Origin of the sequence: Paenibacillus turicensis (assembly GCF_050461185.1) — a bacterium.
Taxonomy (GTDB): domain Bacteria; phylum Bacillota; class Bacilli; order Paenibacillales; family Paenibacillaceae; genus Fontibacillus; species Fontibacillus turicensis_A.
Window position 1 is genome coordinate 115,343 of the sequence record NZ_JBCMOR010000007.1, and the last position, 107,685, is coordinate 223,027.

At 38.4% G+C, this 107,685-nt stretch carries 104 protein-coding genes, 2 riboswitches and 1 other annotated feature (1 of these 107 running past the window's edge); of the genes, 39 read left to right on the plus strand and 65 right to left on the minus strand.

The genetic code is table 11. The features are described 5' to 3' along the window. From ABE099_RS13015 to ABE099_RS13035, 5 genes are all read right to left on the minus strand, one after another. Positions 1-83, minus strand: partial view of a glycoside hydrolase family 1 protein gene (locus ABE099_RS13015; RefSeq protein WP_430031323.1) — the 5' portion only. 1,378 nt of this gene lie to the left of the window's left edge; the window shows 83 of its 1,461 coding nt (coding positions 1-83); it begins with the start codon at positions 81-83; the stop codon falls past the left edge of the window. 401 nt (positions 84-484) lie between these two features. After that, positions 485-1,690, minus strand: a complete 1,206-nt coding sequence (gene mutY, locus ABE099_RS13020) for an A/G-specific adenine glycosylase (protein WP_430031326.1) — start codon at positions 1,688-1,690, stop codon at positions 485-487. Positions 1,691-1,740: 50 nt separating this feature from the next. Further along, on the minus strand, positions 1,741-2,127 hold the full coding sequence (acpS, locus tag ABE099_RS13025; RefSeq protein WP_430031329.1) for a holo-ACP synthase: 387 nt from the start codon (positions 2,125-2,127) through the stop codon (positions 1,741-1,743). A gap of 192 nt (positions 2,128-2,319) precedes the next feature. After that, complete coding sequence (locus ABE099_RS13030; protein WP_430031331.1) at positions 2,320-2,754, minus strand: BrxA/BrxB family bacilliredoxin; 435 nt, start codon at positions 2,752-2,754, stop codon at positions 2,320-2,322. A gap of 217 nt (positions 2,755-2,971) precedes the next feature. Beyond that, positions 2,972-4,663 (minus strand): two-component system sensor histidine kinase NtrB, encoded by a 1,692-nt coding sequence (locus ABE099_RS13035; RefSeq protein ID WP_430031333.1) that lies wholly within the window; start codon positions 4,661-4,663, stop codon positions 2,972-2,974. A gap of 199 nt (positions 4,664-4,862) precedes the next feature. Between ABE099_RS13035 and ABE099_RS13040 the strand changes: the two genes are divergently transcribed. After that, entirely contained in the window at positions 4,863-6,137 is a 1,275-nt protein-coding gene (locus ABE099_RS13040; RefSeq protein WP_430031335.1) for an NAD(P)/FAD-dependent oxidoreductase, read from the plus strand. Positions 6,138-6,337: 200 nt separating this feature from the next. Here ABE099_RS13040 and ABE099_RS13045 read toward each other — a convergent pair whose 3' ends face one another. Together ABE099_RS13045 and ABE099_RS13050 are read right to left on the minus strand one after the other, a co-directional pair. Next, complete coding sequence (locus ABE099_RS13045; protein ID WP_430031575.1) at positions 6,338-7,564, minus strand: ABC transporter permease; 1,227 nt, start codon at positions 7,562-7,564, stop codon at positions 6,338-6,340. 24 nt (positions 7,565-7,588) lie between these two features. Further along, positions 7,589-8,323, minus strand: a complete 735-nt coding sequence (locus ABE099_RS13050; protein ID WP_430031578.1) for an ABC transporter ATP-binding protein — start codon at positions 8,321-8,323, stop codon at positions 7,589-7,591. 421 nt (positions 8,324-8,744) lie between these two features. Here ABE099_RS13050 and ABE099_RS13055 point away from each other — a divergent pair, with 421 nt between their 5' ends. Beyond that, positions 8,745-9,212, plus strand: coding sequence for a MarR family winged helix-turn-helix transcriptional regulator (locus ABE099_RS13055; RefSeq protein ID WP_430031337.1), 468 nt, complete (start codon positions 8,745-8,747; stop codon positions 9,210-9,212). 149 nt (positions 9,213-9,361) lie between these two features. Here ABE099_RS13055 and ABE099_RS13060 read toward each other — a convergent pair whose 3' ends face one another. The 7 genes from ABE099_RS13060 to ABE099_RS13090 form a co-directional block, all read right to left on the minus strand. Further along, positions 9,362-11,698 carry an HAD-IC family P-type ATPase gene (locus tag ABE099_RS13060; RefSeq protein ID WP_430031339.1) on the minus strand — a complete coding sequence of 779 codons (2,337 nt, stop codon included), beginning with the start codon at positions 11,696-11,698 and terminating at the stop codon, positions 9,362-9,364. 222 nt (positions 11,699-11,920) lie between these two features. After that, positions 11,921-12,262 carry a hypothetical protein gene (locus tag ABE099_RS13065; RefSeq protein WP_430031341.1) on the minus strand — a complete coding sequence of 114 codons (342 nt, stop codon included), beginning with the start codon at positions 12,260-12,262 and terminating at the stop codon, positions 11,921-11,923. 97 nt (positions 12,263-12,359) lie between these two features. Further along, positions 12,360-13,859, minus strand: a complete 1,500-nt coding sequence (locus ABE099_RS13070) for an MDR family MFS transporter (protein ID WP_430031343.1) — start codon at positions 13,857-13,859, stop codon at positions 12,360-12,362. A gap of 126 nt (positions 13,860-13,985) precedes the next feature. After that, the gene (locus tag ABE099_RS13075; protein ID WP_430031345.1) at positions 13,986-15,545 is read right to left on the minus strand and encodes an ABC transporter ATP-binding protein; all 1,560 of its coding nucleotides are present in this window, start codon (positions 15,543-15,545) and stop codon (positions 13,986-13,988) included. A gap of 38 nt (positions 15,546-15,583) precedes the next feature. After that, positions 15,584-16,168, minus strand: coding sequence for an ECF transporter S component (locus ABE099_RS13080; protein ID WP_430031347.1), 585 nt, complete (start codon positions 16,166-16,168; stop codon positions 15,584-15,586). Between the two features lie 122 nt (positions 16,169-16,290). After that, positions 16,291-17,052, minus strand: coding sequence for an energy-coupling factor transporter transmembrane component T family protein (locus ABE099_RS13085; RefSeq protein WP_430031350.1), 762 nt, complete (start codon positions 17,050-17,052; stop codon positions 16,291-16,293). A 56-nt stretch (positions 17,053-17,108) separates the two neighbouring features. Beyond that, positions 17,109-17,681 (minus strand): GNAT family N-acetyltransferase, encoded by a 573-nt coding sequence (locus tag ABE099_RS13090; RefSeq protein WP_430031352.1) that lies wholly within the window; start codon positions 17,679-17,681, stop codon positions 17,109-17,111. Between the two features lie 179 nt (positions 17,682-17,860). Here ABE099_RS13090 and ABE099_RS13095 point away from each other — a divergent pair, with 179 nt between their 5' ends. Next, complete coding sequence (locus ABE099_RS13095; RefSeq protein WP_430031354.1) at positions 17,861-18,775, plus strand: alpha/beta hydrolase; 915 nt, start codon at positions 17,861-17,863, stop codon at positions 18,773-18,775. Here the strand turns inward: ABE099_RS13095 and ABE099_RS13100 are convergent. After that, complete coding sequence (locus ABE099_RS13100) at positions 18,770-18,958, minus strand: aspartyl-phosphate phosphatase Spo0E family protein (RefSeq protein WP_430031356.1); 189 nt, start codon at positions 18,956-18,958, stop codon at positions 18,770-18,772. The two genes, ABE099_RS13095 and ABE099_RS13100, sit on opposite strands and share 6 nt — an antisense overlap. Before the next feature lie 116 nt (positions 18,959-19,074). Between ABE099_RS13100 and ABE099_RS13105 the strand changes: the two genes are divergently transcribed. Beyond that, a complete protein-coding gene (locus tag ABE099_RS13105; protein WP_430031358.1) occupies positions 19,075-19,578 on the plus strand; it encodes a GAF domain-containing protein in 504 nt (167 codons plus the stop codon). A gap of 128 nt (positions 19,579-19,706) precedes the next feature. On the opposite strand, the gene ABE099_RS13110 is transcribed toward ABE099_RS13105, so the two are convergent. Further along, complete coding sequence (locus ABE099_RS13110; protein WP_430031360.1) at positions 19,707-21,110, minus strand: MATE family efflux transporter; 1,404 nt, start codon at positions 21,108-21,110, stop codon at positions 19,707-19,709. 178 nt (positions 21,111-21,288) lie between these two features. On the opposite strand from ABE099_RS13110, the gene ABE099_RS13115 reads away from it, so the two are divergent. Next, a complete protein-coding gene (locus tag ABE099_RS13115; RefSeq protein WP_430031363.1) occupies positions 21,289-22,170 on the plus strand; it encodes a helix-turn-helix domain-containing protein in 882 nt (293 codons plus the stop codon). Positions 22,171-22,240: 70 nt separating this feature from the next. Continuing rightward, the gene (locus ABE099_RS13120) at positions 22,241-23,104 is read left to right on the plus strand and encodes a DegV family protein (RefSeq protein ID WP_430031365.1); all 864 of its coding nucleotides are present in this window, start codon (positions 22,241-22,243) and stop codon (positions 23,102-23,104) included. Positions 23,105-23,505: 401 nt separating this feature from the next. On the opposite strand, the gene ABE099_RS13125 is transcribed toward ABE099_RS13120, so the two are convergent. The 3 genes from ABE099_RS13125 to ABE099_RS13135 all read right to left on the minus strand — a co-directional run bounded on the left by ABE099_RS13125 (position 23,506) and on the right by ABE099_RS13135 (position 26,109). Next, the gene (locus ABE099_RS13125; RefSeq protein WP_430031367.1) at positions 23,506-24,660 is read right to left on the minus strand and encodes a phosphodiester glycosidase family protein; all 1,155 of its coding nucleotides are present in this window, start codon (positions 24,658-24,660) and stop codon (positions 23,506-23,508) included. Positions 24,661-24,775: 115 nt separating this feature from the next. Then, on the minus strand, positions 24,776-25,003 hold the full coding sequence (locus ABE099_RS13130) for a hypothetical protein (protein WP_430031369.1): 228 nt from the start codon (positions 25,001-25,003) through the stop codon (positions 24,776-24,778). Then, complete coding sequence (locus tag ABE099_RS13135) at positions 25,000-26,109, minus strand: GerAB/ArcD/ProY family transporter (protein WP_430031371.1); 1,110 nt, start codon at positions 26,107-26,109, stop codon at positions 25,000-25,002. Before ABE099_RS13135 ends, ABE099_RS13130 begins: the two co-directional genes overlap by 4 nt. A 208-nt stretch (positions 26,110-26,317) precedes the next feature. Here ABE099_RS13135 and ABE099_RS13140 point away from each other — a divergent pair, with 208 nt between their 5' ends. Both ABE099_RS13140 and ABE099_RS13145 read left to right on the plus strand, forming a co-directional pair. Then, positions 26,318-27,817, plus strand: a complete 1,500-nt coding sequence (locus ABE099_RS13140; RefSeq protein WP_430031373.1) for a spore germination protein — start codon at positions 26,318-26,320, stop codon at positions 27,815-27,817. Beyond that, positions 27,814-29,007, plus strand: coding sequence for a Ger(x)C family spore germination protein (locus ABE099_RS13145; protein ID WP_430031375.1), 1,194 nt, complete (start codon positions 27,814-27,816; stop codon positions 29,005-29,007). The genes ABE099_RS13140 and ABE099_RS13145 overlap by 4 nt, the downstream gene beginning before the upstream one ends. A gap of 122 nt (positions 29,008-29,129) precedes the next feature. Here ABE099_RS13145 and ABE099_RS13150 read toward each other — a convergent pair whose 3' ends face one another. Beyond that, on the minus strand, positions 29,130-31,127 hold the full coding sequence (locus ABE099_RS13150) for a methyl-accepting chemotaxis protein (protein ID WP_430031378.1): 1,998 nt from the start codon (positions 31,125-31,127) through the stop codon (positions 29,130-29,132). Positions 31,128-31,481: 354 nt separating this feature from the next. On the opposite strand from ABE099_RS13150, the gene ABE099_RS13155 reads away from it, so the two are divergent. After that, the gene (locus tag ABE099_RS13155) at positions 31,482-32,651 is read left to right on the plus strand and encodes an MFS transporter (RefSeq protein ID WP_430031581.1); all 1,170 of its coding nucleotides are present in this window, start codon (positions 31,482-31,484) and stop codon (positions 32,649-32,651) included. Further along, entirely contained in the window at positions 32,644-33,285 is a 642-nt protein-coding gene (locus ABE099_RS13160; protein WP_430031380.1) for a TetR/AcrR family transcriptional regulator, read from the plus strand. The genes ABE099_RS13155 and ABE099_RS13160 overlap by 8 nt, the downstream gene beginning before the upstream one ends. A 110-nt stretch (positions 33,286-33,395) precedes the next feature. Here the strand turns inward: ABE099_RS13160 and ABE099_RS13165 are convergent, their stop codons facing one another. Together ABE099_RS13165 and psiE are read right to left on the minus strand one after the other, a co-directional pair. After that, positions 33,396-34,721 (minus strand): 6-phospho-beta-glucosidase, encoded by a 1,326-nt coding sequence (locus ABE099_RS13165; protein ID WP_430031382.1) that lies wholly within the window; start codon positions 34,719-34,721, stop codon positions 33,396-33,398. 427 nt (positions 34,722-35,148) lie between these two features. Beyond that, positions 35,149-35,589 (minus strand): phosphate-starvation-inducible protein PsiE, encoded by a 441-nt coding sequence (gene psiE, locus ABE099_RS13170; protein ID WP_430031384.1) that lies wholly within the window; start codon positions 35,587-35,589, stop codon positions 35,149-35,151. Positions 35,590-36,285: 696 nt separating this feature from the next. Between psiE and ABE099_RS13175 the strand changes: the two genes are divergently transcribed. Then, the gene (locus ABE099_RS13175) at positions 36,286-36,501 is read left to right on the plus strand and encodes a PspC domain-containing protein (RefSeq protein WP_430031386.1); all 216 of its coding nucleotides are present in this window, start codon (positions 36,286-36,288) and stop codon (positions 36,499-36,501) included. 234 nt (positions 36,502-36,735) lie between these two features. Here the strand turns inward: ABE099_RS13175 and ABE099_RS13180 are convergent, their stop codons facing one another. The 5 genes from ABE099_RS13180 to ABE099_RS13200 form a co-directional block, all read right to left on the minus strand. Then, positions 36,736-38,034, minus strand: coding sequence for an ABC transporter permease (locus ABE099_RS13180; RefSeq protein WP_430031388.1), 1,299 nt, complete (start codon positions 38,032-38,034; stop codon positions 36,736-36,738). Next, positions 38,027-38,932 (minus strand): ABC transporter ATP-binding protein, encoded by a 906-nt coding sequence (locus tag ABE099_RS13185; RefSeq protein ID WP_430031390.1) that lies wholly within the window; start codon positions 38,930-38,932, stop codon positions 38,027-38,029. The genes ABE099_RS13180 and ABE099_RS13185 overlap by 8 nt, the downstream gene beginning before the upstream one ends. A 35-nt stretch (positions 38,933-38,967) precedes the next feature. Beyond that, complete coding sequence (locus ABE099_RS13190; RefSeq protein ID WP_430031392.1) at positions 38,968-39,855, minus strand: ABC transporter ATP-binding protein; 888 nt, start codon at positions 39,853-39,855, stop codon at positions 38,968-38,970. Between the two features lie 17 nt (positions 39,856-39,872). Further along, complete coding sequence (locus tag ABE099_RS13195) at positions 39,873-40,259, minus strand: GntR family transcriptional regulator (RefSeq protein WP_430031394.1); 387 nt, start codon at positions 40,257-40,259, stop codon at positions 39,873-39,875. A gap of 69 nt (positions 40,260-40,328) precedes the next feature. Beyond that, positions 40,329-41,051 (minus strand): hypothetical protein, encoded by a 723-nt coding sequence (locus tag ABE099_RS13200; RefSeq protein ID WP_430031396.1) that lies wholly within the window; start codon positions 41,049-41,051, stop codon positions 40,329-40,331. A gap of 222 nt (positions 41,052-41,273) precedes the next feature. On the opposite strand from ABE099_RS13200, the gene ABE099_RS13205 reads away from it, so the two are divergent. Continuing rightward, a complete protein-coding gene (locus ABE099_RS13205) occupies positions 41,274-41,927 on the plus strand; it encodes a VanZ family protein (protein WP_430031399.1) in 654 nt (217 codons plus the stop codon). Positions 41,928-41,985: 58 nt separating this feature from the next. Then, positions 41,986-42,231: a binding site (T-box leader), on the plus strand. 396 nt (positions 42,232-42,627) lie between these two features. Continuing rightward, positions 42,628-44,370 carry an arginine--tRNA ligase gene (gene argS / locus ABE099_RS13210; RefSeq protein WP_430031401.1) on the plus strand — a complete coding sequence of 581 codons (1,743 nt, stop codon included), beginning with the start codon at positions 42,628-42,630 and terminating at the stop codon, positions 44,368-44,370. On the opposite strand, the gene ABE099_RS13215 is transcribed toward argS, so the two are convergent. From ABE099_RS13215 to ABE099_RS13245, 7 genes are all read right to left on the minus strand, one after another. Continuing rightward, complete coding sequence (locus tag ABE099_RS13215; RefSeq protein ID WP_430031403.1) at positions 44,338-45,045, minus strand: DUF4097 family beta strand repeat-containing protein; 708 nt, start codon at positions 45,043-45,045, stop codon at positions 44,338-44,340. The genes argS and ABE099_RS13215 overlap by 33 nt on opposite strands. Before the next feature lie 23 nt (positions 45,046-45,068). Continuing rightward, entirely contained in the window at positions 45,069-45,755 is a 687-nt protein-coding gene (locus ABE099_RS13220) for an ABC transporter permease (RefSeq protein WP_430031405.1), read from the minus strand. A gap of 4 nt (positions 45,756-45,759) precedes the next feature. After that, positions 45,760-46,581, minus strand: coding sequence for an ABC transporter ATP-binding protein (locus ABE099_RS13225; protein WP_430031408.1), 822 nt, complete (start codon positions 46,579-46,581; stop codon positions 45,760-45,762). A 10-nt stretch (positions 46,582-46,591) separates the two neighbouring features. Further along, the gene (locus ABE099_RS13230) at positions 46,592-47,260 is read right to left on the minus strand and encodes a TetR/AcrR family transcriptional regulator (RefSeq protein WP_430031410.1); all 669 of its coding nucleotides are present in this window, start codon (positions 47,258-47,260) and stop codon (positions 46,592-46,594) included. A 230-nt stretch (positions 47,261-47,490) separates the two neighbouring features. Then, the gene (locus ABE099_RS13235) at positions 47,491-47,955 is read right to left on the minus strand and encodes a DUF420 domain-containing protein (protein ID WP_430031412.1); all 465 of its coding nucleotides are present in this window, start codon (positions 47,953-47,955) and stop codon (positions 47,491-47,493) included. Between the two features lie 176 nt (positions 47,956-48,131). Beyond that, the gene (gene map, locus ABE099_RS13240) at positions 48,132-48,881 is read right to left on the minus strand and encodes a type I methionyl aminopeptidase (RefSeq protein WP_430031415.1); all 750 of its coding nucleotides are present in this window, start codon (positions 48,879-48,881) and stop codon (positions 48,132-48,134) included. Positions 48,882-49,048: 167 nt separating this feature from the next. Further along, the gene (locus ABE099_RS13245; RefSeq protein ID WP_210090479.1) at positions 49,049-49,237 is read right to left on the minus strand and encodes a hypothetical protein; all 189 of its coding nucleotides are present in this window, start codon (positions 49,235-49,237) and stop codon (positions 49,049-49,051) included. Between the two features lie 516 nt (positions 49,238-49,753). Here ABE099_RS13245 and ABE099_RS13250 point away from each other — a divergent pair. After that, complete coding sequence (locus ABE099_RS13250; RefSeq protein ID WP_210090478.1) at positions 49,754-50,092, plus strand: DUF4870 domain-containing protein; 339 nt, start codon at positions 49,754-49,756, stop codon at positions 50,090-50,092. Between the two features lie 33 nt (positions 50,093-50,125). Here ABE099_RS13250 and ABE099_RS13255 read toward each other — a convergent pair whose 3' ends face one another. Together ABE099_RS13255 and ABE099_RS13260 are read right to left on the minus strand one after the other, a co-directional pair. Next, the gene (locus tag ABE099_RS13255; protein WP_430031584.1) at positions 50,126-51,487 is read right to left on the minus strand and encodes a nucleobase:cation symporter-2 family protein; all 1,362 of its coding nucleotides are present in this window, start codon (positions 51,485-51,487) and stop codon (positions 50,126-50,128) included. A 23-nt stretch (positions 51,488-51,510) separates the two neighbouring features. After that, complete coding sequence (locus ABE099_RS13260; protein WP_430031419.1) at positions 51,511-52,086, minus strand: xanthine phosphoribosyltransferase; 576 nt, start codon at positions 52,084-52,086, stop codon at positions 51,511-51,513. Positions 52,087-52,497: 411 nt separating this feature from the next. Further along, positions 52,498-52,598, minus strand: a riboswitch (purine riboswitch). Positions 52,599-52,866: 268 nt separating this feature from the next. Between ABE099_RS13260 and mscL the strand changes: the two genes are divergently transcribed. After that, a complete protein-coding gene (mscL, locus tag ABE099_RS13265) occupies positions 52,867-53,364 on the plus strand; it encodes a large conductance mechanosensitive channel protein MscL (protein ID WP_430031422.1) in 498 nt (165 codons plus the stop codon). Between the two features lie 186 nt (positions 53,365-53,550). Here the strand turns inward: mscL and ABE099_RS13270 are convergent, their stop codons facing one another. Further along, positions 53,551-53,853, minus strand: a complete 303-nt coding sequence (locus ABE099_RS13270; RefSeq protein ID WP_430031425.1) for a hypothetical protein — start codon at positions 53,851-53,853, stop codon at positions 53,551-53,553. Between the two features lie 121 nt (positions 53,854-53,974). Then, the gene (locus tag ABE099_RS13275) at positions 53,975-54,772 is read right to left on the minus strand and encodes a zinc-ribbon domain-containing protein (protein ID WP_430031427.1); all 798 of its coding nucleotides are present in this window, start codon (positions 54,770-54,772) and stop codon (positions 53,975-53,977) included. A gap of 335 nt (positions 54,773-55,107) precedes the next feature. Between ABE099_RS13275 and ABE099_RS13280 the strand changes: the two genes are divergently transcribed. Next, positions 55,108-55,818: a GTP pyrophosphokinase gene (locus tag ABE099_RS13280; protein ID WP_430031587.1), complete on the plus strand. Its 711-nt coding sequence runs from the start codon at positions 55,108-55,110 to the stop codon at positions 55,816-55,818. A gap of 151 nt (positions 55,819-55,969) precedes the next feature. Here the strand turns inward: ABE099_RS13280 and ABE099_RS13285 are convergent, their stop codons facing one another. From ABE099_RS13285 to ABE099_RS13300, 4 genes are all read right to left on the minus strand, one after another. Beyond that, on the minus strand, positions 55,970-56,677 hold the full coding sequence (locus ABE099_RS13285) for a hypothetical protein (RefSeq protein WP_430031430.1): 708 nt from the start codon (positions 56,675-56,677) through the stop codon (positions 55,970-55,972). Between the two features lie 2 nt (positions 56,678-56,679). Continuing rightward, positions 56,680-59,805: a DEAD/DEAH box helicase gene (locus tag ABE099_RS13290; protein WP_430031433.1), complete on the minus strand. Its 3,126-nt coding sequence runs from the start codon at positions 59,803-59,805 to the stop codon at positions 56,680-56,682. Positions 59,806-59,981: 176 nt separating this feature from the next. Continuing rightward, entirely contained in the window at positions 59,982-60,362 is a 381-nt protein-coding gene (locus tag ABE099_RS13295; protein WP_430031435.1) for a RidA family protein, read from the minus strand. 80 nt (positions 60,363-60,442) lie between these two features. Next, on the minus strand, positions 60,443-61,894 hold the full coding sequence (locus ABE099_RS13300; protein ID WP_430031438.1) for an ATP-binding protein: 1,452 nt from the start codon (positions 61,892-61,894) through the stop codon (positions 60,443-60,445). A 167-nt stretch (positions 61,895-62,061) separates the two neighbouring features. Here ABE099_RS13300 and ABE099_RS13305 point away from each other — a divergent pair, with 167 nt between their 5' ends. The 5 genes from ABE099_RS13305 (at position 62,062) to ABE099_RS13325 (ending at position 67,529) form a co-directional block, all read left to right on the plus strand. After that, on the plus strand, positions 62,062-62,715 hold the full coding sequence (locus ABE099_RS13305; protein WP_430031441.1) for a phosphatase PAP2 family protein: 654 nt from the start codon (positions 62,062-62,064) through the stop codon (positions 62,713-62,715). A 351-nt stretch (positions 62,716-63,066) separates the two neighbouring features. Further along, positions 63,067-63,951, plus strand: coding sequence for an FMN-binding protein (locus ABE099_RS13310; RefSeq protein ID WP_430031445.1), 885 nt, complete (start codon positions 63,067-63,069; stop codon positions 63,949-63,951). A 122-nt stretch (positions 63,952-64,073) separates the two neighbouring features. Next, positions 64,074-65,951, plus strand: a complete 1,878-nt coding sequence (locus tag ABE099_RS13315; RefSeq protein ID WP_430031448.1) for an NAD(P)/FAD-dependent oxidoreductase — start codon at positions 64,074-64,076, stop codon at positions 65,949-65,951. A 111-nt stretch (positions 65,952-66,062) separates the two neighbouring features. Beyond that, entirely contained in the window at positions 66,063-66,512 is a 450-nt protein-coding gene (locus ABE099_RS13320) for a hypothetical protein (RefSeq protein WP_430031451.1), read from the plus strand. A gap of 36 nt (positions 66,513-66,548) precedes the next feature. Continuing rightward, positions 66,549-67,529, plus strand: coding sequence for a polyprenyl synthetase family protein (locus tag ABE099_RS13325; RefSeq protein WP_430031453.1), 981 nt, complete (start codon positions 66,549-66,551; stop codon positions 67,527-67,529). A 273-nt stretch (positions 67,530-67,802) separates the two neighbouring features. Here the strand turns inward: ABE099_RS13325 and ABE099_RS13330 are convergent, their stop codons facing one another. From ABE099_RS13330 to ABE099_RS13365, 8 genes are all read right to left on the minus strand, one after another. After that, the gene (locus ABE099_RS13330) at positions 67,803-68,672 is read right to left on the minus strand and encodes a UbiA-like polyprenyltransferase (protein ID WP_430031456.1); all 870 of its coding nucleotides are present in this window, start codon (positions 68,670-68,672) and stop codon (positions 67,803-67,805) included. A 77-nt stretch (positions 68,673-68,749) separates the two neighbouring features. Continuing rightward, positions 68,750-70,048 carry an aspartate aminotransferase family protein gene (locus ABE099_RS13335; protein ID WP_430031458.1) on the minus strand — a complete coding sequence of 433 codons (1,299 nt, stop codon included), beginning with the start codon at positions 70,046-70,048 and terminating at the stop codon, positions 68,750-68,752. An 11-nt stretch (positions 70,049-70,059) separates the two neighbouring features. Next, the gene (locus ABE099_RS13340; RefSeq protein ID WP_430031461.1) at positions 70,060-72,075 is read right to left on the minus strand and encodes a peptidase U32 family protein; all 2,016 of its coding nucleotides are present in this window, start codon (positions 72,073-72,075) and stop codon (positions 70,060-70,062) included. Positions 72,076-72,131: 56 nt separating this feature from the next. Further along, positions 72,132-72,929, minus strand: a complete 798-nt coding sequence (locus tag ABE099_RS13345; RefSeq protein WP_430031464.1) for an energy-coupling factor transporter transmembrane component T family protein — start codon at positions 72,927-72,929, stop codon at positions 72,132-72,134. A 5-nt stretch (positions 72,930-72,934) separates the two neighbouring features. Beyond that, entirely contained in the window at positions 72,935-73,828 is an 894-nt protein-coding gene (locus ABE099_RS13350; protein ID WP_430031467.1) for an energy-coupling factor transporter ATPase, read from the minus strand. After that, positions 73,804-74,643 carry an ATP-binding cassette domain-containing protein gene (locus ABE099_RS13355; RefSeq protein ID WP_430031470.1) on the minus strand — a complete coding sequence of 280 codons (840 nt, stop codon included), beginning with the start codon at positions 74,641-74,643 and terminating at the stop codon, positions 73,804-73,806. Before ABE099_RS13355 ends, ABE099_RS13350 begins: the two co-directional genes overlap by 25 nt. Before the next feature lie 63 nt (positions 74,644-74,706). Next, the gene (locus ABE099_RS13360) at positions 74,707-75,261 is read right to left on the minus strand and encodes a Gx transporter family protein (protein ID WP_210090458.1); all 555 of its coding nucleotides are present in this window, start codon (positions 75,259-75,261) and stop codon (positions 74,707-74,709) included. Then, complete coding sequence (locus ABE099_RS13365) at positions 75,245-75,634, minus strand: NusG domain II-containing protein (RefSeq protein WP_430031473.1); 390 nt, start codon at positions 75,632-75,634, stop codon at positions 75,245-75,247. The genes ABE099_RS13360 and ABE099_RS13365 overlap by 17 nt, the downstream gene beginning before the upstream one ends. Before the next feature lie 627 nt (positions 75,635-76,261). Here ABE099_RS13365 and ABE099_RS13370 point away from each other — a divergent pair. From ABE099_RS13370 to ABE099_RS13405, 8 genes are all read left to right on the plus strand, one after another. Next, positions 76,262-76,423, plus strand: coding sequence for an asparagine synthase (locus ABE099_RS13370; protein ID WP_210090456.1), 162 nt, complete (start codon positions 76,262-76,264; stop codon positions 76,421-76,423). Between the two features lie 144 nt (positions 76,424-76,567). Then, complete coding sequence (locus ABE099_RS13375) at positions 76,568-76,996, plus strand: MarR family winged helix-turn-helix transcriptional regulator (RefSeq protein WP_430031476.1); 429 nt, start codon at positions 76,568-76,570, stop codon at positions 76,994-76,996. Between the two features lie 65 nt (positions 76,997-77,061). Beyond that, positions 77,062-78,264 carry an MFS transporter gene (locus ABE099_RS13380; protein WP_430031479.1) on the plus strand — a complete coding sequence of 401 codons (1,203 nt, stop codon included), beginning with the start codon at positions 77,062-77,064 and terminating at the stop codon, positions 78,262-78,264. 267 nt (positions 78,265-78,531) lie between these two features. Then, complete coding sequence (locus tag ABE099_RS13385) at positions 78,532-79,710, plus strand: cation:proton antiporter (RefSeq protein ID WP_430031481.1); 1,179 nt, start codon at positions 78,532-78,534, stop codon at positions 79,708-79,710. 350 nt (positions 79,711-80,060) lie between these two features. After that, entirely contained in the window at positions 80,061-80,468 is a 408-nt protein-coding gene (locus ABE099_RS13390; RefSeq protein WP_430031485.1) for a hypothetical protein, read from the plus strand. A 147-nt stretch (positions 80,469-80,615) separates the two neighbouring features. Then, the gene (locus tag ABE099_RS13395; RefSeq protein ID WP_430031488.1) at positions 80,616-80,951 is read left to right on the plus strand and encodes a PadR family transcriptional regulator; all 336 of its coding nucleotides are present in this window, start codon (positions 80,616-80,618) and stop codon (positions 80,949-80,951) included. Then, a complete protein-coding gene (locus tag ABE099_RS13400; RefSeq protein ID WP_430031491.1) occupies positions 80,941-81,831 on the plus strand; it encodes a permease prefix domain 1-containing protein in 891 nt (296 codons plus the stop codon). Before ABE099_RS13395 ends, ABE099_RS13400 begins: the two co-directional genes overlap by 11 nt. 41 nt (positions 81,832-81,872) lie before the next feature. Continuing rightward, positions 81,873-82,193 carry a type II toxin-antitoxin system HicB family antitoxin gene (locus ABE099_RS13405; protein WP_430031494.1) on the plus strand — a complete coding sequence of 107 codons (321 nt, stop codon included), beginning with the start codon at positions 81,873-81,875 and terminating at the stop codon, positions 82,191-82,193. Between the two features lie 220 nt (positions 82,194-82,413). On the opposite strand, the gene ABE099_RS13410 is transcribed toward ABE099_RS13405, so the two are convergent. Beyond that, complete coding sequence (locus ABE099_RS13410) at positions 82,414-82,716, minus strand: MTH1187 family thiamine-binding protein (protein WP_430031497.1); 303 nt, start codon at positions 82,714-82,716, stop codon at positions 82,414-82,416. Positions 82,717-83,144: 428 nt separating this feature from the next. Between ABE099_RS13410 and ABE099_RS13415 the strand changes: the two genes are divergently transcribed. Both ABE099_RS13415 and nrdG read left to right on the plus strand, forming a co-directional pair. Next, on the plus strand, positions 83,145-85,163 hold the full coding sequence (locus tag ABE099_RS13415; protein ID WP_430031500.1) for an anaerobic ribonucleoside triphosphate reductase: 2,019 nt from the start codon (positions 83,145-83,147) through the stop codon (positions 85,161-85,163). Beyond that, entirely contained in the window at positions 85,160-85,678 is a 519-nt protein-coding gene (gene nrdG, locus ABE099_RS13420) for an anaerobic ribonucleoside-triphosphate reductase activating protein (protein WP_430031503.1), read from the plus strand. The genes ABE099_RS13415 and nrdG overlap by 4 nt, the downstream gene beginning before the upstream one ends. 689 nt (positions 85,679-86,367) lie before the next feature. Here nrdG and ABE099_RS13425 read toward each other — a convergent pair. Both ABE099_RS13425 and ABE099_RS13430 read right to left on the minus strand, forming a co-directional pair. Continuing rightward, entirely contained in the window at positions 86,368-88,491 is a 2,124-nt protein-coding gene (locus ABE099_RS13425) for a methyl-accepting chemotaxis protein (RefSeq protein WP_430031506.1), read from the minus strand. A gap of 34 nt (positions 88,492-88,525) precedes the next feature. Then, the gene (locus tag ABE099_RS13430) at positions 88,526-89,125 is read right to left on the minus strand and encodes an AAA family ATPase (protein WP_430031509.1); all 600 of its coding nucleotides are present in this window, start codon (positions 89,123-89,125) and stop codon (positions 88,526-88,528) included. A 111-nt stretch (positions 89,126-89,236) separates the two neighbouring features. Between ABE099_RS13430 and ABE099_RS13435 the strand changes: the two genes are divergently transcribed. Then, positions 89,237-90,202, plus strand: a complete 966-nt coding sequence (locus ABE099_RS13435; RefSeq protein ID WP_430031512.1) for a hypothetical protein — start codon at positions 89,237-89,239, stop codon at positions 90,200-90,202. Between the two features lie 27 nt (positions 90,203-90,229). Here the strand turns inward: ABE099_RS13435 and ABE099_RS13440 are convergent, their stop codons facing one another. From ABE099_RS13440 to ABE099_RS13465, 6 genes are all read right to left on the minus strand, one after another. Continuing rightward, positions 90,230-90,931, minus strand: a complete 702-nt coding sequence (locus tag ABE099_RS13440) for an LrgB family protein (RefSeq protein WP_245251566.1) — start codon at positions 90,929-90,931, stop codon at positions 90,230-90,232. A 2-nt stretch (positions 90,932-90,933) separates the two neighbouring features. After that, positions 90,934-91,344, minus strand: coding sequence for a CidA/LrgA family protein (locus tag ABE099_RS13445; protein WP_430031514.1), 411 nt, complete (start codon positions 91,342-91,344; stop codon positions 90,934-90,936). A 139-nt stretch (positions 91,345-91,483) separates the two neighbouring features. After that, positions 91,484-92,389, minus strand: coding sequence for a hypothetical protein (locus tag ABE099_RS13450; RefSeq protein WP_430031517.1), 906 nt, complete (start codon positions 92,387-92,389; stop codon positions 91,484-91,486). A gap of 27 nt (positions 92,390-92,416) precedes the next feature. Then, positions 92,417-93,097 (minus strand): DUF1266 domain-containing protein, encoded by a 681-nt coding sequence (locus tag ABE099_RS13455; RefSeq protein ID WP_430031520.1) that lies wholly within the window; start codon positions 93,095-93,097, stop codon positions 92,417-92,419. Positions 93,098-93,131: 34 nt separating this feature from the next. Next, complete coding sequence (locus tag ABE099_RS13460; RefSeq protein WP_430031590.1) at positions 93,132-95,159, minus strand: tetratricopeptide repeat protein; 2,028 nt, start codon at positions 95,157-95,159, stop codon at positions 93,132-93,134. A gap of 59 nt (positions 95,160-95,218) precedes the next feature. Then, on the minus strand, positions 95,219-96,283 hold the full coding sequence (locus ABE099_RS13465; RefSeq protein WP_430031523.1) for a lactonase family protein: 1,065 nt from the start codon (positions 96,281-96,283) through the stop codon (positions 95,219-95,221). Between the two features lie 169 nt (positions 96,284-96,452). On the opposite strand from ABE099_RS13465, the gene ABE099_RS13470 reads away from it, so the two are divergent. After that, positions 96,453-96,947 carry a CcdC family protein gene (locus ABE099_RS13470; protein ID WP_430031526.1) on the plus strand — a complete coding sequence of 165 codons (495 nt, stop codon included), beginning with the start codon at positions 96,453-96,455 and terminating at the stop codon, positions 96,945-96,947. 13 nt (positions 96,948-96,960) lie between these two features. Here the strand turns inward: ABE099_RS13470 and ABE099_RS13475 are convergent, their stop codons facing one another. The 3 genes from ABE099_RS13475 to ABE099_RS13485 are packed head-to-tail and all read right to left on the minus strand — an operon-like array spanning position 96,961 to position 100,131. Continuing rightward, the gene (locus ABE099_RS13475; protein ID WP_430031529.1) at positions 96,961-98,064 is read right to left on the minus strand and encodes an ABC transporter permease; all 1,104 of its coding nucleotides are present in this window, start codon (positions 98,062-98,064) and stop codon (positions 96,961-96,963) included. Then, a complete protein-coding gene (locus ABE099_RS13480) occupies positions 98,057-99,184 on the minus strand; it encodes an ABC transporter permease (protein ID WP_430031532.1) in 1,128 nt (375 codons plus the stop codon). Before ABE099_RS13480 ends, ABE099_RS13475 begins: the two co-directional genes overlap by 8 nt. An 11-nt stretch (positions 99,185-99,195) precedes the next feature. Further along, positions 99,196-100,131 carry an ABC transporter ATP-binding protein gene (locus tag ABE099_RS13485; protein WP_430031535.1) on the minus strand — a complete coding sequence of 312 codons (936 nt, stop codon included), beginning with the start codon at positions 100,129-100,131 and terminating at the stop codon, positions 99,196-99,198. Positions 100,132-100,504: 373 nt separating this feature from the next. Between ABE099_RS13485 and ABE099_RS13490 the strand changes: the two genes are divergently transcribed. Beyond that, on the plus strand, positions 100,505-101,668 hold the full coding sequence (locus ABE099_RS13490; RefSeq protein ID WP_430031538.1) for a sensor histidine kinase: 1,164 nt from the start codon (positions 100,505-100,507) through the stop codon (positions 101,666-101,668). Between the two features lie 11 nt (positions 101,669-101,679). Continuing rightward, positions 101,680-102,327, plus strand: coding sequence for a response regulator (locus ABE099_RS13495; protein ID WP_430031542.1), 648 nt, complete (start codon positions 101,680-101,682; stop codon positions 102,325-102,327). 272 nt (positions 102,328-102,599) lie between these two features. On the opposite strand, the gene ABE099_RS13500 is transcribed toward ABE099_RS13495, so the two are convergent. Both ABE099_RS13500 and ABE099_RS13505 read right to left on the minus strand, forming a co-directional pair. Continuing rightward, complete coding sequence (locus tag ABE099_RS13500) at positions 102,600-102,833, minus strand: cold-shock protein (RefSeq protein WP_210090432.1); 234 nt, start codon at positions 102,831-102,833, stop codon at positions 102,600-102,602. A gap of 210 nt (positions 102,834-103,043) precedes the next feature. Beyond that, positions 103,044-103,244 (minus strand): cold-shock protein, encoded by a 201-nt coding sequence (locus ABE099_RS13505; RefSeq protein WP_009223993.1) that lies wholly within the window; start codon positions 103,242-103,244, stop codon positions 103,044-103,046. 342 nt (positions 103,245-103,586) lie between these two features. Beyond that, a riboswitch (TPP riboswitch) is annotated at positions 103,587-103,700 on the plus strand. A gap of 107 nt (positions 103,701-103,807) precedes the next feature. Between ABE099_RS13505 and ABE099_RS13510 the strand changes: the two genes are divergently transcribed. The 4 genes from ABE099_RS13510 to ABE099_RS13525 are packed head-to-tail and all read left to right on the plus strand — an operon-like array spanning position 103,808 to position 106,763. Then, positions 103,808-104,824 carry an ABC transporter substrate-binding protein gene (locus ABE099_RS13510; protein WP_430031546.1) on the plus strand — a complete coding sequence of 339 codons (1,017 nt, stop codon included), beginning with the start codon at positions 103,808-103,810 and terminating at the stop codon, positions 104,822-104,824. Positions 104,825-104,875: 51 nt separating this feature from the next. Then, positions 104,876-105,169 (plus strand): thiamine-binding protein, encoded by a 294-nt coding sequence (locus tag ABE099_RS13515; protein WP_430031549.1) that lies wholly within the window; start codon positions 104,876-104,878, stop codon positions 105,167-105,169. Between the two features lie 14 nt (positions 105,170-105,183). Next, the gene (locus tag ABE099_RS13520; protein ID WP_430031552.1) at positions 105,184-105,933 is read left to right on the plus strand and encodes an ABC transporter permease; all 750 of its coding nucleotides are present in this window, start codon (positions 105,184-105,186) and stop codon (positions 105,931-105,933) included. A 17-nt stretch (positions 105,934-105,950) separates the two neighbouring features. Then, a complete protein-coding gene (locus tag ABE099_RS13525) occupies positions 105,951-106,763 on the plus strand; it encodes an ABC transporter ATP-binding protein (RefSeq protein ID WP_430031555.1) in 813 nt (270 codons plus the stop codon). Between the two features lie 60 nt (positions 106,764-106,823). Here ABE099_RS13525 and ABE099_RS13530 read toward each other — a convergent pair whose 3' ends face one another. Further along, entirely contained in the window at positions 106,824-107,438 is a 615-nt protein-coding gene (locus ABE099_RS13530; protein WP_430031558.1) for an HD-GYP domain-containing protein, read from the minus strand. Positions 107,439-107,685 lie beyond the last annotated feature (247 nt).

Here is a 107,685-nt window from a genome sequence, read left to right on the forward strand (position 1 = left end):
CCACCCTCCAATTGATTCGCGGCTGTCGCTCCTCCCCATAAAAAACCTGCTGGAAATGCTTGGTTTGGCTTTAATGTTTGCATCCTAAATTACCTCCTTCAAGTATTTGAGATTATGAAGCAGATTAAGCACAATAGACAATAAAAAAAGACGAAAGCCAACACATACGACTAGTATGTCTTGGGTTTCGCCTTTTCAGTAACAATCCCACTCATAGGTTAACATTTTTTAAAACGGTTTGGCAACGATGGTTAGCGCGATTTGTAGATATAATTATACATTATTAATATGGATCAATCTTGAAATTAGTACTTGACCGCTAACCCATACTAGCGAAGCGACAGAGAGTTTCTTAAGGTTGTCTCTTAAAATCAAATTCCATCTATAAATAAACTTCAATAAAAAGGAATATGATTTTAACAACAATCGCAAGAACGCTCTGGAGCGAAGCTACCAGCCTCCAGTTGTTAGCAAGTACTAATTTCTAAATAGAGCCGTTAAAATATTTATTTAAAATTTTTATAAAGACATTAGGAAACGTTAAGCTCTCCATATCCGCTTTAGTAATCCAACGATATTCTAAAGATTCATCACCTAAATCATTTACATCATAAGTTTCTTGGTGCTCCGCAACCGCAATGAGAGCCTGTTCTGCTTGCTCTATTTCAACATATTGAAACACATGCATTTCCCACAATATATGGCTAAAAATATGTTCTATATTCATAAAATACTGATTTAGCTTAGCAGGGAATCCCGCAGTCAATAACTCAGCATCCAATGGACTAGCCAGCGCATCTATAAGTAATTGGCTATCCGTAGTTTTTTTGTCTGAATCTTTTTGATTAGAGTTTCTTTTTTTCTGCTCCGTTAACACATGTGGCAGCTCCCACATCTTTGCAAGTAGCCCTGTGTCTGGACGACGACGAACTAATACTTTACCGGCATGTTCACCCGTTCCTTCAACTAGTGCAACATAACGAAGCTCAGGACGAGGTGGTTTCCCCTTACTCTTGATGGGTAATTGCATTTCCATCCCTTCAATGCGTCCCGCACAATAAGCCATAACTGGGCAGGTTAGACAAGAGGGTGATTTGGGGGTACACACTAATGCACCCAGTTCCATTAATGCCTGATTAAAATCAGAGGCTCTCCCGTCAGGGATAAGTTCAACTACCAACTTCTCCATCAGTTTACGTGTTCCTACCTTCACGATATCCTCTTCAATAAGGAAATATCTAGATAGCACTCTCATCACATTACCATCTACCGCAGGCTCTGGGCGATTAAAGGCAATACTCATGATTGCCCCTGTCGTATAAGGCCCTACTCCTTTTAGGGCGGCAACGGCACTTGTATCATCAGGCACTTCACCACCATGTAGCTCCATTACTTGCTGTGCTGCTGTCTGCAAATTACGAGCACGCGAATAATAGCCTAACCCTTCCCAACACTTAAGGACATCCTCCTCTGGTGCTGTGGCTAAAGCTTCAATCGTTGGAAAACGATCTATGAAGCGTTCAAAGTAAGGGATGACTGTATCCACTCTTGTCTGCTGCAGCATAATTTCAGATACCCAGATGTAATAAGGGTTACGCGACCTTCTCCATGGCAAATCTCGTTTACTTCGCTCATACCAAGTTAATAATTCAATACTAAAATATTGTCTACTATTTATTTGCTGGTGCATTATTCTCTCCCTCAAAATGATACTTCAATTATATTGATTCCTGCTTATGTTCAATTATGTTCAATAACAACAAAGGCAGAGGCAAGATGACGTTCATGTGTAATGGATAAATGAAGCTGATATTGCTGCGAATCTAATTCAAGCCGTTGCCAAGCAGGTTTAGATATTTCTATATAAGGCTTGCCATACGAATCTGCAAAAATTTCAATATCATGTAATCCAATTATTTTACCAATTCCGTAGCCAAATGCCTTAGTCACTGCTTCTTTTGCAGCAAAACGCCCGCATAAAAACTCCACTGGACGTTTCTTCATACCTGCTAAGTCAAGCTCATTTGTTGTCAAAATACGCTGAGCTAGCTTTTCGCCAATCCCTCTGTCAAACATCCGTTTTATCCGTTCTATTTCTACAACGTCATGGCCAATTCCATAAATCAAGCTAACCCCTTCTTTCTATGTCAGCCAAATGTGCACACATGCTTATATTGTATCAGTTATATAGAATCAATAGCGAGTCTTCCATATTATACACAAAAATCAGCCCACAACTGAGGATATATCCCCTGTTAAGAGCTGATTTATAGTTAATCCAAGTGTAACGTTATCAAGCCTAATCTGCTAGAGCTAAAATTAACGGCAGAAACGATCAAACGCATTGGTTAATGCTTCTGCAATATCATTAGCAGAGCGATCTTCAATTTGCTCACGTTCGATAAAATGTACAAGCTCACCATCTTTTAATAGTGCAATAGATGGAGATGAAGGTGGATAAGGTGCAAAGTATTCACGTGCCTTTGCAGTCGCTTCCTTTTCTTGTCCCGCAAACACAGTAAACAAATGATCTGGTGTTAGATCATGCTCAAGCGCTTTTGCAACCCCTGGGCGGCATTGTCCAGCAGCGCAACCACATACGGAGTTAACCACGACTAAGGTTGTTCCTTTAAGGGTAGGTAATTTTTCCTCTACATCCTCTGGTGTTAACAATTCTTGAATACCAAGCGTAGTCAGTTCATCGCGCATCGGCTGAACCATATCACGCATATAATGATCAAATGACATTGACATTTTTAAGAACACTCCTTTTTTTAAAAAACTAATGTGTAATTTCAACTCAAATTTTAAATAAATGAGAAGTAGCTACATTATACATGAGAATCGATATATAGCAGTGATTGTACTAACATATCCTGTTCTATTTTATTATATCTGCCTAACAAAAGAAAGCAACTAGCATAATGAATGTTAGTCGCTATTTTTGCTGATATATTTACCGCTATGCTTGCTAATATATTAACTGTTCTGATGGAAATGGCAATAACACAATGAATGTAGTGCCTACACCAAGCTCTGATTTGACACTAATTTTGCCACCATGCTTTTCTAAAATGCTTTGACATAAGGCAAGTCCAAGCCCAGTCCCCTTAGTTTTTGTCGTATAAAAAGGCTGAAATAATTTCACCTGCTCCTCTGGAGAAATTCCTGGTCCAGTATCACTCACATGGAGCTCCACACCATTTTCCACAACATGGGTCATAATGGTGAGCTGCCCTTTGTCCTCCATCGCTTCCATCGCATTACGGCATAAATTTAAAATAAGTTGCTTGATTTCTTTTGGATTAAGCATCAATACGGGAACCTTATAATCTAAATCAACCTCAATCGACTGTCCCCGAAGGTTGGCATCTGCCCACAATAAAGGCGTCAGCTCATGAATAATATCATGTAGGCGTGACTCTTCCTTTTGCTCTGTTTTATTTTGTGCCAAAGCTAGGAAATCATTAATAATACTATTTGCACGATCTAATTCATCTAAAACAATTCGATAATAATGATCTAAATTATCTGAGCTTTTCTCGCGCATTAATTGCAAAAAACCTCGAACAACTGCCATTGGGTTACGTATTTCATGCGTAATTCCTGCTGCCATTTGTCCAATGATCCCTAGACGCTCAACGTGACTTAACTCTAGCTTAAGGGTTTCTAGCTCTGTCATGTCTTGAATCATAATAATGCTACCCATATTCTCATTTGTCGTATCTTTTGTAATTGGGGTTACACTAGTAAAATAAGTTTCTAAACCAATCTGAATAAACTGACTCATTTTCTCCGAACCACACGACCTCATTATTTGTGAAGGATCAAGTTTGGAGCGTTTTAAAAATTCAGCTATATTTAAGCCTATAATTTCATCCATAGTAATATTCGGAAAGTCTTTACGATAGAGCTGCAGAAATGTATCATTGATGGAAATAATATGGTTATCATTATCTAGTAAAATGATACAAATAGGAGCCGCATCCATCATCTGCTGTAGCTTTAAAGCCTCCTTGCCAGATTCATACGACATCAAAGTAACTTGCAGCCTTAGCTTTTCTCTTTCCAAGGTAGATTCAATCATATATATGAACAGCCCTGCTACTAATGCTATAATCGGAACCTCAATAAAGATCACTAAAAAATACATAAGATGCAGTTGATCTGTAGCGTTCATATATTGCGCACCAACATAAAGTCCCTGTGCCAGAACAAAGAAAACTAATGTCCATACAAACTTAACAAGCGGATTTTCCTTCTTAAAGCGTACTGAATATAGCAATACAATAGGATAGATTAAAATTGCTGTTTCTAAAAGTAAGCCTGTTACACTAAACTGATCCGTAAAAAAAGTATATAATACAATTTGAAACACAATTAAAACTAGCCCTTCCCAATACTTTGCGTACAAAATGGTGACTACGATTGGAAAAAGTGCGAAATTAATAATAACCCCGCCCCAAAGGTCACTTTGGAATAAATAACAGAGAAATACACTTAACATGCAAATCATCATCATATTTGCACGAAATCGCTCCATACTGAAAAGGTGGGCATGACTTTTCCATAGTCCAACAGGCGAACCGTAAACTAATGGAAATAAAAAAGCGGGTATACTAGTTATTAATAATTGCAATAAAATTTCCCTTAATACAACCACGTTCTCCCTCCTTAGGGGAAGAATACACATTTGCCAAAGATGCCATAGAGTCGATTTATGTAAGTATGTACAAATTATGTGACATTTAGGCTCACTACGATTAAACCATAATCGACATTTTTTTACAATATCATAATCCACTTCAAACTACTTTAAATGCATATAAATGTTACGATAGTGCAAAAGAAAGGAATTGTTTATGAATACCTATCAAGTTATCGTCATTGGTGGAGGTCCCTCGGGCTTGATGGCCGCTATCGCCGCTGCTAAGCAAGGTGCTACTGTAGCCCTCTTAGATAAAGGAAATAAGCTTGGACGCAAACTCGGAATTTCCGGTGGAGGCCGCTGTAATGTGACTAACAACAAAGATATTTCAGAGTTAATTACCTACATTCCAGGTGGAGGGCGTTTTCTACATAGCGCGCTTTCTCAATTTAATAATAAGGATATTATTGCATTTTTTGAAGGACTTGGAATCGCACTTAAGGAAGAGGATCACGGTCGAATGTTTCCTGTCTCCGATCGAGCTAAAACCGTAGTAGACGCACTTGTTGGGTATGCGAAAACGCTTGGTGTCGAGTTGCTTGTCCATCATACCGTTTCTAAAATTTTATATCATGAACATGAAGTTAAGGGTGTACAGCTAAGCTCTGGTGAGACGCTTTTAGCTAACAGCATTGTGGTTGCAACAGGTGGAAAATCTGTACCACACACTGGTTCTACTGGCGATGGTTATCCTTGGGCACAAGCAGCAGGTCATACCATTACTGAGTTATTTCCGACTGAGGTGCCCATTATCTCAAAAGAACCCTTTATTACAAATCGAGAACTACAAGGCTTATCGCTTCGTAATGTGAAGTTAGCTGTTCTAGGTGCCAAAGGGAAACCAGTGGTGTCTCATCAAGGTGATATGATCTTTACTCATTTCGGACTTTCGGGTCCAATTGCATTACGCTGTAGCGGTTTTATTCGTGGTGTGAAGCAAAAAAGTGGCTTACCTACTGTTACGATGGTACTGGACTTATTTCCGGATATTTCTACGGGACAGTTAGAACAGCAATTACAAACCATGCTCAAGGCAGAGCCAAAGAAAGCAATTAAAAATGTGCTAAAAGGAACTATCCCTGAAAGATTACTTCCTATACTTTTGGAACGTAGCGAATTAAGTGGTGATACTACCTTTGAGCATCTGCGTAAGGATGCCTTTAGTATTTTTATTGATCTATTGAAAGGCTTTAAGCTTGAAGTGACAGGCACACGTTCGTTTGAAGAGGCATTTGTCACTGGTGGTGGTGTGAATTTAAAGGAAATCGTGCCTTCCACTATGGAATCAAAGCTAAAGGCTGGACTGTTCTTTTGCGGAGAAGTGCTTGATATTCATGGGTATACTGGCGGCTACAACATTACCGCGGCTTTTTCTACGGGACATACAGCTGGTTATCACGCTGCTTTACGTACCGCTAATCTAAACTAGCTAGGAGACAGAGTGATTCTGAAGATTGTCTCTTAAAATCAAATTCCATCCATAAATTTACTTCAATAAAAAGGAATATGATTTTAACAACAATCGCAAGAACGCTCTGGAGCGTAGCTACAAGACTCCTATCGTTGTCAAGCGCTAATTTCTAAATAGAGCCGAATTTTACGTTCGCTTTCTTTTGCGTTACCCTCAATTTAGCTTAACCTCAAATAGGCTCGACTCACGATGAAAGTTAAGGCTAGGCTCATTGGAACCGCAACAAGTATCCCCCACCAGCCTATCATAGAGATCAAAAGTCCAGCAGCAATGCAATACATTGGCAATAAAAGAAGACCTTGCAGTACCCCTCTACTACTGAAATAGCTGTAATTACGTATAGTATCCGTCATAGGGATAATTTCCATCAAACTTCTTCTAGTAAAAGCACGACGATTGGCTTCTATAAAAGATACAAATAAGAACAAAATAAATAGAGCGATCAGGATATTAATGGGCGAGGGTGACATTATCGTCGTGATAAATGCCAATGCACTCATTTGTAAGTAAGTTTTAAACCCTTCTCCCCGAATAAATGATTTGATCATAATTTCTGCCAAGCGATTTTCAGGGCTTCTTAATTTAAAGAGTTTATTGCTTTTTTTGAACAATGTCGGTTTAGTCCGAAGCTTTCTAGGCTTACCAACGGCTTGTGTTACCAGAAATGCGGTTAGCTTTCCTTTTATCCGCTGATCCTCATCAAGCTCTGCTTCAAAGCGATCTACTTTTGTTAATCTATACCAGCTCATGAATCCTAACAGCAATACTAGCGATAGGGCAAATAAAATAAAATATTGATTACGCATAAAATTGAGCCATAGCCAATAAACGCCTATTGTAGCTGGTGTTAATATAAAAAGAATGACTTTATTCCGCCAACCCTTTATACAAACTTGAATAAGATTAGCTAAAATCATATATATACTTTTAAGAAGATACATCACTAAAAATAATTGAATTATTGCGATCACGTTCATTCCGTATACACGAACAAATATTGGAGAAAGGTAAAACAGTATAATCCCAATAACTAGCCCCTGAATTAGCAATGAATAAAGCAAACCATAACGCTTAAGCCCATTCATTACTTTGGTATGTTGCTTTATAAATAACACATCTGCGGCTTCAAGTCGTAAAATCAAGCTACCTAATATAGTTACAAGCACAAAAATAAAGGTTGTATACTGAAACGGCATATTGACTACCCAATTCGGAAGTGTTATTTGCCATAGCTGTACATGGACACTCGCTAAAATAAGTACCACAGGGACAACAATATACAACATGATAATCCAATCGATAACGACCGCTATGACTTTATATTGTGCTCTGGCATCATCTAAGAGTCTGCGGAGAAATAATTTGTTTAGACTCCATTTTTTCATTGAATTCACTTTTGTCCCTCCCTATCATGTCAACCGATCAAAGCAATCCATTAAACTCCCCTCAGGTAATCCGGCAGCATAACGGATTTGATCAAGCTCACCAGCCGCAACAACCTTCCCACTAGAAATTAAAATAAAGTCATCGCAAATTTTTTCTGCCGTATCTAATACGTGAGTAGACATGAGGATACCCGCTCCCCGCTTTTGCTCCTCTGCTAACATTTCTAAAAATTTTTTTGTAGCTCTAGGATCTAATCCGATAAACGGCTCGTCCACAATGTACACATCGGGCTGGATTAAAAATCCTAACATTAACATCATTTTTTGGCGCATCCCTTTTGAAAAGCTATCTGGCAAATGATCTCGTACCCCCTCCATCTCAAATTTATGTAACAAAGCATTGGCTTCCTGCTCAAAGACAGCTTCTTCTAGTCCATATAAAGAGCCTATCAAGCTTAGATGCTCCCATAAGGTTAGCGTGTCATAATAAACTGGCTGCTCAGGTAAATATGCATATTTGAAATTAGGGCTAGAATATGAAATATCCGCATCACAATAAGGTAATAAATCTAAAATAGCCTTCACCGTTGTACTTTTCCCTGCTCCATTAGGACCGATCAAGCCAGTAAGCTTGCCCTTTTTCAGCTGTAATTGAATATCTTCAAGATGAGGTGCCTGCTTTTCATAACCAGCCTCACGAATGTTAACCCGTAACAACATATCCTCTTCGGCTGCCCCCATTGTGTCTAATGTGTTCATTTGGTCCATTGTCATCACTCCGGTTCTAAATCCTGTATTAAACTATTGTAGCATTTTAAATAGGCTCTTATCATTTAATTAGTGGTTATCAACCAACCCACCTTAGCGAAGGGACAGAGGGATTCTGGAGAAGTGAAACGTTCGTCTTTAAAGCCAGATTTCAACCATCAATTTTCTATAAAAAAGAAATCTGGATTTAACAACGATCGGAAGAACCCTCTGTCTCGTAGCTCCATCTGTATTGTTGTTAACCACTAATTTAAATTGAGCCTAAAATTAGACACAATTTTAATATTAAAAGCCTTAAATTGTGATATTTTATATTTTCTCATGTGTTCAGTTTATTTTAAGATGGAGTTATTGCAAGTGTTGGATTATATTTTTCCAATCATTATAAATTTGGAATTAGGACGGGATGAGCATGTTAAAAACCGAGGAATGCGGAACAGATCTATCCTTACATCTGTACAGAGTGTTTGCAAAATCTTTTAAAAGTGTTAATGAACATGCAGTTACAGGCAGTAAAATTCAAGGCTTTAATCCTACCGCTTTTGCTGTAATGGAAGTACTTTATTACAAAGGCTCTCAGCCAATCCAGCAAATTGGAGCAAAGCTGCTGTTACAAAGTGGTAACGTCACTTACGTTATTGATAAGCTAGAAGCAGGTGGACTTCTAAAACGTCAGCCTTGTCCGCGTGATCGCCGTGTCATTTATGCAGAACTTACGGAAAAAGGTAAAGAGTTAATGGATACACTGTATCCTGAATTTGCTGAACGTATTGATTATGCATTAAGTGGACTGACTGAAGAAGAAAAAGAAATGATGATTAATTTACTAAAAAAAATGGGCCGAGAAGCAGAAAAATTAGCTCCACTCGCTCGCAAATAATACTATTCAACTACACATCTAAGATATAGACTAGTTAAGTCAATGTATTCAAGACAAAAGGCATGTGAAAAAAATTACTTATTTGTTTTATATTTAGCCTGATTGTGCACATCATTCTTAATAAGATGGCTGCAATCAGGCTTTTACTTTTATTTCTTTTTAGAAAAAAATCTAAGTAAAAATTTGAACAATACCAAGGAAATAAACGCTAACGGCATTAACAACAGCAATACCTTAGTATCAAATACTTCAATGGAGAAGAAGCTTCCAAACAATAAAATAGCTAACAAGAAGATGGATAAGCAACACACAAATAACGTTCTCCGTAACGTAGTAAAGGGCATACACAACTTATACAACAACATAAACCCCGTAAAGACCGTTAACAACACGGATATTGAGGAGCTTTGAATTTGCGTAAGTGTAATAAAATGAGCTGTAATAACAACAAACACCACATTAGCAACAACGGTTAATCCACCTGGCAAGGCAGTAAGCACCATATTTTTAAGAAAGTCTCCCTCAACCCTAGTCCGATTTTTCTCAAACGCAAGCACCAGAGAAGGAATTCCGATCGTCACTAGATTCACTAGTGTTAACTGGATTGGCATAAACGGATAATGGAACGGTAAAATAACAAATAAAAGCGCCAAAATACTAGAATAAATATTTTTGATTAAAAATAATGAAGATGATCGTTGTAAATTATTAATCGATTGTCTGCCCTCTCCAACCACGTGAGGTAAAGCTGCAAAATTAGATTCAAGAAGCACAAGCTGTGATACATTACGAGCCGCATCACTTCCTGACGCCATCGCGATACTGCAATCTGCTTCACGTAAAGCCATCACATCATTAACGCCATCACCTGTCATCGCAACCGTCCGACCTTGCTCCTTGAGCGCAATCACTAATTGTTTTTTCTGAATCGGGGATACACGACCAAAAATGTTATATTTCACGGCAATTTCATTCATATTTGCCTCTGGCTCTATTTGAGACATATCAATATATTGCTCACAGGCACTTACCCCTGCACGACGAGCTACTCCTGCTACAGTGGCAGGATGGTCACCCGAAATAATCTTCACATTCACATCTTGCTCAGCAAAAAACTTTAATGCTGCTGGGGCTTCTGCACGAATTTTATCTCTTAGCAATATAAGTGCGATTGCTTGAGGCGCAACCGCAGGTGCATCATCGATAAAGTCACCCTCAAATTGAGACAACACAAGCACACGATGATCATCAGAATGTTGTTGTAAATGGCCCTTAATCCGTGCGATCTCATGTGGTGGCAATATAAACTCTGCTGCACCTAACAGGTAGCTATGACCATCTACAAAGCTAACCCCAGACCACTTTTTATCAGAGGAAAACGGAATTATAGTATTTACCTCTGCCCCATCGCCTTGAGGATATTTAGCCCGGACTGCTTCAATTGTAGGGTTGTGATCCTGTAAAGCTTGTCCCATCCTTCCAAGCACCACCGGAAATGGGGTGTGTGGATGATCCATCAATGGAACAATATCAACTAACTCCATGATCCCTTCTGTAATTGTCCCAGTTTTATCTAAGCATAACGTATCCACCCTAGCTAGATTTTCAATACAATACAATTCTTGTACTAACACCTTTTGCTTGGATAAACGCAATACACTAGCTGCCAACACAGAACTAGTTAACAGCACTAGCCCCTCTGGAATCATCCCAATTAAAGCTGCAACCGTATTGACCGTTGCTCTTTGAAGCGTATTCCCCTCAATCGAGAGCTGATTATTAAATAATAAAAGCCCTAGGGGCACAATTAAGATCGAAGCAATTTTAATGACCTTTTTAATCGCAATCATAATTTGTGAAGGTACAGCCTTCATATATTTTACGGCATTGGAGATGGTAGCCGCATAATTGTCTTTACCTACATGCTCAACTTTGGCGCGTCCCATCCCACTTACGATAAAGCTGCCAGACAACAGCATGTCCCCTGGTTGCTTCGATACGAGGTCGGATTCTCCTGTTAATAAAGATTCATTCACTTCACATTTGCCATCTAACAAAATACAATCGGCAATAATTTGATTGCCATTTTCGAGCATAAGTACATCATCAAGCACTACTTGATCAAGTGCAATCTCTTGCATCTGACCATTCCGAATAACCTTTGCTTTAGTTGATGAAATAATAGATAGGGCGTCCATGTTCCTTTTGGCACGAATCCCTTGAACAATTCCAATTAACGTATTAATGATGACAATAAACAGAAATAGCATATTTTTATAAGCCCCAACCAAAAATATCGCTGTGGCTAACAAAACGTTAATGAGGTTAAATAATGTACAAACATAACTAACCACAATTTGCCCAATGCTTTTTGTTTTGACCTGACTATCTTGATTAAACAGCCCTGCTTCCATGCGGAGGTTGACCTGTTGTTCACTAAGTCCCTCATAGGCTGTAGGCTCATATCGAGCGATGCCTTCGTTCATTTTTTTCTCTCCTAGTCCATTTAGCAACATGCAGAAATTTAAATTTGTAAATGGACAATTTCAGCTTGTCCATCCTTGTAATATAACTTATCTTAATACAACGAAAAGCTAAAGTTAAAGGTTACAAAACTATGTAAGTGTAATGTATTTTTAAAATTGAATAAAGCGACCTGCTTATCCACTTGGGAGAAACAGATCGCTAAGGTTAAGACGGATTAAGCATCATGGATTCGTAATCTTTTGAAGCGATTGGGCACATTCATGAATATGACGAACATAATCATGCGTTAATTCTTGAATCTCGTTGGTGTGCTCATCAATTGCTCTGCCAGCCTGCTCCACATCCACCAAATCGACCTTCACTTCACGTGAATCTACATAACAGCATTTAAAGTCAAACGAATACATGTCATGCCCTTCCACGTCAATGTGCAAACGAATACTATTTTGATCCTTATTATCTGCTGTAACCTGTGAGGAATCCCCCGAATTCAGAAAAGCAGGAAGCTCCTGCTGCCAAGATTGTACTAAAGTCTGTTGATCCACATTTAATTGCTCATTCATTTAAAAATGCCTCCTTGTCCTCTCAAGCAACATAATAATAATCTTATAAATTAAGATGACACGAAGGCATGTATTTTATTCTAATGGAGCCAATTGTTTATTTATCTAAAGGCGTATCAACCTTATTTTTCTCAGAATCTAAAAGAGTGCGACTAAGTCCTAATGATGAAAATACACCTACAACACCAATGACCGCCATGACGATAAACAATGCATGCAAGCTACCTTGTAGCACTTGGACAAGATCATGGAGTAAGCCTGAAGGTAACAAATGTAATTTTTCTGGTGATAACAGGTTATCAATATCCCCTTGTGTTACTTTACCATATAGATCTGTTCCCTGTGCAATTTGGCTAGAGATGCTTAAATTAATGAGTACGCCAAAAATTGTTACCCCAATCGTCTGACCGATTGATTTTGTAAAGGAATTAAGTGCAGTCGATGCCCCTCTTAAGCTACGATCTACAGAAGATTGCGAAATAATCGTAAATACAGATATTGAAAATCCAAATCCAGCTCCGTACAAAGCGTTATATAACATCATTAAATAGATCGGTGTATTTGAGGTAAGTGTTGTCATGCCAAGCGCCGCAATTGCGATAATTAACATCCCAATAAATGATGTATAACGTGGTCCCTTTGTTATAATCATTCGACTACCAAGCACAGAACCAAGCATCCAGCTAATGGACAATGGGGCTAATAAAAAACCAGACATCGTTGCATTTTTGCCAAGTACCCCTTGAATCCATAAAGGTAAATAGGAGGTTACACCAATTAACAATGCACTTGCGAGCAAACTTGCAAAATTGGAAAAGGCAATATTTCTAATTTTAAATAGCTTTAGAGGCACAAGTGGTTCAGCCACTCGGTTTTCAATAATAAAAAATAACACTAAAGACACCACAGCGATACCAAATAAACTATATATCATCCAAGAATCCCAAGGAATTTGATTTCCCCCTGTTGCTAAAGCAAACAATAACGTAGTAACCCCAACCGTAAACGTTACTGCCCCACCAATGTCGATCTTCGCTTTCTTTTTCTCTATCTCTTCATGTAAATGCTTAATAATGAAAAATAAAGCAACCAACCCAAAGGGGACATTAAAAATAAAAATATAACGCCAGTTAAGCGAATCCACCATATACCCACCAAGCAAAGGCCCCACTAATGAAGAAATTCCCCATACTGAGCTAATTAAGCCTTGTACCTTGGCTCGTTCTTCAATACTATAAATATCGCCAATAATCGTAAACGTAACTGGAATCAACGCACCTGCACCAATCCCTTGAATTGCACGATAAATAATTAGCTGCTCCATCGTCGTCGCTAATCCACAAAGGGAGGAGCCAATCAAAAATAAAATCGAACCTATAATAAATACAGGCTTACGACCATATAAGTCACTTATTTTTCCAAAAAGAGGCGTTGTTACTGCCATCGCTAGTAAATAGGCCGTAAAAACCCAGCTTAATAGCTTGTACCCTCCTAAATCACCAACAATACGTGGACCTGCTGGCCCAATCACAGTCCCTTCGATCGCAGCTAAAAATGTAGCCAACAATAGCCCTGTTAATATGTAATTTCGTTTCATCACCATTTGAAAATCAAGCCTTCTTCCTCATCCCATTTCAGATCATCCATAAGGGATAATTATAAACGATAATATGGGGATCGTCTATTTAGAAGGAATATTAAAAATCTCTTAGCACTTGCTGTACTAAGAGACTTTCCCATCAGCCACACGCCACTCAATTATTTGTTCCTCTGCAAACAACTGAGGTTCGTGGGTAATCATAATGATCGCTGCCCCCGTGGCGATAGCCTGTCTACACAAGCGTATAAGTCTAAGTACACCTACATAATCCAAACCAGCAGTAGGTTCATCTAAAATATATAGCTTACGTGGCACCATCATACTCCCCGCAACACTCAACAAGCGTTTCTCCCCCCCACTTAATAAAAAAGGGGAAATGCCTTGCTTTTCTGCTAAACCTATATCAGTAAGTATCTTTTCTAATTTGTGTAATAAGAAGTCAGGTGTTTCGTCCTTTGGTGACAGTCCTAATAACGAACGAGGACTATATAAAAGCTCATCCCCCACTGTATGAGCTACAAACTGCTGTTCAGGTTGTTGGAAAACATAACCGATTTGCTGAGAAAATTCGTATAGATTCCACTTTCCCATATCCATGCCTTGCCAAAACATTTGCCCTTTGGGTACGCGTAACAAGCCAGTCAGCAGCTTGGATAATGTCGTTTTTCCAGCCCCATTTTCACCACGCAACATCACCCACTGTCCCTGCTTCAACTGAACATTTACATCCTTAAAAACAAAAGGTAGACGCTTGTTATATTGGAAGGAAAAGTGCTTTAGCTCTAAAAGTGGCGTCTCATTGAGCGCTGGCACACGTCCTGGTTTAGGAGCAAATTCGGGATTAGGTATAAGTTGAGGTTTAGACGCAAGCTCAGGCTCAAGGTCAAGTTCAAGTGCATGTTTAGAAGGTAGTGCCTTTAGCCCCTCCTGATCCAGCAATAAGCCTAATTGAATGAGCTTTGTCCACTGTTCCTTAAGCATTATCGATGTACTTCCATCCATCACAATTTCACCTTGCTCCATGACGATTAACCTTGATGCCTGTGAAGCAATCTGATCCATTCTTCCACTAAGCGTAATGATGGTATGCCCTTGCTCTGCCAGCTGATGTAGCACCTGTAATAGCTTAGTTCGAGAAGCTTCATCTAAGTGGCTACTTGATTCATCAAATACAACAATTTTTGTATGCATGGCTAATGCTGAGGCGATCAAGGTACGTTGTCGTTGTCCACCTGATAATAAGCTCACATCGGCTTGGCGAAGTGCTATCAGATCGGTATCCTCTAAAGCCTTAGTTGTGTATTCTCTAACCTGCTCAACGTCATAACACAAGTTTTCCGGACCAAAGCTCACCTCTTCCTCCACACATCCAAGCACAAGTCCACCATAGGGGTCCTGCACAATCAAACTAATTACAGGAGAAATTTCCTTAAGATCGGCTGTTGCTGGATCATGACCATATACCTTAATTGAACCATGACGTGCACCACCACCTACTCTTGGCAAATAACCTGTCAGTAGTCCAGCCAATGTCGATTTGCCACTGCCACTCCCACCAACAATCGCCACCCATTCGCCCTCGTTAATACAAAGATTAAGGTTATAAATTATATCAGCATTGTCACTGGTATAGCCATAGCTTACATTTATGACTTCAACTACGGAATATGAATTCAAATCCACCAAGTCATTCAACAGCCTCTTACCCTTCTCTTCTATACTTATCTACCAATATTAAATCGAGATAACAGTCCACTTTTAGCAAGTAGGTCACCTAATATCTTACTTAAATAACCCGCCAAAATCATCCCACTAATAATACGAACCACAAGTGCAATCATTAAAATCGAGGTTCCCCATTTCGTATAACCAAACATTTGAGCCGCAAAGAAAAACCAGATTGGCACCATCGCTCCACCTAAAATAGACATTGAAATGTAATCCCAGCGCTTATAACGATAAAGTGCAAGCACTAACTCAACTACAATCATATAACATAAGGCTGCCGCAATTGCGGAAGGTATCCCATACGCTACACCTAAAAAGGATTGTACGATCGCACCAAAGCTATACGTAATGATTGCCGTTCCGGGTTTACGAATTATGTAACAGGCTAACACCCCATATAACATATAGATGCCTGTAATGGTTGAGGTTGCGATTGGCCCACCCACACTATTAAGCATTTGATTTACTGTGGACAGATACATGGTGACAACCGCATTCGCAGTGGCCAACATCGCCATGAGTACGATATCTAACGTTGTAAAGGACTGAAATATTGAACCTATCGATTTTTGCTTCATCTTGAAATCATCAGCTCCATTTTTAATTGTTAACCACAAATAATAATTTAGGTTAACAATTAAAATACGTCAAGCTATTTTTACACATACCTGTTAAAACAACTATACTTTTCTCATAAAATTTAGACGATACCCCATAAAAAACATAGGGACAACACACTTAAAATCATGACACAATAACCACTAGCTTGTATTTTAGGAATAGTTACATACGTACGAGTTGGATACGCACCAAATCCTTTGGCATCCATCGCCCCAGCAGTAATACTTATTCGACGGATTGCACCTGTAAAAATACTAAGTAAGCTTCCTTTCCACATATCGATAAACTCTCGCATACGTTGTGGTGCTTTTCCTCGGCGAAGCTTACGTGCAGTAATTGCCATCTTTGCCTCCTCCTCTAATAAAGGGACAAAGGCGAGCGCAACTGAAACACCAAAAACAAAACGATACGGAAGCTTAATATAATGGGTTAACATCACTAAAAAATGACGTGGATTTGTCGTTTCGATATACACCATAGAGGACAAAAATAAAATAATCATGCGAAAGCTAACGACAATTCCCGCCTCTATCGCATCAGTAGATACAGTAAAAAAAACTAAATTAAACCTTTCCCCACCTTGTGGAGCAGACAACATAGTTAAAATAAATAAGGGCAATGCAAAGGAGCCAATAAAAAGAAAGCGACGAAGCAGCTTCTCCCTATTTCCAGCAAACATGCATAATACCAATAAGCAAAAAAGAACAATGAAAGATGGTACCACTTCATCGATATGCATAGTAAGTACACTTAGACATAATAAAGCAACTAGCTTGCTTAAGGCATCTAAACGATGCATGACCGTATTAGCAGGACTAGCAACTGCAAAGCTGTTTTTCATAACCATAATCCTCCTTTCCTATATACAAGTTAGACTAATATCTTATTGTTACATCATCATCTCGCATTCATCTCATATTCTTCTTTCAACAACGAATACAGATATAAATCAACGAACCCTTCCTCTATTTTCTGGTATTGTCTTAATAGCCCTTCTTGCTGAAAATGAAATGAGGTTAACAGCTTCAATGAAGCTACATTTGTAGGTTGTACCAAGGCTTCAATCCGATTTAATCCCATAATTTCATAGCCATAGGATAACATTAAAGCAAGCGCCTCAGACATATACCCTTTTCCCCAAAAAGCCTTGCCTAGATCATAGCCGATTTCTGCCCGATAAGCACCAGATAGTTGCCATGTATTGAAGCCACAGCTACCAATAAGCTTCTGCTCCTCCCTCAGCTCAATTCCCCACCGCAAGGTATCTTCACATTCAGCTAAACCATTGAGTAAGGTTATCATCTCCAGCACTTCATCAGAAGTAGTGAAAGGACTCATATTCATATGCTTTACAACCTCAGAATCTCCCCAATATTGGAGCAACGTATCCGCATCACTGGCTTGCATTTTACGTAAGTTAATCCTCGGACCCTCTATAACGGGAATATTTCCTTCACATTTAAACAACATTTATCACCTTTTCCTTAGTCCTATGCCCCGCTAGGTACACGAAGCAATACGAAGCAATTTTGCATGATTTCTAGCAAAAAAGCAATCTGTAAATTACTTAAAGAGCACAAGTTAAGTTTTTGTTATATGGGCATCAAAGATACTATAATAAAACAAAGGGGATTACAGGAGGTTTTTTTATGGTTTACATTATTATTTTAGTTGTATTGCTTATAATTACAGTCATCCTGCTGGCTTTAACCCAAAAGGTATTTAATAAAATTACAAGGATGAAGGTAAAAAGTAGTGATGCTATTCTTCAGAGCTTGGAGCAAGCAGGTACCTTTACGAAGCAAAAATTCCATGAACTACCTAAACAAAAGGTACATATTACCTCTTTTGATGGTCTACAGCTTCATGGCTACATCATTAAGGCGGTTCATAATTCACCACGTTGGATTATTATCGTTCATGGTTATACGGCTAACCTGCACCTTTCAGCACAATATATTGATCTATTTCAACAAGAGGGGTTTAATATATTATTAGTGGATCAAAGACGACATGGTGAAAGTGAAGGGGAATTTTCAACGTATGGCTACAAAGAAAAATACGATGTAGAATCATGGGTGACAATGCTAACCACACAATATGGAGAAGAAATCATCGTTGGCTTGCATGGTCAATCCCTAGGCGGAGGCACAGTGCTAGAGTATTTAAGCATCGCACAACCTAATGTTAAATTTGTAATCGCTGACTGCCCTTACTCTGATCTGACAGCGCTAATCGAATACCAAATTAACGTGTTAAACAAGACGCCCCTCTTTCCATTAATACACTTAGTAAATTGGTCTTTAAAACGTAAGGCAGGCTTCTCTTTAGAACAGGTTAGCCCAATTAAAGCAGTGAAAAACAGTTTATTACCTGTCATGTTTATTCATGGCACAGAAGATACTTATGTTCCTACACAAATGAGCGTAGACATGTATAATGTGAAGCAGGGAGTAAAAAAGCTATTACTCATCCCAAAAGCGATACATGCGAACGCCTTTAGCGTCGACCCAGAGCTTTATGCAACTGAAACGATTCAGTTTATTCGTTCTAGTTTATCATGACCTACCTATCATTTGATATTGTGCTAATACGATATAATGATCTAGTTGTTGGCTCAAAGCGACGATGGCATCATTTGTGAATTCCTTCGTTTGTGCTGCTTCAACAAGTTGAGATCGTAGCTGTTCAATTTTTTGAAGGAGGTCATTACCTACTTTTTTAGTGTTAGATGTCTCATTAATCATAAGGATCACCTCATACTTCAATTGTTGTGATACAACTATGATAAAACATGTTGTCAAAAAACAACCGTGTCAAAAAAAAGCGAAATTTGTAATATATAAGGAGGCAATACTACTATATGTTCCAACCAAAACAACCCACAGCAGGCTCGCGTCAGGAGCAATATCAAGCTATCCTTTCTCAATTAAATGCTTTAATTGAAGATGAGCTTAATCCGATTGCCAACTTATCTAATGCAGCAGCACTACTAAATTTCCATTTAACTGAAATCAATTGGGTGGGATTTTATTTGAATGTTGAGAATGAACTTGTGCTAGGCCCATTTCAAGGGTTACCTGCATGTGTGCGTATTCCTATGGGAAAAGGGGTATGTGGTACAGCAGCACAGCAAAAGACTACACTTCGTGTGGCAGATGTACATCAATTTCCAGGTCACATTGCTTGCGATGCAGCATCCAATAGCGAAATTGTAATTCCTATTTTTGTACAGGATCAGTTATTTGGTGTGTTAGACATTGATAGCCCAAACAAAAACCGCTTTGATGAGGTGGATCAAGAGCAGCTAGAACAATTTGTTGAAGCATTATCACAACACTTATCACCAGTCGTATTCCCGTCATAACAGATCATACAAGGCAGGATAAATAAAATTAAAGCTACATACGATAAGGGAATTGCTTCATCTCCTTGGTGTATGTAGCTTTTAAGCTTGCTATAGCGAGTGTTATTTTTGTGTATTCGATATGTTTCCTATAGAGCTACATTAGCCGCTTGTGCTACCACCCTAATCTCTGGCTCCAATCCTAACTCGACTTCCTTTTTCTTCAGCAGCTTACGTTGCTTCCATCGAAAATATGAAAACACACCACGGATATATTCATCTGCAATCATACAACTATAAATGCCAATGATGCCAAAGCCAAGTCCGATCCCAAACAGATATGAACCTCCTGTCGCCACGAGCCCCATAAAGATTAAAGAAATATTCATCGTATATTTTGTATCGCCAATTGCATTTAAAGCATCGCCAATCGCCATATTTATGGCTTTACCAGGCTGTAGCAACAAGTTCATCCATAACAAAGTAACACATAAATTCAAAATCGCTTCATCCTGCGTAAACATCGCTAACATATATTTCCCAACTAGTACTAAAATAAATGAATTTGCAATCACTAACGGCAAAGCTACCTTCAAAGCCTTAAATACTGCACCGTATGCTTCTTTTGTTTTGCCCCCACCAAAAAGATGGGCAATTTGAATCTGCGCAGCTAGCGCCAACGAATGACCAAGCAAGAAACAAAACGACTCTAATGTATTCATGTAGGTTCTAGCTGCTAGCTCGGTTGTTCCAAGCGTGGCAAGAAATGAAAAGATAGCAAGCTGTGAAAATACCCAACTAGACATATTCACACCAAGCGGCCACCCAATATCAAGTATTTCTTTAAACAAACCACGATCAAAGATCCGAAAATCAGAAAATACAATTTTTCGTTGAAAAGTGTTAACAAAAATAACAAGCAAAATCACAGTTGCAATTAGTCTGCTCACTACAGTTGAAATCGCAACCCCTTTTAATCCAAGCTCTGGAAAACCCATCGCCCCAAAAATAAAGCAATAGTTTAAAATAATATGAATAATATTCATGCCAACTGCAATATACATTGGACCTTTGGTATTACCAGTATTACGAATCGCTGTCCCTAGTGTAGACATGATTGCTGTGAGAATCATCCCCCCACCTACAATCGATATATATATCTCCGCAAGTGATAATAGCTCTTCAGGCAAACTTAACATTTGAGCAATAGATCTTGGAAATGCAATTAGAACTACACTTAACACAGCGCCAATGACAGTTGTGACCTTCAAGGCGATGATGGCGACAGACCTAGCATCCTCTTCCTTCCTTGAGCCAATCTTTTGTGCTATTACTATCCCTGCTCCACTCGCTACAGTAGCAAACAACGTGGTAAGTGCGTTAAATAGCTGATTGGAAAAACCAACTACAGCAACCGCCTGATCGGAAATTCGACTAACCATAAGTGTATCTACCGTTCCTAATAAAAACTGCAAAAATACTTCTATAAAAATTGGCCAAGCTAGCAGCCAAAGTGTAAATTTATCCTTTTCCACATGATCAATTTTCTTCATTATTACAACCTCCAGATGTAGACCAAAAATGATGTACTTGCTTTATATTTGCACTATAAAACTTTTAGCATGAATCACATTATAGATGTTATCTTAAAAATCAGGTATCATTATAGAAACTCAATCTATCACGATTTAAACTTATCATTTTGGTGATAAAGGAAGAAGGAAATCGATTATGTATATACAATTTACCGCTCCCCCTTTACCTCACTACATTGTAAGCGGTATCTCGGAAATGGCTGTCGGAGACCGTCACCCCAATCGACAAAACATTGGTGTTTTTGATTTACTGGTAGCAAGCAAAGGTTGTTTATATATCGCTGATGCAGACCAAAAATATGAGGTTCATGCAGGACAATTTCTCATTTTAAGACCAGATAGTCATCATTATTCATATATGGGGTGTAAAGAGGAATCTACCCATCATTGGCTACATTTTCAATTGTTAGGGGATTGGAGTATTCATAATGAGGTCAAAGCAGAATATGAACACCAAGGTCCACCTATGACCCTATCTCCGTTCTCAACATCTAGCTATAAAATTACTGTGCCCCAATTTGCAAAGTTGCCACAACTCCCAAAAGTGATACAAATGATAAATACATTAACTCAAATGAATAGTCATATTCATTTACCAAGTGTACGTTTAAAGCAGCAGGCATTGTTCCAAGAGGTTATTTTATTGCTCTCCTCATCAGGGAATGAGGAAGCTCCTTCTCCACAAGCGATATGCGCGGAGCGTGCAGCATCCTATTTACGTGAACATTACCGAGAGCCCTTTTCGTCACAAGCATTAGCAAGCAATGTTAATTTTCATCCTGTCTACATTGCTCGTTGCATGAAAAAGGTATTTGGCTGCTCCCCTTCCGTATATTTAATTCAATTACGGGTTGAGCAAGCTAAGCTATTATTGCTACAAACCAACTTAACGATTGAACGCATTGCGGAGGAGGTGGGGTTTAATCAGGCGGCCTATTTCACAGCATGCTTTAAGAAATTTGAAGGGATCTCACCGAGGAAGTATCGACAACGCTTTACTTGGACAAAGGGGTCATAATCTTTTTGCTTTTTGAACTGATTCCCATCTATAATGAAATTATATTAAAAAGGTTATTGGAGGAAATGTATTGACACAGGTTAGGATTTTTGCAGATAGTACGACCGATTTCCCACCCCACTTGGCAGAGAAGTTTAATATTGGCGTTGTCCCTTTGTATGTTGTTTATGGCGAGGAGTGCTATAAGGATAAATTCGAAATATCGACAAACGAAATTTATAATCGCTTTCATACCGAGGGAAAATTACCACAAACCGCTGCACCAGCTCCAGCTGATTTTATCGCTGCTTTTACACCATGTATCGAGCGTGGCGAGCAAATTGTATTTATAAGTATGTCTTCTAAAATATCATCCACATACCAAAATGCAACGATCGCCGCTAGCGAATTTCCTAAAGGGAGTATTCATGTTGTAGATTCGCTCAATGTTTCTGGTGGGACGGCGTTATTAGTGCTGAAGGCTGCAAAGCTAGCTACAGAGGGAGCTACAGCACAAGAAATTGTACAAATGGTTGAGGAAGATCGAAATTTTATCGATATGGATGTGCTTGTAAGTCAACTCGATTTCTTGCATAAGGGTGGACGTGTATCTAGCGTTCAGCATATGATCGGAAGTCTGCTTAAAATTCGCCCTGTGCTTAAAATAAAAGAAGGCATTATTTACTCCGCTGATCGTTATCGTGGAAAAACTGAGAAGGCGGTCGAACGCATGTTGACCGGTTTTATAGAAAATGTGAACAAAATTGATCGTGATCTTGTAATTATCGCTCAAACCCTAGCTGAAAAAGCAGCAGATTATGTAAAAACAACTTTATTAGAAAAAACAGATATTAAAAACGTAGAAATTATTGAAGGTGGCTGTGCAATCTCTTGTCACTGTGGCCCTGGGACAGTAGCTCTTATGTATAAGAAAAAACCTTCATATGTAAATTAATCAACTTAAATAGTGGCTCTATTTATAAAATCACTACTTGACAATGACATGAGGCTAGAAGCTACGATCCAGAGCGTTCTTACGATTGTGTTAAAATCATAAAGCAATCCTCAGAATCGCTCTGTCTCTCCGCTAGTTTGGGCTCTGTTGTCAAGCACTGATTTCAAGATTGAGCCTTAATAGTTTGTTACAAATATAATTATACTTTAGCCTGATCCCCTCGTACTCAAAGACAAGGACATCAGGCTATTTTTCATTCTATTTTCCCACTCAAAGCATTGGTTCAATTTTAAAATTAGTGATTGCAACACATAATTTAAAGTCCCATTTTCATCATACTATTAATACTTTCAAGGAAATGGGACTTTAACAGCGGTTGAAATCACCCTCTGGAGCGCAGCCTATTTTTTCTTACCCGCATCTATATCCTGTGGACGTAAGCCATTCCAAATGTTTGGTATATCTACTTGTTCTGGATGCTCAAATACGAGAAAAGCTGTTGGCAAATAACGTTCGCCGTATTCGGAGGAAGGCTTATTCATGATTTCTCCACCTTTACCCACCAATACGGTAGATGATCCCCCGTCCAGATTTGCAGCAATAACTGCACCATGCTCTAGCATTACCTCCTGAACATCATATAAGCTTGCCCCAATGCTATAACCTGGCTGACGTCCATCAATAATGACAAAAAGAATAGAACCATCTGCTTTTTGCCCCATTGCAGTACGTGGCGCAATCCCCCAGCCTTCCTTCTGGTTTTTGATTTGACCTTTTCCATTAACAATAATTCTTGGCTGGAAGGTAACTGCCTCCTGCACGCCAAGCTTACTCAGCTCACTAATTGAATATCTACCAGCAATCATTTTACCTTGCTTATCTAAACCAACAATTTGTGCTGACTTTTTTGAACCCATACCGTTGTAGTACATTTTTCCTTGTGAAATAACAAGACCAATCGGCTTAAAACCATTCCCACGCCAATTGGGGTCATCAAAACCTCCGCCATTTACACCTGCAACTGCACCTAATCGACTCACCATACTTGATACCTTTTCACCTTTTCCACGTTTACCAGGTACACCAAGGCGAATTTTAGTAGGATCACTAACAGTTAGAACGTAACCATGGTAGCCTTTACCTGATACCTCATCTACCTTTACAAGTGGCTGGTTCTCTTCCTCTTTATCTTTTGGCGTCGTAATTGTGTGCGTATCTACTTCATCACCCATTTTGTCAAACTGAGCCTGATAAGCTGCAACTCTTTTATTAAGCTCTTCTTGACCAATAATATATTTAGCCCAGTGACGATGTCTTGTTGTAATCAACGTATCCGCAACCAAAAAGCGAAAGCTATTCCCTGAAGGAGTAAAGAAAAACCAAATACTAAACAAGGAAAGCAATAACAACATCACCGTAAAAAACACCTTTAACTTATAAAAAAAGCCTTTTTTCTTTTTCTTTTTTGTCGTCCTTTTACGATTGGGCGATTGCGTTTGTTTGGGCTTATTATGTTTCCTAGACGCTGTACGACTAGGCAATGATGTTGTTTCCATTAAAATTCTCCTAATCCTGATCTCAAAGTGTATTTACTCTATCTCACACATGATATACAGGATAAACGATAAACTGATAAAAAAAGTTTCAATAAATTAATATCATTACCTCCCATTAATGCTCCATCATGATCCATTTCTCTAGCTTATCAAATAATATTTTCACAAAAATATCAATTTGGAATACATTTCTTAGCAAAAACAATACTTCACACAATATAAAAAGAGTTGCTATGGTAATCAAAATCGTCCATTTCTTTTTTTTATCCTCATCCGATTTCTTTTGGATGCTTTTCCATTCAATCCAACTAATTGCAGCAAAAACAATGGCAAGTCCGATCATTTTTCTCCCCCTTGCTTAGCTGGCTTCTTTTTACCAAAACGGATAAGGTCAACTACAAGATAAAGGATAGGTATTAATTCAGCAATCATTAGCATCGTTGCAAAACCTGAAGTCTCTAACTCCAGAAATTGCGCACTGGATTGAACCACCACTAGGGACATCAACGAAACGGTAGCTACGACAGGCAGCACGATTGGCCTTGATTCCTTCAGTCCTAACATCTGACTGATCACCGTCGCAACAACATACATAATAAAACTGATTTTAATAAATATACAAATTACCCACAAAATAATGAGTAAAGGATCTAACGTTTCAAGAAATGACCCACTCCGCATAAAACGAAGCAGCTCTAAGTCAGGATAATTAAAGTTTCCAGCTAGATCAGGCCCAAATATAAGTAATAATGGAATGAGGTGGAACAAAATTGTCACAACAGCTACACCGCCAGCAGATCCTATTATTTTAAAAATTTTCTTGTCCATCGGAATGTGAGGAATGATAAAAATAATAAATACTACCTCACCAAAAACAGATGCCGTTGTATAAGTTGCTGGCCAGGTATGAATAAAATCAAGATGATTAATTAAAGCCTTTGCCATGTACCATCTTATATTTTCACTCACAAACAAGGGAATACTCAAAAAGGCAACAATAACAATAGGAAATAATCCTTCCGCAGCTCGGAAAACTGTCGTTACTCCGGAGTAGGCAATATAGGCAATAATTAAAGCACAAATAGTTATGATGACCCAAGTTGGCGTACCAATTAAATAAAATTGGATTAAAAAATCGCTAAGCTGCCACATATTAATGATGGCTATGTAAATTAAAGCCATAGTCATAAACAAAATAAAAAGTGGATGAAGCCACTTCCCAACAATCTCTTTACCATAGATAGCGAAAAATTCATCGGGTCGACGACGGCCTAATACAATCATCGGATATATAATGATTAATGCTAAAATAAGACCGAAAATTACACTTAACGGACCATTATAACCCCCTAATATTACAATATTACTGCTCAAAAAGGCGGTTACAGTTGTAAATAACTGTATGGCAATGAGTTTAAAAACTTGTCCTTTCGTAACCTTTACTTGCATCTTATAGCCACCCCTTAGTCCATCCTAACCCTAAATTTCATTAAATTAACATATTGTCTAAGTATCCCTTGTGATTCGCCTTTTTATTCCACTGTTGCTTGGATAAAGAACAAAAATGCTTAACTTTAGATGCTTGGATCAACGTGGATAAATTGTACTTAAATATCAAATACTAACTAGGCTTCATTGTGGATAGGAGGGATTAAAAATGAATGAGACGGATTTAAGTGTCCGACTTCAATGGTATAAAACAAAGCTGGAAAACTGCTCAGATATTATATTTAATACATTTCTAACTAAAAGCGAACATCGTTGTGCTCTTATCTATATCCAAGGCATGTTTGATAGTGTTACATTACAAAAAAATTTGTTAGCGTTACTAGATGAATTTAAAGCGTTACATGAAGATACCTTTGTGCAGGATATTATTGAAAATAATCAGCTATTTATTTCAGAAAATAATGTATATGCAGATTTAGAAAAAGGCCTAGATGCAATTATGAATGCACATGGTCTACTTATCATTGATGGGAACCCTTATATTATTGAAATTCCCTATACTGATTTTGAGAAACGTTCCATCGAAGAGGCGGCTAATGAATCCGTTATTCGCGGCTCTCGTGAAGCATTTGTTGAAAGTATACAAACTAATCTGACCCTAATACGGAGAAGAATACGGAATCCAAAGTTAAAAACAGAGCAAATGATTATTGGCAGACAGAGTAAGACCATTGTTGTAATTACGTATATTGAAGGAATATGCTCGGAGAAATTAATTAAGGAAATGAAAAGAAGACTATCCTATATTAAAATTGATGGTGTCCTTGGCTCTAGCTACTTGCAGGAGTGTATTCAAGATACACCTTATTCTCCATTTCCACAGGTGCAATATACGGAGCGACCAGATACAGTTTGTGCTTCTTTATTAGAAGGAAGGATTTCTGTATTAGTGGACAATACCCCTATTGCCTTGCTTGCTCCAGTAACTTTGCCAATGTTATTACAAGCCGCAGAGGATTATTATCAATCGTTTATATTCGCTTCTTTTATTCGAATTGTTCGACTGTTATTTTTTGGAGTATCTCTTTTGCTACCATCACTATATATTGCAGTAACAACATTTCACCCTGAGATGATGCCCTTTGACTTACTCATCTCCGTGTCAGCCTCAAGAGAAATTGTTCCATTTCCAGCTTTAATGGAAGCTCTTATTATGGAAATGGCGTTTGAAGCGCTCAGGGAGGCATCGATCCGTATCCCCAAATCTATTGGGCAAGCTGTATCTATCATAGGTGCGCTCATTATCGGAACAGCAGCAGTACAAGCAGGTATCGTATCCGCAGCGATGGTCATTATCGTTTCTTTGACTGGAATCGCCTCATTTATTATTCCTAATTTCGACCTGGGGCTTTCCTTTAGACTTCTTCGCTTTCCAATCATGCTGCTTGCTGGCTTTTTCGGAATTTTTGGTATTACTTGTGGTTTGCTTGTTATTTACATTCATATGATTAATTTAAGCTCGTTTGGGGTTCCTTTTCTTTCTCCATTTACCCCAATGAACAATGGGGATTATGAGGATACATTAATTCGAACACCATGGTGGCGTATGGTATATCGGCCAAAAAATTTTGCCACTCATAATGCTATGCGTCAGTCAAACAAAAGTCGGGATTGGCGTTACAATGAACAAGGAGAAAATGCAGAATGAAGCAAACAAAATTTCATCTTCTAAAGCTGATTTTGGTCATTGCTGGTTTATCCATTTTGCTTAGCGGCTGCTATTCATCTATTGAATTAAACAATCGAGCATTTGTATCCTTATTCATTATTGACCAAAATAAAAATGGAATTGATCTTACTTTAGGTTTTCCACTAACAACCAAGCTCATTCCAGGGCAACCCCCCTCTGGGAGTGGAGAGTTAGCCAAAAATTTCACCTTTGTGACTCAAACGGGCGATACTATCGAAGATGCGTTTCAGGCTATTCAGTCTGATGTATCTAGAAGAATTACGTTTAGACAAGCTCATAACATTATAGTAGGTAGTGAATATGCTAAGAAAGGGATTGGTGAAGTATTAGAATTTGCCTCCCGCAACCCTTATATGCGACTAAACAACAATATATTTATGATTGAAGGCAATGCTAGGGAGAAACTAGCTCAAGCCCCGATTTTTTTTGAACGTTTTCCAGTAACGGTATTAGAATCCTACATTGAAAACAGTAATTTACTTGATGTCACAGTCAGGGACTTTCTAATGTCAAATTCTATTGGTGGAGATAGCTTAGTCCCCGTGTTAGATTTTGAGAAAAGAAACTCTTTAGCTGACCCTGAGATCAAGCCAAGCCTGGGGACAGGAAGAACGGCTATATTTCGAAAGGGGAAGTTTATTCCTCCAATCCTTGGCCTTGATGAAACACGTGGGGCTTTAGTTGCTTTATCGCAAATAAAGGATTTTATGGTGAGTGTGGATTCACCTACAGATAAAAAAAAGGTTGGAGTCATATTTCAATCGTTACAAACAAAAATCAAACCGGTATTTAACAATAATAAGTTAACAATAAATATGTCTACAGAAGGGGAAGCCAATGTCATTTCCTCAGACTCTAATATTAACTTACATGATAAAAATGCTTTAAATAAGCTCAAGCAAACTTTAGAGGAGCTAGGCATTAACAGTACAAAAAACTTAATGAATAAAACACAAAGTGTTGGCGCAGACGTACTCGGAATCGGGGACTATGTTTCTGCTAAGTATCCGAAAAGATGGGCGAAAATAGAAAAGGATTGGCGTAACTATTTTAAAAATGAGGTTGATTTTAACATTCAGGTGCTTATTAACATTAAACGTTCAGGCTCAACTTCACAAGCAGTTAAGGATAGATTTGGGTTAGATTAGGATGACCTATAAAAGAAGGTACAGGAGTAAGTAAAAAGCTAATTTCACTTACACACTGTACCTTTTTATGTGCTACCTTGTTTTTATATATTACCTTGTTTCCTTATTTAGCTAACAATTATCTAAATTTTAAATTGAGCAATAATTGCTTTTAACTGTGTCGCCATATTCGACAAAACTTGTGCAGATGAAGAGATTTCTTGCATAGACGCAAGCTGTTCCTCTGCGGAAGCTGCAACCTCCTCCGAAGTTGCGGCATTCCCAACAGCAATGGAGGATAATTCACCTGCTGAAGCAGTGATTTGTTGTACACTTGCTGAAATCTGCTCAGCTGTTGCTGCAATTTCATCAATTTGTGGAGATGTTTCTTTAATTCCTTCAAGGCTTTTTTCAATTTTCTCCATTGTCACTGCGGAGACTTGAAGTCCTTCTTGAACATCCTCCGTTGCTTTTGTCATCGTTTTTACAGCTTCATTTGTATCATTAAGCACAAGTGTAATTAACCCAGATATTTGTTTTGCAGATTCTGCTGATTGCTCCGCTAGCTTGCGCACCTCATCCGCAACTACCGCAAAACCTCTGCCATGCTCACCCGCACGCGCCGCCTCAATCGAGGCATTTAAAGCTAACAAATTAGTCTGATTAGCCATTTCACTAATCACGGTTGTAATATCACCGATTTGCTTATTTCGTTGATACAAGGTTTGTAGCGTTTGGTTAGAGACTGTAACAGATTGATAAATTGCGTTCATTTGATTGTCTGTTTGAATTAACGACTCGCTACCTTCCTCAGCCTGCTTGGAAGAAGCTCTAGCTAAATCTGCAACCGTACTGGAGCGTTCTGCGATCAACATGACACCTTTAGATATTTCCTCTAAAGCGGTTGTATTGTGATCCAATCCGACCGTTTGCCGTTCTGCGCCTCCTGCAATTTCTTGAACAGCCAATGCCACCTGCTCACTTGCTGCGCTTGTCTGCTCTGCGCTCATCGTTAGATCATCCGAGGACTGAGCCACATGATTGGTTGTCTTGGCTACCTCCTCGATTAATGACCGAAGCTTCTGCTGCATCGTCTGGAATGCATGTCCAAGCTGTCCAATCTCATCTTCTGTTTTGACTTCAATTTGCTGCGTCAGATCCCCTTCACTAACAAAAATAGCTTGCTTTTTCAGAGTACTTATTGGTTTGACAATCGAGCGGATTATAAAAATCATAGCGCCAATCCCGATCACTAAACATACAAATAACGTTATCAAGGTTTTGTTGGTAATTGGTGAAACAGCTTCCTCTAATTCAGCGTTGACAAATATCCCTGCAATTTTCCAGCCTGTTAATTCATTCGTTTTATACACTAAATACTTACTGATTCCATCTGTGTCTTCATATTGATATTGGCTTTCAGGAGCATCATACATTTTTAGCTCATAAGCTTCTTTTGCTTCCTCTCCAGCTTTTTTAGATGGATGGGTAATATAGCTTTTATTTCTATCAAGCAATGTTGCATAGCCTGCTTTACCCACTTTAATTTTGCTTACATTATCGGCAATCGTGTCTAGCTTAAGGTCAATTCCTATCACACCAGTACCATCAGCCGTTGCCATTGAAACAGCAACTGTAACACCTTCGATCCCAATCGCAGAATAAGGCTCACTAACTACTGCCTTGCCTTTCTCCTTCATTGCCGATTCATACCATGGTCGTTTAGAAGGGTCATAACCTTCTGGCATTTTCGTGTCAGGAGACGCCACAAACTTTCCATCCTTAGTGCCAAAATAGATTTGGCTTACTTCAGGATGTAATGCGGCATAGTCATCAAAATATTGCTGAATCTCCGCACGCTTTTGTGACTCATCTAATAAAGTTGAATTCAAGCGCTTAGAGAAAAACTCAGCATCGTGGAGTTTAGGCTCAACACTCATATCAATCAATGAGTCAAGTGAATTCACCGACTCTCTTGCACTGCCTATCAATTGCTCCTTAATCGTATCACTGGCAGTATTGGTAGCTAATAGTCCAATCACACTTGATGGAATTACAAGGATAAGCACAAAAGATAATATCATTTTTGTCTTAAAGTTTTGAACGCTTAGTCTACTGAACCATCTTTTAATTATCCCCATAAGATGCCCCTCTTCCTCTCGCATTTTCAGATGTCGAAATGACTCGAAAATATGTATTTTCAATATTATATCTATAACCGTTTCAGAAAGCCATACACTTTTCACATTTTTTCATACTTTTTACACAGGACCTCATACCCACTAAATTATTCCAGTGGTTTACGATGAGCAAAAAAGTACTTACACAAAAATTTAATTAAAGCTATAATGTTTTACACCGTGTAAATAGTTTACATCGCGAAAACTATTTGATTGTATGTTTTATTTTAGAGATATTACTTTATGCAAGGACAAGGAGCGATCATTTTGGCTAATCAACTACGTATTTCCACTAAACTTCCTCTATTTATTTTAATGCTTAACTTATTTATCGCCTTATTAGGTCAAGGTATGGTTATCCCTATTTTGCCTGATTACCTTAAACAATTTAATGCGGCAGGTACCGCAGCAGGTTATTTAGTCGCTGCCTTTGGTGCTGCGCAGTTTATTTTCTCACCGATTGGGGGACGGCTATCAGATCAATGGGGACGTAAAGGGATGATTATGTCAGGTTTATTTCTGACTGTAATTTCCGATCTTATGTTTGCAGCATTACATACTTTACCCCTACTTTACTTGGCACGTTTTATTGGAGGAATTGGTCTTGGTCTCATGGTGCCATCCGTCATGGCCTATGTTGCAGATATAACTACACCCGTTACACGAGCAAAAGGAATGGGTTACATCAATGCCGCGATGAATTTAGGTATGGTATTAGGTCCAGGGCTAGGTGGGATTATTGCCCAATATGGAATTAGAACACCATATTACTTCGCTTCAGGCTTAGGTCTTATTGCAGCCATATTATCCATCCTTTTGCCAGAAACCTTAAAAAAGAAAGAAAAGATACATTTACCAGCTACAGCGCAGCAACGTGAACCGATCAATAATAAAATTAAAAAGTCATTTCATACCCCTTATTTCCGTTATTTATTGCTTACTTTAATTTCAACCTTTGGACTCGTTAACTACGAAACTGTGTTTTCCTTATTTGTAGAACAAAAATACAATTTTGATGCAAGTAAAATTTCAATTATCATTATGCTCGGAGCCGTTATTGGGATAGTTGTGCAAGTATGGTTACTGGATAAAATCATTAAGAAGCTTGGAGAAAATGTAATCTTGTGGAGCTCCTTAATTATGATTGGTGTTGCCTTTTTGCTGATGCTGATTAAAATTAACTTTGCTTATCTATTGCTTGTTTCATCTATCTTTTTTATTTTCAACGCTTTTCTTCGACCTACAGTAAGTACTAGCATTGCCAACTTAGCTGGAGAAGAACAAGGCTATGCTTCTGGCTTAAGCGCTACTTATATGAGTGTTGGTACAATTTTAGGACCCATTATTGCTGGATGGTTATTTGACAAAAATTTAAATTCACCTTATATTTTTGGTGCTATTATCGTTGTACTAACTCCATTTTTAACGTTATGGAATAGAAAGGATACAAAATCTATGAAAGCAAAGGTCCTTGATCATGACTGAAAGTTGGCACCAAGGTGTAAAAAATAAACATAGACAGCAATACATCGAAGCGGGTAAAGCCTTTTTGACTTCTCATGGCTTGTTGAATGTAAGTATTAAGGATATATGTGAACATGCAGGAGTAAGTCGTGTTACATTTTATAAGCATTTTGAATCCATTCATGAGCTTATATTTGAAGTGCAAATTGAATTACTTCAAGATATGTTTCATTTTATAAACACAACTGGAGCACAAACAATTGAGCCAACTGGGATACAAAAACTTCGGAAAATACTTGAAGCATGGCTCCATTATGCCGCAGTCCATCCAAGTCATCTTAAATATATTTTGATGTTTGACTTACATTATGGACATAACACTCAAAATAACGTATCCCAGGAACTAGAGCAATATTATAGAAACTTTATTGATACGCAAAAGACCAAAAATTTTCTTATTAAACCCATTGAGCAAGGTATAAGGGATGGCTCAATTCAGGCAGGAATAGAGGCTAGGACATCAGCCCTATTCATCTTTACAAGCATGATGGGACTATTATCTAGACTCAGTTTATTCCCCGCTGATGATCAAGATAATGATATGGGGCAACGGTTTATAGACATGTTGATCAATCATATTAGTTGCCACGAATAACTACTTAAATTAAAGAATATATACAGCAAGAGGGCAATCTAACTTGTTCAAACTTTACAGTAATAAAAAAGTGGAAGCGAGTTAGCGCTTCCACTTTTAATATTTCTCTATTACTTCTGATGGAACTGAGGCAAGTAATCACGATGTGCTTCTAGCATTTCATCTAGTAGCGCCTTAGCGGTGTCTCCACTTTGTACAAGTGGATTTAATGTAAAGGCTTGTAATGCAGTCGCATAGTCCCCTGTAACTGCTGCTTCAATTGTTAACTCCTCCATTGCCTTCATCACCTGTAGTAAACCACGATGTGCAGGTGGGAAGGAACCAAAATGGATAGGCTCTGCGCCATGCGCAGTAATCAAGCTAGTCACTTCAACTGCACTTTCATTCGATAGATCATTGATTGCACCTTTGTTCCGTGTGCTCACAACCATCTGCGTACCTTTGTTATTGTAAATGGAATTAATGATTTCACATGCAGCATCACTATAATAAGCTCCACCACGTTGTTCTAATTCTTTAGGCTTATAATCTAAATTAGGGTCCTTGTACAGTTCAAATAAGCTTTCCTCTAAGCGTTTTACAACTTGAGCTCTTGTCCCCTCTGTCTTCAGCTCATGCAGTTCTTCCTTCAACATATCATCCGTCATATAGTAGTAACGATGGTACGGACAAGGAATCATGTCCAATTGCACGATTTGCTCATATATAAATCGCATATTTTTAATATTTTCAACCATTTTATCTGGTTTTGCATCAGGTCCATAAGTTTTATCAATCGCTTCTCTAGTTAAATCCTTCCCGTCACGATCGTAAATTTTATGCCAGTGCAGGTGATTGATACCCGCAAACTTGAAAAACAGATCATTTTCCTGCTTCTCTAAAATAGCTGACTCCGTCTTGACAGCCATAATAGGTACGTTACATAAACCAATAACTTTTTCCCATTCCCCATAACGAAGCACAGCCTCAGTAACCATTCCTGCTGGATTCGTAAAGTTTATAAGCCATGCGTTTGGACATAACTCCTTCATATCCTCCACAATGCTCAAAATAACAGGAATCGTTCGAAATGCTTTAAACATTCCGCCTGCTCCATTGGTCTCTTGACCGATCATGCCGTATTTTAGAGGGATCATTTCATCCTTCATTCGTGCTTCCATAAGCCCTACTCGGAACTGAGTCGTTACAAAATCAGCATCCTTAAGTGCTTCACGACGATCTAATGTTAAATGAACCTCGCAGTCGATACCTGCTGCCTTTACCATTCGCTTCGCCATCGCACCTACGATTTCAAGTTTTTCTTTTCCTACCTCAATATCAACAAGCCATAATTCCTTAATCGGCAATTCATGATGCCTTTTTATAAAACCTTCAACAAGTTCAGGGGTATAACTAGATCCTCCGCCAATCGTTACGACTTTCAATCCCTTTTTCATGACAAATCCTCCTAATTAGCAGTTATTTTTGTTCCTAAAACAACTGTAATTTATGTAACGCATTACATGTCAAACTTTATTTTAATTGATTATTTATCTATGTATATTCCTTTATAACCGTTTTATAAACTTGTTATGCTTAAAGCAAGAGGTGGCATAAATATGGAAAATATATAAAAAATCGCTAAACTAGCAGGTGTATCGACAGCAACAGTAGATATAATGAGACATACTGAAGTACCTTATTCTTAAATATTGTTAAGAACAGATTACTGCTTTGCTTTTTAATCCAGTAAGAAAATGCAATACGATCTGTCGAAGACAGATCGTTGTTTGACACTTTTTCATCTATTTCCTACAGCTTGTTTAGCAACTAAATTTTGAATTATATTGAGCAATTCTTAAAAGAAGATGCAATTAAATCTTTTCAAAAATTTTCTTTTTCTTTCTCTTTTTTGTTATCCACACGATTGATTCGACTATTCGCAATAAAAAGAGAACAAACTAAAATCAGTATAGCCATTGACCACCAGAATGTATTTATGGCTACATCATGATCAACAATAATTAATCTAACAATTGCTGTTATACCAATATAGATAAAATACCTTAGCGGAAAATGAAAATTCGAATTAAAATACTTAACTATTAAGGCAATAAGTTCAAAATATAAAAAGAAAACAAGTAATTCAGCTATAATATCGTAACTACTCTCAGTTTTTGGAAATGTTTTAAAAACAGAGGTAATAATATACCATGTTTCACTAATTAACAAAATGCTTAAGGCTACGGCTAAAACTAAAAGACAAATATTCAAAAGATTTTGCAATATAAATGAAAGACTTTGGAACTTTTTGAGCTTATTCATACTTTTGTCTCCTAATCCATAATTTTTTTACTATATATTATTGATTAATATCTTTGATTGTAGTATGCCCTCCTCTGGTGGTGTACCTTGTTATCCATGAAAAATAAACACATAATTTAATCATTTATAATTTAAATAAATGTTTAAATGAGAATTATTAATTATGAATGTCATATTTGTAAACTCTTAAATCATTAAAATTTTAAATAACCTCGTAAAGATTACAATAACAGTGATCTACAGTCAAGATGATGATTCTGAAAAAATAAGGTTTTTTTATAAGCAAATAACAAAGCCTTATAGATCAAGGCTTCTTGAACTATAAGGCTCGGAGTAGAGTCTCATTCATTATTGTTGTTTATCTCACCTGTTATCGTAATCTATTATCTCAAGTGACTATAAGGAATTATAAGGGTCTGTAGCTATATATCCAAATATAACCATGAAAAAACAAGTTACGTAGTTAGGACTATTATAGCTATGTCGACTTCCTCATCGGTAAGCTGAAAATCTTATTAAAACTAAAGAATTCTTAAGTTTCATTAAGTCTAATGTATCTAGTACATTCTGTAATATATAATGAGAACACTCAGACGATGGTTTTCAGACAATCCAAGTCAATGATTAAACTTACAGAAAGTGGTACTGAACATGGTTTCACTGTAAAGCCTACTCAAATGAAAGGAAGGGCATGAAATGAAAAAGTTATATCGTTCACGGACAGACAAAAAGGTTAGCGGATTGTGTGGCGGTCTGTCTATATATTTTAACATAGATGCTTCAATTGTAAGATTGGTTATAGCAGTAGTAATGCTACTCAGCTTTGGTACTGTTCTGTTGCTGTACATTATCGCAAGCATTATTATACCTAAAGAGCCTTACGGATCAAATAGTAATAATCATAATTTATAACACTTAGTGATAGGATATGTCTGAAAACAAATCAATGAGTCAATTTCAAAAGGAAGCTATTAAACAAAGGACAAGAATGCCTTAGCTAACTTGTTGTAACGAGTAGCCCCAAGTTTATAATTGGCATCATACAGTATATCTAATTTGAGTTTTGTGAGATTATCACTTAAATTTACCCTCTTATGCACTATTGGTATTTTGTCTCAAATTAATTTACACCGGTTATCTTGTTTCTTATATTTTGTAAGCCTTCATCGCCTTGCGTAATTCCTTAAAGCTTGGGCGTTTACCATACAGTAACACACCAGTACGATAAATTTTAGCAGACAACCAACCAAAGAAGAAAATTGAAATGACAAGGATAACTAGAGATACAATAATCTCCCACGGTGCAATATCGCCAAGTCCAATCCGTACTAAGTTACTCGTAGGTGAAATAAATGGAATGTATGTGCTGACTTTAAGTAACATAGAGTTTGGTGCAGTGATGCTAAACATTCCGATATAAAATGCAGCTAAGGATAACATCGTAATTGGCATAATTGCTTGCCCTAACTCTTCTGTACGACTCACCATGGAGCCAATCGCTGCAAATAATGTTGCGTAAAGGAAGTAGCCTAAAATGTAGAATATCAAGCCTAACCAAATGACAGAGGCATTTAGCTGTGATAAATCTAGATTAAAATTAGCTAATATAGCCGAATTATGTGGTAGCATAATATTTAGTGCGATTACGCCAATAAAAATACCAATCTGTAAAATGCCAAGTAAGAACATTGCAATAATTTTACCAAACATTTGCGATAATGGAGATACACTTGTAATTAGAATTTCCATAATACGCGAGCTCTTTTCTGCTGTGACCTCTGAAGCAATCATATTTCCAGTCATCATACTCGTCATGAAAAATAGGAATAACAATAAATATACTGCGACGTAATTCATTACATTTTGCTTCTCTGATCCATCACTACCTGCCCCTGAATCTTGGTCTGTGCCTGAATCTTGGAGCTTTAATGCTTCAATTTTAACTGGAGCGTTTAGCTGAGCAATCTGCTCACTACTTAACGAGCCTTTAGTAATATATTGTGTTTTTACATTTTCCAGTGCCGCCTGCAATACTACCTGCAAATTGTTGCCGATAGAACTGTCTTCGGACGTATAATTCACGACAGGAAAACCAGAAGCATCTGCTTCCCCAAATGTTAAATAACCTTGAATTTTTTCGTCTTTAATTTGCTGCTGTAAATCCTCTTTACTTGTTTTTTCTTTAATATCAACAAAGGAATAACCTTCTAATGCTTGCTGATCAGTATATGCTTTGAAGCTAGTCGCAATTTCTGGCTGGTTTTCGTATACGATACCAATGACTGTTTTGTCTGAATCACTACCCGATGAAAATTTATCAATGAAATAAGGAACATTGAGTCCAATTGAGACCAAAAGTGCAAATATTAACGTTGTAATCACAAATGACTTCGTTCTAACCTTGTTCATAAAAGTAAACTTAATTACAGTTCCCATTCTATTCATTAGATTCACCGACCTCTTTAATAAAGATTTGATTTAATGTTGGTTCTTTAATTTCAAAATGCTCTACTTGTGTCACAGACATTGCTTTTTGAAGAATGTGCTGAGCCGCCGCCACCTCGGAGATCCGAATCGAATACCCTCTTTCTTTGCGCTCAACAGCAGTGACACCAGGTATTTCTGCCAAACCGTCCACCTCAGAGCTTGTATATAAAATGACCTCTTCCCTTGGGTAACGTTGTTTGATTTCCTTAATGCTTCCTTGAATTACTGTATTAGAGGCATGAAGGATGGTAATATGACGACACAATTCCTCTACATGTTCCATTCGGTGTGTAGAAAACAAAATACTTGTGCCTGCATCCCGCAGTTCCTTCACCGTTGCTTTTAATAGTTCAACATTAACGGGATCAAGTCCACTAAATGCTTCGTCCAAAATAAGGATAGATGGCTTATGCACAACCGCAGCAACAAAGCCCATTTTTTGCTGATTTCCTTTGGATAGCTCTTCAATTTTTTTATCGTAATACTCTGGTACTTCAAAGCGATCTAACCAATAACGCAAGCTTTTGTCTGCATCCGCCGTAGACATGCCTCTTAGGTTTGCCAAATACTTAATTTGCTCACTCACCTTCACCTTAGGGTATAGTCCACGTTCCTCAGGTAAGTACCCTGTAATTTTCTGTAATTCCTTGTTGTATGGCTTACCATGATACAATATTTCTCCAGCATCAGGATAAATAAGACCTAACACCATACGCATCGTTGTTGTTTTACCAGCACCATTTGCCCCTAATAAACCGTAAATTTCTCCTTGCTCCACTTGTAACGAAATTTCATTTACTGCTCGCTTCGATCCAAACTCCTTCACAACCTGATTCAAAACTAATGGCTTCGTCATTTTTTCTCCCTCTTTCTACTGTCAATAATTTATTTTCAAGGCTGCTGCCCATCGATCCATAGCTTCAAAACCTCTTCAATTTCTAAGCTTTCCTGCTTCATAATTTGTGCATCCTCCAGATTAGCCAGCAGTGATTGTAGCTCTGACTCACGAACTGTCACCTTATGAAGCCCAGCACCTTCCTCTTCAAATAACTGAACGCCAGCCTGCTTAAGCTGCTCACCAGTCATCCCTTTTACCCACACACGTTGCCAAGCACCATATAAAGTATCTTTTTCAACTCTGCCTAATGCACGCCCCTGATGGACTAACACAATATAATCAGCTAGTCGTTTAATTTCCTCAACGATATGTGTTGATAAAATAATACTTAATTCCTCTTGCTCCATTGCGCTCTGAAGCACTTTTAACATCTCTCGCCAAGCAAATGGGTCAAGCCCTGCTGTTGGTTCATCTAGGATTAATAGCTTAGGACGTGCAGCTAATGCACAAATGATTTCAAACTTACGTCTTTCTCCTTTTGAGATTCGGTTTAGTTTCTCGTGTAAAGGGACTTCAAATTGCTTAATCAGAACTTGGAAGCGTTGCTGATCCCACAGTGGGTATAATTCAGAACGGAAGCTACCTACCTCTGCGCCTGTCATATAGTCCTCTTCAGAGCATGGCAACTCGGAAATATAGCAAATTTGACGTCTAACCTCGATAGATAATTGATCTGGTGGATTTCCAAACCATGAAATCGTACCTTCATTAGGCAAAATACATCGCATTATCATTTGCAAAATCGTACTTTTCCCAGCTCCATTTGAACCTACTAATGCAGTAACATATCCTGCAGGGAAATGTAAATCAATTGGGCCTATCTGTTTCCCTCTTCCATATTTAACAACATTCTTGAATTCGATAACTAGCGGCTCTGACAATCGTCTCCCCCCTTTGCTTACGTATATTTTCTATTTAAAATTTCCATAAACAACGCTTTGAGCTCTTCGGCTGAATATTGAAGTGACTTTCCCTTATCGACAGCAAGCTCTAACGCCTCATTCACGGCAGCCCGTTTATATTCATCTCGTTCCTCATTACCCACCTTGGCTACAAATGTACCTGTCCCTTGTTTTGTGCGTAACAATCCTTCATTTTCTAAATCCTGATACACACGGCGGACTGTAATGACACTGCAACTCAAGCTACCTGCAAACTCTCTAATGGAAGGCAATAAGGTGCCTTCTTCAATCTGACCACTTACAATTAGGGAGCGTAGCTGTGCTTCGATCTGGGCATACAATGGCTCAGTGCTGTGTTCATTAATTTGAATGGGAATCCACACCTCTCTTCTTTCACCTCCACCAACACAACTGTGAGATCTGTGTATCTATTTTGTCTTGAACATATATTGTCATTGTCTTAAATCTCTTACTTGTAATTTATTTCTCACAATTCTGAGCATGATGCTTAAAAATACCACACCGATAACAATGATGCTCCACATGTAAGACGAACCTACTCCTTGCGTTTTAACAGATTGAATCACTGCTGTTGTTAAATGAAAGTTTAATAATTTAAAAGTAACAACAAGTGCCGTCGTGAAAAGAAGGATTAAAAAAGTCATCCATAAATATTTACGACCACTAAATAACAATTCAAAATAAATGTAAAACCCATTTATAAATAGTGCAAAACCACTCCATGTAACTATAAACAAGAACATCTGTCCGATATTTAACTCAGTGTGAAGATAAGAAGAACTAATATATAAGCTTGTGTATAAAATCAAGCCATTTCCTACTAAGGAACTCACTAGTTGAATCAACCGACTTTTCATTATCGTATCTATTGGAATCGGAAGCGTACGATAATACCACAGCATCTTGGTGTATGAGTCATCCCTAATATAGTGAAATGAACGTCTTGAAAAATAAAACCCTGACATCGGTATAAGCATCATCAGCAAAAAATCTGAAAAAGGACTTAAAATCTCAAATGCCTTTGTTTGACCATCTAACATAATGCCAACCATCACACCTGTATAAATCATAAAAACTAAGCTCCATATGAGATACAGACGATCTGTATATACATCCCGCTTAAATATAAACCAACCTTGCTTCCAACCATTCAATATAAATCAGCCCCCTATCAAGGATGAATAACACTGTGCTTACTGTATATATCTTTATACACAGTATATACACAGCAAATAACGTCGTCAAGTATTTTGCAAAAATTATATAGTTCCACCTTCATTATTTTTTTCGTGATTGTAGGCTTGTTTTGCAAATAAATACATATAACTTTTTGGTCTACTAAACCGTATTAAACAATATAAAGGGAGGTTGATTTGATGATTTTAATTTATCTCATTCTTGAAGTTATTTCGGGATTTCTAGCTGTTTTGCCTTTTATAGTATTTATTCAAGTTATGTTAATGAGGGGTTTTCATAAAAATGGGATCGCACAGTCATCTTGGCATTTGATTGGAGTGTATGGACTGATTCTAATATTAGTTGGCATGCTCAGCGTTACGGGGATTCCAAATATATATAACCTGCATTTTATAACTAATATGAACTGGGTTCCTTTTAAGGATATTACGACGAATCATGTACAATATGTACTTAATATTATTTTATTTGTCCCATTAGGCCTTTTCATGCCATTACTATGGAAACGGTTTGCATCACTACAAAAAGTACTTAGCATTAGTTTTTTATTCTCCCTTACCATTGAACTCAGTCAATTATTTAATTTTCGAACAACCGATATTGATGATCTTCTCATGAACACGCTTGGAGGTGTTCTTGGATTTTATCTTTTTAAACTCGTTAATCATATCGGACCAAATATAGTGAAAAAGCTACAGTTAGTCGCCCCACCTACATATATAGGAAAGAAACTCATAAAATTCGAAAGTAACCTCTATATTTTGACAACATGGCTATCAGCATTTATGTTACAGCCTGTTATTTCAAAGTTTACTTATGTTTTGTTTTTTTAATTCATTTGACAATTGAACTAAACCGTGTAGAATAATATAAAATTCAAAAATTATACCGTCAATATTAATGAACAGAACAGTAGTTGCTTGAACCTGACATGACAGCGAGCCGGGTTGGTGTAAGCCGGTATGGAGGTTGCAATGAAACGGGTCTGGGAAATGATGTGCTTAAACTTGAAAGCTGAAGCTCAAGAAGTAGGCATATCCGGCAAATGCGCCGTTATCCGTAATACGAGGGATTAAGCTTATTGCAAGCTTAATACTTAGAGTGGTACCGCGGGAACCTTATGCTCTCGTCTCTAAAATATTTATTTTAGGGGCGAGGGCTTTTTTGCGTTATTTATTGGCTCAACCCCAAATAAATAAATGAATGGTTGCTGCTAAGAGGTACACATATTTAACTCCTATGAGATACAGATATAACTTCCATGAGATACACAGATATAACTTCTATGAGATACAAAACGAAGGTCAAAGGATTGTGGAGCAATGGAATGGTCGCCTTTAAAATTGATTTCCACCAATCTCACTTTAACATTCATAAGGAAATCAATTTTAACAGCGAGCGGAACAACCTTTGACCTAAGTGCCTTTTTAGTTGTGTCATTTCAGTTGTGCCATTTCAGTTGTGCCAATTATTAATTTGTTCATTCATTTATTCATTTCTGAGCTTAAATATCAATAAAAAGGAGAGCAAACTATGCAACATTTCAAACAACTTATCGCAACAGAACTTTGCAGTATTCTGGACAACATTACACCGCATCACACCGTTACGCCTCAACAAATTGAAGGCTTATTAACGTATCCTACGGATATCAAGCTTGGCGACGTGGCACTCCCTTGCTTTCACCTAAGTAAAGCCTTACGTGAATCCCCCATCGTTATCGCTGATAAGCTACAAGCACAGTTTAGTCACGAGGCATTTGAAGCGGTTACCGCAGTAAATGGATACTTAAACTTTTACATCGATTACACAAAGTTTGCGAAGTCCATCATGCCACAAATCACATCACAAGATACACAATATGGCGCTCAAAATATAGGCGCAGGGAAAACGATCATCATTGATTATTCCTCGCCCAATATTGCAAAATCGTTTCATGTCGCTCATTTAAGATCCACTGTAATAGGCAATAGCTTGTATCAAATTTATAAATTTCTGGGCTTTAATGTGGTTGGTATTAATCATTTGGGAGATTGGGGAACTCAATTTGGCAAACTGATTGTCGCTTATAAGCTATGGGGCAACGAGGAGGTCGTCAAAGAGCAAGGAATTGAGGAGCTACTACGTCTTTACGTTTTTTTTCATCAGGAAAGTGAAAACCAACCTGAGTTAGAGGATCAGGCTAGAGCATGGTTTACGAAGATGGAGCAGGGAAATGAGGAAGCGATCGCCATCTGGCAATGGTTTTTAGACATAAGTATGCAGGAATTTAATCGTATTTATGATTTGCTTGGCGTCACCTTTGATTCCTTTTGTGGGGAGAGCTTTTACAATGACAAAATGGAGGCAACGATTCAGGCTCTAAAAAAGAAACAACTGCTTACCCAAGATGATGGCGCATGGATTGTTCCTTTTGAGAATGATGAAATGCCTCCAGCAATTATGCTAAAAAAGGACGGTAGCTCACTCTATCATACACGTGATGTCACTGCTGCCATTTATAGATACGACACGTATCATTTTGATCAAGCGATCTATGTCACAGACTATTCGCAAAATCTACATTTTAAACAATGGTTCAAAATTATAGAGATGATGGGTTATCCTTGGGCAAAAGGACTGATCCACGTTCCATTTGGTAGAATCAGCTTAGAAGGAAGCGGCTTTTCAACACGTAAAGGAAACATGATTAAGCTCGAGGAGGTACTGGGTCAAGCGATACAGAAAACAAAGTCGATTATCCAAGAAAAAAACCCACAGCTCCCCCATGCAGATGAGGTTGCCAAGCAAGTGGGTGTGGGTGCGGTTATTTTTAATGATCTGAGCAATAACAGAATTAAAGATATCGTCTTTTCATGGGAGCACATCCTCAATTTCAAAGGGGAAACGGGGCCATATGTACAATATGTTCATGCTCGCTGTTGTCGCCTGCTCACTGAAGCTAAGCTAGATAAGGCGACACTTCTCACATTGCTAACCGCTTTGTACGAACAATTGCCAAGGGACTTTTTAACGCCAGAAAGCAACCAATTACTTAAACTGTTATCACTATTTAGCGAAAAGATTGTTGCTGCGATGAAAAAATTGGAGCCTTCGATCATTAGTCGCTATTTAATCGATCTGTCCCAAGCATTTAATCGTTTTTATCATGAAAACAAAGTATTAGTGGAGGATAACTCCCTACGCCATTTCAGATTAGGACTTGTATTGTGTACTCAAATTACGTTACGTAATGGCCTTGCATTAATCGGGCTTCAAGCCCCCCAGCAAATTTGAATCGAATGGAACAATTTCCATATGTCCTCCTGCTATAGAGACATGGAATCTTGACTCGCCCTCCTTAGGTTTTAGCTGACTTTTCTCGTATTGCAAAGGTAAAGAGCTACGAATCGCTTTACGAGACGTCAGCTTCCCTGTGGAAATAGTGAACCTTAGCGCCTCAGGAATGCAAACACGAAGCTTAGAAGAGGTTGATTTAACTATTAATTCTCCAACTTCACATAATTGGGCTTGTACATCACTTGCTGTAGCATGAAGTTCAAGCCTCCCATAAGCACCACTTAGCTGTAGCTTTCCTGACACAACATTACATTGAATTGTCTCAGCATTCAGTTCACTTAACTTGATCTGTGTACCTACACCTTTAATATTTATGTTGGATAACAGCATAGGAGGCACATAAATTTCTAAGTAAGTCTTTTTCAAATTCACGCCTAACTTTGAGGACTTTCGCCCATCCGTGATCGTAATGACGGAAGCATGAAACTCATATTGAAATGCCTTTTCTATTTTAAATCCAGTATCGGCATACTGAATGATTTCAATTTCGTTGTTTGGATTAGGCATGATCACCACTTGACCTGTTAACCAATCTAAATTTAAGCTTAAAGGTGAATCCAAAGGTACTTTAATATGACGAATAATCGTTTTACCTTGATTTGAAAGCATCATTTACACTCACTCCCTTCATCCTTCTATTCCAACTCCATTTGATGAACAACTTGAAGCAAGCTATAGGCGAATAGAGCAGCAACCGACATAATGAGGACAGATAAACCGATTAACGCCTTATCATTATTAAAGCTTCCAATTACCGCATTCCCAATCACCCCAAAAAGCACAAATGAAGTGACAATGGTCGTTGGCACTGACTTTTTAATAAATCCGATCCGCATCGCAATTAGGCTAATCCCATTTACACTAATAACCATGATGGCTAACAGCTTGAGACTAGATAAGACGAACTGTAGTGACATCACATCTCTCACAATCGGGGTCCATAGCTCCGTTAAGCCATATAACACTAAAGGTGGAATATAACCTATAATCATCGCAAGTGTAATGAAGCCAGTTACAACCGCTAGTTTAGATAAAGCCACCTTTTTGCGCTCAATCGGATAACAAAATAGTAAAAATAACTGTTTACTCCCATACTCCTGCACGACATATTTGGTATACATGACCGCCGCCAAAATACAAAATATCATCATATACAAAATTGTTGCCAACAACAAAATGTTATCATAATGCTGAAACTGAGCATCCCTTGTTGAAGAAGCAACATACGACGCAAAATAAAGAAAGCACAGCAAAAATAAAGAAGCTACAATACTAGCTTTTATATACACTGTCAGAGGAATTCTACTTACCTCTAGCTTCATGAGCCTAAGCAATAATTTCACCCCCACTATTCTCACTTACCATAGTCATAAAATATTGCTCAAGTCCACCTGAATACTGCGCTCTAACCTGAGATAAATCAGCTTCCTGTAGCAAGGCTCCATTTGAAATAATACCTACGACATCAGCAACCTGCTCTAATTCCGAAATAATGTGACTAGAAATTAAAATGGTCATGTGCTGTTCTTCCACAAGCTGTCTAAATAAGGTCCGCATATCTCGGATTCCCATTGGGTCTAAGCCATTAAGTGGCTCATCCAAAATTAATAGCTTAGGCTGGTGCAAAATTGCTCGTGCAATTGCTAACCTTTGCCGCATACCTAACGATAATTTAGAAACGGGAAGCTTGGCTGAGTCCTGCAATCCTACCTTTTGCAAAACATTGGCGATCCTGCTCTGCTTTTCACCACTGGGGACTTGTACGCCCATATATTCCAAATGCAAGGCTAAGTTTTCAGTCATATCTAAATGCTCGAAAAAAACAGGCACCTCAATTAGGCTTCCCATCTCTCTAAGAATTTCTTTGAGAATCTCATTTCGATTATTTGACATCTCTTTTCCTAAAACCTCAATTACACCTTGCGTTGGTGTCATTAAGCCTGTAATCATCTTCATCATCGTCGTTTTACCAGCGCCATTTGCCCCAAGAAATCCGTAAATTTTACCTTCTGGTACATTCATCGTGCAATTGGAAATGACCTCCTGTCCAGCAAGCACCTTGGTCACATTTCGTACTGAAATCACAAACTTAGGGCTCTTTTCACTCGTAGTAACATTCGTAGTAATATTATTCATAGCAACGTTCATATTATCGCTCCTATTCATAGCCACCAATTTCGACATGGCGATCCACAATTTTCTGAATGAGTGTATTCGTCACAATATCAACACCTAACGATTGCATCATGTGCTGTAAAAATTTTAAACGCTGATAGGTGTCTGCTTGACTACGTTCAAATAACATCGGATTAATCCAAATGTTAACGAGTAAAAGAAAGATTTCTGCACACTGTAATGGATAATCCGTGTTAAGCGAACCATCTTGTTTGCCTTGAGCAATAATCGCTGCAATCACAGGTGCATCCACCTTAATCCCTCGTTGAATCCCTGTCACAACAAACTGCGGATTTTTAATCTGAGTGCTAAAAATATGGTTATACGAATGAACTTCCTCATTCGCTAATAAATGATCTAAAATGTAAACAAGACGATCCCTAGCGTTATATCCATGCTCGCCACCAAGCTGTGCTGCTTGTGCAATTAATTGCTCCATATATTGCGTCGTTTTATTAAATTGTCGTTCCATCACCACACTCAAAATCTCTTCCTTTGATTTAAAATGGTGATAGATCGCCCCCTTAGACATCCCAATTTCATCAATAATATGCTGCATGCTTGTTTTCTCAAACCCTTGCTCTAAAAAAAGCTTAGTCGCGATTTGCAATATCGTTTCTAACGTTTGCTCTGGTTGTTTAATTCTTGCCATATCGATCCCTCCATATCTTACTTCTAGATAAAATCTATAGAGATAAATTCTCATCAATTCAAGCATACCGACCGTTGGTATTTATATTAGTTTGCTTAAGATTATTTGTCAATACTTGCACATAAAAAAAAGCAACAACATTGATTCCTCAGTTTGAGAATCATGTCATTGCTTATGACTAATTATCTAGTGTTCATTGATTTTATTTACCATCTATATTGGCTAGACTCCTACAACCCTAAAATGACGTCCAACGCCGGCTTGGTATGCCCTCCTGGGAAAAATACGTATAACAATACGTACACCACAGTGCCTGTTATCGCAGTAATAAACCAAATGACAGAAGTGATCCTACCCAACTTACGATGCTTCGCGTACTTCTCCTTAAAGCCAAGTACCAAGGTTGTAATCCCAAATACGGCTGCTACCGTTGCCAATACAATATGGAACACAAGGAAAATTTGATAATACACTTGCAAATCAGCCGGACCACCCCAAGATGTATTCCCTACAAATGCAGTCCTAGAGCTATAAATAATGAAGAAAAGAATGGCTGCCACTGCTGCGGCAATCATCGTTTTTTTATGTGCTTCTCGTTTACCTTTAATAATAAGTGCCCAACCTATTGCAACTAAAATAGCACTTATAACGATAAATGCAGTACTAATAGTTGGGAGTATTATAAACCAGTCCATTTCCTGAAATCCTCCTGCTAGTTCGGTATTTCAACAATAAGTATGTGATATTTCACACACTTCGTAAAATAGTATACCATAACACTTTACTAACACAAGCCACTTCCTCGTACAATCCCACTAAGCACAATTAACGTATCTTTTGAGTCTGCTCCAATCACAACCTATCAGTTCCATTAATTCGTTAAAATGACAGGCCCATCCTCTGTAATCGCTAACGTATGCTCATAATGCGCACCAAGACTTCCGTCTGCGGATGAGATCGTCCAGCCATCTGAGCCCCAATGCACTGCACCTGTATCTCCTCTTGTAAAAATCGGTTCAATCGTAATAACCATACCTGCTTTAAGCTTAACACCTGTACCTGGACGGCCAAAATTGGGTACATCCGGTTGTTCATGCATCGATTGTCCAATTCCATGTCCAATTAGCGAACGTACAACCCCAACGCCTGCTTGCTTTGCCACATTAAAAACAGCCGCACCGATATCACCGATTCGATTCCCAGGAACTGCCTGCTTAATCCCCTCATGTAAAGCCTGCTCTGTTATTTTCAGCAAGGAGTCTGCTTCTGCACTTACCTTTCCTACCCGATAAGACCAACCAGAGTCAGCCAACCACCCATCCTTATTTACAACGATATCAATCGTGACAATATCTCCATCCTTCAAAGGTTCGTTTTTGGGAAAACCATGACATACAACCTCGTTTACTGATGCACAGGTTGCATATGGAAAACCTCGATATCCCTTTTGCTCTGGTGTTGCACCATGCTGTTTCAAAAATTCCTCCACAAATGAATCAAGCTCCATCGTAGTCACACCAGGCTTAATTCGCTTCGCTAATTCCTTATGACAAGCAGCTAAAATGCTACCTGCCACGCGAATTTTAGCAATTTCCTCTTTCGTTTTTAATTTAATCTTCAACAGTTACCCCTCCTGTGCTCTTTGTTATTACAATATGCTTAACTTCTTCGCAAAATAAGGCTTTATGTAAAAATCAAAAGAAAAAACCGTTCCTAGGCACATAGCGCCCGAACGGTGAAAATGTAACATCATATAGGTGCCGTATTTGTTATCCCTGACGGGGATTTTTAGGAGACAGAGGAATCCATTTTATCTAATTCATGCTCTACTAAATGTGTGAGCTCCTCTTCATATCCACTTGTAATCCGATACTTACGGACATACTCCTTAACAAATTTTTTGGGATCTTTAGGTTTAAATATCCTCGTCATTTCACGCAAACTTTCTTTTACTTCATTGTGACCTTTCGTTGCCATACTTTAATTCCCTCCCAGAACGCTTGTGATTAATGCTCCGATTTCGAGAACGCCGAAAAGTGTGACTGAATAAATAGTATGAAGTTGCAAGCTAAAGTGATGTTGCCTTTCCGGCAGGCATTGACACTAGACATACCCGAAGAAAATCCCGCTTGTTCAAGTTGAAATATCCCTTTTTCTAGTATTACTACAAGTCTATGGACATTTCATGAGAAACAGAAGCATATGCAGCGCCTGGCAACAAAAAATTGCTTCTTTCTCTTCACATGCGGTCATCGCAATATGTTTGGACGACCTCCTATCACAGTATATTATAACATACCTGATAAAAGTCCTCCACAATCTCATTGCTGCTTCATAAAATGAATCCTTGCTATAGAAAAGCAGTATGCTGTGGTATTCTCTGCTATAGCTCGTCATACACTAAAGTTAGTTAAACCATTTTATGAAAAACTAATCACCTAATTTTAGCCTGGTTTGCATTTCATCCAAAAAATAAGAAAGAAGGTTAGCCAGATGTCTCCTTTCAAATCTTCAACGGGAATTTATGAAAATGTTGCTGGTTTCTTTTGTTACCTATTTGCCTTTGTTGGTGGTGTTGTTTTCCTTGCCATCGAAAAACGAAGTCGATTTGTATTATTTCATTCGTTGCAGTCTATTATGCTCTTCATGGTAATCATGGTATTCCATGTCCTTACAGGCTTTATTCCTGTGATTGGTGTTATCTCAGGTTCACTTGTTACATTGCTAGGAGTATTATTGTGGCTACTTCTCATGTTCACTACACTTCAAGGGAAATGGGTTAAATTACCTTGGATTGGAGAGCTTGCCGAAAGACAACTGCAACGCATGTAATGGTGGAATTTATATTTATTACTCCATTATTTACTATTCCAATGTAATGTCAGCAGTACCGTTTTTCTGTGAATGTTCCTTTTGCTCCGCTCCACGTAAACCATTAAACAATAGGTTCATAACAATTGCAGTAAAGCTCCCAGCTACGATTCCGTTGTCTACTAGTATACGAATGCTTGCTGGTAATTGTGCAAAAATTTCTGGTACAACCGTTACACCAAGTCCCATCGCTACAGAGCAAGCAATAATAAGTAAGTTTTCATGACGATTCAAATCTACCTGCTCACTTAACATCCGAATGCCAGAGGATAATACTAGTCCAAACAATGCAATCATTGCACCTCCAAGGACATAGGTTGGCACAAGCTGTGTTAGTGCGGCTATTTTAGGGACAAAGCCAATAAGTACAAGCAAGCTCCCTGCTACAAAAATGACATCTCTTGTTTTAACACGACTCATTTGAACTAAGCCTACATTTTGAGAATAGGTGGTATACGGGAAAGAATTAAACACGCCACCAATCATAATTGCCAAGCCTTCTGCTCGGTAACCACGTGCTAAATCTTTAGCTGTAATATCCTTATCAACAATTCTGCCTAATGCCATAAACACGCCTGTTGATTCAGCAACACTAACGATCGCAACTAAAATCATCGTAATAATAGCTGAGGCATGAAAAGTAGGTGTACCAAAATGAAATGGCTCCACCATATGGAACCAGCTTGCTTCTTTTAATGGTGTGACCTTAACATCACCTGCAAAGCCAGCAGCAATTGTTCCTGCGATCAAACCGATCAACACTGAAATAGAACGTAAAAAGCCAGTCGTAAAGCGATTCAATAAAATGATTAAAAGTAATACGCCAAACCCAATTGATAGATGTAATGGGCTACCAAAATTAGCGGCTGTACGATCACCGCCCCCTAAGTCTGTTAGAGCAACTGGAATAAGTGTTACCCCGATAATTGTCACCACAGAGCCCGTCACAACGGGTGGGAAAAAGGCGATTAATTTTCCAAATAAACCTGAAAATAAAAAGACAAACAAACCTGAGGCTATAATGGCGCCATAAATTGCTGTGATGCCCATACCCTCTTCTTTCCCAATCGCAATCATCGGTGATACAGCTTGAAATGCACAGCCTAACATAACAGGTAATCCTATTCCAAAAAAACGATTTTTCCAAATTTGTAGCAATGTTGCGATCCCACATGCAAGCAAGTCAATGGCAATTAAATAGGTTAATTGTTCATGTGTAAAATTTAATTGTCCACCTACGATGAGCGGAACGATGACTGCTCCTGCATACATCGCAAGTACATGTTGAATTCCTAAAGAAAAAGTTTTAAACGGATGTCTGTTTCTTGCAAAAACAACATCCTTTTGTTCGTTTATCACAATGATATGCCTTCTTTCTATTATTCCTCTACAAAGGTAACTGTATTATTTTCTAACGATGCAATTTTAACCAAGGATTCAAGCTTGAAGCCTGCCTCTTGTAACAGCTTAGCACCTGGCTGAAAAGATTTTTCAATCACAATTCCAATTCCAACTACGTTGGCCCCAGATTGCTGCACGATTCTTGCTAAACCAAACGCAGCCTCTCCATTTGCTAAAAAATCATCTATGATGAGGACATTGTCATTACTATTCATGAATTTTTTGGAGACGGTAATTTCATTCGTTTCACGTTTGGTGAAGGAGTACACCTTTTCCACAAAAATATCGTTTTTAAGGGTTAACGATTTATTTTTACGCGCAAAAATCATCGGTACGTTTAATTCCAATGCCGTCATAATCGCAGGCGCAATACCTGAGGATTCGATTGTCAAAATTTTTGTGATTTGTTGTCCCTCAAAGCGCTGAACAAACTCTCGCCCAATTTCCTTCATTAGATTTGGATCCATTTGGTGATTCAGAAATGAGTCTACCTTTAACACCTGATCTCCGAGTACAATTCCTTCTGCTATTACTTTGTCTTTAAGCAATTTCACTTCAAATTCCTCCTAGATTTTCAGGCTCAAAATCAAAATAAGTACTTGACCACGATTGGGGGGAGCTACGATCCAGAGCGCTCTTGCGATTGTTGTTAAAATCATATTCCTTTTATAATGTATATTTATAGATGGAATTTGATTTTAAGAGACAATCTTCAGAATCTCTCTGTCTCTTCGCTAGTTTGGATAAGCGGTCAAGCACTAATTTTAAGATTAAACCCGTTTAATTAATGAGTATTTTGGCACATTTTTTATGGCAAAATACTAAAAAAGCCTATCTTCCCCAACCACGAGAAAATAGACTACAATGAAAAGAAGTCACATACATACAAAAACAATACTTATTTGCTAACCGATGAGCAATCGGCATTAATCCAGCTTAGCAACTAGTTAAATGGTATTGTTATATGTTATGAGATTTCCTCTCGTAGTCCAATCATTTACGGTGATCGGGTAGAAACATACAAGCCAATTCTTGCACATATACGAGAAAATCTATGATTTTTTTCTGAATTGTTGCAATGTTAGAAGTATAACGAAAGTTGTCGCAGAAATAAAGAGTAATTTACATATGACTCTATTTATAAATTAGTACTTGCCAGCAACTGGAGGATAGAGGCTTCTCCAGAATCTCCGTGTCTCTTCGCTAGTTTGGGTTAGCTGCCAAGTACAATTTTCATTACTGAGCCTTATGTAATTTATCTTTGAAAAAATTGAAACTTTAAACTATTTAAAATTTTGTATATATTTATAGGTAGAAGGAAAGGAGTAATTAGCATGGGAATTGTAAAGGAATTTAAAGAATTTGCTGTACGTGGCAACGTCATTGATTTGGCTGTAGGGGTTATTATCGGGGGTGCATTTGGTAAAATTGTCACTTCTGTCGTAAATGATGTTATTATGCCTCCAATCGGGAAGCTGCTTGGTGGGGTAAACTTCACAGATTTATTTTATAATTTGGATGGAAGCAAAACATTGCCAAATGGGGCACCTATCCAATCGTTAGCTCAAGCTCAAGAAGCGGGGGCTGCCGTGATCGCATATGGTCAATTTATTAACACTTTATTAGACTTCTTAATTGTCGCACTATGTGTGTTTTTCTTAGTGAAGGGCATTAACTATTTAAGACGTGGAGGTAAAGCTGTAGAGGAAGAGCCTGTTAAAGCACCAACGACAAAGGAATGTCCTCACTGCTACATGGAAATTCCGATCAAAGCAACACGTTGTGGTCACTGTACCTCCATCCTTGATGCTAAAGAACAGCACGCGCATTAATGCGCTTTAGTCCATAAAATATAGAAGTGGATAATGGCATAACAAGCAAAAGGCAGACCTAATTATTTTGGGGTCTGCCTTTTGCTTATTTAAAACTAATATTAAATATGTCGGATTTAATAACTTTGTGTAACTGAACGCATATAATATGACCAATCACAGTTATTGCTTTACACAGTTATTGTTTTAAATACTTGGCTTTTGTGGCAATAAATTACCCACGATCGACTTCAAATCATGGTCATCCTTTTGCATCTTGTCGCCCATATCTAATCTTTTTATTCTAATGTGACTATAATCTGCACCCGAATCTACTGGTTTAAATATCATCTGGTCCTCATCTGCAAGCCGAAGTTTATATCCCATTTGCTCAAACATCTCTAAAAGATCCTCTTTGGTAGGGTTTTTCCCCTCATCTACAAAAATTAAACCTCTTAGTTCTTTTGTCTGATGTTCATGAACAACTTCAAAATGTACAATACACTCCATTTATTTAAACCTCCCTTCATTACTTCGCATTTTGGGCGAAATGCCTCTTACCTATTATCTACGATTGAGTTTATGTTTAGGAAGGCAACAAATATCACAACTCTGTGAACAATTCCATTTATTACTGCTGTGCTCCACAATGAGGACACCATTTATTGTAAAGCGTGATTGCTTTACCACAATTCGAGCATGTTTTAGCATGTTCATTTTCTTTAGTCATCTCAGCAGGATTGCCCGCTACAGAATAACCATTGGAAGAACTCGTAGTTGTGTTAGGTGTCACATGCTCCTTCCAATTAGCTATTAAGCGGTCCAATTCTTCTTGGCGCTTACGCTCACGGTCTAGTTCAAGCTGTTGTTTTGCTTCCTCTTCAGGATTCAATGGTAATGGTTTTTCTACTGCTTGCTCTTGTCTAGGCGCAATATTTTGTTCTTTCTCAGCGATATTGTTTTCTGAAGAGCTATCCTTCTGTGCTACCGCATCATAACGCCACTCACTTGCAGCCGCAGTGACATTTTCAACCGTGTGTGATTCTACTGACTCGGCTGGAGCTGTTTCTTTTCGCTCAGGTAGCTTACTACCGCAAAATTGACAAAACAATGCTTCCTTAGCTACAGATTTGCCACATGAAGGGCATAGACGTTCATTTTTAAGGTCTGCAATTTTGTATTTAATTTCATCGCGCTCCTCTAATAACAAACCACATGTCCGTGCCAACTCCACCATTTCTTTTTCAGCCTTTGACATGTCCTTGCTCTGGAAGCCCTCATAAAACACTTCACCCATGCGTTTATAATATAGCCCAACCTCACGCTCAATATTTGTGATTTGTGTATTTAATTTACCGATCTCAACTACATTTTGGGCACGATCGGTTACTTTACCAGCACTATTTTTAATTTTCTGAAACAAGTTCATAGCTCCTCCTCCAATTATCCTCATAATCTCCATGATGTAATGTAATAGATTCTAAAATAAATAATAATAATGATACCAGATTTGACATAACTGTGAAAACTGAAACTCATCAAGTAAACTTCACGTAAGTATTTTTTATAAATCTAATGTTACTGTCACTAGGATGTCAGTGCAAATTTTTGAGTAAACTTTGATTTTGACAAGCTATTCACGATACAATAAGTATAAGTAAAATTTCTTAATTATAGGGGTAGATCATTCTGGACACATCAAACTCAAGTGACACAAGAAAGATTTTAAGTCAGGTAGACCTTAAAGAGTTAGACCTTAAAGAACTGTATCATTGGGAAATAGATCAAGAACAACTCCGTCAAATTGATGAATGGAGAAAGCTCCCTACTTTATATCAGATTGCTTTAGATGAACTACAAAATAAACTTAAGCTTATACAAACTGAATGGAAAATCCATAATGGTTACAGTCCCATTGAACATATTAAAACACGTATTAAAGAGCCAAAAAGCATTTTAGAAAAGCTTGACCGTAAAGGTTATGAGATGACCGTAGATAATATGATTAGTAAAATTCATGATATCGCTGGGATGCGAATTGTTTTCTCCTTTGTGAAAGACATTTATAGCCTGCTTGAGCATTTTAAGCAACGTGAGGATTTAACGATCCTTGAAGTGAAGGATTACATTGCAAATCCTAAACCTAACGGTTATCAAAGTCTTCATCTTATCGTTGCAGTGCCACTCACTCTTTTTGAAGGCAAGCGTTTAATGAAAATTGAAATTCAAATGCGTACATTAGCGATGGACTTCTGGGCCAGCATGGAGCATATTTTATTTTATAAATATGACAAGCAGGTGCCACCACACGTTGTAAGAGAGCTAACTGAAGCTGCAATCGCCGCAGATGAGCTTGATAAAAAAATGCATGGACTACGCAAAGAAATTATGGGTAGCAGCGAAGCTCAAATGCCAAAAAAGTCACAAAATCTGATTGATGTCTCCCAGTTATTATTAGAAAACAAATCTTCCTAGCCAAATAAGGCTAATTTATAGAGTTTGACGTTACTACCTTGTATTTAGTTTCGATTTAGCGATAAAGTTTTCAGAATCACATAAAAATAAGAAAAGAAGCTCCATAATTCATCCTTATTTTGCTAGGAGATTAAGGAGCTTCTTTGTTATGTTATTGGTGAGTGTTCTTCTTCACCTCATTAATAATAAGCGTAAGGCTTGCTGCTACGCCCTTCACCTGTGGCAAAAGCTCCTGCCACTGATCAAGCCCAGTCTGTTGACCTGTTAACTTCAGCTCAATCTCATTCAAGTGAGGTCCAGGTGTGTGAAGGTGTCCTTGATCTGCCATATCTGCTAACCATTCTGCGATGCCTGAATTGCTACCTGCACGAGTTACCGCTTTGATAGGTGGTCCAGCAAGCTTTTCCAGTACTTGCTCTGGATTAGACAAAGGGGAAGCTGCTGACCAGTTAGCAAACACAGCTGCGCTCAGTAACTCCTTATTCCAGCCTACAGCCTGTAACCCAATCCAAGGATTTTGCTGCCATGCTAAATAAACATACTCAATTGCCGCTTGACGATGCTCACAATCGTCTTTCCCGCAGCTACACTTCACTTGATCTAATTCCACTACATTTTCCCATTGAGGTAAACTGGAGGTTAGCAGGTGATGGCGATCTAGCTTGAAAGCTTGCTCCTTCTCATCCAGATCCAAAAACTGATACAACAACAAACTATTATCCGCAAGCTTATTTATTAATTCAGCTTCATTCCAACCTCGAATTGGAATTGTAATGTTGAACTGAGAGGCCAACCGATCCAGCTTAAAAGTCACCCCGATTTGCCCACTGACAAATTCAATAGGTGTATCAATAATCACCGTTACATCCCTCCTCCCATGTTCCCTGCTCCAAGTGTAATGAGCTTAGTTAACTCATCGTTACTCATCTCTGTGATCCATTGTTCTCCAGAGCCAACCACCTGCTCAGATAAAGAACGCTTAGCCTCGATAAGCTCGTCTATTTTTTCTTCCAACGTTCCTAAACTAATTAATTTATGCACCTCTACATTTTTTTGTTGACCAATGCGAAAGACACGATCTGTCGCTTGATTTTCGACAGCAGGGTTCCACCAGCGATCATAATGGATTACATGATTAGCTCTCGTCAAATTCAAACCAACCCCACCTGCTTTAAGCGACAAAATAAAAATTGGAGAACCTTGACCTTCCTGAAATTGAGTTACCATTTTATCTCTTTCAGCCTTGGTGACACCACCATGTAGGAAAAAAGGAGTTGTGCTGTATCTTGATGCTAAATGCTCCTGCAACATGTGGCCCATCTGCACATATTGCGTAAAAATTAATGTTGCTTCACTATTATCCATAATTAAATCAAGTAGCTCAGCTAATCTTAATAGCTTTCCTGAACGTTCCAGAACATCCTTCCCCGTGTAATCTTGGGTTTGGATTGGATAGTTGCATATTTGCTTGAGCTGGGTCAAGGAGGATAACACCAATCCTTTACGAGCAATCCCTGTTCGGTCCCCAAGCTGTGATAACAGCCTTGACGTCACCTGCTCATACTGCTGGACCTGCTCTTGTGTCAACGTACAATATGACTTCAACTCAATTTTTTCAGGTAAATCCTTACGAATAAGTGGATCACTTTTTAATCTTCGCAACAAAAATGGTGCAATTAATGTACGTAATACAGTGAGTTGGTCAGGTTGATCACTATTTCCATAACGTGCCTTAAAGAAAGCATGAGAGCCTAAATAACCTGGGTTCAAAAATTGAAAAATGGACCATAACTCACTCAGGCGATTTTCTACTGGTGTACCTGTCATAGCAATCCGATGGTTGGCATGAAGCTTCATAACACTTTGCGCTTGTTTTGTGCGATAGTTTTTAATATATTGCGCTTCATCAAGCACAACCGTATCCCATTGTACAGCTTGAAGCTCCTTGGCATCTCTACCCACTAATTGATAGGTCGTTAACACCACGTCATATTGCTCCTGCATTCTTATAAAATCATCCCCATGCAATCGGTCACTACCATGATGGATATACAATTTAAGCTGTGGTGCAAAACGTTCTAGCTCCCGCTCCCAGTTTCCAATTAAAGAAGTAGGGCATACAATAAGCGCACATAACTCGGATGCCTTAATGTTGTCCAACAGGACAGTAATAACCTGAATCGTTTTACCAAGCCCCATATCATCTGCTAGCAACGCACCAAACTGGAATCTTCGCATGACAGATAACCACTGAAAGCCACGCTCCTGGTAAGGTCTTAGCGTACCCTGCAAGGCGCTAGGCACCTTCCAACCACAATCCTCCATCTGCTCTTTATTTATAATAAATTGAGACAGCAATTGGCCAGAGTCAATATCCTCGACATAGATGCCATCCAACATTCGCGCCTCATCCTCTGAGGCTGTCAAATGCATAAGCTCCCTAAATGACATCGTTCCCTGCTGTTCATGTCGTTTCATAAATTTAAGAACCTGTTTAATTTCCTTCAAATTAATTTCAATCCATCTTCCTCTAAAAAAAACGAGTGGAGATTTTGAAGCGGATAACTCCATAAGCTCCTGAACTGTGAGAACCTCACCATCCAGCATGATATCTGCCTGAAATGAAACTAATTGCTCCACACCAAATAAAGGCTTATCTCCTGTTTTATTGCCATCTGCCCAATGGTCCGCCTTTACTTTTATTGACGCTGTTTTTCGTCCTTCTTTAGACCAGCTAGATGGCATCTGCAAGGTTACACCATTTTTGTGTAGCAATGCTGCGGATTGGCTCAAGAAATGGAATACTTCCTTTGCCTCTAAAATCCCCCCAACAGGTCTTGGCGATAATAATAACGCTTTGATTTCAGGGCAAATTGTAGCTGCCTTGCCTAATCGAAGCAATAGATTTTGCTGAATATGGTGATAAACTCGCCCCCGCAAGCTCGGATTTTGCTCATTTAAGCTCCAAATGACATCGGCTGGAATGGAGACAGCTGGGTCCTCTACACCTTCAGCTAAAAAGCTAATCTGCCACTTAGGATTAGACTGAACCACCTCAAGTGGCAAATCTGTTTGGACTTGATAGGGTTCTAACCGAAGGCATAAACGAATTGTCCCCACTTGCTCCGTTTCCTTCAGCTCTGCCCTTTCTTTATGCAGGATGTGATTACCAACCCTAGCTGTGTCTTGAATTAACTGTTCTACTTCTTGGGTCGTACCTTGAAATTGCAGCGCTTGGGTACCTAAAAGATGATTCCACCATAACTCATGTATGGGTGAATATCCTCGACGATAATCGGCTTTACTCCGTTTAAGCTTCGGCCCAAGCGAATTAATGGACTGCCGCACTTTAAAATCTATCATTGTACTAAGGAAGGAATGTAATACTACCATCTGCATCATTTCAATGGAGTCGTCCTGTATTTTTAAATGATGAGAAGCAGCAAGCCCAATTGGAGGCATCGCCGCTGCAAGACTACGAAATAGTTCCTCATCATGCTCATTTCCTAAATAAGGGCCAAAGCTGGCGCTCATCACTGGCTGGGTACCACGTCTTCGACCACCGATCTGAGTAGCTTCATAAGCCATAGGTACAATTTGCCCCTGCTCAAGTAATTTAAGCGCAAACTTAAGTGCATTGCTCCAATAATTGAATTCCTCTCCACATTCAAAGCCAAAAGTCTGAACCTTGCTTTCGTCCCAATGCAGCAACAGATTCCACGTATCCAAAGCAGATAAGGCGAGCCCCTCTAGTGTGCGCCCAAGTAACCCTTTACGCTCGTTATTAACCGTTTTACGACTTACATGCTTAACGGGATAACGAACCTCTGCTAAGCGAAGCAATGCAGGCTGAAATGGACGTACTCCAGTATCCAAACTAATTTTTCTTACCTGTGCCGTCCAAGTATCTATTTTTGATTCTGAAGTTTCGCCGGAAAAGCAGAATAGCACTTCACCCAGCCAAATTCCATAAAGACGCTGATTCATGATGATCTCCCGTCATGTTAATTCTTTGTTTCCTTATGTGCATATCTATACTATTTTATACGAAAATCCAACCAGATAAAACCAAGTTACGCTAAAGTTTGGATTTATAAAACAAAAAAACCGGAGCGACCTGTATATGCAGGTCGACCCCAGCTTATGGCTCATTCAAGCATTGCTTACGGTTTAAGCGCAATAACTTCAATTTCAACCAATGCATCCTTAGGCAAGCGAGCCACCTCTACTGCACTTCTTGCGGGATAAGGTTGTGTAAAAAAGGTACCATATACTTCATTCACTTTAGTGAAATCATTCATATCCTTTAAAAAAACTGTCGTTTTAACGACATGCTCTAGACCTGTCCCCGCGGCAGCTAAAACTGCCTCTACATTACGAAGTGACTGAGCCGCTTGAGCCTCTACACCTTCAGGTAGTTCACCTGTTACTGGATCAAGACCTAATTGTCCTGATGTGTAAACCAAGTTATTAATAAGAATTGCCTGAGAATAAGGTCCAATTGCACCCGGTGCTGAAGCAGTTGAAATGACTTGCTTTGACATTCACAGTGACCACCTTTCAAATTAAACAATGAATTAAGATGTATTGTACCACAATCTGTCATAGGAAAACCGCCAAACTTTTATAATTTATCGCCTTGAGGTGTCGTATAAGCAGGCAAGTAAAAGGAAAAAACACTTCCTCCCTCGCTACGGTTACAATATCGTATGCATCCACCTAAAAGTCTAGCTAAATTACAGCTTATAGGTAGTCCTAAGCCTGTTCCTCCAAATCTACGGCTAATGGAGCCATCTGCTTGCTGGAAGGGCTCAAAAATAAGTGTTCTTTTATCCTCAGGCACACCAATTCCCGAATCAATCACATGGAATATAATCCAGTTCACCGCTTTATTATTAACGTTGCTGACAATGCTTCCATTAATACTTTCCTTAACGTCCTTTTCCATTTCAATACTTAGGCTTACTACACCCTCACTCGTAAATTTAAAGGCATTCGCTAATAAGTTTCTTAAAATTTGACCAATTCGATTGGCATCTGAATACACGACATTTGGAACTGTTGGATCCACTTTGATTTGAAACTCAATATTTTTTTCATTGGCAATATGCTGAAACTGTACTTGCATCAAATCCGGAAATTCATGAACACTGACTTCCTCATGAAGGATTTCAAGTCTACCCGCTTCTACTTTAGATAAGTCGAGAATATCGTTAATTAGCTGTAACAAATCTTGCCCTGAGCGATAAATAAAGGAGCCATATTGCTTGGAGTCCGCGTTACTGTCCTCAGACTCAGTGATCAATTGTGCAAAGTTAATGATGCCATTTAAGGGTGTCCTAAGCTCATGAGACATATTCGCTAAAAATTCCGTTTTATATTTTGAAGCTAATGCAAGCTGCTCTGCTCTCTCCTGTAAATTAAGCTTCACCTGGTGAAGATCGTCCTTTTGTTTTATAAGTAATTGGTTCGCTTCCTTCAATGCCAGCTTATGGCGCTGCTCTAGTTGGAAGTCACGTAATATCAAGGCAAAAATACAACTAAGCGCAATACAGATTGGAAGTGTGATAGGCATTATTTTAGTCACGTAAAACATAAGAGGATATACACCAAAAATTGCGATGTTGATACAGTTTGTTACGTTAACAACTAAAATGACAATAAACGCCTTAACATAAAGTCTGTAGGTGCTTTTTTGCATCCAAATGTTAAGCCCTGCACACAAAATCCCTAGCAATATTAAATTGATCATGCCTGCAACTGAAGCTGGATTCAAGCCAAAGGTCAACCGTAGCAATCCGATTCCACATCCAATTACAACGAGCGTCAGTGGATTCCGATAAATAACGGTTGCAATAAGTAGCGGAATAAAACGCAAATCAAAAATCACGGTTTCTCCAATTTGAAAACCAAAAAACATACTTACCCAGCCTGCAAAAATAATTAATACGATGGATAACACATAATTTACTTCTTTTGTGGTATTCGCAAAAATATACTTATGGATAACATTAGCCACATATGCGACCGTAATTAACATGCCTAAATTCATAAAAAACATAATTCCAAAATTCATGTGAACGCTCCCTCTATATTTTGGCCTTTTGCTTTGACTGCTTGTTCGTATATTCACTTCTTGAACTTTAATTGCTATGATAGATGCGCCAGCAGGTTAGGCAATAACGTAAATCTCCAGTGGATTTATTGCTTGCTTCATGCTAAATGTTAAAGGAGTGCTATGTAATGAAAAGGCTTTTGAATAAAAACTATTTGCTTTCACTGAGTTGCCTCAGCTCTATCGCGTTTATGAGCGTTTTTTATAATCTATTAAATAGTGATAGTGGGCACGCGAAAGCACTCCTGTCACCAATAGACCAAGTGATTCCTCTCATTCCTTCCATGAGTATTCCTTATCTTGGCTGGTATCCATATATTTTTATTGCAATGGCATTTTTATGTCTAAAGGATCGTAGCATGTATTTTAAAATCCTCATTTCCATGAATATTTCTCTTATTTTTTGTTATATCATTTATTATAACTTCCAGACTACCGTTATTCGCCCTGTAATTTTTGTTACAAATTGGACGGAGCAGCTTTTACAAACCATTTATCGCAATGATCCACCGTTCAACTGCTTTCCTAGCATTCATTGCCTACACTCTTATCTTGTTATGCGTGGAGCTTGGTTATCTAAAAACATATCTAATAGAACTAAATCTACTTTTACAATCATATCAATAACTATCATTTTATCTACTTTATTTATCAAGCAACATGTTATTTATGATGCACTCGCTGCTATTTTACTAGGAGAAGTTGTTTTTTGCTTCATCTATGGTGTAAGTGTGCTAAATGGCAACAAACATAAAAGATTACGACAACATCTGCGTTTATAGCTTAAATATAAAAATAAATTAAAACAAGACACAAACAATTAAAAATTAAAACACCACGATAGATAAGTGTATGATATAATAAAAAAAGATCATCACAAAATAAATATTTAAAAAATAATCCTTTTCATTTTGACTTATGAATGTTATTATTTTTTTGTATTCATCTTTAAAAGATAATTATGTCACAGGTCAAGTGATTAATTTCACATAATCTACTTCGTTTATATGCTAGAATGCCAACGGATGCTCTAGTTTATTATTTTTTTATTATTATTTTCGTTATTAAAATGGTTTGCATTTTAATATATATTTTTCAAAAATTTTACTAAAGAAACGTGGAGGTCATTACTAATGAAAAAAACAGCTATCATTTTAAGCAGTGTATTAGCGTTAGGTCTTTTAGCAGGTTGTGGTTCCAAAGATAAAAATGCTGAACAAAAACCAGCAAACACAGAAACTAAGGTTGAAACTCCAGCAAACAGTGGTGCTAAAGATGGTACTTATGCTGATGGTACTTATTTCGCTCAAGGTAAAGCAGATGAAAAAACTGGCTGGCGTTATTTTGTAGAGCTAAAAGTAAGTGGCGGTAAAATTACAGAAGCTAAATGGAACGCAACTAACTCTACTGTTCCTGTTGACAAAGTTACTTATTCCGAAAAAGGTCAATATGGTATGAAAGCTGGCGGCGCTCAAGCTGAATGGCACGAGCAAGCGGCTAAAGTTGAAGCATATTTAGTTGAAAAACAAGATACTAAATTGGAATTAAACAACGAAGGTAAAACAGATGCTATCTCTGGTGTTTCTATTCACGTTAACGAATTTTTCACACTAGCTAGTGATGCACTTGCTGCTGGTCCAATCCAAGTTGGTCCATACAAAGATGGTAACTACCATGCAGAAGGAGATTCCTTTGATCCTAAATCTGGATGGAAAGAAACTGCTGACATCGTAATTGCTGCTGGTAAAATCGTAAATGTTGATTTCAGTGGTATTAATGAAAAAGGCGAAGACAAAAAACAAAACTCTATCGATGGTAAATACGGTATGAAAGCTGGTGGCGCTCAATCCGAATGGCACGAGCAAGCTGCTAAAGCTGAAGAATTTATCGTTGAAAAACAAGATCCTGCAGCATTGACATTCAATGACGAAGGTAAAACAGATGCTATCTCTGGTGTTTCTATCAGCTTGAAGAGCTACTACGATCTTGCTGCTAAAGCTCTAGAGCAAGCAAAATAATTATTATTCAGTTCATAATTAGGCAGTTTACATGATTTACTATGAAAAAAAATCATGTAAATTGCCGATAATATACCTTTCATCACATGCATGAATCTATCCAATTTAAGAAGGTGAATTTTTTGAAGAAAATAGTCGTTTTAGGCGGCGGATATGGTGGTGTTGTTACTTCTAAACACCTAGCCAAATTGTTCAAAAAGGATAAGGATGTTGAAATCACATTAATTGATAAAAACCCTTATCATACGTTGTTGACTGAATTACATGAAGTTGCGGCTAATCGTACTCCAGAGGATTCAATCAAAATTGAGCTTAAAAAGATTTTCCAAGGTCAAAAAGTGGATGTAGTGTTAGATCACATCGACAACATTGATTTTGCATCCAAAAAACTGGTATCTGAAAAAAATACCTACAGTTATGATTACCTTGTAATTGGTAGTGGTAGCAAGCCTACCTTCTTTGGTATTCCAGGTGCGGAAGAAAATGCTTTGTCCTTCTGGTCTTATGAGGATGCAGTACGTCTTAAAGACCAAACTCGTTTAATGTTTAGCTTAGCTGCTAAGGAAACTGATGCAGTAAAACGCAAACAAATGTTAACATTTGTTGTTGTAGGTGCTGGATTCACTGGTGTTGAATTGATAGGTGAAATGGCAGAATATCGTGATGAATTGTGTAAAGAATTTTTCATCGATCCAAGTGAAGTTCGTTTGGTTGTTGCAGATATGGCACCAAAAATTTTGCCAATCCTGCCTGATAAGCTAATCCAAAAAGCAACAAAACGTTTGAACAAAATGAACGTTGAAATTATTACAAGTGCAAAAATTACTGGTGTTAATGCTTCCAGTGTAGTGCTGGGTGATAAAGAGCTAGATGCAAATACGATCGTATGGACTGCTGGTGTAGAAGGCTCGGATCTTATTGGTACACTGGATGTACAACAACAAGGACGTAAACGTATCTTAACAAATGACAAACTGCAAAGTGTTGATCATGAGGATGTATACGTTGTAGGGGACAACATTTTCTATATTCCAGAAGGCGAAGAACGTCCAGTTCCGCAAATGGTTGAAAATGCTGAGCAATCTGGTCCATTAATTGCACACAATATTTATGCAGACGTTAAAGGTAAACCTAAAAAATCCTATAAACCAGGATTCCATGGCACGATGGTATGTATCGGTAGCCGTTATGGTGTAGCTAACGTAGGTCTTCCTAACAAAATGTTTATGCTTAGCGGATTTATGGCTATGTTTAGTAAACACCTTATCAATATGTATTACTTGTTCACTGTAGCGGGCTTTGCTAAAGTATGGACTTATATGATGCATGAATTTTTCCATGTGAACAACAGAAGAAGCTTTGTTGGTGGCCATTTTGCAAAACGTTCACCTAACTTCTGGTTGCTTCCATTACGTATTTTTGTTGGTTACAAGTGGTTGAAAGAAGGATTGGATAAATTGCCAAAAATTCTTGATAACCCTTCTAACATTTTCTTAATCCCTGCTTCACCACATGCTAGCGATGCTGTATCAGCTGCAAGTGAAGCTTCTAAGGCAGTAACTGAAACTGTAGATGCTCAAACTGCTGCTTCCGCAGTAGAAAGTGCTTCTCACGCTGTAACTGCATTACCAGTACCTGATTTCATTAAGAGCATGGTTAACTGGTTTATGGATATCTTCTTCTATACTTCAAATGGTGGTTATACAGATCTAGCATCTATTTTCCAATTCTTCATGGTATTTGCTGAAATCGCAATTGGTGCAATGCTAATTGTTGGCTTGTTCACCGCTGTATCTTCTGCGGTTACCGTTGGACTTGGTATTATGATCTGGTCTTCTAGCATGGCATCTACTGAAATGTTATGGTATATGGCTGCTGGTGTTGCACTTATCGGTGGTTCAGGTAGTGCATTTGGTCTTGACTACTATGTGTTACCTTGGCTTAAGAAACAATGGAAGATGCTTCCGTTTGTTCGTAGATGGTATCTATACACCGAATAGTTTTAGATGGAGTATGTAAATACTTTTAACAAGAGAGTAATGTGCATCACGCACATTACTCTCATTTTTAACTTTGATCTTTATTTACCTGCTTGCCGAGGAGTGACCCCAATGAATACGAATCTAATATTCGATGCTGTTCAGCTTGTACAACATGAGATTTCGCCTGATACCGGCATTCATTTGGATGATGAACAATTAGATGTATTACCAGCAGCAAGCTTATTATTAAGTTATAATTTATCATCTTTACGTCAGAAGCATTTGCTTGCTATTTATATTGTCATTACGTTCGCCTCTCACCGTCATAGCGAAACCAATGCTTCCTCCAGTGAAGCACTAATTCGCAAAATATTAGATGGCGACTACCTATATAGCTTATATATTGAATTATGTTTGCGGTTTGAAGAACATGACCTTTTTATTCATTTAGCACCAATCGTTAAACAAATGCAAATTGACAGGTTTAATGGTTTTTATAATAATCATTTGTTGCTAAATGGATTGGAGGCATTTCTTGAGCTTAAATGTAGTGATGGCAAAATTAGCAATGTAATCTAATCCTAATTAAGACTTGGCCTGAAGGAGATTTTTCCCATGAAGCTTAACGAGACGCTGAATATTCCATTAAGGTCAATTGATCGTGAAATTGAGAACATTATAAAACATGACAAGCATTTATCTAACTCCGATTTATTATCCAAAAGTATTTTAAAGCTTGTAAACGCGGGTGGTAAGCGGATCCGCCCTTTGATGGTTGTTGTAGGTAGTAGATTTGGGCCCTCTCCAGATAAGAAACAAATTTGGCAACTTGCTGCAATTGCGGAATTTATTCATGCTGCCTCGTTAATTCACGATGACATTATTGACGATTCTCCACTACGTAGAGGTCAACCAGCTCTACATATTCAGCTTGGTATTGAGCGTGCGATTTATTTAGGTAACTATATGTCTGCACGTGTAATGGAACTGGTATCGCAGTATTCTGCTAATCAAGAGCGTTATGCTTATGATTTATCCTCACTTGTAACGACCCAATTATGTCTAGGCGAGTACCAACAGCTCACCCATAAATATGATTATAGTATTACAATTGAGCAATACTTAGAAAAGACGAAAAATAAAACAGCTGGATTAATGGCTTCGTGTCTACAAATTGGAGCAAGGGCAGCAAAAGCACCCGAAGAGGTTTACACATTACTGTATCAATTTGGCGAAAAGCTAGGGATGTCTTTTCAAATTCGCGATGACTTATTGGACTTTATTCAGACCTCAAATACTTTAGGTAAACCTGCGGGTAATGATCTGAAGTCTGGACAAGTCACTTTACCTGTTTTGTTTGCACTTCAAGACAAGGCTTGTGCGGCATTAATTACTTCTATTGATGCAGCTTCCTCTTCGGAAGACGTGCAACTCGCGATTGAAGCGATTTCAAATAGTGATGCACTAGCTCAAACAGAGGCACTAAGCAAACAATATTTAACTGAAGCACAGAATATCATTGAGCAACTAGCAGACTATCCCGCCCATCGTGATCTAAGAACATTATTGGATTATTTCAGTGGACGAGATTACTAGTTATAATTTAAAAAACGACAAAGCATTGATCAAAGGCAACTTGAGGGCACCTACACTGATCAGCACTTCGTCGTTTTTTTGTTTCATTACATAAGTTGGTGACTATAACAAATTCAAGCGGAGTACAGAGAGACTGCTAACCCAAACTAGCGAAGAGACAGAGCGATTCTGAAGATTGTCTCTTAAAATCAAATTCCATCCATAAATAGACTCTAATATAAAGGAATATGATTTTAACACAATCGCAAGAACGCTCTGGATCGTAGCCCCCCACTATATGAAATAGTCTAACAATGTTGCACATAAAATAACCATACTAATCACCTGATTCAAATTATAAGAAGCTACATTCATAATTTTACGATTAGAAGGCTTAATTATATGATGCTCGGTTAATAACAATACCACTGCAATCAATAATCCTCCGATATAAATCCAGCCTAACCCACGAATCGGAATTAGCGTGATCAGCAATAAAACCATTATAAAATGTAGCCCTGCTGCAATACGCAATCCATTTTTAAGACCAAACACACTCGGAATCGACCATAGCTGGTGGTTCTTATCGAACTCAATATCTTGAGAGCCATAAATAATATCAAATCCAGCAATCCACAACATTACAATCGTCCCTAATATAAAGGGTGTAAATGCAAATGCCCCTGTAACTGCAAACCATGCACCTATCGGTGCGGAAGCAATCGTAAAACCTAAATACAGGTGACTCATGTACGTAAATCGCTTTGTGTAGGAATATGAAGAGATTAAAAATATTGCAACAGGTGATAACACCAGACACAACATATTGAGCATTCCTGCTGCAAAAATGAAAATTCCATAGTTTATAATGACAAAAACCATAACCTCTTTTGACTCTAGCAGGTGCCTTGGCAAATGGCGATGAGCGGTTCGTGGATTTTGTCCATCAAACACACGATCTACAATACGATTAAATGCATTTGCTCCATTTCTTGCAGCAACAAGTGCAATCAGTGACCACAGCATGACATGACCAGACGGCAAGCCTTCTGCTGCCCACACCATAGATATAATTGCAAAAGGCAAGGAGAATAACGTATGTGAAAACATAACTAATTCGCCATACATCCTAATCTTATGACTAATTTTTCTAGCATAATCCATTGTGCTTCTACTCCCGCATCCTTCATTTTATTCATTTACATTTAATTCATTTACATTTGATTCATATCAACGTTTTATTATTGCTTATAATTTGGTAACAGCTTACTTAGCGTTTGCTCCAACGCCTGAAGCATCTCTTTAATATCATTTACATCAATCACAAGTGGCGGCTGGAAAGCAAGAACGTTACGGTTCAAGCCATTTTTACCGATAATAAAACCACGATCCTTCATTTCCTCTAAAGTATCATCGACAAGCTGTGCTCCAAGACTAGGCTCATGTGCCATCAGCTCACACCCAATCATCAAACCCGCACCCCTCACCTCAGTAATAAGCTCAGGGAAATGCTCTGCTAGTCCCTCTAGGCCTTGATATAATACTTGACCAAGCTGGCTAGCACGTTGTGGCAATTGATGAGACTCAATATAATCTAATACAGCTAAACCAGTCACAGCGGCAACGGGATTCCCACCGAATGTAGACGCAGAAGGCCGATTATAACTCGCTGCGATTTCATCAGTTGTTGCAAAACCTGCAATTGGAACCCCACTTCCTAACGCTTTAGCCATAGAAATAATATCAGGCACCACACCAAAGCTAGAAATGGCAAACATTGATCCCGTTCGGCCAAAGCCAGTCTGAATTTCGTCTGCAATTAATAATACACCATATTTCTTAAGTAATGCGCTCACTTTTGCAAAATAATGTGCTGGCGGTACGATAATTCCAGCATTCCCCTGAATCGGCTCCACAATCATCGCGGCAATCTTATCTCCACGTTCCTTTAATATCGCCTCAAGTGCATCTAATGAACGTCCTTCTGCCACTTCTGGAGACGTACCTAACTCATAAGGACGTGGAATAAAGTGTACCCCTGTTTCCTGAGTTAATTCAGGGTCAGTTCGCCACATTGCAAGCCCAGTTACACTCATTGTCAAATAAGTACGCCCATGAAGGCCATGCTCTAGTGCAATAAACTCCTTGCGCCCAGTATGCATTCTAGCAAGTGTTAAGGCTCCTTCGTTTGCCTCTGAACCACTATTTACAAAAAAGGTACGTGTTAGTGAACCTGGTAACACCTTCGCAAGTCGTTCTGCCAAATCCACATTCGGTTGTGTTAAATAAATCGTACACGTATGCTGTAACGTCTCTAGCTGCTTCACAGATGCAGCAGCAATTTCAGGATTACAGTGCCCACTGGCTACAACAGATACTCCTGCAAAAAAGTCGCAATATTTACGTCCTTCATGATCGTATAGGTATTGCATATCCCCTTTTACAAGCTGAGGTGGGTTACGGTAAAAATGCGCCGTACAGGGATAAAAATATTGTTGTCGCTTCGCGATAATTTCATTTGGTCCGATGAATGATTGCATGATAGTCACTCCTAACTGTTGATTTTAGTTCCCTCTGCATCCTGCTGCGCTTCTTCTACCGATTGAACCGCAGTCGCATGTCCGCCATTAAATTGTAACGCACCTAGCGTATAACCAGAATAAACAGGCTCTAGCGTAAATTCCGAGGCATGATCACCATGATTGCTCTTATGACATAAAGCAGCTCTATACGCCGCCACAATACGTTCTAGTTGCTCTGGGGTATACGTTGTACCTTCAATCCGGAAAACAGCGACACCCGCTTGCTGTAGCTCCGCAACAAATGGAAGCATATATAACTCTTTGCTTAATGTTAAATGATTACGTCCATGTACGTCACGATACACAGGATTTTCACCTTTATCTGTTTTTAACACTAAAACACTGTTATTTACGTAATAGTTGTCTTCTTCCTCAATCGGCTCGAAGCGTTCTGCATTTTCATACAAATCATGCTCCATATACATAATCGCAGGTGATCCATGTACAAGCATTTCAAGTGGTGCTTCTGTCTGCTCTAGTAATGTTTTCAACTCTAGTAAAGGTAATTCAATAGAAGCGGTAAGACGCTCCACGCCTCTTTTAAAATAAAAATCAGCAGAAATATGATTATACACATTTAAGTTAAAATCACCAATCAAAGGATAACCACAGCTTGCAAATTTATGAATCGCCCCTAAATTCGTCACCATTACGCCATCTATCGGCAAGCGTTCCCCAAACAATAGGCCTTCATAGATTTCAAACTGTAATTCGGTCATCATCCGTGGTAAGCAGATGTATAGCTTGGCATTGCCCTTAATGTCAGCTAATTGCTCAATTTCGACTCTAGTAAACAGGGTATCAGGTTCATACACGTCCCCTGACAAATAAATATGTTCTGCTCCCCCTGCAAGTGCAGCCTTTGCTTGTGCCATATTATTTACATGGACAGAAATTTCAGCAGTCCCCTGATGTTGTTTATGGGGAAGCACATTTACACTAGCTAATTCCTCTTTTATCGTTTCAAGTCTATTGTGACTTATTTCACGTTCCTCGGTAGGCGTACTAAACACTTTTCCTGTGCTATAGAACTTTCCTGTTCCCTCAAATCTGCGATTAATATTACTTAAGCCTGGTTTACCAAACGCATATCCAACGGATAAATCCCGTTTACGATTACTATAAAGCAACTCTGTATCATGTGAACGATCAAAACCAACTGGATCAGCAATATAACGATCAATCGCATCTCCATACGCATTTACAAGCATCACCACAAAACTAGCATCACGCATCCGACCTTCTATTTTAAAGGAGTTAATTCCACCATGAATAAGTTCAGGAATGTGCTCATACATGAACATGTCTTTAACTGCCAGTGGATATTCAGCAGGATACACATAACCATCCTTTTTCACTCGATAATCCCAACGACAAGGCTTGAGGCATTTGCCGCGGTTACTGCTCATTCCAAATACCATCGAACTGAAATAGCAGTTTGCACCATGCACAGAACACATATCCCCATGCACAAAATATTCTAGCTCCATACCAGTGGCCTGCTGTAAATATCTTGTAGTCATTAAATCCATTTCTCTAGACGCAACAACCCGCTTCACTCCAAGCTCCTGTAACGCTTTGACCATCTCCACATTATGTACATTCATCATGACTGAAGAATGCACGTCTAGGTTGAGTCCCATTTCCTTGATCAGCGCCACGACCGCAAAGTCTTGTACAATCAAGCCATCTGGTCCTGCCTGCTCTAAAAACTGTAAATAAGTACGTGCTTCTTCAATTTCACCCTCATGCAATAAATTGTTAACTGTCACATATACCTTTTTATTTAGCCCATGCGCAATTTTTACTGCCTCAGCGAGCTCCTCTAATGTAAAATTATAACCTTTACGCATCATTCGCATGTTTAAACTAGGTCCACCCATATAAACCGCATCACAATTCGCCTCAATAACCTCTTTAAAAATTTCAAATGTACCTACTGGCGCTAGCAGTTCTACGACCTTACCATTAAAATAACGTGCCACGACACTCTCCCCCTCTGTTGATAACCTGTTGATATTTTGTGAATAATATGTGGATATTAAAGACGTAATAAAATTACAATGCCGATAAGCAATACATAGGAAGCCGTAAATAGAGTTTCTCTACTTCCCCAATGAAGCTTACGAAACTGTGTACGTGGTTGCCCAACCACATAACCTCTAGACTCCATCGATAATACTAAATCCTCTGCACGACGAAATGCGCCTACCGTCACAGGAACTAATAAGGAAATCAAGAGCCTCCCCTTTTCCTTCCAAGGTAATTCCTTTACATCGGCCCCACGTGCGGCTTGTGCCATCATAATTTTCTGGGTTTCATCCAAAATTGTCGGTATAAAGCGTAACGAAATCCCTAACATCAAGGTCAAACGATCACTAGGCACTCCGATTTTTTTAAGTGGCTTTAACACACCATCTAAGCCTTGATTTAACACACCAGGTGTCGTCGTAAAGGTTAAAATTGCGGTAAAAGACACGAGCAAGGTCATTCTTAAAGCTGAAATAAGCCCTGCACTAAAGCCCTCCACATAAATCCTAAACCCACCAAGCTGGAACAAAATATGCTCCCCGCCCATCGTTAACGTCTGGATAATAAAAATAAAAACGATAATGACCCATAACGGCTTTGCCGCTTTAGCAAAATAACGTAATTGTATCTTAGTAGCTAACATATAAAGGATTGAAAAAATAACCGCGATCGCAAGCGGAATCCAAGTTCGAACAAGGAGCAATGCAATAAGGTATAACACCATGCCAGTAATTTTGGCTCTTGGGTCTAAATGATGAATCCATGAGCCGGTATCAATTGTACGTCCAAATAACAGCCGATTTCTCATTTCACTTAACTAGAGCCTCCTTCACTTGCGCCTTCATCTCTTCGATCTCGGATGACCGCACTGATTCGTTCTGCTAATGCCTTTGCTGTTAACTGTGGAGCTTCATCCTCTAGTCCAAAGCGTGTCGCAAGCTGACTCCAATAAGTGATGGATGCAGGTAAGGCAAGTCCTTGCTCTGCTAATTGCACACTGTGCCCAACCATTTCAGAAGCGGTGCCTTGAAAAATGACTCTTCCTTTTTTCATCACGAGCCATTCATCTGCATACGGAAGCATGTCCTCCATCCGGTGCGTAACTACAATGACCGTTTTTCCTTCCTTTTGACACATTAAATTTAACAGTTCCGCTAGCTCAGCCCGACTTTGAGGATCTAGAGTTGCTGTCGGCTCATCTAATACAATGACCTCAGGGTCCATCGCTAACACAGAAGCAATCGCAACCTTTCGCATCTGTCCTCCACTTAATTGGAACGGATTACGTGGCAAAAGCTCATCACTTAGTCCTACCATTTGCAATGCCTTGCTTGCACGTTGCTTCGCTTCCTCTACTGGCACGCCAAAATTTAAAGGACCAAACATAATATCTTTTTCGACCGTATCCTCAAACAACTGGTGTTCTGGGAATTGAAAGACAAGCCCCACTCTTCGTCTTAGCTCAGTAAGCTTTGGCGATTTTTCTCCCGCCTCAATCGTGACATCAAGTACCTTTACCTTGCCCTCTGTCGGCTTTAATAAGCCATTTAAATGCTGCATAAAGGTAGATTTACCTGATCCTGTTTCTCCTGCGATTCCAATAAATCCACCTTCCTCTAGGCGAAGGTTAATATGATCAAGCGCTCCATGATGCCACACACTTCCCGCACCATAGGCGAAGCTTACCTCTTCAAATACAATTGCCATAACGCTTCCTCTACCTCCTTTAAGCTAGCACTCATCGGAAGTTCAAGCCCCTGCTGTGCTAACTCCTGAACAAATAACACGGAATAAGGTGGGAGCAGATGACAAGCTTCCATTAGGGCTTGATCCATAAATAAGGCTTGTGGAGCTAGATCGGCAGCGATACATCCGTCCTGCAACACGATAACTCGATCTGATTTCAAAATTTCATCTGGATCATGCGTAATTGAAATAATCGTATATTGACCGCTGCTACGCATCTCTTCAACGATCGCCATCAATTCGCCTCTTGCCTTTTCATCTAACATCGAAGTTGCTTCATCTAAAATAATAAAGTCAGGCTCCATCGCTAAAATGGCGGTAATCGCCACCTTTTGCTTTTGCCCACCTGATAGTTCAGAAGGATGCTTTGAAAGCAGGGCTTCAATTTGTAGCTTGCTGCTATATTTTTTAATTCGAGTAAGCATTTCTTCTCGTGGCAGGCATAAGCTCTCAAGTCCAAAGGCAATGTCCTCTTCCACTGTAGCTCCGATAAATTGATTATCCGGATTTTGAAATACCATGCCAATACGGCGCATAAGCTCCCCTGCGCTTTTTTGGTTAAGCTCCATCCCATCCACCTTGATTACACCTGCGTTCACAGCAAGAAGCCCGCCAAGCAATCTGGCGAGCGTTGATTTACCTGATCCGTTAGCGCCAACTAAGGATAACCATTGTCCTGTGGCAATATTAAAAGTCAACTCACTTAAGACTGGTTGCTCTGGTGTGTAGGCGAAGGAGACCCCCTCTAACTCAAAAGCTGGTTTCCTATGTGTCATAACCTTCCCCTCCTTTGATATGAGATGACGAATAATAGTACTCCAAGTATTATATCGCCATCCTCACGAACGCTGTAAAAAGCCCTCAAACAAAGAAAGCTTTGTTAAAGCAGGAATTAAGTAACGAACTGCAATCCCAACCGCAATACCTGTTGCAACCCCAGTTAACATTAAAGGTGGGAAGTAGTAAAATATTTGGCTTGCTGAGAAATAAAACGCCGCCGCACATACTTGACCTAAATTATGCATAATACCACCAATGACACTAATACTGAGCATACTTAGCTTGTCACGTCCTACTAAAAGCAGGAACCACATCGCTACAAAGCTAAATAGCGCACCCATTATACTAAATAAAAAACTTGAAAATGTACCAAATATAAAGGCAGTTAACAATGTTTTTAAAAGTACCATCACCAATGTATCACGTGCAGGCAAAAAATATAGACAGGTCAATACCATAATATTAGCCAACCCTAGCTTTGCGCCAGGAGGTCCTGCCGCGGCAATAGGAATAATCGATTCCACAATACTTAGCACAACTGAGACAGCAGCAAAGATTGCGATAATGACCGTTTTACGTAAAGCACGATTTGAAGCTTCATTTAACGACGCCATCGACTCCATCTCCTTCTCCTGCTGCTGTATCTACAATTTCAACCATCAGCTTATGTGGAAGGCATACAATCGTCCCTCCATTACGTTCTATAAATCCAAAAGATAAGCAGACCTTGTCAGGACAATCTGCATCCGTCATTTCAATTCCATAGTCATGAACCTTCAATGTGTTGGTTCCATCTTCTGTTTTCACTTCAATCGTTTGTTCTTTTTCAGTCAAATTAACAGTCTTATAAAGCTTCCCATCTACTGTAATTTTAGCGACCTTTGTTTCGTTGTGATTTTTTTCACTTGTGTCAAGCCATCTTGGGACTAGGAACACCAGCGCGATGACTACCACTAAGCCGATTACTATGACATCTCCGCGTTTCATGAGGCAAACTCCCTTATTTTTTGATTATATAAATCTTATTCATTATACATGTAACCGAACAATCCTTCAACGACAATCACTGCTTTGAAAGCATAATTACACATTTTCAACATTTGCAATTATAAAATAGACATTATTATTACTTTTAGACACTTTTTTTATTTACTTTACTTAAAAATAAAACTTTAATGTTAAGTATTTACATTTGATTTGATATGAGTTATAATATAAATATTGATTATTAATGGTTTGTTCCTCAAGTTGTACAACCCTTCTCATTAGTACCGATTCAGGTACGTTATTCCTATTCTATTGACCCAAGAGTATGAACGTTGCATTCATTTTCTGATTCAACTGGCGCGGTCTAGGAACCGCAAGGATGAAAGAGAGGTAGGGCTTTTATCGTTTTAGAAAAGTAGTAAGGTACTTGTACGCAGGATGGAACACCACTTGTCTGTGATGAACTATTATGAAAATAAAAATAGCGAACAGACAATTACAAATATAGTCTTTTACTACAGCGCCTGAAGAGCAAATCTTCAGGCGCTATCCATTTATGCATAATTTTTTATAGTTATCCTCACACTAATGAGGTCTTTTCAAATCAATATCTAAGGAGTGTTACCTATGCGTGAAGGCTTGATTCCAACTGTTCTTGGAGCTGTTGTATCTGCATCTGCCGCATCACTACTTGGAAGCAAGTATAAGCTTGCTGCTACCGGCATATTAGGTTTTGGTCTGGCACATATTGTGCTTGGCACTATCGATCTAATTGAGCATCGGGATTAGTCGATTTGAAGACAAACATGGCATGTTACTTTTTAAAGTGATGTGCCATGTTTTAATTATGAAAATAAATAATCCTTGATTTTAATTAATTGATATACATATAATTGGTATAGCAATTAATTATTAGCGTGGAGTGATATACAGATGGATACAACACAATCGCTCGGCCATAATCTAGCAAATACAGGTCGTAAGGTTACGCAGCATCTGACACAATTATTCGAACAATATGGTATAACCTCTGAACAATGGTATGTCCTGCATCGGTTAACAGAAAGGGATGGGATTACGCAACTTGAGCTCTCTAAAAGAACAGAAAAGGATCCCACTAACATTACAAGAATATTAGATCAGCTTTCACGTAAAGGGTGGATCGAGCGTAAAGCTAATGCATTAGATCGCAGGTCTTATCTTCTTTATGTAACGCCCTCTGGTGTCACCTTAAGTCAACTCCTATCCCCCATTGAAAAACAATTTACGGACAAGCTTGCCGCCTTATTAACACCAGAGCAGTTAGATAATTTGAAATTATCATTACGTATGATTAATCAGTATTTAAACAGCACTAAATAATATCCAAGTTAGTAAATTATAGTAATTTAAACTCCACGATCACACTATAGAAAGCTGAGATTATTTTGAACGAAAATAAATTATGGAACCGCAATTTTATTCTGATTTGTTTAACAAGTTTTTTTATCTTTATTAGCTTTTACATTTATTCCGTTACCTTACCTGTGTATGCCACAAATGAACTAGGTGCAGGCAAGCAAACAATGGGGCTTGTGATTACAGTATTTATTATTGCTGGCGTTATTTTTCGCCCACTAACAGGCAAGGCACTAAATAAATTTAATAATCGAAAAATTGTTTTACTTTCAGTCGGATTATTTTTATTATGTAGCTTTGCTTACCTACTTTCTTCTTCCTTTGGCAGTATGCTGTTACTTCGTATTATTCATGGTGCTGCGTTTGGGATTGCAGCTACAAGCACCTCTGCAATTGCAATCCGCTTTATTCCACAACATCGTAAAGGTGAAGGAATCGGTTATTTTACTTTGTTTATGAGCTTAGCCATGGTGTGTGGACCATTTCTAGGATTAACGATCAGCTTACACTTTAGCTATATGATATTATTTGCATGCTGTATTATTTTCTCGTTATTAGCTTTTGTTTTTGCTTGTATGCTAGAGATCCCTGCTCTTGAATCGCAATTTTCTGCGACAGAGCTAAAAGGCTGGCGTTCCTACATTGAGCCAAAAGCAATTCCTATCTCGATTACCGGCTTTGTTCTGGCGTTTTCATATGCAGGTCTTGCCACTTATATTTCAATTTATGCAACAAATCTTAATCTCCAAAGTATAGCAAGCTACTTTTTTGTTGTATTTGCCATACTGATCTTGGTTTCCCGTCCATTTACAGGACGTATTTTTGATAAACATGGAGAACATCACCTAGTATATCCTGGCTTAGTTTTATTTTCGTTAGGGATGTTCGTTTTGAGTCAATCCTCTCAGGGGGCTAGCTTCCTCACCTCCGGTGGGATCATCGGGTTAGGTTATGGAGCATTATTGCCAAGCTTACAAACAATTGCGATTCAAGCAGCACCGATGAAGCATAGTGCCTTAGCTACAGGGACATTTTACGTCTTTTTTGATTCAGGCTACGGCGTTGGATCTTATCTGCTTGGAATTATCGCCTCTAGTACAAGCTATAGTCATATGTACTTTATTTCAGCTATAATCGTTGTATTTGTAATCGCACTCTACTATTTATTACATCATCGAAAGCAAACCAAAGAGCTCACATCAATAGATAGAATACAAGACGTACAAGTATAGTTGGTAGTTTTTACGACTTTAGGTAATGTATAAAATATATGATTAAATACTAGTTAATACAGTGGTATTATGGTATAATATTAAGAATAAAAGCATACGTGTATACTGGTGGAGCCTGTCATGCAGGGTTCACCATGTCTTTTTTTAGGACCCTGTTTACTCAGGGTCTTTTTTGTTGTGCATTATTGCGCCTAACTACTGAGTAAACAAAAAAATATTCTTTTTTTGCATATACACCGCTTTAGATATAGAAGGGAAGTGGAGAATTTGGAATTTATTTTAGCTTTAGTACTGATTCTTTTTACTACAAAAATCGCAGGAACGTTAGCGGTTCGCTTAGGTCAGCCGGCTGTACTTGGCAAGTTGATTTCAGGGGTTATTTTGGGTCCCGCTGTATTAGGGTGGATTGTGCCTAGTGATTTCATTCATTATTTCTCACAAATTGGCGTATTACTGCTCATGTTTATTGCTGGTTTAGAAACTGATCTAGAGCAATTTCGTCAAAGCTGGAAATCATCACTTGCTGTAGCCTTAGGTGGTGTTGTTTTTCCAATGATCGGAGGATATAGTCTTGGAATGGCGTTAGGCTGGACGACAGAGCAAGCTTTATTTTTAGCATTAGTCATTTCAGCAACCTCTGTAAGTATATCCGTTCAAACCTTAAAAGAAATGAATAAGTTAAATTCCAAGGAAGGCACAACCATTTTAGGCGCCGCTGTAGTCGATGACATCCTCGTTGTAGTATTACTAGCTGTAACGATGAGTTTCTTTGGAGCAGGTGAAGCTGTTTCCATTCCATCGCTATTGTTGAAAAAGGTTCTCTTTTTCGCAGTCATTATTGCCGCAGGCTGGTTTATTGTGCCACTCATTATGAAGTGGATGTCTAAATTTAAAGTGACTGAAACTGTTGTGAGTGCTGCTATCTTCATCTGTCTTGGCTTCTCCTATTTTGCCGAAATGATGGGTGTTGCTGGTATTATTGGCGCATTTGCCGCTGGGATTGCTATCTCTCAAACGGGCTATAAGCATACCGTAGAAACCAAAATTGAACCCATTGCCTACACATTATTTGTACCTGTATTTTTTGTCAGCATTGGATTAGATATTTCATTTGCAGGTTTAGGGGAACAAATCTGGTTCATTGTTATACTAACCTTGATTTGTATCTTCACAAAGCTAGTTGGATCAGGACTTGGGGCTAGATTAACAGGCTTTAACCTCCGCCAATCGATGGCAATTGGATCTGGTATGATTTCCAGAGGTGAAGTTGCTCTAATTTTGATGACATCTAGCACAGGTTCTCACTTATTAACGGGTTCTACCTATACTTCAATTGTACTTGTTGTCATTATTACGACATTGGTAACCCCGCCCTTACTCAAGAAAACACTTCAAGTCAGTTCGAATCAATCGAAACCAATACAGTCTGATAACGTAATGTTATAGAAAGAGGATTAGGAGTGTAGCTATGCAATATCATGTTGGAAATACAAAGATCTTTTGTCCTTGCTGTAGAAACGATTCTTTCGAACTCGATTATAGACAGCTTAACACCAAGGGTGCTACTTTTTTGGGACTTGACTGGGCAAATCGAAGCGTAGCCATTTTAATTTGTCAGCAATGTTCTTATATCTCATGGTTTATGGCTGATCCGATGGAAATTAGATAAGTTTATAACTAGCAAAAACGACTTTCACTAGGTGGAGGTCGTTTTTTTATGAAAAAAAATACCTGTTGCATATTATCCCTCATATTGCGTAAAATAAGAACATACATTCGTATCGAGGAGATGAACTATGTACGGAACAGCAGAAGATATGTATTACGTGAAACTATATTTATTGTTGCCTTTAGTACTAACCGCGTTTGAGCGTGATAAAAATTTAGCGAATACCACATTTAAAACACCAGAACCTTATTTAAATACAATTGAACAGGCTATGCATAGCGTTGAAAAGGATTTAAAGGATGTCAGAGCTTATTTTAGACAAAAGGGAATTAAAGTCTATAAGGAAAGTCGCCATCTTAAAGGTGTTCACGCCCAATATTTATGTAGAGGATATCATTGTGAAATGAATTTATTAAGTGAGATGGTAGCTACAGAATGTAGAGTGCTTATGGAGAAATATTTAGGCTTAGATATCGGCAAATATAGAAATAAAAACATACCTGCGGACTTACAGGAGTTTAGTATGTATCAATAGATATATACTTCTTTGAGCAGAAGTTAAAAATAAAGAATACTATATTTTGAAATCTAATTGATATGATATAGGCAACTTTTATCCTTGTTTTATCCTCAAATATCTGTTAACTTGACTACATAGAATTACATAGTAGGTGGTGAATGTATGAAAAATGAAATGATTAAAGGTTATATTGATGGGATCATACTCTCAATTTTGAGCGAAAGAGATTCATATGGGTATGAGATTTCTCAATATATAAATGAGGTAACCTATGGAGACTTTCACCTCAAGGAAGGTACACTGTATCCTGCATTAAAAAGGTTAGAAGCAAATCACTATATTGAAGGCTATTGGGGAGAACAAGAGGGAGGTCCTAGACGGAAATATTATAGAATTTTAGATGAAGGGAAAAAACAGCTTGAAAAAATCAAAAGTTCATGGATAAAAAATACTAATATTATTAATATTTTCTTGAGAGGTGAATTAAATGGACTTTAGATCTTATTTAGAACAAATCTTTAAAAGATCACTTTTATCTAAACAAGAACGTGTAGATATGTCAGAAGAAATGGCTGCTCATTTATACTTATCCAAAGATCATTATATTAACAGAGGTTACTCTGATGAAAATGCAACCAAAAAAGCGCTAGAGTCTTTTGGTGATCCAATTAGTATAAGGAAAAACTTAACCCAACAAACTTTCGGCTTCTCAAGTAACATAATTATACGGTTGATCTACTCTAGTGGATTATTATTTATATTTTCTATCCTCTTTGCATTAGTTGCACGTTATTATAATGTTCATAATAGAATTATTGAGCTTTTCCCTATAGTATTGATTACAGTACACGCTTTATCTATTGGTTTATTGTTTACTCGTAAAAATGTAGATAGATGGTGCTTACTAACTACACCCTTTTTATTTGGAATGGGTTATTTACAAGCGTACTCTGATCCTTTTTATAAACTACTTGAAAAAATGACTGGAATCGATTCCTTTGCTATGTTTCAAAAACTTTTTTTTAGTGGCACATATGATTATGCAGGTCGCATTAGCTTTATGTTTATTGGTGGGTATTTCCTACTGTTCCACTGCCTAATTATCTTTTTGCTTAGTAGAAATATTTACATATCAATTATGCCTTTTATTCTATCTATAGTTTATACACTATCCCACATGGTTATTATTGGTTCATATTATAAATTTTTTGGTGAAGATTTTAATTCAAAAGTCACAAGAGGTTATCGTATTTTTATTAAAGGTAATTATCAACGTTTCACCGATATCATCATAAAGTTAGCGTTTTGTATTTTGTTATTTTTTGTTCTAACTTTAATTAAAAAGTATCGATTCAGAAAAAAAATCCGTACTACTTAATTGTATTATGGGCTAAGCCCTCTCCCAAGGAGGTTATTTACATGAGTAAAAAAGATGTCTATCGATTCTGGGCATTATTTGATACATCCAATGACGGAATTGCAGTTAGTTTTCCTGACTTACCAGGATGCTTTACTTCTGGAGATACTGCTGACGAGGCATATGTTGCACGTGAGGCATTAGAAGGTTTTTTATACTTGATGGAGCAAGACGCAGAACACATTCCTACACCGTCACCACTTGATCTTATATTAAAGCAAGCTGATGTGAATGAAGCTGCTTGTGAAATCCAAGTTTATATGCCTACTGTACTTCAGGAAGGATTAAAACGGGGTCTTGGTATTGATAAACATCAAGTTTAAGCAAAGGACTTAGTTTATCTTTTAAAAAATATAGAAAAAGAAACCAGTTAAGGTTTCTTTTTTAGTACTATATATCGAATCAGTTCTCTGCAAAAGTCAGCTGCATTCCTGCCAGCGAATACCGCCCTTATTGGTAATGGTTCAGTCACGAGTGACAAGCCAGTACGATTCCAGCTACATCGTAAGTAATCTCAAATTTTTGCCCAGTGGCATCCTACCTCTACTGTAGCTTTTCCAGCACAGAACGCAACTTTTGCTCTGAGGTGCTTATCTTGTCCCGTCGATCGTCAATTTTAATGGAGGTCGATACTCGTCCTACCCCCTGATCAAATGGAGCTTCGTGGAGCGCGCGGATGGCTGCAAATACATCATCCAGTTCCCCTTCAATGATTGTACTCATTGAGGTAAGCTGATATTGTATTTTAGGCTGGGCCTGCAATACACGCTGTAGCTGTGCCACATATTCACTTAAGCTCGTTGAGCCTGTGCCTACTGGAAGCACTGTTACTTCTGCAATTGCCATCTTCTAATTCCTTCTTTCTATTTTTTATTTCTCTCAATTTAATGGCTCAACATAGCCATTTTAATTGATCTTATTTTACCACTTCATGTCCTTCTCTCCTATTTTTCTATTTGCAAATTATAATTATTTTAGTGCAGAAAATACAATTTGTATTATTTTGTCACAATAAAAAGTTCACAATTATTTAACGTTTCTATCAGCCCTATGAGGACAAGCCCTCACGCCTTTTCTCCAATATTTTTCCAGCACAAATAGGGGAAAGTCCTATTTACTTCACAATATGTATGGTTGTATAGTTATTTCAAATACTAAATGTAGTGTTTGTTCACATTAACTTAACTAAAGCATTTTCAACTAGACCTGCGTTGAGAATGCTCATTTATATGCCTAATTTTAGTTTATATGTAGATAAGGAGGCAGTTGGGAAAATGGCATTGTTAAACCATGTATATCCAAGCCAAGAGGAAATTTTAGGTGAGGTCGTCAACATCGGAGAGGAAATTATCGATAGTCGGAATATTGAATTGCTACGTGAAAATGCGAATTTAAATGGCGAAAGCTTCTCTGGAAAAATGAGCAAAATGGGTAGCGAATATGCAAAATGGTATGCGGAGCATTTCATTATGCCCAAACCATTAGTGCAAGCGATTAAAGATAATATTGTCTACGTCCATGATTTAGATCAATATGCGATCGGGACCACCAACTGTATTTTTATCCCATTTAGTAAATTGTTGCAGCAAGGCTTTAATACAGGTAACGGTAGCGTACGCACACCTAATTCGATTATGACGGCAATGGCTTTGGTCGCGATTATTTTTCAATCCCAGCAAAATTCCCAATACGGTGGTGTCTCAGCGAATAAGCTAGATTTTGATCTTGCACCTTATGTGCGTAAATCATTTCAGAAATATTTCCTAAAAGGATTAGAATATTTCGAAGAATTAGACTCATTTGAAGAAATAACTGCTGAATCAACTGAATTAACATCCAAATACGACGTCTTGGGTGAGATTACAATGAGTCGAACAGATTTAGAACAAACTTACCCTAAAGCCTTCCGTTATGCCCTCAAGGAAACCAAAAGTGAGACGCTTCAAGGCGCAGAAAGCCTAATTCACAATTTAAATACGATGTCTAGTCGTGCTGGTGGGCAAATTCCGTTTACAAGCATTAATTATGGAACAGATACGTCTCCAGAGGGTCAGTTAGTTATTTCCTCATTACTGGAGGCGACGATTGCTGGACTGGGTAGTGGTGAAACACCTATTTTTCCAATTCAAATTTTTAAATGTAAGCAAGGGGTTAACCAAGCACCTGGAGATCCAAACTATGCTTTGTTTTTAAAAGCAGCAGAATGCTCCTCCAAAAGAATGTATCCTAACTTTGCAAATATAGATGCACCACTTAACCTGCAATACTATAAGGCAGATGATCCAGATACAGAATTTGCTACAATGGGTTGTCGTACACGTGTATTAAGTGACCGTTTTGGTCGTAATCATTTGTCTGGCAAAGGGAATCTGTCCTTTAACACCTTAAACTTAGTTAAGCTTGGTATTGAGCATGGAACCGTTTTGGGTCATCGTAAAGAAGCAGACGAGCGTGGATTTTACAAGGAATTAGATTTTTATCTCAATATTGCAATGGAGGGTCTGCTCCATCGTTATCGTATACAGCAATCGCAAAAAGCAAAAGCCTCTGACTTTATGATGCGTGAAGGGGTCTGGGAGGGTGGCGAGCAGCTATCTCCTGAAGATCGAGTTGGTGAACTAATTAAGCATGGTAGCTTATCTATCGGCTTTATTGGGTTAGCTGAATGCATGAAAGCGATGTATGGTAAGCATCATGCAGAAGATGAGCAGGTTTATCATAAAGCGTATAATTTAATTAAATATTTGCGAAATTACTGTGATCTACAAAGTGAGCGCCACAATTTAAACATTACGTTATTCGCTACACCAGCCGAAGGCTTATCCGGTAAATTTACGAGCAAAGATCAAGTAACCTATGGCGCTATAAAAGGGGTAACTGACAGAGAATATTATACGAATTCGTTCCATGTTCCTGTCTATCACACTGTAAGTGCAGCGCGGAAAATTCAGCTTGAAGCTCCTTTTCATGACTTATGTAACGCAGGAGCGATTTCATATATTGAGCTAAACGGAAATGCACGCAACAACCCAGAAGCATTTTTACGAATTATTCAATATGCACTAGAGCAAAACATTAGCTATTTCAGCCTTAATCATCCCATTGACCGTTGCTCTGCTTGTGGATATGAAGGAATTATTGGTGCCAATTGTCCTGCTTGTCAGCGTTCAGAAAAGGACGTGCATATTCGCCGTTTACGCCGTGTGACGGGATATCTTACTGGTGACTATCAGACTCGCTTTAATGCCGCGAAGCAAGCTGAGGTTCGTGATCGTGTGAAGCATACTACATGAACATCTGCGGCTATTACCCTGAGAGCATTAACGAAGGAGAAGGCTTAAGAGCCGCTTTATTCGTTAGTGGCTGTCGACATTATTGCAAAGGCTGCTTTAGTGCCGCCACCTGGAACTTTAATTACGGCGAGCCCTTCACACCACAACGAGAGCAGGAAATTATTGAAGACATTGCAAACAATCCATTACTAAGTGGAATTACTATTTTAGGTGGAGATCCATTTTTTTCACCTTCCGAGGTCAGCTTATTTATCGATCATCTGCGGGACGCAGTGCCCAACATTTCAGTCTGGATTTACAGTGGCTATACGTTTGAGGAACTTATTAAGGATCCACACTCTGAGGAATATGCACTGTTAACACGCTGCCAGGTCATTATAGATGGTCGATTTGAACAGGAACTTCTCGATACAAGCCTTTTATATCGCGGTAGCTCCAACCAACGTATTATCGATATTCCTGCCAGTCTCCGTACTGGCTCAGTTGAATTGTGGCAGGCAAAAACTACATTCTAATATTACGTTATTTATTATTTTATTTATGACTCAATAAAATAATCAGTCCTTGACAATCATGAAGTAAGAGACTACGTAGCAGGGAGTGGCTTCAACCGCTGTTAAGGCCCCATTTTCTTTATCACATGTGTTGAATGGATGAAATTGTGACCTTAAAGGCGGTCGCGTTCGCTTCTCCACCATCTCCCTGCTCCTTCGCTTCGTTAGCTTATTGTCAAGTACCGATTCTTATGTTAAGCCTTATTTATTATGTTATTAATAAATATCCCATTAATTGTTAACCAAATAACTAAAAGGAGATTCCTAATTTAACTGGAATCTCCTTTTTTACATTCCCCAATAACAGCACTTGGCTCTACTTTAAGCTTAGTGTTTGATATAGCAGCAGAAAGAAGCGAAGGGACAGAGCGATTGTGGAGTAAGCCTTTAAAGTCCGATTGTAACCTTTACCAATGTAAGTTTATGCTTCGTTTTTGAATTAGTGGATGACAACTATCCCAAACTAGCGAAGGGACAGGGGGATTCTGGAGAAGTGGAACGTCCGTCTCTTAAAACCAGATTTCAACGTGAGAAAATAATAATATAAAGGAATCTGGTTTTAACAACGGTCGGAAGAACTCCCTGTTCCATAGCCTCAATCTCCATCGTTGTCAGCCACTAATTTTAATGAAGCCTCAACTTGATGAACACTATTTAATTTTAAAGTGCTGCATGCGCTCCACTAGCTCCGCAACCATCATATTTAACGCTTCCGCTGAGGATGTAATTTCCTGCATGGATGCTAACTGCTCCTCTGAAGCGGCAGCTACGTTGGTCGAGTTTTTAGAGGCATCTTCAGCAATACGAGCTAATTCATCTACACTAGCAGCAATTTCCTGAGAGCTTGCGCTCATTTGTTCTGCCGCAGCGGATACCTCTTGAATTTGGTCATTGATATCGGCAACTTCATTCATGATTTCAGTAAATAATACGCCGCTATCTGTCACAGAAGCTACACCAATCTTTACCTGATTCACACCTTCATGCATAGCTTGAGAAGCTTCTTGCGTCTCTTCACGCACGGCGTAAACCAGTTCTGCTACTTCCTCTGTGGCCTTCTTACTTTGTTCAGCTAGCTTACGAACCTCCATCGCTACAACGGCAAAGCCTTTGCCTTGCTCGCCGACACGAGACGCCTCAATCGCTGCGTTTAAAGCAAGTAAGTGCGTTTGCTTGCTGATCCCTGAGATAAGGTCTATAACCCCACCAATTTGCTCTGAGCGGCGGCTAAGCCCCTCTACGAGTCTACCTGTATTAACGACAGATTGTTCAATATTCCCCATTTGCGTAACCGCAATGGTAATCTGCTCGTTCCCTTTTACAGTTTGATCCGCTACACCGTTAGCAGATTGAGATAGCTTTGAAGAGGAATCGGCAATCTTTTGTACCCCTGTTGCCATTTCCTCCATCGCGGTTACTGTATCTGTTGCGTATCGACTTTGTACCTCAGAACCCGCCGCTACCTCTTGGGCTGATTCCGCAATACTTTCAGATGCTTTGTTTGTCTCTTCTGCAGAATCTGACAATTGCTCAGCAGTCATATTAAGCGCAACCGTCAAATCCGCGATCATCTCGAACATTTCTCTTAATTTCTCGGTCATACTATTAAAATAAACCGCCATTTTTCCAAACTCATCTTTACCCTTGATTTCGAGCTTCTGTGTTAAATCTCCTTGGGCAATTAAACTAAGCTTGCTTACAAGCTGTTTCATATTACGTACAACCATACGATGAATGGCAAATGCTAAAATACCACTAAAGAGCACAACCGCTAACAAACCAATAGCAATTGAAATATTTCTACCATTAACTAATTCCTTCATCACCTCAGACTTAGGAATAACAATTTGAGTATGCCATTTCACTTCACTGCCCGGCAATGGGAAGGAATCAAAATAACGTTTTACGTCAATTCCTTTAGAATTCACTCCATCCGCTGCAACATATTCTCCAGCAGCAACCTTTTGCCACAACTGCTTTTTATCTTCGGTACTTCCATAAAATTTCCCAGTAGACGAAGGTTCATTTGGATTGGCAACGTAATTTCCCTTGTCAGTAATTAAAGCAATATAACCACCCATCGGTTTATATTTCGCCGCTTCACTTTCCAAATATTCTAGCGAAACATCAGTCCCTACAATCCCTAAGAATTCCCCTTTTTCATTTAAAATCGGAACCGTAATAGAGAGCATCTGCACATCTTTTCCATTTATAGGATAAATATAGGGATCCTTATAATATGTTTTCTTTGTTGTTTTTGGTGTTAAATAGTAGTCTCCTATACCTTCCTTTTCATAACCATCTAAAGGTCTAAACACAATCTTTTGTCCGTCACGTACAACGTAGGGTAGGAAGCGCCCAGTATCATTATCATAAGAAGTTTTGTTCACATTTTCTTTATCTTTTCCATCAAAAGCGTCAGGCTCCCATAATGTATACAATGAAATTATGTTGGTTCTTCCCTTTAATTCTTTATCTAGCATTTCAACAACTTGCTCTCTATCTACTCCATTTTGCTGATAACTAAGCATAGAACGAGAGAGTGTCTCCATCAAACTTTCAATCCCCGCGATTTGATTATTAAAATCCATAGTAAAGGTTTTTCCCGCGGAAATTGCTTCTGCTTCTGCCTTTTTCACACTAACATCATTCAACTTGTTAAGATTATAAGCAACTAATATTGAGCTAATGACAACAAATAATAGAATGGATAAGGAAATCAGTTTGGTTGCTAAAGATAAATTACGGAAAGATAAATTTCGGAACCACTTCATCTAGATGCACTCTCCAGTCAGGTTGGGATAAAAACTACTTAGGACTTGTATTTTTCACAAATTCGTAGACTTGGTTAAGCTTGTCCTCTGTTAATTCTCCGCTATTATCAAATACCAAAATTGAAGATGGAGGGATATCCCAATTTACTTCAGGTACAAACTGAACCCGTTGTTTAAAATCATCCCAATGCTCTAGCTTCCATGTATCTCGTTCTGTTTGACGATCAACGATACGTTGGCGCTGCAATTCCATGTCCTGCAAGGTTACTGCAATGACTTTGACATCTACTTCTTCTTTAGTCAGACCCGCAGCGGCAATAACATCCTCAATCCAGGTTTTATTTTTTAGCTCAGCCGTGAACGGGGAAATCATAAAAACATTTTGACCAGCCGCTAAATTTTCAATACAGATATCTTTTGTTGTATCGTATTCGAGATCACGTAAATGTTTTTTGTAAAATTCGGAATCACGATCATTCACGTCCAAACCATTCATTTCTAACATCTTCTCCACAAATCTGCCACCTACTGTATCACGATCCAAAAATGCCGCAGACATTCGGGTTGCAAGCGCACGAGCAACGGTTGTTTTACCTGTCCCAGCCACACCAACAAAAAATACTAGTTTAAGCATATGTACCCCCTATAGTTTATATTTCGGTAATAACTTTATTGTACTATCGCTTTACCTTGATTCCAACATATTAATTTCGTCTTATTTTTTACAATAGAGCAAGGCTTCTGCTTGAAATGTACTACCCGCTATGCCATAGTAAAGGAAGAAAACTCCGAAGGGATGATCTCCAAGGTGCCCTATCATATCCATGAACCTAATCTACTTAATCAAGAATTACCTATATTTCTAATTATCGTGGGTCTATTCTTATTTATCATGATCTATGGTATTACTAAGTATTTAGCTGCAAAAAGACTTCATAATCAGTATGAACGGATGAGTGACACATTATCCTTATATGTAGAAGTATGGGGCACAATAGCAGATGCAACGTCCGAGGCCACTTATGAACAGTTACATTTAGAAAAAAACAAAATATTAATCGCACTACATAAATGCAAGACCTCTCCCCATATTAAGCCTAATCTTCAGGGACAAATTGAACTATATATTCAAGAATCAAGCCAAACCAGGTTGTATATGGTCAAGCAAGCACTGGAGGATGAAATTGAGGTTTTGCGAAAAAAACGACAAAATCTCCTGAAGCAGATCGAGTCTCCGAGCTTTGGTCAATTATTATGGCAGACCACTGCCCCAGTTATTCCTTGCTTGTTTGCAATTATTTTATTTTTTGATTTGAATGTCCTCCTACTGCTCGTGCTGAACACGACATGGATGCACCTAGATTCAATAGAATTTGAAGCGTGGCTTAGCTGGATCGGGCTGAATATCGCTATTTTTGTAGCATATCCCTTATTTACAGCAAGGTTTCGTAAACTACGTCAAATTCTGTTGGCATTATTAATTTCGGGATTAGGCGTCTTAGGGACGATTATAGCTTTTACGTCACCCTACGTGGTTGGACTACAAATTATTCTTATTATGATTGGGTTAAGCATGACAGGGGAAAAACTGAGAAGAAAACGTCCCTTTGCAGGTATGACACAAGTTAGAGAGTTAGAAGAAAACCCGAAGCCATCACCTCATAGAGACGTTCATCCATCTCCATCAAGCAATAACTCCGAGCAAGAATAGCCTTATTGATTTTTAATGTTGTTAAGTTTAAAACCAAGTGGTGTACACCCAGACTAGCGCTGGTGCTAAAAACGAACCAACAATTGCACTTAATGTCATAGCCACAGAGCTAACAGACACAGTAGCAAGTCCATATTCATAACTCGTTGCGGTGCCAATTACGTGTGAGGCGGTGCCAATGCCAACCCCTCGTGCAACAAAATGATCAATCTTTAATACCTTCAATATGATGGAACCTAAAAATACACCTGTAAAACCTGCAATCATGACAAAAATAGCCGTTAGTGTCGGTATGCCCCCGAGGTCTTGCGAAATCGTTACAGCAACAGCGGTCGTAATTGACTTTGGCACTTGGGCATACAATATTTCTGCTGGGAAGTTAAACATTTGTGTAAAATAAATGCCGGTAATAATGCTACCGATTAAGCCTACAATTACACCTGTAATAATCGGTACAAAATTACGCACTAACGTTTCTCTTTGCTGGTATAGTGGGTAAGCTAGCGAAACCACCGCAGGGCCTAATAGCAAATTGATGAACTTCCCTCCTTGCATGTAGGTCGTATATGGAATTTCTAATGATACAAGGGTTACAACTAAAATAAAGGACACCGTAATAATCGGCATTAGAATAATATAATGAAATTTATTGTATACGCGGCTCATTATTAGGTACAAAACAACCGTAATAAGTACAATACTAGCGGCAATGATGGATTGTATAATCATGACTACATTACTTCTCCTTCGCTTAACACCTTTTTACTCCCCGCTTTTCCCTCCAGCTTCTCTCTACGTCTAACAACAAAATAACTGCTGGCGGCTGCAAAAGCTAACGTAATCATGGAGCTGACAACAACGATAGGAATAAGCATAAGTCCTTTACCGGTGAATAAATCTAAATAATTCATAATCCCTACAGTCGAGGGGATAAAAAAGATCGGCATATATTTTTGAAAAAAACCTGTCCCACTTTCAATCCATTGGGGTCGTATAACTCCAGTAAGTAAGCTAACAAAGAGGAGCAGCAAACCTAATATGCTCCCTGAGACAGGTAAATGTAAGCTATGCTGAATCGCATCCCCAACCCAATAAAAAGCATAAAAAATAGTTGACTGCAAAATTACTTTTATCCACTTCACTTCATGACGCTTCCTTTCATGCTGTCCTAGCATTCTATCTATATCCCTTAATATTAATTATTTAAAGCTTAAATTCGCCATCGTGATGGCTTGTCTGAACCTTGATTGAGCCTGTAAGTAATTTTGTAGCAGCTTCAACTCAGTTAGTTTTGTTTGAGGTTCCCGCTGTAGATGATGGCTCATCCTGAACATCCTTTAAATAATTAACAATGGCGTTCAATGCTTGGTCTAGCTTCGCTGTAGCTTCTATCATACTCTTTATTGATTTCTCTGCAAGCTCATTATCTAATATTTCTTCATCTACTTGCTCTTTATTGCTTAACCATTGATTATATTTTAGAACACTATCATGACTGCTAATATAAATCTTGTGCACTTCATTGTAACTTAACTCTCTTAAATTAAGATCATCAGCTTTATAATTCGTTATTAAGTCTGAAAATTTTGAAAATTGATATGATATTTCCTCTTGCGTAGCTTGAATAAAACGCCCTTGCTTTAAATAGATTTGCTGCTGCTCCTTAGCTTTATTTATTTTCATCATCACAAATTGTTTATTAAAGCGCTCATTTAAAACTTCATATTTTTGAAGTAAAGCCTTCATTTTTTCACCAAATTGCTTTCGCCTTATTTTTAAATCCTCTGGGTCTTCTGCTGTATCCTCAAATTTGGAGATATCATCCATTAGCCCCATAAGCTCGTCTATGGTTTGCGCTAAAGAAATCGTGGTTGTATCCAAAACATTAAAACGTGGCTGAGATGCCGCTGAGGCTACAATAAGGTTAATCATGTTATAATCTGCTTCCTTTATAACTGGAAGAGGTTGTTTCCCTTGTCCGTACCCTAAAAACGACTGATAAGCTTTAACATGACTATCATTAAATTGTTCCAGCCAATAACTAAATCGCGTGAATGCTGATCCTTTTTCCTCGGCTGAGATATCATTAAATACAGAGCTTGAAACACCCTGTTTGCTTTCATCCAGATTGGTCATAATTAGAACGAAACAAAGAAGTAAAACAATAAATATAAAAACCTTTTTCACTTCTAAATCACCCCATTACAACAAATTTTACAACCCAATTTTTCTAAAGGGGCTCCACTTAGAAGCAATTAATCTAGCATAATTCCCCCAGTTCTGACTGGCAGTGCCCTGTGGATCATTCTGCCAATTGTTTTCAGGGTCTGCATATACACTATTAAAGGTCGTCCCTATAACAAAGCTATTGATATAATCTTTACGATTCCACTTATAGTCATTGTAGTCATTCATGACAGTTATCACTCGATCTAGATAAGTTAAGCGTTCTAAATTAGTAAGCTTCTTTAGCGAGTAGGCAGCTCTAATCAAATAAGCCACCCATGTTAGATCATAAGCCGTAATCCCTATTCTCGGAGTACGATACAAATAATAACACACCACTTCTAATTCTATCTGTTCCGCTGACCCACTCGGAAATGAAGAAAGATAACGTTCTCGTTCAGCCTCCTCCATACAAGACAGCTTGCTATACATTTTTCCAAATACATGACGTGTCCCTTTACTTAAAAGCCAGTCCAGTCTATGATGGAGGCTCTCTTTATCTGTAATTTGCCATCTTAGCATTTCAGCCTCCAAGTCACGTACTCTTTTGAAGGCGAGTGCCGTATTTTGCTGATAATAGCTTGCTGTCTGACCCACAAACACAATGGAGCTCAGTACATCCTCATATGCTATGAGTTGCTTTATCTGTTTTCTATCAAAAGGAGCCATCAAGCGTTCATCCCCTTCTATTTATACAAACCTCTTATACATACCTCAGCCAACGCCATAAATTACGGATCTGATTAAATATAAACCAATACATCAGCACTAATATAACGATATAAGGGGACCATTTATACGCTAATTGCCTGAAATCCCCACGCAAATCAGCTTGTGTATCAATATAAAATTCACTAACAGGATGATCAAGCACATAGGAAGCATTGCGCTTTTCTCCATACCCCAAGCTTGCCCATGCTCCAAAAGCCTTATTTAAAATAGAACTAGCTAATAGCTTAGGTCTGCCTACTATTGTTACATTACTCGTATTGTTTATATTATTTATATTGTTTGTGATTACAAGGATAGATTCGTTGCCGACATAACCAATAAAAACATAACCCACCCCAGATTCAGGTAGCTCGTTCTGCTTTACCTGCTCCTTTGTTGGTTGGTTGGTTTGCTTCGTTGTATTCTCCTCTGCATCCACGAATTTTTCCATATTACCTTGATAAACTCGATTCAGTCCAATATATTTAAACTGCGAAACCTCCAGCTTCACCGTTTTATTTTGTTCAAATACCTGACTTAACTCAGACGTATTGCCTACAGGTTGAACGTGATGACGTACATCGTCATTACTACGAATATACTCCCAAGGTGACATGCCTAAGTCATTTTTAACCCCAACATAAACAAAGCTTTGCAGAAACACTGCTGCAATAATAACCAGCCATGCCAGCTTCAACCCTTTAATTAGTTCAAGCACACGTTGCCGAAATGTCATCCCCCTCCCTAAAAGACGAAGCAATTGCATTCTTTCCTTAGAATTTCCTTTGGGAAGTGCTTGAAGTTTACGTTCACGAATGATCGCAAGTCCAGTAATTGCCTCAATATCATTAGGCACTCGTAAAAGCATCAACTCACATATTTGTTCAGCTTGATCAAGTTGATCTAATTCTAAATGACATTGAAAGGCTAGTGCTAACGCGCCAGTATGGTCTGGTGTAAGACGCAAAACATGCTCAATAGCTTGTAAAGCTTCCGTCGCTTCATGGCAGTGATAGTTAAAATAAGCGCGATGTAGCCACATCTCTTGTATGTCTGGATACTTTACAGCTCCTTGTTGACTGATCTCTCGCCCCCATTGTAAATCTCCCGTCATTACACAATAAGTGCATATTAATTGGATTAAAGCAGGGTCATCTGCAAATTGCTCTTGCGCAGCAATCAGTGATGCTCTGGCATCCTCAAGCTCATGATTTAGGAGGGCGCTACACGCCACCTCTCGCATCTTTATAAAGGAGTCATATTCTAGCTCCTCCGCTTGAAGTAGCTCAGCATAGTTAAATAAACATTCTGGGGAACGTTGAATGACACGTTTATAAATTTGTGGATATCTTTCCTCAAAATCATTTGGGTTTTTATAATAGGTTCCAGTCCAATCAAAAGATTGATTCAATATGTCCCATATTTCAATGGGTAAATAATAATGCTCATTTAAAAAATATGATATTTCCTTAAAAAGTTTTTCACTTACTGAAATATTCCACATTACTTTATCCTGTAAAAGAACCAACCAGCATGCCTCATCAATGCGACGTGAAAAATCATCATAAAGGTTAGCGACCTTCTGTATAAATGCAGCTACAGCTTCATCTGGCGTAGCGAAATTTTGTGTCCTATTAAAATCTAACACAAGTTTAGGTGGTATATTGTTTTGCTTGTTGTGCGTTGGTTCAGTATATACAGAAGATGTATCATCAAATATATCTATTCTCTTTATCGGAGACTTTACTTGTTCAGAAGGCTTTGGCTGCTCTTCTAATTCAACTGTGTTACTCTGTAGTTGGCTTTGCTTCATCGCCCACTCATAGGCTTCACGTAACGCTTGATACCCTTGTGGATCCTCCTCAGGATGATACATTTTTAGTTTGGAAGCATATGCACGCTTAATCAACTTAACATCGCTGGTTGGCTCAATGCCTAGTCGCTCCCATTTATTCAACATCATCACCTCTTTAGCAAGTAAGTTCTCCATTTTCCCATAACAAAAAGCCTCTGCTACCATATTATACAAAAGGTCATTCCTCTTGTGGTGCAAAGGCTATAAATTTTTATATTTACATATTAAAAAATGATACAGGTTGGCGTCTGAATGGTGAGAGTGTGACCCGTTGGTGATAGCTCCCCTGTTACGAGATCACGCCGAAAGCTAACAATTTCATTACTATTTTGATTAGCAACTAATACATATTTCCCTTGGATTGCAAAATTACGAGGCCAGCTTCCAAGCACAGAATGCCATGTTGGTGAATGGAGTAAGCCAGTGTTTGGGTCTACATTATATTTAACGATACAATCTTCTCCCCGATTGGAGCCATACAGATAGGTTCCATCCTCTGAAACATGAATATCCGCCGCAATATTGTCAATGTGGCTACCTTCAGGTAAAGAGGAAAAGTGCTGTATTATCATTAAGGCGCCTGTATCTGCATTAAAATCGTATGCTGTGATCGTATTGTTAAGCTCATTTATACCATAGGCATAAGGTAGTTTAGGATGAAATACAAGATGGCGAGGTCCAGCTCCTGGGGGTAGCTTTACACGTCCAACCTCCGATAACAATCCTGCATCCACGCTGTATTGCACGATAACATCCATCCCAAGATCTGATACATACGCATACTGCTGAGTGGGGTCTAAAATTATTTGATGTGCATGTGCATCCCCTTGACGGTCAGGAACAACTTGACTTCCCCCCTGATGCTGAATTTGTGTAAGAAGCTGGTGGGGTTGACCCTTTTCATCTAATGCATAGCTATAAATGTGTGCACTAGAATAATGGACAACATAGACGATGCCCGCTTGACTTAAGGTGAGATGACAAGCGTCTTGTCCCTCCATCGGAAGGCGGCTTTTCAGGGATAATGCAGGTTGATTTTTTGTTAACTGAGAGGTTAATTGAGGCGTGGTTATGTCATAAGTATATAAAGCACTTGGCCCAGCCTCACTAACCGCATACAATTTATCCTTTTGTTGATTCAAAGCAATAAAGGAGGGGTTTTTAACACCACCCACACTGTTTACTTGCTGTAGCTTTCCCGTAACGGTATCAAGCGTACAAACATGAATTCCCTGCTCATCCTCTTGCGCATAAGTTCCCACATAAAAAGTAACCTGTCTCTCCAACATGTTCACTTCCCTCACTATTTTATAAATAGTAGCTTATTTAGCAGCATTAACGAAGTTTTCCTCTATAAGCTCCTTAAAATTATAATAACTCAATTTGATATGTTATAATATGTTCGCTACTGGATATATAAGTTTATTCATGCTGAACTTGAAGAAAGGAAGACGATATATGAGCCTTTTACATTCACCCTATTTTCCCGTTATTATGACCATTGTTGGTATTTTAATGGCAGTGTCCGCGATTATAATCCGATTAAAAGCAAGTCATCGCCCTGTCAATATAAAAAAAATAATTATGCCCCCTGTAGGAATGGCAACTGGATTTGCTATGTTCATAGCTCCTGAAATGCACATTCCCGTGTTGTGGGCGCTCATCGCTTTTTTAGTGGGGTGGTTTGTTTTTTCTTATCCTTTGATCCGCACTACACACTTTGAAGTAGAGGAAGGACATATTTATGCTAAGCGTTCCCCTCAATTTGCTTTTATTTTGATTGGACTATTAGTCATTCGTTTATTGCTACACGGTGTTGTTGAACAATATATTTCCGTCTTACAAACGGGATCGGTATTTTTTATTTTGGCCTTTGGTATGATTTTACGTTGGCGACTTTTTATGCTTCGCAAATTTACAGAAATGACGGGAACTACTTCCTATAGTCAATAATATGCATTCTATTTTACATGCTGCGGCTGCGATCCTGTGGACGTAATATTGCTGAACCTACAGTAAGCAGGATTAACGCCATCAACCCTAAAATGCTGAGTGGGATTACAATACTGTCGAGGGAATCCCCGGCAGACAATCCTTCAACAGCCTGTATTGCCCACTTTTGTGGTACAAAATTAGCTATACGTTGCATAAAATCAGGCATAAATGTGATTGGCCAAAAACAACCCCCTAACATACAAGTGGGAAAAATAATCAAATTGTTTAACATCCCTATATTTTGTGGATTACGTATAAAGCCTGCCACTGTACTCGCAATCCCCATCGTAACGAGCATAAATACACCTAAAATTAAAATGTGAGGCATGAGTGCAACTCCATATTCATAACCCATAACATAACGACTAACCAGCACAATAATAATAATTTGCGACAGTCCTACAAATGAGCTCCCTAAAAAGTTACCTACCGTAATTTGAAATGATGTCACCGGTGCGGTATATATTCTTGCCAAAGTGCGTTGACTGCGATCCTGAGCAATATGCAAAACTGTATTTGAGACTAACCCCATTAAAAACATTAATGTAAAACCTGTAACGAGTGATAATCCCTCTTTAGGATACAACTGTAAATCAAGTTTTTGCGTAGTGATCTTCGCAATTGAAATTTCACTCTGCGCTGCTATCGAATGTAGCATACTGATATTTTTATCTAGCTTTACTCTTGCCATATATGAATCTTGACTTGTAACCATTTCATAAACAGGGATGAGTGACTGTTGTCCCGCGAATAAAGCTTCAGTGAAGTTGTCAGGAATACTCATCCCCAAACCTGCTTTAAACCTCAGCAAGTTATCTTTCATGTCTGCTTCAGTCTGGAACTCTCTCATATCATAGTTCTCTATTTCAGCTAATTGCCTAATTAATAATTTGCTAGCTATACCATCTTGCTCATGATTAACATAAGCAATCGTAAACTTGGAATCTGGACCACCACCCACAAATCCTGCTAATACAGCAACCACAATACTCGGAAGAACAATTTGCAGTAAAAATCCTTTACGTGTACCAATCGTCCTTTTTACCATGTTCCATGCAATCGTTAAACTATTCATTATAACCCACCTTCCGATACACAATGACGCTAATAAGGAGGATCACTGCGCTGTAAATCCCTAATATTGAAATATGATGAACTATCTTAGTCATATCACCAGTCAACATCATATTCATAATGCCTTGCGAAGCATGATAATTCACCGTATATTCTCCTAATTTACTAATAAACTCATCATTGATTGGTCTAAATCCTCCACTAACAAAGGTCATAACGACGATAATGCTTTGGATAATAATACTTGTAGTTGCGCTTGATTTAACAAGTAAAGTAATAACGGTCGCCATTAGCATTGAAATGATAATAATAAGGAAGCAAATAATGACTAAGTAGAATGGGCGTGCTCCCCAATTCACACCATAAAGCCAATGTGTACCTAAAATAATGACGGTCGCCTGAATCATCGCCATGACGCTATTGCCTAATATTTTGCCCATAAAAATAGTAGTGGAGCTGACAGGCATTCCCTTTAGACGAGCTAAGGTTTTGTTTTTCTGCTCACTTTGCAAGCTAATACTTGCAGTCAGACCTGAATACAATAAAAACATCGTTAACATGGAGCAGGCATAGATCTGAAAGGATGAAAAGTTTATTCCCGTATCACTAATTGCTGTCATCTGCACAAAACTAGTATTTTTTTGATCAACTAGCGTTACATTTAATTGTTTTAAATAACCTTCAATCATGAACATACCAATCTCATTTTTAGTACTATCTTTTCCTTCGATAATTTCCCATACCACCTTATCTCCGCTTTGAACTGATTCAAAAAGCTGAGCGGGGATAATGATCGCTAGATCAATTTTTTGCTCCTTAAGCTGCGCAATCGCATCCTCTTTATTGTTACCTTGAACAATATGTAGCTGGTCTTTCACATCGGAACTAGCTATAAATTGATTCCAACCTATTTTTTCCAAGTCATCACTACCACTATGATTGATTAACATAATCGAAATAGGATCAACATGGGGTTTTTCGGTTGTAGTATAAAGACTAGACAATGCACTTCCTATAATAAAAATTAGAAGCATTGGTAATAGGAACTGATTGAGCAAAACAGTACGTGTACGTGTTAATCGTTTTAATTCAAACCATGTAATCGTCCATAAGTTCACCATAATCACCTCAATTAGTCCCGTAAGTTACGACCGGTCAAATTTAAAAATAACGTTTCAAGCGTAGGCTGCTCACAAGACACAGAATGAATGGTTGCTTCATGCTTTGCACATATAAACAAAATGTCCTGTAAGTGCGCCTGTGAGGATTTTGTATATATATTAAGCTCTTCCTCGTGAGACTCTAGCTTTAAAATTTGCGGATGTGTTTTTAACTCCTGTAGCATTTGTGCAGTAATCCCTGTCAGCTTCATCACAATCTTTTCATGATCCGCAACGCGACTCTGTAGTTCTGCCTGTGTTCCACTAGCGATAACATGGCCTTGATCTACTATCGCCACCCGATCACAAATGGCTGAAACCTCCTCCATATAGTGACTTGTATAAATAATCGTTGAGCCCATTTCATTTAATGCCCGAACCGATTCTAAAATATGATTTCTTGATTGTGGATCAATTCCCACCGTTGGTTCATCCATAATGATCAGCTTTGGACGATGCATGATCGCACAAGCAATGTTTAATCTTCGTTTCATTCCGCCTGAGAAGGTGTGCGGTAATTCCTTCCCTCGATCTTCTAGCCCTACAAAAGCCAATGCCTCATGAACACGTTCTTTAAGCATTGCCCCTCGTAATCCATACAGCTTTCCAAAAAAGGAAACATTATCGTATGCACTCATATTTTCATATACTGCAATGTCCTGTGGGACTAAGCCGATGCTGCGCTTAACCTCCATCGGATTTTTTTGTATAGATAAGCCATCGATTTGTATTTCTCCTTGATCTGGCTCTAACAGTCCAACAATCATATTAATCGTTGTGCTTTTTCCTGCTCCATTCGGCCCTAACAATCCAAAAATTTCACCTTGTCCAATACTAAGATTCAGATGGTCTACGGACACTTTATTTCCATATCGCTTTACTACTTGATTGACCTTCACAAATGACATTGTCATAACCCCCGTTAACATTTAGTAAGTTGATTGTAGCAAATCCTATTTGCGCTGAAAGCTCTCTTTTGTCATGAATGTAAGATGACTTTAGTCACCTCATTTCCAAGAACGAGTTGTGCTATAATGAGGCAGACCTAAATTAGTGGATGTCAATAATGTAGGTGGAGGGCTAAGGAACAAAGGTTCTTTCGATCGCTCTTAAAACCAGATTCCTGATATTAATATCCTTAATGTTGAAATCCGGTTTTAAATACGAACGTTTCACTTCTCCAGAATCCTTTGTCCCTACGCAAGTTGCAGGTTTATTGTCATCCACTAATTATTAAAAAAAAGTAGTTTTCTCGATTTTATAAGGAATTAGGGATAGATCATGATAAAAACTAGTGTGTTGTATATGCTCAAATTCATTTTTGTATTTGTTACACTATTTTTAGGTATTTTTCAAATTTCTGCACCAAATCAAGGCATGTATATGATCCATATCCTTCTTTATATTGCCTTTGTTGTAGTTGGACATTTACGTTATAAGCAAGCTACACTTCTTTTATTTTCATTAATGGAAATCGGAATAACGACTTGGCTTGTTGAGCAATATGGTCTATCAATTGTCCTGCTGGTGCTTGCGCCCGTATTTAGTTATGTACCTTCAAATATACCGCGTGTTCAGCAAGTTATCGTTACGGGGATTCATCTGCTTGCAGTAAACTATGTACTTTGGAATAAATCCTTTCTTTTCATTATTAATATTGTGATTTTGTTGTTCATTGCAGTAGTTGCCATTTTGGACTATTACTATAAAGAACTGAAGGGGCTTTATCAGCATTATGATTATCTTAAAGAGCAGCATTTTGAATTAAACGATAGTAAAGAACAGATACTTCAATTTGCAAAACAGGTCGAGGATGTAGCCCAAGCAGGAGAGCGTAGCCGAATCTCTCAGCAGCTCCACGACCAGCTTGGTCACCGACTGATACGTATCAAAATGATGGCAGATGCAGCGCTACAAATCATGCCAACACAGCCTGATAAGGCGGTAGGCCTGTTCCAGCAGGTAAGGGATCAGCTATCCACAGGTCTAGATGAGATGAGATCAACCGTACGTGGTTTACGTCCTTTTAGTCATGCCAATCTCATTCAGTCCTTGCGTAATTTATTAGAGGAGGTTGGGAGAGAGTCAGGTGTACAGACCTCTCTTAATGTGGAAGGTACTCCTACTTCTTTATATCCGAGTCAGGATTTAATTTTTTATCGAAATGCTCAGGAGGCATTAACTAACGCACTAAAGCATGGGCAACCAAGTGAGGTTAAAATTGTAATTGTTTATCAACAACAGTGTGTTGTAATGAGTGTGATGAATGACGGTCTTATCCCTAGCCAGTTTGATGAGAATCATCCTACAACATTGAGAGGGTTAGGCGTATTAGGAATGAAAGAACGATGCCAGCTTGCTGGAGGGTCTTTAAGCTTCAAGCTTGGTCCGCATTTTACAGTTATAACCACTTTACCTATTCATAAATTGCCAGAAGGAAACTAAGGAGCGTAGCTATGTCACAAATTAATGTATTCATCGTTGACGATGATCCATTCATTAGAGAAAGTCTTACTTTATTACTTGGAATGGATTCAGAGATTACGATTGTAGGTACTGGAAGCAATGGGGACGATGCTGTAGAAGCGATCTCGATACTACCTGAACTCCCTGATGTCGTCTTAATGGACATTCGTATGCCAATCTGTGATGGTGTGGAAGGGACATTAAAGGTAAAAGCACTAAATGAAAATATTAGCGTACTTATACTCACAACATTTGATGATGATGAATTTATTATTGAAGCGTTGCGTAATGGAGCAAGTGGTTATTTACTCAAAAACATTCCACCTGATCGTATTATCCAAGGGATCAAGACAGTAAATGGTGGTAGCATGCTCATTCATCCTGATATTGCTCGCAAGCTATCCGGACTGTTACGTCCCTCCTCCCCAGTAAAGCATCAACACGACTGGGCAAAGGAGTTAACGGCTGCGGAGTTTAATATCGTCAAGCTTATCGCTGAAGGCATGTCCAATAAAGAAATTGCAAGTAAACTATTTTTAAGTGAAGGCACCGTCAAAAATTATATTACAGATATTTTAAGCAAACTGGGTGTACGGGATCGGACACAAATTGCAATTATGTATTTAAAAATGAAATGAAGCTAGGACATATAAAATACTTACTGATGGCGGTGGCAGACGCTACGAAACAGAGAGTTCCTACGATCGCTGTTAAAGCCCAATTTTTTTCATAATATTTTAGAGGTCAGAATTGGTCTTTAAAGACGATCTTGGAAATCTCTCTGTCCCTCCGCTACACTCTGCATTTTGATAAAAGTATTTTTTAAAACTAAGCAACGATTCATTATAAAAAAGCAGCCCAAGTAAGGAATAACCTTAGCTTTGGACTGCTCATTTTATAAAAAATTATGTTATTGATCTATCTTGACGCCTTTAGGTAGCGATTTTTGATCAGCGTTGGTGTTAACTAATTGAGGTAACAGCTTTGTTCCTTTGACCATAGTAGACGAACAAAGTGGACATTCAGGTGTGTAGTCAAATGTAAAGTTATCTCTCATCCATCCATTACAATCATCGTTGCTGCAAGACCAAATTTCAGTGTTTTCCTCAGGAATTTCTTCTAACGGTTTCTTACGGTAATTCATCTTTATCCCCCTATTCAGGTATTGATAAACCCCACAAAACAATTAAAAACGGTGTTCATCGCTCAATTTAAAAGTGCGACAACCGTTTCACATAGAAATTATATGCAATCCAAAAGGAAATTATTCCTCGACTTTTTGCTGCAAACTGTAGTGTCTAGGTCTTAAATAAAAACTGCTCCCAACTTGCGTCAAGAGCAGTCTAATGTTTTATTACAATTTTACAACGTTTTCGGCTTGTGGTCCACGGTTGCCTTGAACAACATTGAATTGTACACGTTGTCCTTCGTCAAGAGTTTTGAAACCTTCGCCAGTGATTGCGCTGAAATGTACGAATACATCGTTTCCGCCTTCAACTTCGATAAAACCAAAGCCTTTCTCAGCGTTAAACCATTTAACTGTTCCTGTTTCCATGAGGGTACCTCCTAAAAAATATTAACATGATCCTTTTTTAAAAATATAAGAAAATTCCTTTTCTTATACCGCTCGTAAAAAACAATACCTATAAGCTTTAAACCAATAGGACGTTTCCACTACTATAAAAAAATTCACATATTGAAAAAAGCTCCATTACTAAGAGTGTAACTCTTTTCAATGTGTGAATACGCTTTTACCTTATTATAGCCTCCCCCACAATAAAAAGCAAATGCTGAGCGTAAAATAAAAAAATAAAAATTTTACAATTTTATTTGACATATCAAAATTACCAGCTAGACAGAACATCGCATTCACACTATAATGGCAATGTAATCCGCAGTTTATAGTCAGGGGTGCTGGAATTGGCCGGCTGAGAGTGTATCCCGTATGAAGATACTGACCCTTAAACCTGATCTGGGTAATGCCAGCGTAGGAAGTTGTTAAATTATGGATGTTAATTTATTACTTCATACCTACCGCACCCTTAGATAAGGGTGCTTTTTTTCGGCAAAAATAGATAACTATGCGGAAATCACACAAACGAAGGAGCGAAAGCATCAGTGCGCAAAAGAATATCTTTACTGCTTATTGGTTGTCTAGTTTTTGTATTAGCAGCATGCAATTCAGCAACCAAGCCAACAAATGAAGGTTCTGGGCAATCTAATGGTAGTGCTACACTCGAACCAGTTAAGGTTGTATTGGACTGGAGCCCTAACACGAATCATACTGGGTTATATGTAGCTAAGGAGCAAGGTTACTATAAGGAAGAAGGTCTAGATGTAGAGATTGTTTTACCAGGTTCAGGTGGATCTGATGCTATGGTCGCTTCAAATGAGGTGCCTTTTGGGGTTAGCATTCAAGAAAATGTAACTCAAGGGCGTACTCAAGGTGTTCCATTAGTGTCACTCGCAGCCGTTATTCAGCATAACACCTCAGGTTTTGCTGCACCCGTTGCCAAGGGGATTAAATCTCCTAAGGATTTTGAAGGTAAAACTTATGGTGGCTGGGGTTCTCCTGTTGAAGAAGCTGTTATGAAAACGATTATGGATCTAGATCAAGGCGATGTGAAAAAGGTTAATATTGTGAGCATTGGTGAAGCAGATTATTTTACCGCAGTAAAAAGAGATATTGATTTCGCTTGGATTTTTTATGCTTGGACAGGCATTGAAGCAGAGCTACGCGGGGAAGCTTTGAACATGTTATATGTTAAAGATTATTCGCCAAGTCTAGATTACTACACACCAGTCATTGTTAGTAATGAAGCAACCATCAAAAATGACCCTGATCTGGTAAAAGCCTTTATGAGAGCAACTACAAAAGGATATGAATATGCAATCAAGCATCCAGATGAATCCGCGGCAATGCTACTAAAGGCAGTTCCTGACTTAGATGAAAAACTAGTTAAGGCAAGTCAAAAATGGCTAAGTCCTAAGTACCAAGATGATGCACCTCGTTGGGGTGAGCAAAAACGTGAGGTATGGCAAAATTACTCCGATTGGATGTTTGAAAGAGGTTTGTTAGATAAAAAGCTAGATACAGATCAAGCCTTTACAAATGATTTTTTACCTCAAAAATAAGCAGTCTAAAAATCAATATACTTTTGACATAAAGAGAGGATGTATTGACTCATGGCTAACGCATTATTAAGTATTCAGGTTATTCCAAAAACTCCAGGTGGTGCAGATGTAATCCCTTATGTGGATGAAGCAATTAAAGTGATTCAAAACTCTGGTGTCAAATATCAGGTAAGTCCGCTTGAAACTACAATGGAGGGCGAATTATCAGAGCTTCTTCAAATCGTAGCTAAAATGAATGAAGCTTTAATTGCCTTTGGCAGCAATAGTGTCATTTCTCAAGTGAAAATTTTGTACAATCCTAAAGGCGCAAGCATGGATAAGCTAACGGAGAAATACCGTCCATGAAAGCTTCGCAATTTATGAAAAATATTTGGCCGCCCATCGTGGCGGTCCTCTTGTTTATTATAGCGTGGGAGCTTGCTACTGATTTTTTTCAAATCGAGAAATGGATTTTGCCAAGTCCAACCGATATTATGAAGGAAGCACGTACTGGCGCATACAGTCTTTGGCAGCATACACAAGCTACGCTGGAGCTTATGCTTATCGGCTTTGTAATAGGAACAGCTTTTGGTTTACTTGTTGCATTTTTATTGGATTATATTCCTTTTTTGAAAGCAAGCGTTTATCCGTTAATCATTTTAAGTCAAAATATTCCGAGTATCGCCTTAGCCCCTTTACTTATGATTTGGTTTGGCTTTGGTATTTTGCCTAAAATTATCATTATTACACTCGTATGTTTTTTCCCTGTTACTGTTGCTGCTTTAGATGGTCTCCATCGCACTGATCCGATCATGCTAAACTACATGAAAATGATTGGGGCATCCAAGGCTGATATTTTTCGTAAGTTAAAAATCCCATTTGCACTACCAATGATTTTTTCGGGCATTAAAATTGCGGCTACGTATAGTGTGATGGGGGCTGTAGTGGCAGAATGGATCGGAGCTAATAAAGGAATCGGATATTATTTATTGCTACAAAAGTCATCTTTTCGTACAGATCGTATTTTTGTAGGCATTTGTATTATCGTTCTCATCAGTTTAGCCATGTTTGCACTTATAAGCTTATTGGAAAAATGGATCATTCGTTATAAACCACAAGAACACAAATAGGATGAAGGCGACTAATTATGCATATAACAAATCACAGTAATTCTCATAGCGAGGTTTCCCCTTTGCTACAAATTAATCATGTACACAAAAGCTTTAAGCAAGGCAAGCAAAAGCTCCATGTGCTTAATGACATTAGTTTAAGCGTGTCAGTGGGAGAATTCGTATCCATCATCGGACCTTCAGGTTGTGGTAAAAGTACATTGTTTCATCTCATTGGTGGCTTAATGCCTGTAGAAGAAGGGGAAATTAAACTTCAAGGGAAAACAATCAATGGGGAACGAGGCCATATTAGCTATATTCCACAGCAGTCCGCGTTGTTTCCATGGCGAAATATATTAGATAACTTATTGTTGGCGCAAGAAATCGCTGGGACTACAGGTCCAAATTCGAAGCAGGAAGCGCTTGACTGGCTGGATAAAGCTGGGATGGCTGGCTTTGAAAAAGCTTATCCGCATATGTTATCTGGTGGTATGCAGCAGCGTATATCCTTTTTAAGAGGGATGTTGGCCCCACAGGAAATCATGTGTCTAGATGAGCCCTTTAGCTCATTAGATGCTTTAACTAGGGCGGATATGCAACGTTGGTTGTTGGACATATGGGAATCGCATCAGCGTTCTGTCCTGATGATTACACATAGTATTGATGAAGCTTTAATGTTATCTGACAAAATTTATTTGTTATCCAATCGACCTGCAAGTGTACTTCAGGTTATCGATGTCCCATTTGGGCGTCCTAGACAAGAGGAGCTAGAAACGAATCCTTTATTTTTACAATTAAAACAGGAAATATCTCATTGGATGAGACAAGAACAACAGCAGATCAAAAAATAATAAAGGAAGGTCCCCACTTTATGACAAAATATAAAGTGGGGACCTTCCTTTTATTTTAGACTAATCTCTCGAATAGATATTTAGCGTTTGGTCGGTTAAGGTCATAAAAGCATGTACAACTTCAGTATCAAACTGCTTGCCCGCATGTCTCAGAAGCTCTAGCTTCGCTTCAGCTGGGGTTAGCTTCGTTCCATATGGACGATCTGACAGCATACTATCAAATGCATCTATTACACTACAGATTCTAGCAAACCAAGGTATATCTTCTCCCTGTAGTCCAGCGGGATAACCCGAACCATCCCATCGCTCATGATGATAATGAACAATATTGATGATTTCTTCATCAAAACCGGTTTGTTCCTCCATGATTTCGGCACCAAGCAATGGGTGCAACTTAATAATATTCCACTGCTCCTTACTTAACGGTTGAGTTTGCATAATTAAATCCCGAGGAATCATCGTTTTGCCAATATCATGTAAAAAACAACCTCGAATTAGCTTTCTCTTATCTTCCTCACTTAATCCAAGCGGTTCAGCAATTTTCTCAGCAAGTATAGCCACTCGAATACAGTGCTGATATGTTTCGGCATGCTTTTGGCGCAGCATATTCACCCAATGCTCTGCATCTGGCTCTTTATTTAGATACAATTGTGTTATATCTTTGGTTGGAACCATCACGTGTTTGCCTCCCAGACCTAGTTATTATTTCTACTATGGTGCATTGCTTAAAGCAATTCTCTTAATATCCTGTACTATATAGCGACAAAATACGATGTCACCTTCATTATGTATAGGACAAAAGTATGCGGGTATAACTACAATTAGACACTATTGTGCTATATATTTTATAAGCATCAGCATAGTATATTTATGCAGACTATACCTAAGTAGTAGACCCTTTGTCGTACAATAACAATTATGC

Excerpts from the sequence above, each read along its gene's own strand:
- mutY (WP_430031326.1), bottom strand. The coding sequence starts at position 1,690 with ATGCACCAGCAAATAAATAGTAGACAATATTTTAGTATTGAATTATTA.
- ABE099_RS13030 (WP_430031331.1), bottom strand. The coding sequence starts at position 2,754 with ATGTCAATGTCATTTGATCATTATATGCGTGATATGGTTCAGCCGATG.
- ABE099_RS13040 (WP_430031335.1), top strand. The coding sequence starts at position 4,863 with ATGAATACCTATCAAGTTATCGTCATTGGTGGAGGTCCCTCGGGCTTG.
- ABE099_RS13045 (WP_430031575.1), bottom strand. The coding sequence starts at position 7,564 with ATGAAAAAATGGAGTCTAAACAAATTATTTCTCCGCAGACTCTTAGAT.
- ABE099_RS13050 (WP_430031578.1), bottom strand. The coding sequence starts at position 8,323 with ATGAACACATTAGACACAATGGGGGCAGCCGAAGAGGATATGTTGTTA.
- ABE099_RS13055 (WP_430031337.1), top strand. The coding sequence starts at position 8,745 with ATGTTAAAAACCGAGGAATGCGGAACAGATCTATCCTTACATCTGTAC.
- ABE099_RS13060 (WP_430031339.1), bottom strand. The coding sequence starts at position 11,698 with ATGAACGAAGGCATCGCTCGATATGAGCCTACAGCCTATGAGGGACTT.
- ABE099_RS13065 (WP_430031341.1), bottom strand. The coding sequence starts at position 12,262 with ATGAATGAGCAATTAAATGTGGATCAACAGACTTTAGTACAATCTTGG.
- ABE099_RS13070 (WP_430031343.1), bottom strand. The coding sequence starts at position 13,859 with ATGAAACGAAATTACATATTAACAGGGCTATTGTTGGCTACATTTTTA.
- ABE099_RS13080 (WP_430031347.1), bottom strand. The coding sequence starts at position 16,168 with ATGAAGCAAAAATCGATAGGTTCAATATTTCAGTCCTTTACAACGTTA.
- ABE099_RS13085 (WP_430031350.1), bottom strand. The coding sequence starts at position 17,052 with ATGAAAAACAGCTTTGCAGTTGCTAGTCCTGCTAATACGGTCATGCAT.
- ABE099_RS13090 (WP_430031352.1), bottom strand. The coding sequence starts at position 17,681 with ATGTTGTTTAAATGTGAAGGAAATATTCCCGTTATAGAGGGTCCGAGG.
- ABE099_RS13095 (WP_430031354.1), top strand. The coding sequence starts at position 17,861 with ATGGTTTACATTATTATTTTAGTTGTATTGCTTATAATTACAGTCATC.
- ABE099_RS13100 (WP_430031356.1), bottom strand. The coding sequence starts at position 18,958 with ATGATTAATGAGACATCTAACACTAAAAAAGTAGGTAATGACCTCCTT.
- ABE099_RS13105 (WP_430031358.1), top strand. The coding sequence starts at position 19,075 with ATGTTCCAACCAAAACAACCCACAGCAGGCTCGCGTCAGGAGCAATAT.
- ABE099_RS13110 (WP_430031360.1), bottom strand. The coding sequence starts at position 21,110 with ATGAAGAAAATTGATCATGTGGAAAAGGATAAATTTACACTTTGGCTG.
- ABE099_RS13115 (WP_430031363.1), top strand. The coding sequence starts at position 21,289 with ATGTATATACAATTTACCGCTCCCCCTTTACCTCACTACATTGTAAGC.
- ABE099_RS13125 (WP_430031367.1), bottom strand. The coding sequence starts at position 24,660 with ATGGAAACAACATCATTGCCTAGTCGTACAGCGTCTAGGAAACATAAT.
- ABE099_RS13130 (WP_430031369.1), bottom strand. The coding sequence starts at position 25,003 with ATGATCGGACTTGCCATTGTTTTTGCTGCAATTAGTTGGATTGAATGG.
- ABE099_RS13135 (WP_430031371.1), bottom strand. The coding sequence starts at position 26,109 with ATGCAAGTAAAGGTTACGAAAGGACAAGTTTTTAAACTCATTGCCATA.
- ABE099_RS13140 (WP_430031373.1), top strand. The coding sequence starts at position 26,318 with ATGAATGAGACGGATTTAAGTGTCCGACTTCAATGGTATAAAACAAAG.
- ABE099_RS13145 (WP_430031375.1), top strand. The coding sequence starts at position 27,814 with ATGAAGCAAACAAAATTTCATCTTCTAAAGCTGATTTTGGTCATTGCT.
- ABE099_RS13150 (WP_430031378.1), bottom strand. The coding sequence starts at position 31,127 with ATGGGGATAATTAAAAGATGGTTCAGTAGACTAAGCGTTCAAAACTTT.
- ABE099_RS13155 (WP_430031581.1), top strand. The coding sequence starts at position 31,482 with ATGCTTAACTTATTTATCGCCTTATTAGGTCAAGGTATGGTTATCCCT.
- ABE099_RS13160 (WP_430031380.1), top strand. The coding sequence starts at position 32,644 with ATGACTGAAAGTTGGCACCAAGGTGTAAAAAATAAACATAGACAGCAA.
- ABE099_RS13165 (WP_430031382.1), bottom strand. The coding sequence starts at position 34,721 with ATGAAAAAGGGATTGAAAGTCGTAACGATTGGCGGAGGATCTAGTTAT.
- psiE (WP_430031384.1), bottom strand. The coding sequence starts at position 35,589 with ATGAATAAGCTCAAAAAGTTCCAAAGTCTTTCATTTATATTGCAAAAT.
- ABE099_RS13175 (WP_430031386.1), top strand. The coding sequence starts at position 36,286 with ATGAAAAAGTTATATCGTTCACGGACAGACAAAAAGGTTAGCGGATTG.
- ABE099_RS13180 (WP_430031388.1), bottom strand. The coding sequence starts at position 38,034 with ATGAATAGAATGGGAACTGTAATTAAGTTTACTTTTATGAACAAGGTT.
- ABE099_RS13185 (WP_430031390.1), bottom strand. The coding sequence starts at position 38,932 with ATGACGAAGCCATTAGTTTTGAATCAGGTTGTGAAGGAGTTTGGATCG.
- ABE099_RS13205 (WP_430031399.1), top strand. The coding sequence starts at position 41,274 with ATGATTTTAATTTATCTCATTCTTGAAGTTATTTCGGGATTTCTAGCT.
- argS (WP_430031401.1), top strand. The coding sequence starts at position 42,628 with ATGCAACATTTCAAACAACTTATCGCAACAGAACTTTGCAGTATTCTG.
- ABE099_RS13215 (WP_430031403.1), bottom strand. The coding sequence starts at position 45,045 with ATGATGCTTTCAAATCAAGGTAAAACGATTATTCGTCATATTAAAGTA.
- ABE099_RS13220 (WP_430031405.1), bottom strand. The coding sequence starts at position 45,755 with ATGAAGCTAGAGGTAAGTAGAATTCCTCTGACAGTGTATATAAAAGCT.
- ABE099_RS13225 (WP_430031408.1), bottom strand. The coding sequence starts at position 46,581 with ATGAACGTTGCTATGAATAATATTACTACGAATGTTACTACGAGTGAA.
- ABE099_RS13230 (WP_430031410.1), bottom strand. The coding sequence starts at position 47,260 with ATGGCAAGAATTAAACAACCAGAGCAAACGTTAGAAACGATATTGCAA.
- ABE099_RS13235 (WP_430031412.1), bottom strand. The coding sequence starts at position 47,955 with ATGGACTGGTTTATAATACTCCCAACTATTAGTACTGCATTTATCGTT.
- ABE099_RS13245 (WP_210090479.1), bottom strand. The coding sequence starts at position 49,237 with ATGGCAACGAAAGGTCACAATGAAGTAAAAGAAAGTTTGCGTGAAATG.
- ABE099_RS13250 (WP_210090478.1), top strand. The coding sequence starts at position 49,754 with ATGTCTCCTTTCAAATCTTCAACGGGAATTTATGAAAATGTTGCTGGT.
- mscL (WP_430031422.1), top strand. The coding sequence starts at position 52,867 with ATGGGAATTGTAAAGGAATTTAAAGAATTTGCTGTACGTGGCAACGTC.
- ABE099_RS13270 (WP_430031425.1), bottom strand. The coding sequence starts at position 53,853 with ATGGAGTGTATTGTACATTTTGAAGTTGTTCATGAACATCAGACAAAA.
- ABE099_RS13275 (WP_430031427.1), bottom strand. The coding sequence starts at position 54,772 with ATGAACTTGTTTCAGAAAATTAAAAATAGTGCTGGTAAAGTAACCGAT.
- ABE099_RS13290 (WP_430031433.1), bottom strand. The coding sequence starts at position 59,805 with ATGAATCAGCGTCTTTATGGAATTTGGCTGGGTGAAGTGCTATTCTGC.
- ABE099_RS13295 (WP_430031435.1), bottom strand. The coding sequence starts at position 60,362 with ATGTCAAAGCAAGTCATTTCAACTGCTTCAGCACCGGGTGCAATTGGA.
- ABE099_RS13300 (WP_430031438.1), bottom strand. The coding sequence starts at position 61,894 with ATGAATTTTGGAATTATGTTTTTTATGAATTTAGGCATGTTAATTACG.
- ABE099_RS13305 (WP_430031441.1), top strand. The coding sequence starts at position 62,062 with ATGAAAAGGCTTTTGAATAAAAACTATTTGCTTTCACTGAGTTGCCTC.
- ABE099_RS13310 (WP_430031445.1), top strand. The coding sequence starts at position 63,067 with ATGAAAAAAACAGCTATCATTTTAAGCAGTGTATTAGCGTTAGGTCTT.
- ABE099_RS13320 (WP_430031451.1), top strand. The coding sequence starts at position 66,063 with ATGAATACGAATCTAATATTCGATGCTGTTCAGCTTGTACAACATGAG.
- ABE099_RS13325 (WP_430031453.1), top strand. The coding sequence starts at position 66,549 with ATGAAGCTTAACGAGACGCTGAATATTCCATTAAGGTCAATTGATCGT.
- ABE099_RS13330 (WP_430031456.1), bottom strand. The coding sequence starts at position 68,672 with ATGGATTATGCTAGAAAAATTAGTCATAAGATTAGGATGTATGGCGAA.
- ABE099_RS13335 (WP_430031458.1), bottom strand. The coding sequence starts at position 70,048 with ATGCAATCATTCATCGGACCAAATGAAATTATCGCGAAGCGACAACAA.
- ABE099_RS13345 (WP_430031464.1), bottom strand. The coding sequence starts at position 72,929 with ATGAGAAATCGGCTGTTATTTGGACGTACAATTGATACCGGCTCATGG.
- ABE099_RS13350 (WP_430031467.1), bottom strand. The coding sequence starts at position 73,828 with ATGGCAATTGTATTTGAAGAGGTAAGCTTCGCCTATGGTGCGGGAAGT.
- ABE099_RS13355 (WP_430031470.1), bottom strand. The coding sequence starts at position 74,643 with ATGACACATAGGAAACCAGCTTTTGAGTTAGAGGGGGTCTCCTTCGCC.
- ABE099_RS13360 (WP_210090458.1), bottom strand. The coding sequence starts at position 75,261 with ATGGCGTCGTTAAATGAAGCTTCAAATCGTGCTTTACGTAAAACGGTC.
- ABE099_RS13365 (WP_430031473.1), bottom strand. The coding sequence starts at position 75,634 with ATGAAACGCGGAGATGTCATAGTAATCGGCTTAGTGGTAGTCATCGCG.
- ABE099_RS13370 (WP_210090456.1), top strand. The coding sequence starts at position 76,262 with ATGCGTGAAGGCTTGATTCCAACTGTTCTTGGAGCTGTTGTATCTGCA.
- ABE099_RS13375 (WP_430031476.1), top strand. The coding sequence starts at position 76,568 with ATGGATACAACACAATCGCTCGGCCATAATCTAGCAAATACAGGTCGT.
- ABE099_RS13390 (WP_430031485.1), top strand. The coding sequence starts at position 80,061 with ATGTACGGAACAGCAGAAGATATGTATTACGTGAAACTATATTTATTG.
- ABE099_RS13395 (WP_430031488.1), top strand. The coding sequence starts at position 80,616 with ATGAAAAATGAAATGATTAAAGGTTATATTGATGGGATCATACTCTCA.
- ABE099_RS13400 (WP_430031491.1), top strand. The coding sequence starts at position 80,941 with ATGGACTTTAGATCTTATTTAGAACAAATCTTTAAAAGATCACTTTTA.
- ABE099_RS13405 (WP_430031494.1), top strand. The coding sequence starts at position 81,873 with ATGAGTAAAAAAGATGTCTATCGATTCTGGGCATTATTTGATACATCC.
- ABE099_RS13410 (WP_430031497.1), bottom strand. The coding sequence starts at position 82,716 with ATGGCAATTGCAGAAGTAACAGTGCTTCCAGTAGGCACAGGCTCAACG.
- ABE099_RS13415 (WP_430031500.1), top strand. The coding sequence starts at position 83,145 with ATGGCATTGTTAAACCATGTATATCCAAGCCAAGAGGAAATTTTAGGT.
- nrdG (WP_430031503.1), top strand. The coding sequence starts at position 85,160 with ATGAACATCTGCGGCTATTACCCTGAGAGCATTAACGAAGGAGAAGGC.
- ABE099_RS13425 (WP_430031506.1), bottom strand. The coding sequence starts at position 88,491 with ATGAAGTGGTTCCGAAATTTATCTTTCCGTAATTTATCTTTAGCAACC.
- ABE099_RS13430 (WP_430031509.1), bottom strand. The coding sequence starts at position 89,125 with ATGCTTAAACTAGTATTTTTTGTTGGTGTGGCTGGGACAGGTAAAACA.
- ABE099_RS13440 (WP_245251566.1), bottom strand. The coding sequence starts at position 90,931 with ATGATTATACAATCCATCATTGCCGCTAGTATTGTACTTATTACGGTT.
- ABE099_RS13455 (WP_430031520.1), bottom strand. The coding sequence starts at position 93,097 with ATGGCTCCTTTTGATAGAAAACAGATAAAGCAACTCATAGCATATGAG.
- ABE099_RS13460 (WP_430031590.1), bottom strand. The coding sequence starts at position 95,159 with ATGGTAGCAGAGGCTTTTTGTTATGGGAAAATGGAGAACTTACTTGCT.
- ABE099_RS13465 (WP_430031523.1), bottom strand. The coding sequence starts at position 96,283 with ATGTTGGAGAGACAGGTTACTTTTTATGTGGGAACTTATGCGCAAGAG.
- ABE099_RS13470 (WP_430031526.1), top strand. The coding sequence starts at position 96,453 with ATGAGCCTTTTACATTCACCCTATTTTCCCGTTATTATGACCATTGTT.
- ABE099_RS13475 (WP_430031529.1), bottom strand. The coding sequence starts at position 98,064 with ATGAATAGTTTAACGATTGCATGGAACATGGTAAAAAGGACGATTGGT.
- ABE099_RS13480 (WP_430031532.1), bottom strand. The coding sequence starts at position 99,184 with ATGGTGAACTTATGGACGATTACATGGTTTGAATTAAAACGATTAACA.
- ABE099_RS13485 (WP_430031535.1), bottom strand. The coding sequence starts at position 100,131 with ATGTCATTTGTGAAGGTCAATCAAGTAGTAAAGCGATATGGAAATAAA.
- ABE099_RS13490 (WP_430031538.1), top strand. The coding sequence starts at position 100,505 with ATGATAAAAACTAGTGTGTTGTATATGCTCAAATTCATTTTTGTATTT.
- ABE099_RS13495 (WP_430031542.1), top strand. The coding sequence starts at position 101,680 with ATGTCACAAATTAATGTATTCATCGTTGACGATGATCCATTCATTAGA.
- ABE099_RS13500 (WP_210090432.1), bottom strand. The coding sequence starts at position 102,833 with ATGAATTACCGTAAGAAACCGTTAGAAGAAATTCCTGAGGAAAACACT.
- ABE099_RS13505 (WP_009223993.1), bottom strand. The coding sequence starts at position 103,244 with ATGGAAACAGGAACAGTTAAATGGTTTAACGCTGAGAAAGGCTTTGGT.
- ABE099_RS13515 (WP_430031549.1), top strand. The coding sequence starts at position 104,876 with ATGGCTAACGCATTATTAAGTATTCAGGTTATTCCAAAAACTCCAGGT.
- ABE099_RS13520 (WP_430031552.1), top strand. The coding sequence starts at position 105,184 with ATGAAAAATATTTGGCCGCCCATCGTGGCGGTCCTCTTGTTTATTATA.
- ABE099_RS13525 (WP_430031555.1), top strand. The coding sequence starts at position 105,951 with ATGCATATAACAAATCACAGTAATTCTCATAGCGAGGTTTCCCCTTTG.
- ABE099_RS13530 (WP_430031558.1), bottom strand. The coding sequence starts at position 107,438 with ATGGTTCCAACCAAAGATATAACACAATTGTATCTAAATAAAGAGCCA.